A 115,343-nucleotide genomic window follows, 5' to 3' on the forward strand; every position below is an offset into this window, starting at 1 on the left:
ATGGGGCAAGCGATTGCCGACGCCGGACTGGAGGAAACAGATGTCATCAACCCGATGACCGGCATTATCGCTGGTTCTGGCGGCCCCTCCACCTCGGCAATGCTGACAGCGCACCAGAGCGTGCTTAGCACCGGGGCGACCAAGCGTGTGGGTCCGTTTGCCGTGCCTAAGACAATGTCCTCCACGGTCAGCGCCAATCTCGCAACTGCGTATCAGATCAAGGGCATGAATTTCTCGATCACCTCGGCCTGTTCCACTTCGCTGCACTGTATCGGTATGGCTGCGCAGCAGATCGCGCTGGGACTGCAGGACGTTATGTTCGGCGGTGGCGGTGAGGAGCTGGACTGGACTTTGTCCTGTCTGTTTGATGCGATGGGGGCGATGTCGAGCAAATATAATGATACGCCCGAACGTGCCTCGCGCGCGTTTGATGCGGATCGCGACGGCTTCGTGATTGGCGGCGGCGGCGGCATGGTTGTGCTGGAAAGCCTTGAGCATGCACAAGCGCGCGGCGCAAAAATCTACGCCGAAGTCACCGGCTTTGCCGCAACGTCTGACGGTGCCGATATGGTTGCGCCATCGGGCGAGGGAGGAGAGCGCGCAATGCGCGGGGCCCTGCGAACATTGAATGATGACCGGAAAGTCAGCTACATCAATGCGCATGGCACATCGACACCGGTGGGCGATGTGGGCGAAATAGAGGCGGTGCGCCGCGTATTTGGCGGCGGCAAGACTCCGCCGGTCAGCTCGACCAAATCGATGACTGGCCACAGCCAGGGGGCCACCGGCGCGCAAGAGGCGATTTATTGCCTTCTCGCGCTTGAACATGACTTCATCATCCCGTCGATTAATGTGGAAACGCTCGATCCGGCGCTCAAGCCGAACGAAATCGCCACACAGTTGGTTGAAAATGCGGGATTGGATACGGTGATGACCAACTCTTTCGGATTTGGCGGGACCAATGGATCAATGCTGCTTTCGAAATTTCACCGATAGGCGGCGGCGCAATTGGCGACAGGCGGAGTGATATAGCGATGGGCGCACTTACAGGGCAACGCGGGCTGGTCATGGGCGTCGCCAATGATCGCTCGATTGCCTGGGGTATTGCTAAAGCCTGCGCCGAGGCCGGTGCCGAGCTTGCTTTTACCTATCAGGGAGAGGGTTTCAGGACGCGCCTGGAACCATTGGCGCATAGTGTCGGCTCTGACTTCATGCTGAATGTCGATGTCGCTGACGATGCTTCGCTCGATGCCGCTTTTGCCACGCTTCAGGAACGGTGGGACCGATTGGATTTCGTGATCCACGCGATAGCCTTTGCCGATAAATCAGAACTATCGGGACGTATCCTTGACACATCGCGCGAGAATTTCAAAAACTGTATGGATATATCGGCATACAGCCTGATAGACGTCGCGCGCCGCGCCCATCCGATGATGGTTGAACATGGCGGCACGGTCCTGACCCTGAGCTATTTGGGTGCAGAGCGGGTGACCCCGAATTACAACGTGATGGGCGTGGCCAAAGCCGGACTTGAGGCGGCAGTGCGCTATCTCGCCAATGACCTTGGACCTGAGGGAATTCGCGTGAATGCCATCAGCCCCGGCCCGATGAAAACGCTGGCCATGTCTGCCATCGGCGGCGCGCGCAGCACTTACCGGCATACGCAAGCCAACGCGCCGCTGCGCAGCAATGCGACATTGGCAGCGGTAGGCGGTACGGCGGTGTATCTATGCAGCGATGCCGGAGCCTGCACGACCGGAGAAGTCGTGCATGTGGATGGCGGTTTCCACATTCTGGGCATGCCGCAATTTGAAAATCTCTGATCAGATGATCAATGCATCGAGCACCTGATCCGGCGGTCTGTGTCCGTCCGCCCAGAAGCGGATATTAGCAATGACCTTAGCGCCTGATGCCTCTCGCCCTTCCACAGTGGCGCTGCCAATGTGAGGCAGTGTCATTACGTTGGGGTGGTCCAGCAGACGTTGATCCACAGCGGGTTCATCAGGATAGACATCCAGGCCGGCGCCAATCAGCTTTCCGTCATTGAGCGCCGCAATCAGCGCCTCCTGATCGACTAGATCACCGCGCGCAGTATTGATCAGGCAAGCGCCGTCTTTCATCAGCGCGAAGCGGCGCTCGTCATAGAATCCGATCGTTTTCTCCGTCGCAGGGCAGTGTAAAGTGACGATATCGGATGCAGCGATCAAATCATCCTCATGGCCGTAAAATTCAGCACCCAACATCGTCTCGACCGCAAGCGGAAGCCGGTGGCGGTTGTGATACACGATCTTCAGTCCGAATGCGCGGGCCCGGTGAGCAACGGCCTGCCCAATGCGGCCCATGCCGATGATCCCCAGCGTTTTGCCGCCCAATTGGCGGCCAAGCAGCCCGGAAGGTGCCCAGCCGGTCCATTTGTGTTTGCGTACCAGGCTGATCCCCTCGCGCACCCGACGCGGCACCCCTATAATCATCTGCATAGCCAGATCAGCCGTATCGTCTGTGAATACTCCCGGCGTATTGGTGACCATGATCTTGCGGTCACGCGCGGCGGCCAGATCAATATGATCTGTGCCCGCACCAAAGCTTGCAATCAGTTTCAGCCGGCTGCCTGCACTCTCTATCAGTGCCCGGTCGATCCGGTCAGTGACAGTCGGTACCAGCACATCAATATCCTGCATCGCCGCAGAGAGCTGTTCGCGTGAGAGAGGCGCATCGCTGCTGTTGAACTGGGCATCGAACAATTCGCCCATACGCACCTCGATGTCCGGCATCAGCGCCCGCGTGACAGCGATTTTTGGCGTTCCGGAAACGCGGCGGGTGGCGGTGTCATCATATTCGGGCATCGCCAATCGCTAGGACCGACAGGGCCGGTGCGTCAAGGATCATGCTATCGCTGAAGCGAAACATTCTCTTGATAGGCGGGCGGGCATGGCTGTATGTCATGCATATGACGCCACGTATGCTTTTTGTCGCCGCCATTCTGTCGATGCTGATGCTCGGTGTGTCCGCCCCTGCCGATGCGCAGCGTCGCGAAGTGCCTTATTGGGCCACGATCAAGCCGGATGAGTTGAATATGCGCGTCGGTCCGAGCACGGAATATAAAATTGACTGGGTATATCGCCGTGCCGGTTTGCCGATCAAAGTTATCAGAGTGGCAGAGGGCTGGCGGCTGATACAGGATGTGGATGGTGCGCAGGGCTGGGTCTTATCCGGCTTTCTCAGCGCACGCCGCAGCGCGCTGATCGTGGGCGACGGATTGGCGGCAATTCGCGCGAAACCGGATGCGTCATCAAGGCTTCGATGGAATGCCGAAGCCGGGGTGGTGGGTAATCTGGGTGATTGCACCGGGGGGTGGTGCGAGTTTGATGCGCAGGGCCGCGCCGGTTGGGTGAAGCAGAACCGCCTATGGGGTGCGGGCGAACCCTAATATCGCGTTGCCAATGGCAAGACAGCCAGCGGGCGGCTTAGGACATTCGGGCCTCCCTTGTTTAATGCCCGCCAGCAGTAGTTTTTTCCAGCGGCCGCCCCGGCCATTATAGAGCGCGGCAACAGTGCCGCGATCAGATAACAAGGCCAGGGCGCCGCACAGTTTACCGGATGTCAGGCCAGTTCGACGGCAATGGCCGTCGCTTCACCGCCGCCAATACACAAGCTAGCAACGCCGCGCTTTTTGCCCTGCTGCTTCATGGCGTTCAGCAACGTCACGATAATCCGCGTGCCGCTCGCGCCAATCGGGTGGCCCAGGGCCGTTCCGCCGCCATTGATGTTGATCTTCTCGTGCGGGATGCCGATATCGCGCATCGCGAACATGGCCACACAGGCAAACGCTTCGTTGACTTCCCACAGATCGACATCGTCAGTGGTCCAGCCTGCATTCTCCAAAACTTTGGAAATGGCGCCGACCGGTGCAACCGTGAAATCCTTGGGTTCCTGCGCATGGGCCGCGACGGCGATGATGGTTGCGACAGGATCATGGCCGCTGGCTTCTGCCGTACTTGCGCGGCTCAGGACGATTGCCGCTGCACCGTCCGAAATGGAGCTAGATGTTGCCGCGGTGATCGTGCCGTCTTTGGCAAAGGCAGGGCGTAAGGCCGGAATTTTGTCCGGCATCCCGCGTCCGGGGGCTTCGTCTGTATCAATGGTCACTTCGCCCTTGCGGGTCGCGAACGTCACCGGCACCACTTCGTCCGCAAACGCTCCGCTCGCAATGGCGGCATTGGCCCGGCTAAGGGATTCAATGGAATACGCGTCCATTTCCTCACGCGTCAATTGATAGGCATCTGCAGTGTCCTGCGCAAATGTGCCCATTGCCCGGCCCGCTTCATAGGCGTCTTCCAACCCGTCCAGAAACATGTGGTCATAGGCTGTGTCGTGGCCAATCCGCGCGCCAGAGCGGTGCTTCTTAAGCAGATATGGCGCGTTGGTCATGCTCTCCATGCCCCCGGCAACCACTGTATCGACGCTGCCCGCTGCGAGAGCTTCGGCGCCCATGATAACCGTCTGCATGCCCGATCCGCAGACTTTGTTGACGGTCGTTGCCTCGACCGATTTCGGCAATCCTGCCTTGATCGCGGCCTGACGGGCGGGGGCCTGGCCCAGGCCGGCGGGCAAGACGCAGCCCATATACACGCGGTCTATGCGGTCGCCGGTCACACCGGCGCGCTCGACAGCCGCTTTCACGGCTGCGGCACCCAGATCGGTTGCAGATATGTCTGACAATGCGCCTTGCATACTGCCCATCGGGGTGCGGGCGTAGGACAGGATTACAATCGGATCGGCGGCGGAAAACTGGGCCATTAATGGTGCCTTTCATGACAGGATTTACGGGCATCCATCTAGTGGTATTCGCGGTCAATGGCAACGCTGCGCCGCGTTGGCTGCGCTAATACTCTTGTCTTTCTGGCGGTTCTGGTGAAGGAAAGGTGGCAAACAGATACCTATGGGAGAAAACAGCATGGCCGCCGATCGCAAGGACGAGATGGAAGCAATCCTCACAACACAGCGTACTGCGTTCAATGCCGCGCGGCCCGAAGCGATTTCTGTCCGCAAGGACCGCATCCATCGCGCGATTGCCCTGCTGGTGGATCACGGTGAGGCCCTGTGCAAAGCGATGAATCAGGATTTTGGCAATCGCAGTGTGGACCAGAGCATGATGACCGATATTGTCGGCTCGGTAACTTTCGGCAAATATTGTCTGAAACATATGGATAAATGGTCCAGATCGGAAAAGCGTAAAGTGCAATTTCCCCTGGGTCTGCTCGGTGCGAAAGCGGAATTGCGTTATGAGCCCAAGGGCGTTGTGGGGGTGCTCAGCCCGTGGAATTTTCCGGTCCAGCTGACATTCAATCCGCTCATGCAGATTCTGGCAGCGGGTAACCGTTCAATGATTAAGCCTTCCGAGTTTACCGAAGCGACTTCGGCGCTGATGGCAGAGCTGGTTGATACATATTTCGCGCAGGACGAGGTGGCTGTTGTTACGGGCAGCCCCGAAGTGGCGCAGGCGTTTTCTTCGCTTCAATTTGACCATTTGCTGTTCACCGGATCAACTGCAACCGGCCGCCGGGTGATGGAGGCCGCAGGGCGCAATCTGGTACCGGTGACGCTTGAGCTTGGCGGTAAATCACCGGTTATTCTGGGCCGCAGTGCCGATTTTGACAAGGCGGGTGAGCGGATCGCGATGGGCAAAATGCTCAATGCAGGGCAAATCTGCCTTGCACCGGATTACATGGTTGTACCCGAAGAAAGCGAGGATGCGGCCATTGCCGGTGTCGCGAAAGGTGCGACCGCGATGTATCCGACGCTGCTCGACAATGATGATTATGCGTCGGTTGTGACTGACCGCCATTTTGACCGGCTGAAAGGCATGGTTGCCGATGCCAAGGAAAAGGGCGCGGACGTCATCGAAGTGAACCCCGCTAATGAAGACTTCGCCAATTCGAATGGCCGCAAAATGCCGCTGACAATCCTGCGCAATATCACTGATGACATGACCGCGATGCAGGAGGAGATATTCGGCCCGGTGCTGCCGGTTAAGACCTATTCCTCCATAGATGAAGCCATTGATTATATTAATGACAATGACAGTCCGCTGGGGCTGTATTATTTTGGTGAAGACACGTCTGAACGGGAGCGCGTGCTCAAGAAAACGACATCCGGCGGCGTTACCGTGAATGATGTGATTTTCCACGTATCAATGGATGACCTGCCGTTTGGCGGAGTGGGACCATCGGGCATTGGGTCATATCACGGGCCGGAAGGGTTCAAGGAATTCAGCCACGCACGGTCGGTCTATTCGCAGCCAAAAATCGACATCGCCAAGCTCGCCGGTTTCAAGCCGCCATATGGCAAGGCGACCAGGAAGGCGATAGCGACGCAGCTGAAGAAATAGACCTGCTATAGGCCGCAAGGTCTTTGGCTTGCGATAAATGCAAGGGAGGGCGTGGGGATTTCAACCACGCCCCCCTTGCGAAGCATGGTGTAGGGGCCTAGTGCGCGGCTATCCATAATAGCCATTCGAGTCAGTCCTTTGGTCGATGCCAACCAACAGCTAATCCAGTATCTGCCTATCCTGCTATTTCTAATGATTGCATTGGGCATATCGGTTTTGTTCGTGTTTCTTCCGATGGGCGTGTCCCGCCTCACCGGAACGCACAACCCCAATGCGGAAAAAAATAGCGAGTATGAATGCGGTTTTCCAGCATTTGAAGATCCGCGCAGCCCGTTCGACATTCGGTTCTACCTGGTCGCAATATCGTTTATTATTTTTGATCTTGAGGCAGCGTTTCTGTTTCCCTGGGCGGTCAGTCTGGAACGAACCGGCTGGCAGGGCTGGATTGGCATGATGGTGTTTCTGGGCATCCTTGCGATTGGACTTGCTTATGAATGGAAGAAAGGGGCGTTGGACTGGGAATGAGTAGCCAGCAGATACCTCTTGCGGCGCAAAGTTCGCCTGTGAACCGCGGTGACATGCCAACAGCGCAATCCACTGCGCAGCCCACCGCTCGGGGCGGCGATGTGCGCAGCCCCGATGCAGAGTATTTTCACGCGCTCCAGACGGAAGTGAATGACAAGGGTTTCCTCGTCACCAGTACCGAGGACCTGTTCAATTGGGCGCGCACCGGTTCGCTGTGGTGGATGACATTTGGTCTTGCCTGCTGCGCGGTGGAAATGATCCACGTGAACATGCCGCGCTATGATATGGAGCGTTTCGGCGTCACCCCGCGCGCCAGCCCGCGCCAGTCTGATGTCATGATTGTGGCGGGTACCTTGTGTAACAAGATGGCCCCCGCGCTGCGTAAAGTGTATGATCAGATGTCTGATCCGAAATATGTAATTTCGATGGGCAGCTGCGCCAATGGCGGCGGCTATTACCACTATAGCTATTCCGTGGTGCGCGGCTGCGACCGGATTGTGCCGGTCGATATCTACATCCCCGGCTGCCCTCCAACGGCAGAGGCGCTGCTGTACGGCGTAATGCAGTTGCAGCGCAAAATCCGCCGCGAAGGGACGATAGAGCGTTAAGATGGCTATCCTTCACTCCGCCCCGAAATTTGCCAGCAATGATGGCCTGATGGAAACGCTTTCCGCTGTGATGGGTGCAAACCTGATCAGCGCCGAAGAGCAGCATTCAGAACTGATTTTCACGATCAAACGCGACGGTATCGAAGATGTTTTGCGCACATTGCGCGACGATCATCAATACCAGCAATTAATGGAGATTGCCGGGGTCGATTATCCGGAACGTGATGAGCGTTTTGAAGTCGTGTATATGCTGCTCTCTGTCACCAAAAACCATCGCTTGATGGTCAAGCTCACAGCGTCCGAAGATACGCCGGTCCCCACCGTTACGACGCTATGGCCCAACGCAGGGTGGCTCGAACGCGAGGTCTTCGACCTGTACGGCGTGCTGTTTGACGGAAACACTGACCTTCGCCGTATTCTGACCGATTACGGTTTTGAAGGGCATCCTTTCCGCAAGGATTTTCCGCTCACAGGATACACGGAACTCCGCTATTCTGAAGAAGACAAGCGCGTTGTATATGAACCGGTCGAGCTTGCTCAAGATTTGCGCCAGTTTGATTTCACCAGCCCGTGGGAAGGTGCGGAATACGTACTGCCCGGTGATGAAAAGGCTGAGGCGGCCGACGTCGACAAGCCAAAAACAACGGAAAGTACAAAGCAAACCGGCGCCGGGCCAAAGGCTGATAAAAAGGCCGCCAAACCTTCAGGAGATGCAAAATGAGCATGCAGCTTGAAGAATCGCCCACTACCGATGGCGACGTGGTATCGAATTACACAATCAATTTCGGACCGCAGCACCCCGCCGCGCACGGCGTCTTGCGGATGGTGATGGAGCTGGATGGCGAGATTATCGAGCGGATTGATCCGCATGTCGGCCTGCTGCATCGCGGCACCGAGAAGCTGATCGAGCACAAGACGTATTTGCAGGCGCTGCCATATTTTGACCGCCTCGATTATTGCTCTCCGCTGTGTCAGGAACATTCCTATGTTCTGGCGATCGAGAAGCTACTTAATCTGGAAGTGCCGGAACGGGCGCAATATTTGCGGGTGTTATTCGCTGAACTGACGCGGATTTCAAACCACATGCTTAATATCGGCGCGCATGTGATGGATGTTGGCGCGATGACGCCAAACCTGTGGGTGTTTGAAATCCGCGAAGATTGCATGAATTTCTTTGAGCGGGCTTCGGGCGCGCGGATGCACTCTGCGTGGTTCCGCCCCGGCGGTGTGCATCAGGATGTGCCGCTGAAATTACTCACCGATATTGGTGACTGGGTTGATAACCGCCTGCCCGAATTGTTCGGTGATGCGATGAGCCTGGTGATCGACAACCGCATTTTCAAACAGCGGAACGTCGATATTGCCCATGTGAGCAAGGAAGATGCGCTCGCTTGGGGATTCTCCGGCCCGCTGATCCGTGCGGCGGGCATCCCGTGGGATATCCGTAAATCGCAGCCTTATGATGTGTATGACCGGATGGATTTTGAAATTCCGGTAGGCACCAATTCGGATTGCTATGACCGGTTTATGGTCCGCGTGCAGGAAGTCTATCAGAGCGCAAAAATCATCAAGCAGTGCATTGCCCAAATGCCCGATGGCCCGATTGCCAGCGATGACCGCAAAGTGGTCCCGCCCAAGCGCGGCGAAATGAAGCAGAGCATGGAAGCACTGATCCACCACTTCAAGCTCTATACAGAGGGTTTTCACGTTCCGGCGGGCGAAGTCTATGTCGCAACCGAAAGCCCAAAGGGCGAGTTTGGCGTCTATCTTGTCGCGGATGGCAGCAACAAACCCTATCGCTGCAAAATCCGCCCGACTGCGTTCAGCCACCTGCAAGCGATGGATTTCATGTCCAAAGGCCACATGTTGCCCGACGCAACAGCGATCCTTGGTGCGATTGATGTGGTGTTCGGGGAGTGTGATCGGTGAGTAGGCGGACAGTTCTTTTTCTTGTCATTGCAGTTCTCGCGGTCATCAACGCGCTGAATGCTTTTGACGTGATAGCTATCGGCAATCTCATTTGGCCACTGGCTATCGGGACAATCGTGGTTTCATTCTTTCTCGTGACGACCCCTCGGGAAGAGGGAAGTCAATCAGAATGATTTTCCGCGAACTTTTCATCTTCATCGCAGCCTTTGCGGCCTTCGCTTCCGCTGTCGCGGCCTATCTGGCTGTCTTCCACGGCGAGGCGGCGCTGAAGGAAATTCTCTCGACGGCTGCTGCTGCCGTTATCGGCCTGTACATTGGCCGCTGTTTGCAAAAGAGGCTCTCGAATGGCTGACCGCCACCTTGCACCCGATACGCCGGAATTGCGCGACCGCTGGAGTTCTTTCGAATGGACGAAAGAGAACAAGGCGGCTGCTGACAAGCATATCGCCAAATATCCAGATGGCCGCGCGAAATCTGCGACTATGCCGCTGCTCGATCTGGCGCAGCGCCAGGTGGGGGCGGAAACCGATACGCAGGGATGGTTGCCGCTTCCGGTGATCGAATATGTCGCCGCCTATATCGATGTGCCGGTTATCCGCGTGCTCGAAGTCGCGACCTTCTATTTCATGTATAACCTTGTGCCGGTGGGTAAATTCCACGTGCAGGTTTGCGGTACTACGCCGTGCATGCTGCGCGGCAGTGATGATATTATCGCCGCCTGCAAGATGCGCGGGATGGAAAAAGGCAAGGTTTCCGAAGACGGTCTGTGGACGCTGACCGAGGTTGAATGCATGGGCAATTGCGCCACCGCGCCGATGGTCCAGATCAATGACGGCAATTACGAAGATTTGACTGTGGACCGGCTCGATGCAGTGCTGGACGCGCTGGCCGCTGGCGAGCAGCCGAAAGAGGGCACGCAGGAGCCGGGCCGTCATACGTCCGAACCATCGGGCGGGCCAACTACGCTGAAAGACATGGTCGATGCCAATCACGATTACCGGAAGGAATGGTGATGGATATTTTCAAAATACGCAATGCTGCACGCATTTCTATGGGGATGGGCTGTCTCGCCGTTTTGGCCGGCGGTGCGCTTATGGCGTTCGGTGTCATCACATTTGGCGATGTTATTATGGTTGGCGGCTTTATCTCTCTGATTGTCGGCGCTGCCGCTCTGTCGCAAACTCCAACGGAGGATAGTGATGTTAGCTGATAAGGACAGGATCTTTACCAACCTGTACGGATTTCAGGACTGGGGCCTGAAAGCGGCGAAAAAGCGCGGTGACTGGGACAAGACCAAGAACCTGATCGCGATGGGCAATGATGCCATTATCGACGAGATGAAGGCATCCGGCCTGCGCGGGCGGGGCGGAGCGGGCTTCCCGACTGGTTTGAAATGGTCATTCATGCCGAAGGAAAGCAAGGATGGCCGCCCGTCTTTCCTGGTCATCAATGCTGATGAATCAGAGCCCGGCAGTTGCAAAGACCGCGAAATTATCCGTCATGATCCGCATAAATTGATCGAAGGCGCATTGGTCGCCGGTTTTGCGATGCGGGCGCGCGCTGCTTACATCTACATTCGCGGCGAATATATCCGCGAAGCCGAAATATTGCAGAAAGCGATTGATGAAGCCTATGCTGCGGGTTTGATTGGGAACGACGCCTGCAAATCCGGCTATGATTTTGACGTATTCATGCACCGCGGTGCGGGCGCCTATATTTGCGGTGAAGAAACCGCCATGATCGAAAGTCTTGAAGGCAAAAAAGGCCAGCCACGTCTGAAACCGCCATTCCCTGCGGGGGCGGGTCTGTATGGTTGCCCGACCACTGTAAACAACGTCGAAAGCATTGCCGTTGTGCCGACGATCTTGCGGCGCGGCGCGGCGTGGTTCAGCAGCTTCGGGGCTGAGGGCAATCACGGGACCAAGCTGTTCCAGATCAGCGGCCATGTGGAAAAGCCGTGCGTTGTCGAGGAGGAAATGAGCATTTCCTTCCGCGATCTGATTGAAACCCATTGCGGCGGTATTCGCGGCGGGTGGGATAATCTGCTGGCGGTAATTCCCGGCGGCTCGTCAGTGCCTCTGGTGCCAGCCGAGCAGATTATGGATTGCCCGATGGATTTTGACGGTTTGAAAGCGGTTGGATCGGGCCTCGGCACGGCAGCAGTCATCGTTATGGACAAGAGCACCGACATCGTTCGCGCGATCAGCCGGATTAGCTATTTCTACAAGCATGAAAGCTGCGGCCAATGTACCCCGTGCCGCGAGGGCACAGGCTGGATGTGGCGCATGATGGAGCGGCTGCGCACCGGCGATGCCGCGATCGAAGAAATCGACATGCTGCACCAGGTGACCAAGCAAGTTGAGGGCCATACCATCTGCGCGCTGGGCGATGCGGCGGCTTGGCCAATCCAGGGCCTGATAAAGCACTTCCGCCCTGAACTGGAGCGGCGGATACATGAGCATAATGCGCAATTCGCGGAGGCAGCGGAGTGAGCAAAACTGTAATCCTTTACGTGGTGGTAACTGTCCAATTGGCGTTGGGCCTTTTCATCTTGATTGATGCATTTCCGATGTTTGAACAGGGGCTGATTTCACCGCTTAGTTACGTAGTGCGTGGATTTGTCCCGCTCGTGTTAGCTGCGACATTTATATTTTTAGCTCGTCAAGCGCGCGCTAAGGAAGGTTCGGGCGATGCCTAAAGTCACCGTAGACGGACAGGAAATTGAAGTCCCCAGCGGCGCGACTGTGCTTCAGGCGTGCGAGCTGGCGGGGAAGGAAATCCCGCGTTTCTGCTATCACGAGCGCCTCAGCATCGCGGGCAATTGCCGCATGTGTCTGGTCGAAGTGAAGCCGGGGCCGCCCAAGCCTCAGGCCTCGTGCGCGCTACCTGCTGCCGAAGGTCAGGAAATCCGCACGGACAGCGAAATGGTCAAAACCGCGCGCGAAGGCGTAATGGAATTTTTGTTGATAAATCATCCGCTTGATTGCCCGATCTGCGATCAGGGCGGCGAGTGTGATCTGCAAGACCAGTCGGTCGCTTATGGACGCGGCGCATCACGCTACGATGCGAATAAGCGCGCTGTGACCGAGAAATATATGGGTCCGCTGATCAAAACGGTGATGACCCGCTGCATCCATTGCACTCGCTGCGTGCGGTTCTCGGAAGAGATCGCCGGGGTCGATGAAATCGGCGCTCTGTATCGCGGCGAGGATATGCAGATCACGACCTATCTAGAGCAGGCGGCGGCGCATGAGCTCTCCGCCAATGTGATCGATTTGTGCCCGGTTGGCGCGCTGACATCGCGCCCTTACGCCTTCGAAGCACGCCCGTGGGAACTGAAAAAAACGCTCAGCATCGATGTGTCTGACGCGGTCGGCGCGAATATCCGGCTCGACAGCCGTGGCCGCGAAGTCATGCGCGCGCTGCCCCGCATCAATGACGATGTGAATGAGGAATGGCTGAGCGACAAAGCCCGTTACCAGGTGGACGGCCTGACCAAACGCCGCCTCGACAAAGTATTCATGAGAAAGCGCGGCAAGCTGACCGAGGCAAGCTGGGACGAAGCGTTCAAAGCCATCGCCAAGGCCAAGCCCGGCAAGAGTATTGCGGCGGTCGCTGGCGATATGGTCGATTGCGAAACGATGTTTGCGGCCAAGGCGCTGCTCGGCGCGATGGGCAGCACGCTGCTCGAAGGGCGGCAGACCGGCATGGATTATGACGTGTCCAGCCTCGCAGCGGTAAATTTCAACAGCACGCTGGCGGGGATCGAAACCGCTGATGCGATCCTGGTCGTGGGCAGCCATGTCCGCTGGGAAGCGGCGTTGGTCAATGCGCGCATCCGCAAGGCTGTGAAGAATGGCGCGAAAGTGTTTATCCTCGGTCCTGAATGGGACACGACCTATCCCGCTACCTTCCTCGGAAATGATCTTGCGGTCCTAAACCGGATTCCGAAAGAGCTAGGCGATGCGATGAAAGCGGCAGACCGTCCGGCGGTTATTTTGGGCGGGGCGGCTCTGGCGAAGGGTGCATTGGCGCCTGCGCTGAAACTGGCCGATAAATTCAGGCTGGTGAAAGACGGTTGGAACGGTTTTAACGTGCTGCATTTCTCCGCTGCACGGATGGGCGGTTTGATGCTCGGCTATGCGCAGAAAAACGGCATGGCCGATATTGCGAGGGCACAGCCAAAAGTCGTCCTGTCGCTCGGCGCGGATGAAATGGATTTTGAGCCATTCGCGGACAGTCTGAAAGTCTATATCGGCCACCACGGCGACAAAGGCGCGCATGCGGCGGACATTATTCTGCCAGCGGCATCCTATGCCGAAAAAGACGGCACTTACGTCAACACCGAAGGCCGCGTGCAATTTGCCGAGAAAGCCGTGTTCGCGCCGGGTGATGCGCGTGAGGATTGGACGATCCTGCGCGCGCTGGCCGATGCGCTGGACGTGACTGTGGGCTTCGACAGCTTCGTGCAGTTGCAAGCCGCGATGATAAAAGCTGTTCCGGCATTGGGCGAGGAGGGCTTGGCTGATTATGGTCTGCTTCCCAAAGGTGATGCGAAAGCCAAGGCAGAAGGCACGATCGGCGCCTATCCAATTAAGGATTTCTATCTGACCAATCCGATCGCCCGGGCGAGCGCAACCATGCAACATTGTTCGCAGGAGCTGCTCCACGGTGATGAAATGCTGGAGGCGGCGGAATGACCGAATTCTTCCTTTCCTTCGGCATGTCTTATGAATTGGCATGGTTCACTGCGACTATCGCGGGTATTTTGCTGATCGCGTTACCGCTCATGCTGGCGGTTGCAATGGTGATCTATGTTGACCGTAAAGTTCTGGGTGCGGTGATGATGCGGCGCGGGCCGAATGTGGTCGGGCCGTTTGGTCTGCTGCAGAGTTTTGCCGATGGCTTGAAAGTGTTCCTGCAGGAAACGATCATCCCCTCTGCGTCCAACAAAGTGCTGTTTCTGCTCGCGCCGATTATCACATTTACGGTGGCGCTGGCGGCGTGGGCCGTGATCCCGTTCAATTCTGGCGCGGTGCTGGCGGACATCAATGTCGGCTTGCTCTATGTTCTCGCGATCAGTTCGCTTGGGGTGTACGGCGTGGTGATTGCGGGTTGGGCGTCCAACTCCAAATATCCGTTCTTTTCCGCGATGCGCGCCGCCGCGCAGATGATCTCCTATGAAGTCTCGATCGGCTTCATACTGGTGTGCGTGGTGCTGTGGGCGGGATCATTCAATATGAACGACATTATCGAGGCGCAGCGCGGCCACGGTTTGGGCTTCGTCAACGGGTTCTATTTCAACCCGCTGATGTTCCCGTTATTCGTGATGTTCCTGATATCTGCGATGGCAGAAACCGCGCGCGCGCCGTTCGATTTGACCGAGGCGGAATCTGAACTCGTTGCCGGATATCAGACTGAATACAGTTCCATGAGTTTCGCGCTGTTCTGGCTTGGCGAGTATGCGAACATCCTGTTGATGTGCGCGCTGTGCGCGATCCTGTTTTTCGGTGGGTGGTTGCCGCCGGTCGAGTGGGAGCCGCTCTATATGGTGCCCGGCTGGATCTGGTTCCTTAGCAAGACATTCTTCTTCTTTTTGATCTTCAGCTGGACGTGGGCAACCGTGCCCCGGTACCGCTATGACCAATTGATGCGCCTGGGTTGGAAAGTGTTCCTGCCAATGAGCCTGATGTTTGTATTCCTGATTTCAGGGTATCTGATGCTGACGAGGTACGGTTGATGAGCACTCTTACACACCTGATTAAATCCTTCACCCTGTGGGAAATCGTCAAGGCACATATGCTGACCTTGAGATATTTCTTCCGGCCTAAGGTCACGATCAATTATCCGCATGAGAAAAACCCGCTTAGCCCGCGTTTTCGCGGTGAGCACGCTCTGCGGCGCTACCCCAACGGGGAAGAACGCTGCATCGCGTGCAAGCTGTGCGAGGCGGTGTGTCCGGCGCAGGCAATCACCATTGAAAGCGAGCCGCGCGATGATGGCAGCCGCCGGACCACGCGATACGACATCGATATGACCAAATGCATTTATTGCGGGTTCTGCCAGGAGGCCTGCCCGGTGGATGCCGTGGTCGAGGGGCCGAATTTTGAGTACGCGACCGAAACGCGTGAAGAATTGCTCTATGATAAAGCCAAATTGCTGGCAAACGGGGACAAGTGGGAGCGGGCCATTGCCGCTAACCTTGAAGCCGATGCGCCGTATCGTTAAGGGCCGCCGCGTGATGGGGGCCAGTCAATGATCCAAGCTTTAGCATTCTATATGTTCGCCGTGCTGGTGGTGGCAGCTGGTACGCTGACGATCCTGTCGCGTAATCCGGTCCACTCTGTGCTGTGGCTGATCGTCGCTTTCTTTAATGCGGCCGGTCTGATGGTGCTGCTGGGCGCAGAATTTGTCGCGATGCTGCTGGTGATTGTCTATGTCGGCGCGGTTGCGGTGCTGTTTCTGTTCGTGGTGATGATGCTCGATATTGATTTTGCCGAAATGCGCGCAGGCTTCATCAAAAATTTCCCCCTTGGGATCGCCATTGCGCTGGTCTTGCTGGCGGAGTTGGTGCTGGGCATCGGCGCCTATCAGGCGGGCGGGTTGGAACTGGGTGCGGCTAGCGGCGGCAACGCCGCGCTCGTTGGCGAAAGCAATATCACCAGCCTCGGCGCGTTGCTGTATGGTAAGTATATCTTCCTGTTTGAGGCCGCCGGTATCATTCTGCTGGTTGCGATGATTGGCGCGATCGTGCTGACCCATCGGCAGCGGCCAGAGGGGGCACGCGGACATCAGGATATCGGCAAGCAAAACCGCCGCCGTCCCCAGGATGCGACTGATTTGGTGAAGCCCGAAATTGGCAAGGGAGTTGCCCTGTGATTGGCGTTGAACATTACATCGTCGTCAGTGCAATTTTGTTTGTGCTCGGCGTATTGGGTATTTTTCTTAACCGGAAAAATGTGATCGTCATTCTGATGGCGATTGAGCTTATTCTGTTGGCGGTAAACATCAATCTGGTCGCATTCAGCGCCTTTCTAGGCGATTTGACCGGACAGGTATTCGCTATGCTGGTTCTGACAGTGGCGGCAGGCGAGGCGGCGATCGGGTTGGCCATTCTGGTAATCTATTTCCGTGGACGCGGCACAATTGCTGTGGACGATGTCAACCGGATGAAGGGATAGACGCCGGTGCAAACTTCCATTTTGCTGATTGTTTTCCTGCCTTTGCTGGCGGCCATTATTGGCGGACTGGGCAATAAGGCGCTGGGCAATACGCCGGTCAAGCTGCTGACTACGGGCGCTTTGTTTGTGTCCTGTGCGCTGAGCTGGCCGATCTTTTACGGCTTCCTGACCAGCGCCATGACCGCCGATGTCGTGCCCGTTTTGCAGTGGGTACAATCAGGCGATCTCAGTTTCGATTGGGAATTGCGGGTCGATACGCTGACAGCGGTGATGCTGGTGGTGATCACCACCGTTTCCGCGCTCGTTCATTTATATAGCTGGGGTTATATGGAGGAAGACCCGGATCAACCGCGCTTCTTTGCCTATCTCAGCCTGTTCACTTTTGCGATGCTGATGCTGGTGACAGCGGATAATCTGGTTCAGATGTTCTTCGGTTGGGAAGGGGTAGGCCTCGCGTCCTATCTGCTGATCGGTTTCTGGTTCAAAAAACCTAGCGCGAACAAGGCTGCGATTAAGGCATTTGTGGTCAACCGCGTGGGCGATCTGGGTTTCATGCTTGGTATTTTCGGGACATTTCTGGTGTTCGGGACCACCTCGATTCCAGAGATACTCGAAGCAGCACCGGCGATGAGCGGGTCTAGCATCGGGTTTCTTGGATACCGTCTCTATACGATGGATATTCTGTGTATCCTGCTGTTTATCGGCGCGATGGGCAAGTCGGCGCAGCTTGGTCTGCACACATGGCTGCCCGATGCGATGGAAGGGCCGACACCCGTCTCCGCCCTCATTCATGCGGCGACAATGGTGACCGCTGGGGTGTTTATGGTGTGCCGCCTGTCACCCATGTTCGAAACCGCGCCTTACGCGCTGGCCGTGGTGACATTTATCGGCGCTGCGACATGTTTCTTTGCCGCGACCATTGGCACCACACAGTGGGATATCAAGCGGGTAATCGCATACTCCACCTGTTCACAGCTGGGGTATATGTTCTTCGCCGCCGGGGTCGGTGCCTATGGCGCGGCAATGTTCCACTTGTTCACGCATGCTTTCTTCAAGGCGCTGCTCTTTCTTGGAGCGGGTTCGGTCATTCACGCGATGCATCACGAACAGGATATGCGCTATTATGGCGGTCTGCGTAAGAAAATCCCAATCACTTTTTACGCTATGCTGGCTGGCACATTGGCGATTACCGGTGTCGGCATATTGGGCGTCTTTGGCTTTGCCGGTTTCTATTCCAAGGATGCCATTTTGGAAGCGGCATTTGCGCGCGGCACCGATTTGTCGATGTTCGCGTTCTGGATGGGTGCATTTGCGGCCTTGCTGACCAGCTTCTATAGCTGGCGCCTGATGTTCCTGACTTTCTGGGGCAAGCCGCGCTGGATCGAGAGCGAGCATATCCAGCACAGCGTTCACAAAACGCCCGAACAGGCTGGAGAGGATACGACCGGCGGCTACAGCCCGCATGAGAGCCCGATCCCGATGCTGATCCCATTGGGTGTGCTGACACTCGGCGCGATTTTTGCAGGGTTTGTGTTTAAATATCCGTTTATCGACGGATCGAGCGTGATGGTCGATCCCAACGGGTTCTGGGGCGCGTCGATTTATTTCAACGAGAATCTTATTCATGCGCTCCATGCTGTTCCGCTATGGGTGAAACTGACAGCGACCGTGGTAATGGCGCTTGGGTTTGCTGGCGCGTGGTTTGCTTACATCAAGGACACGTCGATCCCTGGCAAGTTTGTCGAACAATTTCAGTATCTGCATCAATTCGTGTTCAACAAATGGTATTTCGACGAGTTGTATAACGCGATTTTTATCAAGCCTGCATTTTGGCTTGGCCGCAAATTCTGGATCATCGGCGATCAGGGCATTATTGACCGGTTCGGCCCTAACGGGGCTGCGTGGATTGTTTCGAAAGGCGCGGTTGCCGCGAAGAAAGTCCAGTCGGGATATTTGTATAGCTACGCGCTGATTATGTTGCTTGGTCTGGTCGCGGCAATCACTTGGATTTTGTTCTGATGGATGGTTTCCCGATCCTTTCGATCATGCTGGCGGTACCTTTGGTGGCTGCGGTTGCGTGCCTGTTTCTCGATGAAAATGGCGCGCGGTGGACCGCGTTGGGCGCCGCGCTGATCAATCTGGGGCTGGGTATAGCTCTATGGACAAGCTATGACATTGGCGGCCCGCAGTGGCAATTTACCGAACGCGCCGATCTGTTCGCCGGATTTAGCTATGCGCTGGGAATCGATGGCATCGCGCTGATGCTGATCGTGCTGTCCGTATTCCTGATGCCCGCCTGTATCCTGGCAAGCTGGGATGCGATCCAGAAGCGTGTTGGCGAATATATGGCCGCCTTCCTGATCATGGAATTGCTGATGATCGGGGTGTTTGCCGCGCAGGACATGTTCCTGTTCTACATCTTCTTCGAAGCTGGTCTGATCCCGATGTATCTGATCATCGGAATCTGGGGCGGGGATAACCGGATTTACGCAAGTTACAAATTCTTCCTCTACACGCTGCTTGGCTCGGTCCTGATGCTGATTGCGATGCTGTGGATGGTCAATGAAGCGGGCACTGCTGACATCCCGACATTGATGCAATTTGATTTTCCGCCTGCCGCACAAACGTGGTTGTGGCTTGCCTTCTTTGCCAGCTTCGCAGTGAAAATGCCGATGTGGCCGGTGCATACGTGGTTGCCCGATGCGCACGTTCAGGCGCCAACTGCGGGTTCAGTTATTCTGGCGGGAGTTCTGCTGAAAATGGGCGGCTATGGTTTTATCCGCTTCAGCCTGCCGATGTTCCCCGAAGCATCGGCGCAGTTCGTCTGGTTGGTGTTTGGCCTGTCAATGGTAGCGGTGGTGGTCACTAGCCTGATCGCGCTGGTTCAGAACGATATGAAAAAGCTCATCGCTTATAGCTCGGTTGCTCACATGGCTATTGTGACAGCGGGTCTGTTTGCATTTAATGTGCAGGGACTGGAAGGCGCAATGATCATGATGCTGAGCCATGGCCTGGTTTCGGGCGCGCTGTTCCTGTGTGTAGGCATTATTTACGACCAGCTGCACACGCGCGAGATTGACCGTTACGGCGGTCTTTCAATCAATATGCCAAAATATGCGATTTTTTTCCTGCTGTTCACAATGGCCAGCATCGGGTTGCCCGGTACGAGTGGGTTTGTGGCGGAATTCCTCAGCTTGGCCGGAGTATACAAGGTGTCAAGCTTGGCGACATTCGTTCTGACGACCGGCATTATTCTTGGTGCCGGTTATATGCTCTATCTCTATTGGCGCGTGGCATTTGGCATTCAGAAAAATTCCGACGCGGCGGCTATGCGCGACCTCAATGCGCGTGAATGGCTGATGCTCGGCCCCATAGCGGCGGCAGTTTTGTGGATGGGTGTTTATCCGGAGAGCTTCCTTGCACCGATGCGGTCAGACATTGCTGCGCTTGATGCGCGGCTTGCTCGCGCCGCTCCGGCTGGTGATGCCCAGCTGACGGCTGGCAGCCCGCGTGAGAGGGCTGCCAATGCTATGCCAGCGCAGGATCATGGCGGTGATCATGCCGGTAGTCATAGCGGCGGGAATGATGGCAACCCCGGTTCGGCGAATAGCGCGGAGGGAGCGCAATAATGGATATTCTGCATTCCCTCTCGCTCTCCTCGCCTGAAATCATGCTGACAGCCAGTGGGCTGGCCTTGCTGATGGTTTGCGCGTTTGTCGGGGATCGGTCAGCGCGGATGGTGACCATCCTGGCGGCCATCGCCATGTTCGGCGCGGCGGCTATCGCCGCAAATTTCCTGCTCAATCCGGCCTTCGAATTGGGCGGTGATGCCTGGAGCGGTATTTACCGCATGGATGCGTTCGGAAGTTTCACAAAAATACTCATCTATCTTGGTGCGATAGGCTGTCTGATTATCACGCCAAAATTTTTTGATGCGACAGGTGAATATCGGCCCGAATATCCAGTATTGATACTTTTCAGCGCGGTGGGGATGGGTCTGATGGTTTCAGCCGTCGACCTCATGACGCTCTACATGGGGCTGGAACTGACCAGCCTGGCCTCCTACGTCCTAGCAAGTTTCACGCGCAGTGATGACCGATCGGCCGAGGCCGGACTTAAATATTTTGTCCTTGGCGCACTGGCGTCGGGCATTTTGCTCTACGGTATGAGCCTGGTTTACGGCTTCACCGGTGCGACCAGCTACCTCGGTATCCGGGCGGCTTTGGAAGGCACCGACGGAATTTCTACAGGCGCCTTGTTTGGCATTGTGTTCGTGCTTGCCGGTATGGCGTTCAAGATTGCCGCTGTGCCGTTTCATATGTGGACGCCCGATGTGTATGAGGGCGCACCCACGCCGGTAACCGCATTCTTCGCAACCGCACCAAAAGTGGCCGCAATCGCGATAATGGTGCGTATCGCGCTCGATCCCTTTGGCGGCCAGAGCGATGCCTGGCAGCAGATTGTTATTTTCGCCGCATTGGCATCGATTGTGGTCGGCGCATTAGGCGCGATCGGCCAAGATAATATCAAACGGGTTTTGGCCTATAGCTCAATCAACAATGTGGGATTTATTCTGATCGGCCTTGCCGCCGCGACGGAAGCTGGGACATCCGCCGTGCTGGTCTATCTGACGATCTATGTCGCCATGTCGCTGGGCAGCTTCGTGGTGGTCATGATGATGCGTAATGCAGATGGCAGGCAAGTCGAAAATATCGCTGATATTGCAGGCCTTTCACGTAGCGAGCCGCTTCTCGCTCTTTGCATGGCGATGATGATGCTCAGCCTTGCGGGTATTCCGCCGCTATTTGGTTTCTGGGGCAAGTTCGTCGTGTTTCAGGCCGCGGTGGAGGCGGACATGATTATCCTTGCGGCACTCGGCATCGCAGCCAGCGTCATCGGCGCGTTCTACTACCTCAAGATCGTGAAAATCATGTATTTTGATGAGCCTGCCGGTGTAGTGGAACCCTCGCAAGATCGTGCCCGTTGGGGCGTTTTGCTGGTGACTTCTGTAATCGTCTCCCCGCTGGGATATTTGCTGACGGTGTGGCTGGGTACTTTAACCGATCGCGCGGCATCTTCTTTATTCTTCATCGTTTGATCTGGCGCAGTCCGGGGCCGACCGGGTGATCGAGTATATTGCCGAGACCCGATCGACCAATGCCGATCTGATCGGGCGGGTGCGGGCGAGTGAGCCGTTGCCTGAAGGCCATTGGCTGGTCGCAGATCGCCAAGTTGCCGGGCGTGGGCGGCAGGGCCGTCAGTGGTTCGATGGCACCGGCAATTTCATGGGCTCAACCCTGGTTCGCTTGGGAGCATGTGATCCGCCAGCAGCAACTTTGGCGTTGCTCACTGGTCTGGCCGTGTATGAATTATGTGCGCTTCTGTGTCCCGCCGATGTTAAGCTATCGCTAAAATGGCCTAATGATGTGATGGTTGAGCGGGCCAAACTCTCGGGTATTTTGCTGGAGACTGTAGGGGACACAGTGGTGGTGGGAATCGGTGTAAATCTGGTCCAAGCGCCCGCCCTGCCGGACCGTACAACTGCCGCGCTGGCTGATTGTGGCGTTGCGCCTGATCGCGGCCAATTTGCCGAGGCACTGGCAGATCGATTAGCAAGAGAGCTGGAGCGTTGGCGCACATATGGCGCTGAGGCGATATTGCGGAGGTGGTCTGCAGCGGCCCATCCTGTCGGCACGCCGCTGTCGGTCCATGACGCGAATGCCCGCCCGCAATCAGGTAAATTTGATGGATTGGCGCAAGATGGTTCTTTATTGCTACGCTTTGCGGATGGTTCCACTCGTGCCATCCACGCAGGCGATATACTGCTCGATTGAAGGACACTGATAATGCTGCTGGTTGCCGATGTCGGAAATACCAACGTCGTATTCGCGCTGTTTGATCCCGGATTGAAGGCAGGGCACGTCGGCGCAGCCAAAACGCGTTGGCGTATCGCCACCGATCCGCGCCGTACGGGCGATGAATATGCCGTTTGGCTGCTGCAATTGATGCAGATCGAAGGCTATTCAAGAGAGGATGTGACGCAGATTATATTTGGATCGGTCGTGCCGCGCGCAGACCATAATCTGACAGTTCTGGCGCAGAAATACTTTGGTATTACGCCATTAATTGCAGGGAAGGGGGGCGCCGAATGGGGGTTCGAGATTGACGTCGATACGCCGAATTCGCTTGGCGCGGACCGCGCACTCAACTGTGTTGCAGCGCATGCCAACTATGATGGTGATCTGATTGTTGTCGACTTTGGAACCGCAACAAAGTTTGAGGCACTCGATTTTAACGGGACGTATAAAGGCGGCATTATCGCGCCTGGCATCAATCTGTCGCTTGATGCACTGGTCGGTAAAACCGCGAAATTACCACGCATAGCCATCCGCGCGCCCGAAACGAAAAGCGTGATCGGGCGTAATACAGAGGACCAGATGCTCATCGGTGTTTTCTGGGGCTATGTTGCGATGATGGAGGGCCTGATACAAAAGATGCGCGATGAAATCGGGCGCCCGTCGCGGGTTGTTGCCACAGGCGGGCTGGCAATCCTGTTTGATGATAATACCGAGATTTTCGACGTCGTAGACAATGATCTGACTATTCAAGGCCTTGCCATTTTGGCGAGCCGTGCGCCCAGGAAAGGCAGCAACCAATCGTGAAAAAGAACTTCCGGCCCGAAAATGAACTGCTGTTTCTCGCCCTAGGCGGATCGGGAGAGATTGGCATGAATGTCAATCTGTACGGGTGCGACGGCAAATGGTTGATGGTCGATCTGGGGATGACGTTCTCTGGCAATGAATATCCCGGTGTCGATCTGGTCTTTGCCGATCTGGAATTTATCGAAGAGCGCGCCAAGGATTTGACCGGCATCGTCCTCACCCATGCGCATGAGGATCATATCGGCGCGGTCCCCTATTTCGCGGCCGATCTGGATGTCCCGCTTTACGCGACACCGTTCACAGCCGAGCTGGTAAAGCGCAAATTGCAGGAGGCTGGCCTGTTTGGCCAAGTCAAGCTGCATATCATTGATGATTTTGAGCAGTTTCAAGTGGGCCCGTTCGGCATCCGGTACATCCCGCTCGCGCACTCTATCGCGGAAGGCAATGCGCTGATGCTCGAGACACCGTATGGCCAGGTTTTCCATACAGGCGACTGGAAGCTGGATGAAGACCCCATTATCGGTGAACCAACCACTGAAGAAGAGCTCACTGAGATGGGCGATGACGGGATACTAGCCTTGGTGTGCGATTCGACCAATGTCTTCAATCCTAAGCCTAGCGGATCCGAAGGGGCAGTCTATCAGGGTCTGCTCGATGAAGTCTCCAGACATGACGGGAAGCGGGTTCTGGTCACGACATTTGCATCCAATGTTGCCCGCCTGCAAACTCTGGGTGATATCGCGAAGGAAACCGGGCGCAGGATCTGCGTTGCGGGAAGGTCTCTCGACCGGATCATTGAAGTTTCGCAGGCCAATGGCTATCTGACCGACTTTCCAAGCCCGGTCGATTTCGATACGGCGATGCGATTGCCGCGCGGTGAGATCATGATTGTCGCGACCGGCGGACAGGGGGAGCCTCGCGCGGCCCTGTCCCGTGTGGCGGATGGCAATCACCCGATCGAACTGGTGCGCGGTGATGTGGTGCTATTTTCCAGTCGGCAAATACCGGGGAATGAAATTCCGATCGGCAAGATACAGAACAAACTCGCCGATCGCGGAATCGAGATGGTCACCGACCGGCAGAGCATGATCCATGTTTCCGGCCACCCCGGACGTCCCGAGCTGGAAGCTCTCTATGGATGGTTGCGGCCAGAGATACTGATCCCCGTCCACGGCGAAATCCGCCATATGCGCGAGCAGGTGCGGGTTGGACAGGCCGCCGGTATTGCGCATAATATTTTCCAGAAGAACGGCGATATCGTCAGGCTGGCACCTGGTAAACCTGCAAAACTGGCCGAGGTACATTCGGGACGGCTGGTTTTGGATGGTGATCTGATTGTGCCTGCGGACGGCGATTCTGTGGTCATGCGCCGCCGCCTCGCGCATAACGGTCTGGTGATTGTGGCGCTCAGCCCGTCATTACAGCCAACTATCGAGGCCTACGGATTGCCGCTGGACGAGGATTATGACGATTATCTGGCCGAGGCGAAAGCTGACATTGTCAAGGCGATCAAGGGTATAAAAGGCAGCGCGCGCAAGGATATGGGGCAAATCTTGGAAGCGGCACGTTTATCCGCACGCCGCGCCACCGTGCGCTGGAGCGGGAAAAAACCGCAGGTTAAAGTCCTGATGATCGGGGATTAAAGCAGTGGGCATTACATCAGTAATCGCAATCTATGCGCTCGTCTGGGTGATGACCGCGTTTGTTTCTCTCCCCTTCGGGATCAAAACGCATGACGAGGCAGGCATTCCCAAAGTGCCCGGTCAGGCCGACAGTGCGCCAGCAAACTTCCGACCGGGCAAATTGATGGTGCGCGCCACGCTGATTGCAGCGGTCCTCACCAGTCTATACGTGATGAATTTTCATTATGGCTGGATCGGCGTAGATGCGCTGAATGTCTTTGGGGAACCGCCAGCAACAGATGCCAATTATTCGCGTAGCCGCTGAATAGCTTGCGCAAGCGCGACATAAAGTTTTCCCATATCCGAACTCAGCAGCGTTACACCCAGGGCGTTGCCATCGCGCGTTGATAACATCGAGCGCAACATTGATTCAAAATCGTGGATGTAACGGCTCACATTCTCGCGAAATTCCAGGTCCTCATCATAAATTTCTGCAATGTCGCGCGCTTCGGTATTATCGATCAGGCGTACCGCCCGGCGGGTGAATATACCGCGATCGCCGCGCAGATATGATGCCCAGGCAATATCGGTCACTTCCGTGTCAAGCGCCTTGGACAGATCGATCGCGTTTGAATTGAGGCTTTCTGTAATGAGGGCCATCCGGCGGGCAAAATCATTGCCTACCTGTTCTTCCGCCTGCTCACGCGCATAGGCGACGCGCGTTTCCAGATTGCCGGCAAGCTCGTTCACCTTGGACAATTGATCGCGCAACTGGATCGCGGTGTCGCGGCCCGAATTGGCAGCATGGCGGGATGCCTCCTCCAGACGTGCTATCGATTCCTTCGCGCTTTCATTTAGCGTCCGGTCCAGCACTTCGCCCGTTTCCTTGCCGACATTGGCAGCCAGCGACAGAACGCTTTCGCGGACGCCCATTTCGATAGTCGCGGGTGCGTTGCGCGCGGCCTCCTCAAGTGCGGTGATGGCATCACGTAGCTGTTCCTGCGCTTTCCTGGACAGCAGGTCACTCTGCTCGTTCAATCCAGCCAGTCCGGCGGTTAATTCAGAAATGGTTTCGGCGGTCAGTGCGTTTGCCGTATCGATCTTGCCCCGCATGGCATCAACCTCTGCAATCGATGCTTGGACAGTCTGGCTGGTTTGCAGGACATAGGATGACACGTCCTGACTTTTCGTCTCCGCATCGCTGACGATGGACCGCAAATCAGCCGCCTGATCGCGTACTTGGGTCAGCCGCGCTTCGGCAGTCGACAGGGCTTCGGGCAAATTGTTTTCGCTATGCTGTACACTCGCTTGAATGAGCTCGAGCAGACGCACAGTTGCTTCAGTCAGCTCCGAAACGGCAATGTCAGTGGCGGCGAGCGTGTCCTTGCTGATCGCCAGTCTGTCTTCAAGTGCATCAGCGTTCGTGGAAAGAGAGACCGTTGCAGCATCGCTGATCGCAGCAATGTCTTCAATCGAGTGTTTCAAACTGGCCATTCGCGCGGCCACTGCTTCGCTGCGATCAGACAAAATATCGGCTTGGCTGAATTGCGCTTCGCGGCGGGTTTCCAAAACCTCATCAAGCTCTGCCAGCTGCTGAGTGAACTTGGCGAGGGCCTGTTCCTCACTGGCGGCCAGTTCTGCTCTGCGATCGGTCAGCTGCTTGGCCAGCCGTGCATCGCGCTCTGCCAGATTGGCGTCAATAGCCTGCGCCTCGTCGCGCAGTGCAAACAGCTTTGTATTGGCCGCCTCCAGTGCTTTCTTGTCGATCCGTTCGACCTCGGCGATTGCACTGGTCAATTGCTGCTTCAGCGTGGCAATGCGCTCTTGCCACAGGGCCAGAGCCTTCGTTTCACCATCCTGCACGGCTAGCGACACCGTACCAGCCTCCTCTCTGATGGCGGAGAGCCGCGCACGCAGGGAACGCAGTGCTTCTTCTTCCTCAGTCTCAAGTGCGCTGCGCGATGCAGCGAATTCTTCAGCCAGCGCACCGGCCCGGCGCCGCATCGCTGCCAATGTGTCGACTTCGCGGCAATCCAGTTCGGTGCGGTATGTTTCGCTGGCTTCCCGCAATGCTGCAAAACGGCTTTCGGTCACGTCCTCCATATGGGCCGTGCGCTGTTCAAATTCGGCCAGCAATTCGTCGATCTTCAGGCGAATTGCCTCCACCTGTGCTTCGTTGGTCTTGCCCAGCGAGCCAAGCTGCTCACAGCCAAGTGTCAACGCGCCGATCTGTTCGTTGGCAGCCTGGCCAGCGGTGCCGATTTGGTTGGACACATCGCGGGCTGAATTGGCGATAACCGGCAGGTCATCGCGCAGGCGGTCCATATTTTCCAACGCCTTGGTGCTCACGTCGGCAATTGAATCGATTTGATCCGCATTCAATGCGACCAGCGATTGCAGACGCTCTGCATGCTGGGACAGACGTTCGCTGGCGACACGCCCGACAGAATCGAGTTCGCGCGATTGGGAACTGAGAAACTCGCGCGCAAGGCTGAGCTCACGGTTCACGGTAGTCAGCCTGCTTTCTAGCAGTGCTGACTCGTGCGATAGGGTGTTGGCAATAGCCCCGAATTTTTTCGCCTCCGACCGGCTATTGCGCACTGCCAACAACCAAACTGAAACGATCAGCAATACCGGAACGGACCAGGCAATAATCCAGCCGCTCCATTGCTGCGGCGTACCGCCTTGAAGAATATCGGACTGATGAGCCCAGCCATAAAATATGGTCCATCCAGCCGCTGCCGAAATTGCCAATATTGGCGCTATCCACCCGCGGCTGCGCGGTGCAGTATCCTCATAGTCCCACGCTTCGTCAAACTCGTCTTCCAAGGCGAGCGGCGCATCCACCTCCTCTGAAGTGGCTGCAAAATGCGCGTCCTGCGCGTCCTCTGGGCCAACGGCCCTGATTTTGGTTCCCCCGGTCATACCGTCAAACTAGCAGTTTTCTACGCAGGATAAACCCCGCTTTAACCTTGCCTAGGCTAAATCGTCGAGGATGGTATATGAAAATGGCTCTTTCGATGCGACTTTGGCTGCCGCTGCGGGTGATGATCCTGCGCTGCTGGCCGAACTTCGCGGCGCTTTTAGTGAAAGTATAGCCAGGCAGATCGATTTGCTCAAACGGTCTCGCTGTGATGCCAACTGGTTGATGGCCGCCCAACGGCTGAAAGGCGTGGCGGCAAGCTTTCACGCTCAGCCATTGATTACGTTGGCGAATGACGCCATCGAGACTGTGCCGGGTGATCCGGCAGTCATTCGCCGCATCGAACGTTTCTATGCGGACTTTTGCGCTGTGTAATTTTGATAGTGGCCAGCCGCTTGGCAGGCAGAACTTGACCCACTAGCAAGGCGGTTTCCAGTGAGGCTATATACCAAGCCTTCATATCGGGAGCGTGCGTGTGCTGGTCGCCTTATTATCGTCTCAACAAAGCATCTCTGGCGACTTTCCCGGAGAGATTTCGATACCGTGCAGTGCAGTTCGTATCGGCGGACGAACCGTTCTGTCGCGACAAGTCGATTTTGCGCTGAGTGCAGGGTGTGAACGGATCATCTGCCTGACCCAAGGCCTGACACCTGAATTGCTAGAGGCTCAGCATGTTGCCGAGAAAGCAGGCGCCGTTTTTCATTCAATGCGGACAGCAATTAATCTATCCGGGCTTGTCAGCATGGCAGATGACGTATTGGTTATTGCTGACGGACTGGTCTTTGATGCAGCCGCAGGCGCCGCGTGTATTGGTCCGCACCGCACCGTGTTGACGCTTCCCGCCGATAATGCGGTCAGCTTGGGTTTTGAGCGCGTTGATCAGGATCGCGCGTGGGCCGGGTTAATGGTAATCGCTGGGGCATTGGTGGAAAAACTCGTCGAACTGCCAGATGATGTGGATCCGCAGTCCAGTTTGCTCCGGTTGGCTTTGCAAAACGGCACGCGCTGCGCCGCATTGCCCGCAAAGATAGTGGCACAGCAGCATTGGGCAATAATTAGGTCGGCTGATGCTGCAAGGGCGTATGAGCATCAATGGCTTGCAGAACATGGACGTGTTGCGCCGCTTGCCGCCCCGGTAAATCTGTTTGCTGATAGAGCAGCACTGATGACCGTGCGCAAGCATCCCAAAGCAGGTCTTGCGGCTCTATCGGGCTATCTGATCAGTATGCTATCGGCGGGGGCCGGCGCGCTGTCGGCCTTTTTCGGATATATCACGCTCGGGCTTGGATTGGTGTTTATCGCAGCATTTTCAGCCCGCTTTGCAGGTTCTCTGGCCCATGCACTGAGGCAAAAGACGCGCGGTGCGCAGGCGGTATCTGGCATAATTCGAGCCGTGATTATCGATATCACGATCATATTTCTATGTGCTGCCGCTGTTCCGGAAGCTGACCAGATTGGCGCCGGTTTTGCCGCGCTTATGCTAATCGGGTTGCTGCATATGGTGCAGTTTACAGCCGGGGGGGACCGGTGGCAGATGGTGCAGGCTGCCGCTGACGATCGCGCGGTGCTGGTCGCTTGTCTATTTGCGGCCAGCCTCTCGGGTCTTTTGCTGCCCATCTTGCAAGCGATAACGCTTCTATTCCTCATGTTGCTGATGTTGCAGAAGTATGATGCACGGCTAACGCCCGCTTAACCAAGGCGAGGTAAGAGGGGCGAATGAGCGATTTTGCCAGCCAAGAGAATATGCAGCTCCCCATCGAGGATGTTCTGCGCGCTGAACTGGCGCAGGGCGATATCGTATTGGGCACGGTCGCGCCAATCTTGGGTCACTTGGTCACCAATACCGCAAACTCGCTATTCAACGATCACATAGTTGCACAAATCAGGGGTATGGCGACAAGTGTTGCCCGTCAGTTGCTATCCGCAGAAGCTGTTGCGGCTGAAGAGACCGATCCATTGACATTTATTGCTGCGCGGCAGGAACGTCTTGCGACCGACCTGCTGGCTGACAGCGCGTTTCTCTCGCATTGCCACGCTCTGACGATCGAGATGCAACTGGCTGTCCGGCTGGAACGACGCAGCGCCATCGATCCTGTGCTGTCACCATTATTACAGGCGCTCATTTCCTCCGATGATGCCGATACTGCGAGTGCCGCTATGGCGGCGCTCACAGCCCAGGCACGCTTCGTGCAGCAGCATAAGCGTATGGAGCTGTCGATCAATGATGTGCCTGGCGACCAGTTCCACGCTGCATTGCTGGCATGGCGCAATCACGCAAGGGAGGGTGCCGAAACGGCGACCGAAAAGGCCGAAGCACAATTGCGATCAGCCTATGACGAAGCTTCAAGCCGCCTGGGTCTGTTGTCACGGCTGGTTTCGGGCATGGGAAACGGATCATTGGCAGCCTTATCCTTAAGCCATGCAGGTGTGGCGATTTTCTTGTCAGCGTTGGCAAAGAACGCGGGGCAGGACCGCAATCTGACCGCACTGGGCACCAATGACCGGCAGGTGGGCCGCCTGGCGCTGACATTGCGCGCAGCGGGCCTTACGCACGATCAAGTAGAAGAGCAGTTCGTTTACCTGCATCCTGATGTTGTATTGCCACAGGGATTTGACATGCTGCGCACCGATCGTGCGGCGGAAATCCTGGCGGAATCCGCCACGCGGACGGTGGGCTAGATATGGGCGCTTTGTCAGGATCCTTCATTGCCCGGGCACAAACCGATGCCGACAACAACCTGGTACAGGCGCAGGAGCCATTAGCCACCTTGCAGGTACAGTGCGGCGGCACAATGCCCGGCGTGATTGCGATACCAGAGCTGCACGCATTGGTGGCCAAAGCGCAGGCTGCGCAACTGCGGCTCGCGCGCACAGTCACAGCGTATAATGGTGAGGAAATCATCACCGCTTGGGTGGAGGCGGCGCCAAGCGGGAAGAATGACGGATGTTGCTTTATTGGTGTTGTCAACTGGCAGGCAGAGGCCGTACCGGCAGATACCGATGCAGCGCAACTGGCGCGCAAGCAGGACATTGATCAATCCGCTGCCGAATTAACGCTAAGGCTTGATGCCAAGCAGTGCATTCTCAGTGTGGAGAGCGAGGCACGCGATTTGGCCGATATAACGGCGCGAATGCGTCAATCACGCGGCAAGCCGTGGACTGATCTGGTTACTTTGCCTGGTAGTACCCACACACAGCCGCTGCATTGGCGTTTGCTTGATGGTGCAGAATGCACAGTCGAAGGGTCCGACCGCGTCTGGAGCGTAAGCCTGGTTCCGCTTGGCCAACCCGAACCGGGTAGTCGCGGCTTTGATCTTTATCTGGTTGCCGATCGTCCGCTGGTTGACCGGCGCAAGACGAGCAAAACCGTTGAGCCAGCCACGATGCACTCGATCGGGCGTGATCTCTCGCCCGTATTGCGCCAGCCGATTGCCAGAATCATTGCCAACGCGGAAACAATCCGCGCGAAAATGGCGGGGCCGCTTGCGGAAGAGTACAGCAATTATGCAGCTGACATTGCCGCTGCTGGCCAACATCTTATGGGGCTGATTGAGGACCTGTCCGATCTGGAAGTGGTCGAATCGGAAAGCTTCGTGACTGCCCCCGATCAAATTGATCTGGTGGATGTTGCGCGGCGCGCGGTCGGAATACTTGCGGTGCGGGCCCAAGAAAAAGATATCGAACTGCGCGCTCCGGATGCTGACCAGAAAGCGCCTGCAACGGCCGAGTTTCGCCGGGTATTGCAAATTCTGTTGAATATCATGACCAATGCGATCCGATATTCACCAGATGGATCGCCGGTGGACATCGTGGCGGTTCCAACACGTTTTGGCGCACGCATTATGATTAGCGATCAGGGACCGGGTCTAAGCGCGGAGCAACAGGCGGTCATTTTCGAGAAGTTTGAACGTCTAGGGCGCAGCGGCGATGGCGGGTCGGGCCTGGGTTTGTATATTTCACGCCGGATTGCCCGGGCAATGGGCGGAGATCTGACAGTAGAAAGCGCGCCCGATGAAGGCGCGCGCTTCATACTGGACTTGCCAGCCTCCCGTTAGTGCCCATCCATACGGATCACATGCTAGGCAACCGGCCTTCGGACAAACGCCCGGGCCTCTGTGACGTTGCAGAAAATCACCGGCGTTGCTGTATTTTTTGCATGAACATTCAGCGCGAACAGAGCCGAAAAGCGAAAGATTTACCCGAAAATACAGATTTGGTCGAGGATGCACTACCTGCGGCCAAACAGCTCTCAAACGCCGACCCTCAAAACAGAATTTTCGATGTCATGATCTGATCGTAAACCTGATCACCTTTTGCTGACGGGAATATAGTCGCGCTCTGTCGGGCCGGTGTATAGCTGGCGCGGACGACCGATGACCTGAGCCGGATCGGAAATCATTTCGTTCCACTGCGCGACCCAGCCAACCGTACGGGCCAGAGCGAACAGGGCGGTAAACATTGTCGTCGGGAAACCGATTGCCGACAAGATCACGCCTGAGTAGAAATCGACGTTTGGAAACAGTTTCTTCTCTTTGAAATAATCATCATTGAGCGCCATTTCTTCAAGTTGAAGAGCAACTTCAAAGACCGGATCGGTCACGTTCAGCGCGTCAAATACTTCACGAACGGTTTTCTGCATCACGGTCGCGCGGGGATCGTGGTTTTTGTACACGCGGTGGCCAAAGCCCATCAGGCGGAATGGATCGTTTTTATCTTTCGCCCGCTCAATATAATGCGGAATACGATCAGGAGTGCCAATTTCGCGTAGCATATTGAGCGCCGCTTCGTTTGCCCCGCCATGTGCCGGTCCCCACAGGCAGGCAATACCCGCTGCAGTACAGGCAAACGGGTTCGCCCCCGACGAGCCAGCCAAACGCACCGTTGATGTGGATGCGTTCTGTTCGTGATCTGCATGCAGAATGAAAATTTTATCCATCGCGCGCTCAACTGCCGGAATAACTTCGTACTCCTCTGCGGGCACGCCAAAGGTCATGCGCAGGAAGTTGCCGGTATAGGATAGCGAATTGTCAGGATGCATAAATGGCTGACCGATCGAATATTTATACGCCATTGCGGCAATCGTCGGCATTTTCGCGATCAAGCGGTGGCTGCTGATCTTACGGTGTTCCGGGTCAGAGATGTCAGTGCTGTCGTGATAAAAGGCTGACAATGCGCCTACAACCCCGCACATAATCGCCATCGGGTGGGCATCTCGGCGAAATCCCTGATAGAACTGACGGAGCTGATCGTGCAGCATCGTGTGCCGTGTGATGGTATAGTTAAAGTCATCAAGCTCTTCACCCGATGGCAATTCACCATTGAGCAGCAGATATGCGGTTTCCATGAAGCTGGAATGTTCCGCCAATTGGCCAATCGGATATCCGCGGTGAAGCAGAACGCCTTCATTACCGTCAATATATGTGAGCGCGCTTTCGCAACTGGCGGTTGATTTATATCCCGGATCGAACGTGAAAGCGCCGGTCGTGCCGTAAAGCTTGCGAATGTCGATGACATCGGGTCCGACGCTGCCTTGCAAAACCGGAAACTCTTGAGTTTGTCCGTTCAATTCCAGTTTCGCCTGAGTATCAGCCACGTTTATTCTCCTTGGGTCCGGGTGGATTTCGCGTGTCCGTTCAGCCGTGACTTGGCGAAACTGCCTGAGCGTTTATTCGCGCAAGAGCTTCGTCTCGTCCGAGCAGGACCAGCACATCGAAAATCCCGGGTGACGTTGTCGTTCCGGTGAGCGCGGCTCGCATGGGCTGCGCTATTTTGCCGAAGCCCAGTTCGAGCTCCGCTACAAGTGCTTTCGTACTGGCTTCGAGAGCGTCGAATGTCCAGTCATTTTGTTCGCTCAGCCGCGCTGAAACTTGCCAGAGGTATGCGCGGCCTTCGTCGGTAAGCATCGTGGCCGCTTTGTCGGTCATATCGAGCGGTAAAGTCGCGAATAAGAAACTGGCCCCGGTGATCAGATCATCAAGCGTTTTTGCCCGCTGCTTGAGTACAGGCATGGCCCGCTCAAGGAGGTCGACGTCTGTCTGATCTGTACGTCCGGCTTCATCGGCCGCCAGCTGCGCGAGGCGCCTATCATCCGCCAAGCGAATATAATGACCGTTCAAATTTTCCAGCTTTTTCAGATCAAAGCGTGAAGGGCTTTTGCCGACCCCGTTCAAGGTGAACAGCTCTACCGCTTGTTGCCGATCAATCTCCTCAAGGTCACCGTGGGCCCAGCCAAGCCGCAGCAGATAGTTGCATAATGCCTCAGGCAATATGCCCATCTCATCGCGGTAGGCACCAACGCCTAGTGCGCCATGACGTTTGGAAAGCTTCGCCCCATCAGAGCCGTGGATCAGGGGAATATGGGCATAGGCTGGGTCTGGCCAACCGCCCTCAATCGCGTCCATCGCGCGGTAGATTGGCAATTGGCGGAAGGCGTTGTTCAAATGGTCATCACCGCGGATGATATGGGTGCAGCCCATATCGTGATCATCGACAACAGCGGCGAGCATATAGGTTGGCGTACCGTCGGCGCGCACAATAATGTAATCGTCAATTTCCGCATTCTCTACCCAGACATCACCCTGGACCATATCGCTGATCTTGGTTCGGCCGCTGGCCGGCGTCTTTATGCGGATGGTAAATGCAGCGCCCTCTGGTGCCTCGGCAGGGTCCCGATCACGCCACTGGCCGTTATAGAGCAGCGGTTGTTTGGACTCACGCTGTTCGGCGCGCATGGCTGCGAGTTCGTCTGGCGTGGCATAACACCGATAGGCATGACCGTGTTCAAGCAGGATTCCGGCGATTTCGGCGTGCCGTTCGACGCGGGCGGACTGAAATACCGGCTCTTCATCATAATCAAGACCGAGCCAGTCCAGCCCATCAAGTATCGCGTCGATGGCTTCATCAGTGGAACGCTTTTTATCGGTGTCTTCGATACGTAGAAGCGCCTTGCCGCCATAATGCCGGGCAAATAACCAATTGAATAAAGCCGTGCGTGCCCCCCCAATATGCAGAAACCCGGTAGGCGACGGTGCGAACCGAGTGACAACGTTACCCATATCATGATCAGTTTTACTTGCCATAGACCGCTATTTCCTATCCAATTCGCGGTATGGCGACCGGCAATACACATGTACCCTTTGACAAGAACACTCAACAGGTGCGTAGTAGCGCGGCAGCCAGCGAAAATGCTGCAGTGCAGCACCCTTGGCTCAGACTGCTGCCATTGTCCAGTTCTGGCGATATTATCGAACGGTTTCTCGAAAATTCCGGGTTCGATAGGGGGCCGTGGCTGACAGTCGCATTTGCCAGCGGTATTTCTGCGTGGTTCATTCTTGATGCGCCTTGGCAATGGACTGCTGCGATTGGCATAGCCGCTTTATTGGCATTGGCCGCGCTGGCGGCATGGCGAGATGCCGACGAGCAGCGTACGCAGATACGCTCCGCCGTCATTGCTGTCTCGGTTCTCTTTGCATTGGGGGTTATGGTCATATGGGTGCGCTCTGAAATCGTCGGGGCGGAGCCTCTGGACCGGGCGCAGGTCAGCATGCTTGATGCCCGCATCTTGTCTCGTGATGAACAGCCGGCGCGTGACCGGGTAAGGTTAATTCTCGCGATGCGGGATGCAGAAAGCGCCGCCGCGCGCAAAATTCGTGTGAATGTTCCCCTGGCTCAGGACCGCCCGGAATTTGCCGAGGGAGCGCGCATCCGCTTGCGTGTCCGCTTAATGCCGCCTGCGCCGCCAATGCTGCCTGGCGCCTATGATTTTTCGCGCGCAGCATGGTTTCAGGGGCTTGCTGCAACCGGCTCTGTCCTGGGGGAGATCCAGGTTATCGAGACGGCGGCGAAGCCTGAATTGCTCGCGGAAACCCAGCGACAATTGGCAGGCCATGTTCGCAGCCAGCTAAGCGGATCTGCAGGGGCAATCGCCGCCGCACTGGTGAGCGGCGATCGGGGCGCGATCAGCGATGCGGATGAAGAAGCGATGCGCGATTCGGGATTGACCCATCTGTTATCTATAAGCGGTCTGCATGTCAGCGCGGTGATTGCTGCCGCGTATCTGCTGGCCATCAAGACGCTGGCCCTGTTTCCCTATATTGCGCTGCGCTGGCGTTTACCGATTGCCGCCGCTGCGATCGCTGCGTTGGCGGGCATCGGCTACACTCTGCTTACCGGCGCCGAGGTACCGACCGTGCGGAGCTGCATTGGCGCCGTGCTCGTCCTGGTTGCGCTAAGTTTGGGCAGAGAGGCGCTGTCACTGCGGATGGTTGCGGCAGCAGCATTCTTTGTCCTGCTGCTATGGCCAGAGGCATTGGTGGGGCCGAGTTTCCAGATGAGCTTCGCCGCCGTGTTGGCGATTGTTGCGCTTCATAACTCCCAGCCGGTCAAAACCTTTCTGGCCCCGCGCGAAGAGAGCTGGCTTGCCAGAACCGGCCGAAGAGCGTCGATGCTTCTCCTCACGGGGCTGGTTATTGAAATAGCATTGATGCCGATAGTGCTGTTCCATTTTCACCGTGCCGGTGTGTATGGCGCGTTTGCTAACATGATCGGTATTCCGCTGACCACATTTGCTTCCATGCCGCTCATTGCGGTTTCATTACTGCTTGATGTAATCGAGTGGGGAGAGCCAGCGTGGTGGCTTACTGGAAAGTCGTTAGATCTGCTTATTGGGGTCGCGCATTTCACTGCTTCTCGGCCCGGGGCCGTAAAATTGATGCCAGATATGGCCGGACCGATTTACGCCATGTTTTTGGCGGGCGCGCTGTGGCTTGCCTTGTGGCGCGGAACGGTCCGGCTGTGGGGGGTATTCCCGGCGGCCCTTGCTATGCTGGTGTTTGTGCTTCAGCCCCCGCCAGACATCCTGATCTCCGGTGATGGTCGTCATGTCGGGATTGCAGGAGAAGGACAGCGGTTGCTGGTTTTGCGCGACACTCGCAGCACATATACCCGCGATAATCTGCTCGAATTGGCCGGAATGGGCGGCCAACCCATACCGCTCGACCAATGGAGCGGCGCCCGGTGCAGTCGTGACTTCTGCGCGCTGACCATCGATCGTGACGGAAAAGCGTGGCACATTTTGATGGCGCGCAGCCGCGACCGGATTGAATCGCGCGCATTAGCTGCCGCATGTGAGCGGGCCGATATTGTGGTTGCCGACAGATATCTGCCGCGCTCGTGCAGACCCAAATGGCTTAAGGCGGATCGGCGGTTGCTGGATAAAACCGGCGGTCTGTCAATCAATCTGGTACGAGAAAATATTCGTTCTGTATCTCAGTCGATGGGGCAACACGGGTGGTGGCACAGCGAACCGCGATAAGGCCGTTCGCTGCGTATCATTCCGTTTTTTTAATGATAGCGGCGCAAAAGGCCCGCGAGTTTGCCCTGAACTTCCACCTGCCCAGGCTGATAGATTTGCGGAGAGTAAGTCGAATTGGCTGGATCAAGACGAACCATTCCCGCATCGCGGTGCAAATATTTTAGCGTAGCTTCTTCATTATCAACCAGCGCCACTACGATTTCTCCATCGCGGGCCGTGCTGGTACGTTTAATGAGCGCAAAATCGCCATCAAAGATACCGGCTTCAATCATCGAATCGCCTGACACTTCCAAGGCGTAATGATCCCCTGGACCGAGCAGCGCCGCCGGAACCGGTAAACTGCTCTGTCCTTCAAGTGCCTCTATCGGCGCGCCAGCGGCGATCCGGCCATGCAGGGGTAGTTCAATGACATCATTGGCGGGTTCAGGCTGCGCCATCGTGGACGCTGGGATACGCACGACGGAGGCGGTTGTCAGATCATTATCAGCCGCCGGGGCAACGGCGGCAGGCAGCGCGTCTTCCGGATTTTTCAAAACTTCGAGAGCGCGTGCCCGATTGGGTAAACGGCGGATAAAGCCGCGCTCTTCCAAAGCCGAAATCAACCGGTGCACGCCTGATTTGCTTTTCAGATCGAGCGCGGATTTCATTTCCTCAAACGAAGGCGAAATACCGGTTTCTTCCAGACGCTGCTGGATGAACCGGATGAGTTCGTGTTGCTTTGCGGTCAGCATGGAGAATTGCTCCTTAGTCGCACATGTCTGTTCGAACGTCAAAATGCGAACGAATACAGAACAATTAGGCAACCTTTGCCGCGAAGTCAAGCAATCCCGACGTTTTAGAAAGGGTATATTGGAACGTCTGTTCCCATTGTGGCGCTGCCGCAATTTTCGGGACGCTCGATAAAGGCGTTGGCAGATGCGAGCGCGCGCAGGGCGCTGCTATCCTGCTCAGCAATCGGGGTGACCCGGCTTCCGTCCCATATCCCTCTGACGAATTCGCGGCGCGGACCGCCCGGGGGCAGGGTGTCTGCCAATGTTGCGCTCAGCTTTTGGGGCATCGGCGATGGCGACCCCGCCATCTGTTTCAACAGGGGAAGCAAAAACAGAAATGCTGTGGTAAAGCTGGACACGGGATTACCGGGCAAACCCAAGATAATCTGCCGTCCGCGTTGCGCCACCAGCAGGGGTTTGCCCGGTTTGATCGCGACCCGCCAAAATGCAATTTCTGCACCGAATTGCTTGAGTGCGGGTTGGACAAGATCATAGTCGCCAACCGATGCGCCGCCGCTGGTGACGATAATATCGGCATTGCGCGCTGCATCCAGCGCCGCGCCTAACGCGCTTACCGTGTCTTCCACTGGACCAATTATATCTGTTTTACGGGTTAGCCCCTCGCACAGTGCGGTAAGCATTGCATTGTTGCTGGCCGGGATGGCAGATAGCCCCGCTTGCGCAGGGTCGGCGACCAATTCATCTCCCCCTTCGATCAAGGCAAGCGATGGCAAGCGCATCACCTCAAGCACTCCGTGTCCCGCGCTGAGAGCCAGGGCAATCTGGGCAGGACCGATCCGCGTGCCCGCAGCCAAAATGCGATCGCCAGTATGAAAGTCGAAACCTGTTTGGCGTATATAGTGTCTGTCGGGCGGCGAGGAGAGGGCGCCGATCGTTGCGCCATCGGTTCGCGCATCCTCTTGTATCAGAACTCGGTCTGCACCTTTTGGCATGGCCGCACCGGTGGAAATGCGGACGGCCTGAGCGTGCTGCACGATACCGGTAAACGGTTTCCCGCACCGGCTTTCACCGATGATCCGCCACGGGCCGCTGCCAGATATGGCATAACCGTCCATTGATGATAGATCTGTTGGGGGCTGTGTTCGCTGCGCGGCAAGTGCCTGCGCCAGATACCGGCCATTCGCCTCAGCAGTAATAACCGTTTGCGTGCCGGGGGTAGCCGCGAGCGCCAGCAGCTTTTTCTGGGCATCATGCAAAGAAAGCGGTTCGGGCACGGTCGCCAGCGGTTTCATCGATCGGCTGCGTGCCAGTCGCGCGATTTGCCGCCGGTCTTTGAAACCAGCTTTATTTCGCCAACTATCATGTCTTTATCAAGGGCTTTACCCATATCATATAAGGTCAGCAGGGCGACCGATACCGCAGTCATCGCCTCCATCTCGGCACCGGTTTTTGCTGTAAGCGAGACGGTCGCGTTCACCTCGATCGCGTTGTCTTTTAGCGCGAAATCAACTGTTACTCTATCCAGAGCGAGCGGGTGGCATAGGGGGATAAGCTCGCTGGTTTTTTTCGCTGCCATGATACCAGCGATGCGCGCTGTGCCCAGGACATCGCCTTTTGGGGCGTTACCTGACCGAATCGCTTCCAATGCATTGGCGGACATTCGGATAACGCCGGATGCAGTCGCTGTTCGCAGCGTTTCAGCCTTGCCGCCGACGTCCACCATTCGGGCCGATCCGCTATTGTCGAGGTGAGTGAGGGCGCTCATAGGTTCAGCAGCTTCCTGGTTGCTGACACGATATCATTCTGCCTCATCAGGCTTTCACCGACCAGAAAGTTTCGTACGCCGCATTCTTCCAGCCGCAGACAATCCGCATGGGCCGAAAGGCCGCTTTCGCTCACAATCAGCGCATCTTGCGGGGCAAGTGGCAATAACCGTTCGGTTACGGCCAGATCGGTTACAAAGCGTTTCAGGTCGCGATTGTTAATGCCGATCAATCGCGATTGCAGATGAACAGCGCGTTCGAGCTCGGCTTCGTCATGCACCTCCACCAGCACATCCATTCCGTAATGCAGAGCTGCCTCTTCAATATCTGCCATTTCCGGATCGGTTAATGCTGCCACGATAATCAGAATTGCATCGGCGCCGATTGATCGCGCCTCTGCCACTTGCCACGGGTCGACCATGAAATCCTTGCGCAGTACCGGCAATCTGCAGGCATTGCGCGCAGCGATGAGATATGATTCATGACCTTGAAAATAGGGCGCATCGGTCAGCACCGACAGGCATGCCGCACCGCCTCTCTCATAGGCTGCGGCGTGATTGGCAGGGTGGAAGTCCTCGCGGATCAAGCCTTTGGACGGAGAGGCTTTCTTGATTTCCGCAATTAATCCAAACCCGCCTTGAGATTTCGCGCGCAGGGCATCGGTAAACCCGCGCGGTGCGGTTTGCTGCTGTGACAGCGCCTCAAGATCAGCAATTGACCGGGCCGCTTTGCGAGTAGCCACTTCTTCGCGTTTGACGGAACAGATTTCATCAAGCTTGTTCATTGCGCCATCGCAATCCAGCGGCCTAGCAAGTCTTTGGCGGCGCCCGTATCAATCGATTGACGCGCCATGTCAGCGCCATCGGTCCAGCTATCGGTTACACCGGCCACAAGGAACGACGCGGCTGCGTTAAAAATTACCGCATCGCGGTATGCGCCCGGCTCGCCGTTCAGCAGGGCCGTCAGCGCCGCCGCATTAAACACTGCATCATCCCCTTGGATCGCGGCTATGGGTGCAGCGGCAAGGCCCACTTCGCCGGCGTCTTTGCGCTTCATGACAAAGCTGTTACCGCGCACATCGGCAATTTCATTGCCCCCGGCCAGGCTAAGCTCGTCGAGCCCCTCATCACCCGACACGATCATCGTGCGCTCTGTTCCCAAAGCGGCTTTGGCGGCGGCATAAATCGGGACATATGCGGGGCGGGCAATGCCGATCAACTGCGACTTTACGCCAGCCGGATTGGATAATGGGCCCATCAAGTTGAAGATCGTGCGGCGACCAAGTTTCTTCCGGATCGGTTGAATACGGCCCATTGCGGGATGGTGATTTTTCGCAAACAGAAAACAGATACCGATTTCGGCGAGTGATTTTTCCGCCGTCCGTCCCGCAGCATCCATGTCAAGGCCAAGCGCCTCCAGCGTGTCCGCCGCGCCCGATTTGGACGAAGCCGCGCGATTGCCATGTTTGGCGACTGGTATACCCGCTGCGGCGACTACCAGAGAGACAGCGGTCGATACGTTGAGCGTGTGATGACCGTCACCCCCGGTGCCGCAGACATCTATCGCATTATCGGGCGCAGCCACCGGAATCAGCCGCGCACGTAACGCTCTGGCAGCGCCAGCGATTTCTGCGCCAGTTTCGCCGCGATCGGATAGGTCGATCAGAAACCGGGCAATTTCCTCTTCCGATGTTTCACCGTCCAGCAAGGTACCGAATATAGTTTCGGCATCCGTTTCGCTCAGGACAGCATCGGCTGCGGGAAGGGTCTTCATGGATAGTCTTTCGGCGTTATTCCGCAAATTCGGAGGAAATTGGCGAGCAGAGCATGACCATGTTCGGTCGCGATACTCTCGGGATGAAATTGCACGCCGTGAATGGGCAAGGATGCGTGGCGCAAACCCATAATGCAATCCTCGTCATGTCCTTCCGTGCTGCTGGTGGCATTTACCGCCAGGCTGTCCGGTGCATCCTGTACAATGAGCGAATGGTACCGGGTCGCGGTATAGGGTGAGGGCAAACCGGCAAACACCCCGGACCCGTCATGCGTGATCGGCGAAGTTTTGCCATGCATCAAACCGCCGCGCACCACCGTGCCGCCAAAATGTTGCCCGATGGACTGATGGCCCAGGCAAACGCCAAGCATTGGCCTTTCGGCATCGGCGCAAGCGGCAACCAGATCCAGGCTCACGCCCGCTTTATCGGGCGTGCATGGACCGGGCGAAATGAGATAGCCCGCCGCGCCATATGCGATCGCCTCCCTCGCAGTGATTGCATCATTGCGTTCGACACGCACATCCGCGCCCAGCTCCATCAGATAATGGACCAGGTTGAAAGTGAAGCTATCGTAATTGTCGATAACCAGAATGGTGGGATTGCTGTGCATCACGTCTGCCGCGCTACTCGCGGTTCTCTATCACAATCAAGGGGCCGAGCGCGGCGCCTGCGTCCATCCGGCCGGTCGCGGGGTCCCACAAGGCGGACACATTGCCATCAAGGAAGAGCGCATTGGGCACTTTAAGCTCGTCGCGATAAAAGCGCGCCAAGACGCCAAAGGAAAGTGGAGCATTGGCAATGACGAAATGCGCGCGCCCATCTGTGCCAATGCCGACGCCGTTACGGATCGCTTTGGAGGGCCCGTTATCTGCTATTTTTGGATGCAGCTTTCCATCTATGACGAGCATCGGGCCGGACTGCGTGCCGAAATCGGGCCTGTCTCCGATCATCCTGTAAAAATAATCGGATGTATGAACTTGCCATGTGCCGCCCGTGCCAAAAAATACCCCGTTTGGCATAAGATGGAAGTTCCCCGGCCCATCGCTGCGATTAAGTTCCTTTGTGCGGTTCCTGTTCTGGACGTAGTAGCCGATAGGCTTGCCTTCACCGTTAAACATTCCGCCATTTACGGCAAAGGCGACCGATTTTGCATCTGCACCGCGTGAGGATGCGAGTTTGGACAGGCTGCGATAGGGCTTACCATCTGCGCCTGACAGAGCTGTGACAATACGGTGTATGGCGGGATCGGCAGTACAATGCGTCAGCAGGACCTGTTCAAAGGTGACATCCCGGCAAACGGATGCGCGTTCGCTCTGTTCTGTTTCTTCGATGGCGCCTGTGTCATCAGCCTTGTTCTGCGGTGCTTGCCCGGGAATATCTTCCGCGACGCCGCTGCCAATTTCGGTCCGCAGAACGGGCTGGCCCTCAGGCTCCTGATTGCAACCGGCAAGCAACAGAACGGGCGTTAACAACGGTAATAGGAGTGATCGTTTCATCTTCATTGGCCAAATCCTGGCTCGCCCGCAATACGCGCGGCCTCCTGAGCTGCGGCGAACAACGCGCCGGCTTTCGCCTCGCATTCGCGCTGCTCATATTCAGGCTTGCTGTCCGCCACAATACCTGCGCCCGCTTGGACATGAAGAATACCATCCTTCACCACACCTGTGCGCAAAACTATGCAGCTATCAACCGATCCATCGGGTGCAAAATACCCAACCCCGCCCGCATACGCCCCGCGCGTTTCCGGTTCCAGTCCGGCAATAATCTCGCACGCCCTGATTTTCGGGGCGCCGCTGACTGTGCCCGCAGGAAAGCCTGCAAACATGGCATCAAGCGTATCGTGGTCCGACGACAGAGTGCCGACAACATTACTGACGATATGCATGACGTGGCTGTAACGCTCCACACAGAAACTGTCAGTCACCTCGACAGAGCCGCATGTTGCAACGCGCCCTACATCATTGCGGCCAAGGTCGAGCAACATTAAATGTTCGGCCAGTTCCTTCGGATCATTCAGCAGGCTCGCCTCGGCAGCAAGGTCTGCCTCCTCGTCCGCGCCGCGAGGGCGCGTTCCGGCGATGGGACGGATTGTAACCTTGCCATCTCGCACCCGTACCAATATTTCAGGGCTCGATCCGACCACGGCAAATCCGGGCAGGTCCAGGAAGTAGAGAAACGGAGAAGGGTTTACTCGCCGCAATGCCCGGTACAGCGAAAGCGGCGGCAGCGGAAACGGGCAGGTAAAACGCTGCGCCAGAACGACCTGGAAAATATCGCCTGCTTCGATGTAGGATTTTGCCTTGCTGACCATAGCGGCATAATCACCTTCGGCCATCGTTGGCTGAAGCGACATTTCCGGCAGGTCTGCGGATTGACTGGCGGCAGGCGCAGGCTGCCCCAACCGGCGAATAGTGTCATCGATCCTGTCGGCGGCGCGTGCAATCGCTTGGGATGGATCAGTGCCGGCTGTATGCCACAGCGGTGCAACCGCGAACATAACTTCGCTCAAGCTATCAAATATCAAGATCACGGTCGGGCGTACAAATAGCATGTCAGGTAACGCCAGATCGCTATCAGGCGCCCGCGGAAGTTTTTCTACCAGGCCGATTGTTTCATACCCGAAATACCCGACCAGACAGGCAAGGGCAGGGGGTAATCCACCTGGCACATCAATCCGGCAGCTTTCCACCAGAGCGCGCAGAGCAGGCAGGCTGGTTTCACGACACAGTTCAAAGGCATTCCGGTCATTCTGCCAATTGGGATTGATTGCCGCCTGTGTTCCTGCGGCGCGGAACACCAGATCAGGATCAAGCCCCAGCAAGCTGTAACGCCCGCGAACTTCGCCTCCTTCGACCGATTCGAGCAGAAAATCTCCGCGCCCCTCGCTGATCAGTTTGACTGCTGCCCCAACGGGGGTTTCGGTATCTGCAATTATCTTGCGCCACACCAATGTATGCTCCCCTGCGGAGAGTTGCGCGTGCGCGGTCTCTGCATTGAGCGGCCCGTGGGTGTGCGGCGAAGGCATTGGGCGACCGATCGCCCTTAATTTTCGCCGGTCAATTGGCGGCGTACGGCGTCAATCGCGTTCTCATTGCGCTCCGAACCCATTTCCGCGATGATCGCAGCACGGAGCTGGTCACTATATTCGCGGCCAATCGCTTGCGCCAGGTCCGCTTTGGTTTGCGTGAAAATCGGATCATCAGACGCAATCGTACCGGCTTCAATGTCAGCAAGACTAACTATGAACCACCCTCCGCTGCGCGGCGCTTCCAGACGTTTTGTAGTGCCTTCTGCCATGCTGAACATAAGTGCCAATGGTGGCGGCACCTGGCGGCCCTGCGCAGCGAGTTGCTCGCGGGTTAAGTTCACGCTCTCGGCAGGCGGTAGATTGACGTCTTCGGCATTCATGGCAGCGGACAGGCTGGAGCCGCCTGACACACGCTTGAGAATGCGGTCAGCGGCGGCCTTCGCCGCTTTTGATCCTTGGGACAGGCGATAGGCCAGTTCGACACGCTGCCGAATTTCAGAGAGCGGCGCGGCTGCAGATTCCGTGATCGCAGTAACTTCGAATATCAGAAAGGTTTCCCCCGGGACAACTTCGGCCAGCTGGGGTTCGCTTTCTTCCATCTGGAATGCGGTCTGGAGCGCGGGTGCCACGATGTCCGCGATGCGCTCCTGACCGTTATCATATACCACACCTGCACCTGTTACGGCTTTGGTCGTGACGATATCTGCGCCGATCTGCTTGGCAATATCTGCCAGCGACACGCCGTCTTCAACCTGTTCTTCAACGCGGGCTGCAAGGTCATTCAACGCTTTACGACGTTTTTCTTCGCGTAGAGCGGCGGTAATCTCGCTGCGGGCCTGTTCCAGGTTGCGGCCGGCCTTGCGCTCAATCGCGTCAATTCGGGCAATATGGAAGCCCAGACCGCTGCGGGCAGGGGCGGCGATGCGGCCGCGCTCTGCACCGAAGACTGCTTGCGCAACAGCGGCAGACGTCTGGGCGGTAAGTTGTTCCTGTGTTACCGGTCCGATATTGGCGGTCTGCAAGCCCGCTTCGCGTGCCGCCGCTTCTAGTGATGTCCCAGCATGAACCCGGTCACGGATGGATTGCGCCGCAGCCTGCGTCGGCACGATCATCTGGGTAATTGTGCGCGATTGGCTAGGGGCATATTGCGCGCGGTTCTGTTCATATCTGGCGGCGATTTCCTCATCGCTAGGGTCGATATTATCGCTGACCGCGTCATCGCCAAACGCGGCATAGCGCAGAACGCGGCGTTCCGGGCGGATGTAATCGCCGCGCGTTTTTTCGTAAAATGCCTGAATTTGCGCATCCCCGGCCTCCTTTTCCGACACAAAGGCAGTGGATGGAATGACGCCGATTGATCCCTGACGGCGTTCCTTCAATAATGAGGCATATTGCTGGGCAAACGCGTCAGGCGTGGCTGCGCCAAATGCCGAAGGCACAAGAATCTGCTGTGCGAGCAGCCCTTTACCCAAATCATCCCGGACCTGCGCATCAGTCAGCCGCTGCTGCGCCAGCGCGGCACGATATGTCTCATTGTCAAAATTGCCGTCGGAGCCGCGAAATGCAGGAATGGTCATAATTTGGCTGTTCACCAAATTGTCGCCAGCCCTAAGCCCGTATTTATTGGCAAAGCCGCTAAGTGCGGCACGCTCGATCAATTGATCCAAAACCTGATCCAATCCGCCTTGTTGAATGAAGGAAGGCATGGATATGGTCGGATTGTTTCGGCGCAAATTATCCAAAGCCCCGGACGCTGACTGGCTTAGCTCGGATGCGCTGATCTTCTCGTCACCCACCACTGCAACCCGGTCACCCCCGGCGACACCGCCAAAAGTACCCGTGTTGGCAACATCGCTGCTGGCGAAAGCGAAAGCAATCAAACCGAGGAACGCCAATGTGGCCACGATTCCGATTTTGGATTGGAAGAATCGGCGGAAAGTCTGAATCATGGTGGAGGAAATCCGATTAAGGCTGCCAAACAGGTCAGGTTTGTGAAATTAGGCATTGTCCTTTATCGCCCCTGCGACCTCACGGCAACAGGTGGAGACTTGTTTTGACCTATTGCGGCTCTGCGTCTAGCGGACCGGCTGTTTGATCCCATATACACCGATGCGATGGGTGTCATAACAGAACAACCATTTGTTTTTATTAGTTTTCAGGAATTTCTCTATGGCCGAACGGCCTTACATAGTTGGCAATTGGAAGATGAATGGCACGCGCGCTATGCTGTCCGAAGCGCGCGCGATCGATCGTTCTGCACAAAGATTGATGAAAGTGGAGGTCGCGCTGGCGCCGCCATTCACTTTGATTCACGCGGTCCATCGGGAAGTGGAGCAAATTGGTGTTGGCGCGCAGGATTGCCACCCTAATCCCGAGGGTGCCAATACTGGCGATGTTTCCGCAATGATGGCCGCTGATGCTGGCGCGAAATTCGTCATTCTCGGACATAGCGAACGGCGTCAGGATCACGGCGAAAATGACGATTTGATCAAGGCCAAGGTGGATGCTGCGGTGCAGGCCGGACTGCGCGTTATTCTGTGCTGCGGGGAAACCGAGCAATCCCGCGATGCAAGGCAGGCAGAAGCATTCGTATGCGATCAGCTGCGCGGCTCGTTACCGGCAGGTTTTGACAAAGCGGAAGAGGCGCTGACCATCGCATACGAACCGATCTGGGCCATCGGAACAGGGCGCACACCCACTTCGCAAGAGATCGGCTCGATGCATGCAGCCATCCGCTCTCTACTGGTGTCGCTTTACGGCGCTGAGCAGGCCGCGAGCGTACGCATTCTCTACGGCGGATCGGTCAAGCCTGACAATGCCGCAGAGCTCCTTGCTATAGACGAGGTTGGTGGGGCGCTCGTTGGCGGCGCCAGCCTGACTGCGGAAAGTTTTCTCGGCATTGTCATCGCGGCTGCCGAAATTCAGGATTAACACGTCTAACGCTAAGCGGGCTTGCCCTAAACCAGACACAGCATTAGGTGCTGTCCACCATTTGAAGAGTATCGTTTCATGTCCCTGTTCCTGTTCCTCACTGTCGTCCAAGCGATTGTTGCCGCCGCTCTGGTGGTTGTAATCCTGATGCAGCGTTCCGAAGGCGGCGGCCTCGGTATTGGCGGCAGCCCTAACGGTATGATGAGCGCGCGCGGCGCGGCAGATTTTCTCACACGTTCAACAAAATGGTTGGCTGTGACTTTTGTCATTCTGTCTATCGTGCTTGCCGCTGTTGCGGTCGAAACGACCGGAACAGACGACATTACCAGCACAATTGACCGAACGGTCGCTCCTCAAAATGATCCATTGGCCAGCACGGCCACACCAGCAGAAGCGGCACCGGCTGAACAACCTGGCAGCGATGATCCGCTGGCCGGTACATCAAATTAATCGCCCTATTCTGATCCAATCAGTACAAATCGGCTGACAGCTGTGGATTGCATACATTCGTAGCATCATTCCGCTTGCTCCGAATCCAATTACAGCCTTAAGGCTTGCCTCCCATGGCGCGGTACATATTTATCACCGGCGGCGTGGTTTCCTCGCTCGGCAAAGGTCTGATGGCAGCAAGTCTGGCGGCATTGCTGCAGGCGCGCGGTTACAGGGTGCGAATCCGTAAGTTCGACCCCTATCTCAATGTCGATCCAGGCACCATGAGCCCGTACCAGCATGGCGAAGTGTATGTAACCGATGACGGCGCAGAGACCGATCTCGACCTTGGCCATTATGAACGTTTTACAGGTGTTTCTGCGCGGCAAAGCGACAATGTGACGAGCGGCCGCGTCTATCAAGATATTATCGCGCGCGAACGGCGCGGCGATTATCTGGGCGCAACGGTGCAAGTCATCCCGCACGTGACTGACGAGATAAAAGCGTTTGCTTTGGCAGATACCGATGATCTCGATTTTGTTTTGTGCGAAATCGGGGGCACTGTTGGGGATATTGAATCGCTGCCCTTCATGGAAGCGATCCGGCAGCTGCGGAACGAGCTTGAGCCATTTCAGACCTTGAGCGTACATGTTACTCTGGTGCCCTACATCGCTGCGGCAGGAGAGCTTAAAACCAAACCCACGCAGCACTCAGTGCGCGAATTGGCGGCTTTGGGAATAAAGCCCGATGTCCTGCTGTGCCGAAGCGAGCATGAGATTCCGGAAAGTGAACGCAGGAAAATTGCCAATTTCTGTAACGTGCGATTTGAATCAGTGATCCCTGCACTTGATGCGCCGTCGATTTATTCGGTGCCGCTGCAATATCACCGCGAAGGGCTCGACAGCGAAGTCCTGCGCGGGTTTGGCATCATCGAGGCGCCGGAGCCGGATCTGTCACGCTGGAATGATGTCACTGACCGGTATTTCCATCCCGAAGGCGAGGTAAGCATAGGCGTCGTCGGAAAATATGTCGGTTTGCAGGACGCTTATAAATCACTTAATGAAGCATTGGTTCATGGCGGTATGGCCAACCGGGTGAAGGTCAATATCCGCTGGATCGATGCGGAAGTATTCGAGCAGGACGACGCCGACATAACTGCGCAGCTGGAACCGCTGGATGCAATTCTGGTACCGGGCGGATTCGGAGAGCGCGGCTCTGAGGGGAAAATTGCAAGCGTGCGCTTTGCCCGTGAACGCGAAGTGCCGTTTCTCGGTATTTGTCTTGGCATGCAGATGGCCTGTGTCGAAGGTGCGCGACTGGCCGGGCATCAAGGTGCATCATCGACCGAGTTTGGTTCGACCGATGAAGCTGTGGTCGGTATTATTACCGAATGGATGACTGAGGAGGGATTGCAGACCCGCCAGGATGGCGGCGATCTGGGTGGCACGATGCGGCTTGGCGCATATGATGCGAAACTGGCCGCAGGGAGCAAAGTCAGCGCCATATATGGCGGAGCCGAGTATATTTCTGAACGGCACAGGCATCGTTATGAGGTGAATGCCGCCTACCGCGAGGCGCTGGAGCAGACCGGATTGATGTTCTCCGGTATGTCACCGGACGGATTGCTGCCAGAAATTGTCGAGCGACCTGACCATCCGTGGTTCGTCGGGGTGCAATTTCATCCGGAACTGAAGTCGCGTCCGTTCGACCCGCATCCCTTATTTGATGGGTTTATCGCCGCAGCCTTGAAAAAATCGCGCTTAGTTTAAGCCGCCAGGGCTCTCTTTCTCAATTGGCATAGTGCATATTTTGCAACTATTTGTCTTGATTCTTTGCATAAAGTAGCCTTTTGATGGCAAAAGTTCGTGCAGACATTCTGCTATGTGCAGGCTGGCGCGCTCATCGTACTTGAGCCGAACGTGATCGTTCTTTGCGACCCGGACGATCAAATTCGGGCAAGCCGACGCTTCTGCGTCGAGGGGTGGATCTTCGGATCTGCCCCTTTGCTTTCTGGTGTCGGTTTGCTCGAAAAGCGCATGTAAAACGCCCGCCCCGCATAATACGGGACGGGCGCATCGTACTTATTTGGGAGAAGGTTAAGCCGCGTCGGCCTGGTCGTCCTTGACAACTTCCAGTGCTGCTTGCCCGTTGATAGTGATTTTTTTCGGCTTCATGGCGTCAGGAACTTCGCGGATCAAATCGATCACCAGCAATCCGTCCGCCAGATCAGCGTTTTGGACGAAGACGAAATCGGCCAGTTCAAACCGGCGTTCGAACCCGCGATTGGCAATGCCCATATGGAGCATATCGCCATCGTTGGATTCCGGATCATTCTTCTTACCGACAACTGTCAGAAGATTTTGCTGCGCAGTCACTTCAATATCGTCCGATTTAAAGCCAGCAACAGCAAGAGTGATGCGGTAATTGTCCTCACCGCGGCGCTCTATGTTGAACGGGGGATAATTTTCGCCAGAATTCTTGCGTGCCTGGTTTTCAAGCAGATCAAAAAGATGATCGAAACCGACTGTGCTGCGGCGATAGGGTGTGAAATCAAAACGTGACATCGTGCAAATCCTCATATGAGCAATCTGAAATTATGAAGCCCGCATTGCGCGGCGCTCCGGCTTTTTGTCCCCATCCGTTGCGGCACGGGGTACGCCATACTATTTAGGTGACACATAAAGCGATTCAAGGGCAGTATTTACGCTACGGCCTGCAACAAGTGGATAGATGATGACTGCGCCCAAAATTGACATATACACAAAATTCACTTGTCCCTATTGCCACCGGGCGAAGGCACTGCTTTCGAGCAAAAATGCCACGTTCACAGAGTTTGATATTTCCATGGGCGGCGCCGACAAGGCCGCCATGCTGAAACGTGCGCCGGATGCCCGCACGGTTCCGCAAATTTTTATCGGCGACGTCCATGTTGGCGGCTCGGACGAATTGGCAGCTCTGGAGCGCGCCGGTAAATTAGATGCGCTGCTGGCGGGATAAAGCTGCCGCAAATATGCACCGTATCGCGCTCCTGCAAATGTGCTCCGGCATTGATCCATTGATCAATTGCGCAGCCATTATCGATGCACTCGATCAGGCCAAGGCGGGCGGGGCTAATGTGCTTTTTACTCCGGAAATGAGTCTGTTGCTGGATGCCAACCGGAAACGTGCATCCCGGTTTATTTTTGCCGAACGATCTAACGAGCAGCTGAGGCGATTGCAGACAGCATGCAAGGAAACGGGTGTCTGGCTGGCTTTGGGATCATCGGCAGTCCTAGGCACGGCAGGCCGCGGCACGGCAGGGCTTTTTGCCAACCGGTCATTCGTTATCAACGGCGATGGAGACATAGCCGCGCGATATGACAAGATCCATATGTTCGATGTTGACCTGGCAAGTGGCGAAAGCTGGCGGGAATCAAATGCCTATCAAAACGGCGAAGAGGCGGTGTCATGCGCTACTCCCATTGGGAAGCTGGGCCTAACTATCTGCTATGACATCCGCTTTCCAGCTCTATATCAGGCGCTTGGCGGCCATATGTGCGACGTGTTGGCAATACCGGCAGCATTTACGGTCCCCACCGGCAAGGCACATTGGCACATCATGCAGCGGGCCCGCGCGATAGAGGCAACCGCCTATGTTGTTGCCGCCGCCCAAACGGGTGATCACGCCGATGGCCGCACAACCTATGGGCACAGTCTGGTGGTCGATCCGTGGGGAGATGTGGTCCTTGATATGGGCGCCGAGCCGGGTCTTGCGTTTGCCGATATCGACCACGCCTTGATTGCGGACATCCGGGCGCAATTGCCCAGCCTGGCCAACCGGCGCCCAATTGCCGGGCGCAGCGCATCATGATTGTCTTTGATCTGTCATGCGATGGCGGGCACAGGTTTGAAGGGTGGTTTGGATCTTCAAACGATTTCTCTTCCCAAAGCGAGCGCGGGTTACTGATCTGTCCCGAATGCGGCTCCGCCGGCATCGTCAAGGCACCAATGGCGCCCGCGGTGGCTGCCAAAGGAAACAGTTCTGCAAACATTCGCCGTGATGGTGAGCAGGGCAAACAATCTGATTTGCAAGAAGCGGGCAATAACACCGCGCCATCAGTCAGCAATACCGCCAACGCTTCACTGCCCGAGACGATGATGAAAGTCGTTAAGAAGATCGCTGACATACAGGCAGCCGCGCTTAAAAACAGCAAATGGGTGGGTAAAGACTTTGCTGAAAAATCGCGCGCAATGCATTATGGTGAAGAGAAACCGGCGGCCATTCATGGCGAGGCGACGCCCGAACAGGCTCAGGATTTACGCGATGAGGGTGTATCAGTTTCCCCCCTGCCTCTGCCCGTTGCCCCGCCAAAAGACGTGAACTAATCCGCACACCGCGCGCGCGAGGCAGCGGCGTAATATCCGTGCGGGCGGCTGGACATTATGGCAAATCGGTGCGCCCGACAGGATTCGAACCTGTGGCCCCCAGATTAGGAATCTGATGCTCTATCCGACTGAGCTACGGGCGCTGCCGTGGGCGCATTTAGGGCTGCCATTGCCGCTTTGCAATCTGCTGTCACTTTTTGCTGCGCTTTGCCGCGTTATGCGCTTCACGCCATGATAGAGCGACAAGCCCGGCCGACATGGCAATTGCGAGCGCGGCATTGCCCGTCCAGCCTGCCCATTCATAGGATGCGGTTCCGGCCCAGCTGGCAAAACCCGCGCCAATAAACATGAGCACGATATAGCCCGTCATCAATCTCGTCCGGATATCTGCACCCAAAGCCAGTGACGTCATCCGGCCAGCCACGTCAATGCCCGGTCCCACTGTGTTCATAATGAGTATGGGGATCATCAAAAGCCACAGATTATTGCCGAGCGGGAGAAGCATAACAACGCCGAGCATCTGTACCAATGCCAGCCGGAAACGTGCCTTTTCTGCGCCAACCCGGTCGGCCCATGCCCCGAGCTTTGGTGTGGCGAATATTGCAACGATAGCAAATGCGGCAAGATAACCGACGACATCAACGCCGTACCCCATTTCTGGGCCGGTCAAATGCAACGCAAGCCCGAGCCAAACCGACAGGAATATTCCGAAATTAAGCGCCTGTATGATACCTGATATAAAGACTTGCGGATATTGCCGCAGGAGAGGGAATAGCGATCCTACAAGTCGCAAGTAACCAGTTCTCCGGGCGGACGCTGGGGGCTCGCGGCGACCCTCCATAACAAATGGTAGCAGCAGCGTGGTACCGGCCATAAGGCAGCCTGCAATCACATACACCAGATGCCAGTCAAGATATTGAGCGACGACCCCTGCGCCGGTTCGCGCAATCAGAATACCAAATATCGTTCCAGCAGTCAGAGTCGCGGTGACCGAACCCAGCCGATCTGGCGAAACACGTTTGGAGGCATAGGTAGGCAACAAATACGGAGCGATAGTAAAAAAACCCAATATCGTAGAGCCGGTTAGAAACCCCGCAAAGCTCGTTGCGAACACCATGATGCCAAGACTAACGGTCTGCCCCGCCGAAAACAGAATGGATAAACGCCGATTGCTATACCTGTCCCCCAGTGGCAGCAGCAGGAATATGCCAACAGCCAGAGCGATCTGATTGAGCGCAGGGACGAGCCCGATAGTCGCGGCGTTGACCGAAAAATCATCCGCAACATCAGATATTATCGGGTGGATATAATAAGCATTCGCGACAATCACCCCGCCGACCGCCGCCAGCACAAACTCCTTCCCCCTGCTAAGGTAGGAAGCATTCTCTTCTGTATCGGGCATGGGCAGCTGGAAAGGGGCTCGGCTTAACTGGGTGTACCAGTCGCCAGCGGAACCGCTTCCTTGAACGTATGCGTGACGTAGGGGAATGGGATTTCAATGCCTGCATCATCCAGCGCGCGTTTAATAGCACGGATAACCGCATCCCGGCTCTCATGTCCATCACGAGGCTTTGATCCAGCCCACCAGCGAACCTTAAAATCGACCGAGCTGGAATTGAACTCACAGGCGAAGACATCAACGCCTTTGTCCAAGATTACCGCGTCAACGCTCTCCACCGCCTGGCGTATCACAGCGGCAGCCTCATCCAAATCTGTGTCGTAGGAGACCCCGGCTATTGTCTCATGCCTCCGCTGTTCATCGTCGGTCAGGATTTCGACCGGGTTCTTGAACAGCATGGAATTTGGGACCAGAGTAACTTCACCCGACAGTTTTCGGACATATGTTTCACGCAGAGTGATATGCTCCACTTTGCCGGTAATACCGTCGCATTCGATTACATCACCTATTCGCATTTTCTCGCGCAGCATTATCAACACGCCAGCGAGAAAATTTTCAAATATATCCTGAAATGCAAACCCAATTGCGACCGCACCGATGCCCAGACCTGCAATGAGGCTGGCGGGGGTGAGGCCCGGCATAATAATCGTCAACGCGGCCATCAACCCGAACAGCCAGATACCAAGTTTTACCAAAGTATCAATCAGATTGCGCAGGCTTGGGCGCATCGCCGTTTTGCCGGCCAGACGGTCGGCAAACTTGATAGCGAATTTGGCCAGAATCCAGGTGATAAGCAACACGATGAACGCGATTGCAAGATTTGGCAGGGCACGGATCATGCCGTCACCCATGTCAAAGAGCTGGTCCTGAAGCGTGGCCAGCGTGTTCAGCGTCGTGTCAGTTCTATCACCCGAAGGCGTGGTTGTTTCGGTTTGCATTATATCCCTCTTCTGTTGCCCATAATGCAACAGAAGAGGTGTTGTTCCAATTTACAGCCATTATGTGTTTGCGTGTTCTGCGCGGGCAATTTCATGCAGCCAGTCAGCATGACGCGGTGCCTTTTTGGTCTGAGTCCACTCGTCCAGCATAGGCATGGCCACCCGCTTCAGCTCGGCATAGTGGTCATCGGTGCCAATATCAGCCGCAAGTTCCACGCGGTGACCATTTGGATCAAAGAAATAGATCGATTTAAAAATGCCGTGATGTGTCGGACCCAATACGTCGATACCCAAGCTCTCAATATGCGCTTTGGCGGTCAACAGGGCTTCCTCTGATTCGACGCGAAATGCGAGGTGCTGTACCCACGCCGGGGTGTTCGCGTCACGCCCCATTTCCGGCTGATGCGGCAGTTCAAAAAATGCGAGAATATTGTTATTACCCGCGTCAAGAAAGACATGCATGTAGGGGTCATAGGCACCGGTCGAGGGCACGTGATCCTCTGAAAATGCAGATGTATATTCCATCCCCAGAACGCGCTCATACCAATCGACGGTTTGTTGCGCGTCTTTGCAGCGATAGGCAGCGTGATGAACGCCGCCGAGTTTGATCGGATGTGTGGCCATGATCGTGTCCGGTCCTTTTAATGCTCTAATCGACAGGAAGAGGCGCAACTTCTGCCACTTCTTCGACTTTCTCATCCACTTTCAACGCGCCGCGGCTGATTTGGTCCCGCTCAATACTTTCAAACAAAGCCTTAAAATTGCCCTCACCGAACCCATCATCGCCCTTGCGCTGGATAAATTCGAAAAATACCGGGCCGACTTGCGCTTCTGCGAAGATCTGTAGCAGCAGACGCGGTTGGCCGCCTTCGGTCGTTCCGTCGAGCAGGATGCCGCGCATCTGCAATGCGTTTGCGTCTTCACCGTGTCCAGGCAGGCGCTCGTCCAGCATGTCGTAATATGTTTGAGGAGGGGCCGTCATAAACGGCACGCCAAATTCCTTCAGTCGGTCCCAGCACCCCACCAGATCATCACAGATCAATGCGATATGCTGAATGCCTTCGCCGTTAAATTCGCGCAGGAATTCCTCGATCTGGCCTTTACCGCCTTCGCCTTCTTCATTAAGCGGAATTTTAATCTTGCCGTCAGGCGCAGTCAGCGCCTTGGATGTCAGCCCGGTATATTCGCCTTTGATGTCGAAAAAGCGGATTTCTCTAAAGTTAAACAGCGTTTCGTAATAGTCAGCCCAATACGCCATTCTGCCGGTATACACGTTGTGCGTCAGATGATCGATGACGTTGAACCCAGCACCCACGGGGTATTTTTCCACGCCCGGAAGATACGAAAAATCAATGTCATAGATCGACAGACCGTCGCCGTTCTCATCGGCATAACGATCTACCAGATACAGGATCGCTCCGCCAATTCCGCGGATGGCAGGAATATGTAGTTCCATCGGGCCGGGCTCATTGGCCACCGGCTCTGCGCCTTGCGCAATCAAATGGTCATAGGCTTTGGCCGCGTCTTTAACCCTGAATGCCATCCCGCATGCGCTCGGGCCATGCTCGCGCGCAAAGAACCATGCGGCGGAGCGCGGCTGGTAATTGGCAATCAGATTGATGCCCCCCTGCCGCCAGAGATCAACGTCTTTGCTGCGATGCTTGGCAACCAATGTGAATCCCATAGCGGCAAATACCGGTTCTAACTGACCGCGTTCCGGTGCGCAGAATTCGACAAATTCAAAGCCGTCCAGGCCAGCAGGATTTTCGAACAGATCAGCCATATGTGTCCTCCAAACAAGATATGGTTTCAGTTGTAACCACTTTTGGCGAATTTGCAAGCGCCTCTGGTCGATACGGGTGGACACAATAGCTGCGATTAGGCAATCGGCATGCGGAAGAGGGATTTGCCGGGCACAAGAAAGAAAACGATGCAAGAAACTGACGAACTCGCCGACATTCGCCATGCAGTCCGCGCTCTATGCGAAAAATTTCCCGGTGAGTATTGGCGGGAAAAAGACCGCGACCGCGCGTATCCCGGCGAGTTTGTCGATGCTTTGACTGACGCCGGTTTTCTGGCTGCGCTGATCCCTCAAGAATTTGGTGGCAGCGGGCTCAGCCTTAACGCGGCGGCTGTCATCATGGAGGAAATTCAGGCAGCTGGATGTAATGGCGCGGCGGCTCATGCGCAGATGTATGTGATGAATACACTTCTACGATATGGAAGCGATGAACAGAAACAGGAATATTTGCCAAGAATTGCGGCAGGTGAATTGCGGCTTCAGGCATTTGGTGTGTCAGAGCCAGCGAGCGGTACAGATACGTTGAGTTTGCGGACCTTTGCGGCCAGGGACGGCGATGAGTATGTGATTAATGGTCAGAAAATCTGGACCAGCCGCGCGGAACATTCGGACCTAATGATGTTGCTCGCCCGAACAACCCCGCGCGATCAGGTGGAAAAGAAAACCGAAGGATTATCGCTTTTTCTCGTCAATATGCGCGAGGGCGTTCAAAATGGCATGACCATCAGGCCGGTGCGTACGATGATGAACCATTCAACCACAGAGGTTTTTTTCGATGATATGCGTATTCCCGCCTCCGCTCTGATCGGCGATGAAGGTAAGGGCTTCCGTTATATTCTTTCGGGTATGAATGCGGAACGTATTCTGATTGCTGCTGAATGCATCGGTGATGCAAAATGGTTTATCGATAAAGCATCCGATTATGCCAAAGACCGGCAAGTGTTCGGTAATCCTATTGGCAAAAATCAGGGCGTGCAGTTTCCCATCGCGCGCTGTTATGCGCAGATGCGGGCGGCCGAACTGATGGTCCGTGACGCGGCGCACGCATTTGACCAGGGCGGCAATGCTGGCGAGGAAGCGAATATGGCCAAGATGCTCGCATCCGAAGCCAGTTGGGCGGCTGCTGATATGTGCGTGCAAACGCATGGTGGGTTCGGTTTTGCAGAGGAATATGACGTAGAGCGCAAATTCCGCGAGACCAGGCTTTATATGGTCGCGCCAATATCCACCAACTTGATCCTTAGCTATCTTGCTGAGCATGTGCTCGGATTGCCGCGCTCCTACTAAATTTGCGCCGCAACAGAGAAATAACTGAAAATAATGCTTGAATCGGGGAATCAACTGTGATTCTAAAGAGGCATGAAACGTGAAGGACACACAATTGCTCTGCCAAAAGAGCAATGGACACAAAGGGCGGCCTTGGCTGCACTTTTGATCCTGCTTGTTTTTGCCGTTGCAGGTCCCAGCGGAGCACTGGCGTGGAGCGAAAGCGAACATTTGCTCAAACAGCGTCAACAGCAAATTGCGACTTTACGCGAGGAGCGTGATGCGCTTAGAAATCAGGTTGCTTTGGTACACCCCGATCATGCGGACCCGGATATTGTCGGCGAAAAGCTGCGCCGTGATCTCAACCTTGTCCACCCGGACGAAGTCGTTCTGACACTTCCCAAAACAAGCGAATAAATCGCCTCGCTCTGTGTTTGAGGGGCGGCAAGGATTTCGTATGCAAACGGGTTGCAGACGTTGCACCCATGTGCATTGTGCGCTTATAGGCTGAAGCCTAATATTCAAGATTAATGCGCTGTGCAATGCGCTCAACAGTTGAGGAACTTCCGTTTTGGCAAAAGCAGCCCGGACTCGCAAAGCACCTGCCAAGCAAGCTGATGCTAAAAAAGCCCCCAAGTCCGCAAATTCCCCAGCGAAAACGGAATTTGCGCTTAACAGTTTGCAGGACGCATATTTGGCGGCACCGCATTATGATGCTTCTGACGAGCAACTGCTGAATTTTTACGAACAGATGCTACTCATCCGCCGGTTTGAAGAGAAAGCGGGCCAGCTTTACGGTCTTGGACTGATCGGCGGTTTTTGCCACTTGTATATTGGCCAGGAAGCGGTGGCGATCGGCTTGCAGAGCGCACTCGACAATGACCGGGATAGTGTGATTACCGGGTACCGCGATCACGGCCACATGCTCGCCTACGGCATTGATCCCAACGTCATCATGGCCGAGCTGACCGGCCGGCAGGCTGGTATTTCCAAAGGCAAGGGTGGTTCGATGCACATGTTCTCGACGGAACATAAATTTTACGGCGGTCATGGAATTGTCGGCGCTCAAGTGGCTCTGGGCGGCGGATTGGCGCTTGCGCATCAATATAAAGAAGATGGCGGCTTGTGCCTTGCCTATTTCGGTGACGGGGCGGCAAACCAAGGACAGGTTTACGAAACATTCAATATGGCGGCATTGTGGAACTTGCCCATTGTCTTTGTGATTGAAAATAACGGATATGCAATGGGCACAGCCGTAACCCGCAGCTCTGCGGAAACCGAATTTTACCGGCGGGGTTCTGCTTTCCGTATCCCGGGAATGGATGTCGACGGGATGGATGTACTGGCGGTTCGCTCTGCGGCGGAAGTGGCCTTTAAGCATGTTCGTGATGGCAAGGGCCCCGTGTTAATGGAATTGAATACCTACCGCTATCGCGGCCATTCCATGTCTGACCCGGCAAAATACCGGACCCGTGAAGAGGTTCAGGACAAGCGGGATCATCATGATCCGATTGAACGGATCAAGAAAGCCTTGATTGAACGCGGCAAAACCGAGGATGATCTAAAGGCGATCGATAAAGCTATTCGGGCCAAGGTAGCGGAATCGGCAGATTTTGCAGAAAACTCACCAGAACCGGAACCGGCAGAGCTGTATACCGATATTCTCGTCGAGGAGTACAGCGTATGAGCATAGAGCTGAAAATGCCTGCGCTTTCTCCGACTATGGAAGAAGGCACGCTGGCCAAATGGCTGGTGAAGGAAGGTGATGATATTGCTCCAGGTGATATTCTTGCCGAGATTGAAACCGACAAGGCAACGATGGAATTTGAAGCCATCGACGAAGGTACGGTGGGGAAAATTCTGGTGGCGGAAGGCACCGAGAATGTCGCCGTCGGCACCGTGATTGCGATGTTATCGGGCGAAGATGACGGCGAACATGATGATGCAGCGTCGGCCTCTGCATCAAGGGCTGCCCCGTCTGAAGGCGGTGAAGGCAAGGATGTGGGGCAAGAACCGAGCAAGGCTGAGCTCACCCAGCCGGTGAAAGCCCAAGCGGAGCGTGACCCCGAAATCCCGCATGGTACAAATATGGCGAGCGTGACCGTGCGCGAAGCCTTGCGCGATGCAATGGCCGAAGAAATGCGCCGAGACGAGCGGGTATTTGTGATGGGTGAAGAGGTCGCTGAGTACCAGGGCGCGTATAAGGTAACCCAGGGTCTGCTTGATGAATTCGGCCCGAGGCGGGTTATCGACACGCCGATCACCGAATATGGATTTGCCGGCATTGGTACTGGGGCAGCGATGGGCGGGCTACGCCCGATCGTCGAGTTCATGACGTTTAACTTCGCGATGCAAGCGATTGATCACATCATTAATTCCGCGGCCAAAACCAATTATATGTCGGGCGGACAAATGCGCTGTCCAATCGTTTTTCGCGGGCCAAATGGCGCAGCCAGCCGTGTAGGCGCGCAGCACAGCCAGAATTATGGTCCTTGGTACGCGAGTGTTCCGGGTCTGATCGTGATTGCGCCTTATGATTCATCGGATGCGAAGGGCTTAATGAAAGCTGCGATCCGCTGTGAAGATCCAGTCGTATTTCTCGAGAACGAGCTGGTTTATGGCCGGAATTTTGAACTGCCGGAGTTGGATGACCATGTGCTGCCAATTGGTAAAGCGCGGATCATGCGCGAAGGTAGCGATGTGACGATTGTGAGCTATTCTATCGGAGTGGGGCTTTCGCTGGAGGCAGCCGAAAAACTGGCAGAAGAGGGGATAGAGGCCGAAATCATCGATCTGCGCACTTTGCGACCGCTCGATAAGCCGACGGTTCTGAGCAGCCTCGCCAAGACTAACCGTCTTGTAATAGCGGAAGAAGGATGGCCGACATGCTCCATTGCATCCGAGATTACCGCGATCTGTATGGAAGAGGGCTTCGATCATCTTGATGCACCGGTCCTGCGGGTGTGCAACGAAGACGTGCCGCTTCCCTATGCTGCGAATTTGGAAAAGCTCGCACTGATCAGCACAGACCAGATCGTCGAAGCCGTAAAGAAAGTGTGCTATATTTGATCAGAGTACGGCGCGGCCAGTGTCAGCCACGCGGTTCTGCATCAGGCCCTAAACCCTAGCACCACCATCCCCACGACGGACACCACCGGGTTCTGCTGCCCCCGCCTCCGGAACCGCCTGAACTGGTACTGGTTCCGCCAGAGGTCGAGCTACTCGCGCCGCCAGAGCTGCCGCCGCTAGTGGACGTGCTGCTTGCGCCACCCGAACTGGCTCCGCCAGGGGATTTGCCCCCTCCGCCAGAGGATGCGCCGCCTCCGCCTGATGTACTGCCGCCGCTGGTGGAACCGCCGCCACCTGGAGGAACAGGGTCTGGCGCGTCACTGAACACCCACGACCATCCACCGCTTTTACGCGGTGGCGGGGGCTTTGGCTTGTAAGAATCATAGATATCGCAACGCGCAATCTCTGCTGGAGAACCGGGGTTGCGCTCGTATATTTGCGAGAGATCCCGGTTCGCACGAACCTGAAATGCCGCGCGGCTACGGATAGTACGATCACTGATGAAAGCATCGGTGGCGATGGGTTGATAATCATATTGGATTTCAACAAACATTACTGCATCATTGCGGACGGACTGCACTTCCTCCCCCGCTGGCCCCATGCCTATAAAACTGGGGTCGCCGACTCCGGTGCCCTGATCACCATAGCTGGAAGCAGCAACCTTGCGCCCCTTGCAGCGTTGCCAGGCAATATATTGCTGGTCATCAGCGCTGCCGGGTTCCACTTGCAGGCTGCTGATGAACACCCGTCCGTGTTGATAAAGATCAATCGATTCGCCAGCCTGAATGTCCGATCCCCGCAAAACGTCGTTGAGATCATCTTCATAGATTTTTTGGTTCGAAAGGCTGGATGTATCACCAATACGCGAGGCGTTATCGGCGATGTGCATGGCCACCTGGTTGATCCGCATATGCGTCATGGCCAGATTTGCGGTTTCCAGCCCCCATAGACCCACGGTCAGTACCAGCGGTGTCGCCAGGGCAAATTCGGTTAACGCTGCGGCGCGAGTATCTTTGCGTAAATCCGCAATCAGGTGATTTGGACGGATCATACACAATTCCCTGTCGCAGACCGGTCAACCCCGCCTTCAAATGGCTGGTTACGCAATACTGTGGTCGCGGTTGTCTCGTGATATTCTGAAATTCCGACAAAGGGCGCGATCGGAAAGGCGCGCGGATATTTGATGGTGACGTTGTATAACACAGCATCACGCGCGCCGCCGGACCCCGCCTGGCCCTGGTCTGAGTCCCAAACGCCGTTATTATTAGCATCTTCAAACGGCTCATTATCATTGCACGCGCCATCTTTGTTTACGTCGGTGAAATCCTCTGGTTTCGCGACGGCTGTGAATGTCGCATACGCCTTGCGGTCAAAGGTCAGCGTTGCATCATTGGCAACATCCTTAACCGCGGCAGTTACTGCTGCATCAATCGCCTTTGAGTCGCTTGCTTCCAGCGCCGAGTTACGCGCCGCTTCCTGAACCGCCCCCTGCAGCATCGTGTTGGCGTACATGTTGTAAGAAATGTCAAAAAAGCCCAGCAGCATCATGCACAGCACAGGGGCGATCATGCCGAATTCGACAATCGAAACGCCGTCCTCGTCATCTCGCAGGCTCTTGGTGCGATGCTGGCTCATTTTGACAACCTCAGATTGCCGATCGAACTCGCGATGGTCGCAAACGCGGTATCGAGCTCAGATGCATCACCCGCTTCGAAATATTGTCCTGCAGGTGCGCAATCGAGCATGGCGTTATTGAGCGTTGTGCCAAAAGCGATGACCCAGACAGTGATGTTGCGTTTCTTAATTTCAGAACAAGCCATTCCGAACCGCGCTTCGATGGTATCGGTCAATGACATGGTCGAGGATGGATTCCACCGCCGCTGGTCAAGTCCCTCAACACCATAGGCGCCATAGGCCAGATCATACGCTTCGGTCTGGCTATCTGTCAGGAAAATCAGATGCCGCGCGCGTGGACCGTTCGGCCCATCGCCATTTTCCGATGCGTACAACCCGGTCGGTGAAAGCAGCCGCCCGCCCCAGATCATGCCCAGATCATGATAGGTCGCACCTTCCGGATTTAGGGTGGCTAGAAAATTGTCGACATCGGTATCGGTCATCGGCGCAAGCTTTTGTGCGCGGGCCGGGCAATCCGAAAACCACCACTGGCCGGTTGGCGCAAATGTTCTGACTGACCGCACTGTTCCAGTGGTGAACGTACCCGTGCCATCCTGAAGAAATGACCTTGCAAAGATTGCCGCCGGATTTGACGGCCGCCACTGCGTGTCCGCATTACCGCTAACCGGTACCAGATCGATGTTCAGATCGAGATTCTGGCTGAGGTCGACGCTATCGTAATCGGCAATTTCGGTGGATGCGCGTTCTTCGATGCACCCATTCATTGTTGTACGCCAATTGGAAACATCCGACGTCACTGGCTTATATTCAAATATGGTGGTGAGGACTTCCTCGCTATAGGTGTGCTCTTCAAAACTATCTATCGCGTCAGTAGCATCGCGATACTGAACTTCGCACAAGCCAGTGGATATTTTGTGACGGTACTGTCTACCATTACTGGTACGTTCAAAGTACTTAGTCGTCGTTTCCTCTCCGTTTTTGTCTGTTCCCTTGACGGTTGATAGCAATTTGTCAGTATATGTCAGACTTCCGGCAGGCAGTGCCCTGCGACAATCATAGATATCCTGCGGGCGGGTGCTGCCATCTTCTGATCCCGGTACCCCGGTCCCGGTATATTTGGCAGGATAGGACGATTCCGTGATCCAGCCAGTACGCGTTCCGCCGATCTCGTTTTCGTTCAGTATCTTGGTAACAATTCTCGAACTGTCTCGCGCTACTTCGAGTGTGCGCGATTGGTATGTCCATTGGTCGACCACCCAATCATCTTCCAGCAGGTGGCCGACATTGACATTGGTCGCGTAGGGTACAAAACCGTACCGTATCTCGCTACCTGGTTCTTTTGCCGATTCCAGCTGGGCGTGGAAATTACGCACTACCTGTTTCATACTGTCCATCCGGGACAATGTGTCGCCTGGGTTGGAATGGCGCATTGAACCGGTCACATCCAGTACCATCATAACATCCAGGTCGCTCACACCCAGCAATGCCTGGCAATCTACCGAAATCGGCACCTTATCAAAACCAAAAACCGACATGACGCTGGTGGGAACATCGACCTTAGCATGTCCCGAAATCGCAAAGTCTTTTTCCAGAGTCATGGTAAAGTCGCGGTTTTCGGTTCCGTAATTCCCATTACCGTAATTGAGGTTGAAGAACCGGTAGCCGTCTTTGGCCACTTCTGGTTCAATATTGCCCGATAATGCAGCTTGCGTGCCCAGACTTTTGCGAGCTGCCAACACACCTGCATCACACGCTGCCTGAAGTCGGCTTGCGGCAAGGTACGCGCGTCCCATATCGATACCGCTGCCCACCAGACCAACCAGCGGCAGAATAGCTGCCGCGATAAGGGCAATCGTATTGCCTGACCTGTCATGAGCAAGCCTGACCAGAAAACCCGGCGAAGTCTTTTCGCTTTCGTTTGGTGCTTGCTGTGAAAGTTTTATCCGTTCCATTCATCCGTAAATAATATTTACAGGTTGCATTACAGATAAAGAAATAAGTTAATAACTTCACAATTTGATCGATCGATCTGCATACGGACGGCAGTTTAGAAATCCTTTAACTTTTGGCCCTATGCCCCGGAGCACATCCAAAAGGGGCAAATCGAAATGCCATCGAAACCGACACATCTCAAACCGGCAAAACAAGGCGGCACCGGCTGCCTCAATGTCTTGTACAATACGCGCGGCAATGTGATGCCAATGGCGGCTATTGGCATGATTGCGATGGCCGGTATGGTCGGCGGCGGCGTGGATATTTCACGCGCTTACATGGTGCAGAACCGTCTCCAAAACGCATGCGATTCAGGTGTTCTCGCCGGACGCCGGGCTGTGGACGAGAATGGTTACACAACGACTGCACAAACCCAGGCGGAAGATTATTTCTATACCAATTTCGACCAAAAAATCGAAGGCGCCAAATCAACCACATTCGTGACGACAGCGACAGAGAACAACAACCGTATCGACGGTCTGGCCACCACCAAACTTGATACGGCGGTTATGAGCCTGTTTGGTTTCGACGAGATCGATATTTCTGCCGATTGCACTGCTTCCATGTCCGTCGGCAATAGCGATGTCATGATGGTTTTGGATACCACCGGTTCAATGGTCACTTCTTTGCCAGGCAGCGGGGGCACCCGGATACAGGCGCTTCGTGAAGCGATGAAGGGTTTTTATGATACGGTGGAGACCGCCAGCAGTGGCAGTAATGCGCGTATCCGTTACGGATTTGTGCCGTATAGTTCTTCGATAAATGTCGGCCGCCTGCTATTTAACGAAAACCCGTCTTTCTTGGCCGATTCAGTTACTGTACAATCTCGAGTTCCGCAATATCACGAAGTTGACGTTAAGGAAGTGGCCGGGTGGGAGGATCCCGTCATCCGCTATGATGACTCGACCGGTCCCATTCAGACGAACCCGTGGACAGAATTTAGCGGCCCACACCGAAACCGCAGGGAATGCAATCGCGATGAGCGACCGGCGGATAGCAGCTGGACGCGGTCGGGCTCAAAGACATCAGACACGGTTGAATATAGGGATAGCGCAGGCCGCAAGGTCATCAAGACGTCTGTCACAGAGAACGAAGTTCAAACCCGGTACCGGTGCCGTAGGGCTGGCGGCCGATGGTACGTCGAGTCACAGATACGTGAGCGCCCGAGAATATCGGAAGAATATGCCATCAGCGAACCGGTTTATGTCACGGTAAGAAAAACACAATTTAGTCGTTACAAATATAAGGAAGCCAGCTTTCCAACAACGGCTTACAAATCATTTAGCAGCGCGACCACTTTGACAGGGGATGGCGGTACCAACGAAACTTGGACCTGGAACGGCTGTATTGAGGAGCGTAAAACCGTTGCAGCTGACAAGTTCAGCTGGAGCTCCTTGACGGGCATGAATCCAAGCGGAGCATTGGACCTCGATATCGACGCGGTGCCAGACCCGAGCGATCCTGATACGCAATGGAAGCCTATGTGGGAAGGGATCGCCTATCTCCGAAGGAGCTCCTCATCGGGCTTTAATTGGAGCAGCAGCCCAGAAACAGACTTTGGATATAAGACATTTTCGACATGCCCGCAGGAGGCTCAACTGCTCGATGAAATGACCAAAGTAGATTTCGATACATATGCCGATTCGCTCAGCACCGGGGGAAGCACCTATCATGATTTAGGAATGATCTGGGGTGCGCGATTGGCATCACCAACTGGGATATTTCAGGATAATGTCACCGAAATTCCTGCCAATGGCGGCTCTGTCGCGCGGCATATTATTTTCATGACAGACGGAGATATGTTCCCCAACAATGTGTTGCATACGAGCTATGGTGTCGAACGATATGATCAGCGCGTGACAGGGGATGGATCTTCGAACCAGACCAGCCGGCATACGTCACGATTTTTGGCTGTCTGCCAGGCTACGAAGGCCAAAGGCATTCGGGTTTGGGTTATTGCCTTCGCTTCCAGCTTGACATCTGACCTTGATGAATGCGCGTCTGATGACAGCTCTTTCCTTGCCAGCAATGCAGCGCAGCTGAACGCGGCATTCCAGGAAATCGCCAAGGATGTTGGCGAATTGCGGGTTACGCAATGACCGTATCGCGCGGCCATATCAGCCACGGTTTTCTTCGCCGCTTGCTGGCGGATGAGCGAGGCACCAGTGTGATGGAATTCGGTTTGATGATCACCGTGTTCATGACATTATTGCTTGGTCTGTTTGATCTTGGCCAAATGGCCTATGCCAATGCCATATTAAAAGGCGCGGTGCAGGATGCCGCGCGGTCCTCCTCATTGGAAACATCGAATACGGCAGCTGCCGATATGGAAGTCGCCGCAGCCGTGCGCGCAGTGGCGATCGATGCTGTCGTCAGGTCGAGCCGCGTCAGCTATTTTGATTTTGAGGATGTGGATCGGCCCGAATCCTGGAATGACGAAGACGGCGACGGCATGTGCAATGACGGCGAAGCCTACACGGATGAAAACCGCAATGGCCAGTGGGATGAAGATATCGGTAAAACCGGTAATGGCGGTGCGGGCGATGTTGTTATTTACACCGTAAAAATAGAATATGATCCGCTGTTTCCCAACCCTTTCATTCCCGGCGGTACCAGTAAGCGTGAACTGTCTGCTTCATCTGTGAAGAAGAACCAGCCATTCGCGGACCAGGCCAAATATGGTTCAGACGCAGGGGTATGCGGTGCGTAATTCCTTCGCGAAACTCGCCCGCCCCGGCCGGCTCATACGGCGCTTGCGCAGCAGCCGCAGCGGCGTATCTATGGTAGAATTTGCGCTTGTTCTGCCGGTTCTGCTCACGATGGGCCTTTACGGGACAGAAATTGCCCGGATGGCGACCATCAATATGACGCTCAGTCAAATCGCTTTGTCACTGGCCGATAACGCATCACGGCTGGGGCAAACGGATAATAGCGGTGTCACGCCGACTATTACTGAAGGCAATGTCGATGCGGTTCTCGCCGGGGCAATCCGGGACGGCATCGCGATTGATCTTGAGCGCGAGGGCCGTATTATTTTGAGCAGTCTCGAATATGACGATTTCACAGGGCGGCAATATATTAAATGGCAGCGATGCCGCGGCAACCTCGATGTTGAATCAAATTATGGAAATGACAGTACACTCAATGGCCTGTCGGGCTCACCAATTACCGGAATGGGCCGCGGAACGAAGAAAGTAACGGCGCAATCCGGCATGGCGGTTATGTATGTCGAGATCGAGTACACTTACCGGGCGCTGTTTGAAAATCCATTCGGGTCCGGCGACCGGACTTTGCGCAAAGAAGCGGCGTATCTGATCCGTGATGACCGCAATCTTGCGCCAGGGCTGACCGGTGCAAACAGCAATTCGGAGTGTGAGTAACGCTTAGCACTTGCGTATGCGCGCGGGATATTTCAGCGCATAACCAATGGTCCAAGATGAACTTCCTTTGCCGCAACGTCTGGCCATCGCGCATAGCTCTTTGCCTGTGCGCCAGATTGCCGAGCCATTCTTTAAGTTGGACAACCGGTTGGCTCAATTCGTCAGCCAGTCGAAGGAACAAATCCTTACCCAAATGAGGATTGCATGGTGGCGGGACCAGCTGGGGAAACCGGTTGGTGAGCGGCCGGAGGGCGACCCCGTATTGGATGCATTGTCAGCGCATTGGCAAGGTGAAGAGGCAGCATTGATCGCATTGGTTGATGGTTGGGAAGGGCTGTTGGCAGAGCCTCCATTGCCGCAGGATGCCGCCCGTGACTTTGCCGAGGGGCGCAGCGAATGCTTTGCTGCCATAGCCCGCTTAAGCGGCGCCGCCGAATTTGCACACTGCGCACGAAATGCAGGCATTCGCTGGGCATATGCTGATCTGGTTTCACGCATGAGTAATATTCAGGAGGCCAGCTTCGTTTTATCAAACGCAAGCATCCCGGATCACTATGAAGACCAATTGCCGTATAAGTTGCGCGCTTTGCTTATCCTCAGCAGATTGGCCGATAAAGCTTTATCTAAGACAGGCGGCCCGCTTATTGAAGGCCGCTCTGATATTATTGCTGTGATGAGGGTTGGATTGTTGGGGCGATAGTATAGTCTCCTGTACTTGATCAGGAGCAGAGTATGAACCGTATTCTCTTGGGCGGATTATTGACCTTATTGGCGGTCGGGCTGGGCATGTTCTGGTGGCAGGGTAGGGCGCAAGTGGAGGAGGCCGCTCCGCCGCCAATTCTGGAGGAGGTCGTGGCAGAGGATGCCGGGCCGGACATTCCTGTGGCGGATGAAACCGATATGGTCGGCCCGTCTCCGCCCGAAGCCACCGAATTGTCGCGCGAAGAGCGCCGGTTCTTCCGTTATGATCGCAACCGGGACCGTTCCATTTCACGCAACGAAATGTTATCGACCCGCAGCGCGGCGTTTCGTAAATTGGACAAGGACGGCAATAATCTGCTGACTTTTGAGGAATGGGCGGTGGCGACCGCAACCCGCTTTGACAAGGCTGATACCGATAACAATAAGGAACTGACACCGCAGGAGTTTGCGACCACCCGGCCAAAACGCCGAGCGCCCAAACCGGCCTGTAGGTGCTGATTTCTTATGCCGGAACGGCTCCTGCATCTTTGAGCCAAGCGCCGAAATCTGCCTTGCCGCGATTGGTGTAGGCTTCTTTGCGCTGTTTCTTTTTCACATCGTGCATCGGCGGGAACAGTCCAAAGTTCACATTCATCGGCTGATAGGTATCCGCTTCAGCATCGCCAGTGATATGCGACAACAGCGCGCCCATTGCACTGGTCGCGGGCGGCGGTGTCCAACTTTCTCCGGCCAGTTCAGCCGCAGCCATCATTCCGGTAAGCAGGCCGACAGTGGCACTCTCAACATAGCCCTCGCAACCGGTAATCTGGCCTGCGAAGCGAATATGTGAAGCATCCTTCAGGCGCAGTTGCCGGTCAAGAACCAGCGGCGAATTGAGGAAAGTATTGCGGTGCATCCCGCCCAGCCGCGCAAATTCGGCATGTTGTAAACCGGGGATAGTACGCAGCAAGTCCACCTGCGCGCCATATTTCATCTTGGTCTGAAAGCCCACCATGTTCCACAATGTGCCCAGCTTGTTATCCTGACGCAGTTGGACGACGGCATGGGCCCAGCGGCCTTGCGGAAATTCCGGGGTACGGTCATGCGGATTGTCCAGGCCCACAGGCTTCATCGGGCCATAACGCAGCGTATCAATTCCGCGCGCGGCCATAACCTCAATTGGCATACACGCCTCAAAATACGGCGTGTTTTCTTCCCATTCTTTAAATTCTGTTTTCTCGGCATCCAGCAAACCCTGATGGAAAACCTCATATTGCGCTTTGTCCATTGCGCAGTTGATATAGTCATTACCGCTGCTTCCACCGCCCGCCGACGGCTTGTCCCATCGCGACTGGAACCAGCATATATCCATATCGATGCTATCCCGGTGGACGATTGGTGCAATGGCGTCAAAAAATGCGAGCCGGTCCTGACCGGTTGCTTTTACGATGCTGTCTGCCAGCGATCGGGCCGTCAAGGGGCCTGTCGCGACAATGGTTGGACCGCGTTCGGGCAGGGCATCGATACGCTCGCGGACGATTTCCACATTTGGATGGTCTTGCAGCGCCTGTTCGACCTCTCGGGAGAATACATCGCGGTCCACCGCCATAGCCGATCCGGCCGGCACGCGGGCGACTTCCCCGGCGCGCATGATGAGCGAGTCCAGACGGCGCATTTCGTGATGGAGCAGGCCCACTGCATTGCGTTCATCATCATCAGACCGGAAAGAATTGGAGCAGACCATTTCGGCTAAGCCATCGGTCTGGTGCGCTGCGGTCAATTCCCCGCCGCGCTCTGCCGGGGCGCCGCGCATTTCGGATATGCGGACGGAATAGCCGCGCCGCGCCAACTGCCAAGCGGCTTCACTGCCCGCGAGCCCACCGCCGATAATGTGAACATCGTACTCGGCGGAATGATTGTCTGTATGGTTTGCCATCACAAAATCGGATAGCAGGTAAAGCCCGCGGGACAAGATGGCTACCTGCGCGCATATATAATTTTGAAGGGCGACTTACAGCATATGGTGAAACGGGCTTTGACAGAAAAGCGCCCTTGGCTGCTTACGAGCGTGGCGGCCGCTGCCGCGTTTTTCATTCTCGACGGCCAACCAATCGGCGGGGTCTGGTTACTCCTTCTGAAAGGCGCAGCTGCTGCGCTGCTGTCTGTATATGCCTGGCAGCGCCACAGAAGCACCGATGCCAAGCTGCTCGCGCTGGTGATGGCGTTTTCTGCTGCTGGAGATATGTTGATGGAGTTAAGCCTGGTGCAGGGCGGGGCGGCGTTTTTTCTGGCTCATATCGCCGCGATAATTCTGTATTTGCGTAATCGGCGGCATGATGCAGCTTTCAGCCAGAAAGCTGCGGCGGCGGCGTTGTTGATCCTCACGCCGTGGGTATGTTGGTTATTATCTGAAGATATCGTCATTGCATTTTACGGTGCGGGTCTGGGCGCAATGGCTGCGGCTGCTTGGACAAGCCGGTTCTCGCGGTACCGTGTCGGCATCGGCGCCTTGTTATTTGTCATCTCTGATTGGCTGATCTTTGCAGGTTCCGGTGCATATTCAGATTATGCAATCCTTGGCGATCTGGTCTGGCCAATATATTATCTTGGGCAATTCCTGATCGCGACCGGAGTTATCCAGACGTTGCGCAAGGAATTGGAGGCGGCGGCCTAAAATGCTGCGTGTGCGATAAGATGCCGGTCGTGCTGAGGCCGCTCATATCTACGCGTTGACGGATGCACCATCAAGCTTTTGCGCCACATAGCGCCCGTGCCAGGCCGTCACTATTGCGCCAGACGCCATCGCCACGTCTTTCATATGCGAAGGGATCAACCAGCTACGCCATATTCTCTGCTTGATCGGCCAACGCAAAGTCGCCGCCCTGTGGAGGGCAATCCACCGCGGCAAGGCGCGCGTTTGCTCTCAGGTATCTTAAAAACACCATCACTACACCTTTTATCGGCCACTCATTGCCTGAGAACTGATCCGGGGAAAGCACGGTGTCGTGAGCGAGCCGGACGTGCCGGCCTATAGTGGCCCTTCTGCAATCGGGAAAAGATGACGGATCACCCCTGGCGAAGCGGGCGCCGCTGCGGCCAATGGAGGGAGGGAGCTTCATCGTGCTTAATGCGGATCATTATTCATATCGCTATCCGATTGCGGCGGTGTATGCGGTACCGTTTCATCAGCGTCTTTGCCGATAATCTCCTCAACGATTGCCTCTTCAGCATCGTTTTCGGGCGTCTCATCCTCATCAAGCTTCGCCACGCTGACGATTTTTTCCTTATCGGCGACATTGAACAAGCGTACACCGGCGCTTGATCGCCCGATTACCCGCAATGTATCCAGCGATATCCTGATGAGTTTGGCCTGATCGGTAACCAGCAGGAGCTGATCCGACTTGGTAGCGGTAAAGCTTGCCACAACCGGCCCGTTGCGTTTGATATTGTCGATATTGGTAATACCCATCCCCCCGCGGCCAGCGCGGCGATATTCGTAAGCGGAGGAGATTTTGCCATAACCATTGGCACATACAGTCAGAATAAACTGCTCGGCTTCGGCCATCTCGGCATGATCTGCTGACAATTCAGATGCTTCATCATCTGCTTTCCACGGTGCAACTTTAAGATAGGCATCGCGCTCTTCCGGGGTTGCGCTGCCGCCATGCAGGATGGATAGCGATACGATGCGGTCATCATCTTTCAATTTCATGCCGCGCACACCGGTAGAGGTCCGGCTCTGAAACTCGCGCACGTCCTCACCGCCAAAACGGATCGCTTTACCCAGCCGGGTTGCCAGCAACACGTCATCACCCGCTTCGAGCAATCCGACACCGATCAGCTTATCGTCGCTCCCGTCATCAAATTTCATCGCGAATTTACCGTTGGACGGGATATTGGTGAAGGACCCCATGCTGTTACGGCGGACATTGCCCATTGCAGTCGCGAATACGACGGTTAGGGACTCCCAGCTTTGTTCATCTTCTGGAAGGGGCAGAACAGTGCGGATTGTCTCGCCATCATCAAGGGCCGGGAGCAAATTAATGATGGGACGGCCACGAGTTGTTGGGCCGCCTTCAGGCAGCTTCCACACTTTCAACCGGTAGACTTTGCCCGATGTTGAGAAAAACAGCACCGGATTATGCGTGCTGGTCACGAACATTTCGCTCACCGCGTCCTCTTCCTTGGTCGCCATGCCGGCGCGCCCTTTACCGCCGCGATTTTGCGCACGGAATGCAGAGAGCGGAGTGCGTTTGATGTACCCGTCGAGCGTGACGGTAACGACCATTTCATCACGCTCGATCAGATCTTCATCGTCCAGACCATCCCAAGCGGGCGCAATCTCGGCGACGCGCGGAGTGGCATAGGCATCCCGGATTTCGACCAGCTCTTCGCGCATGATGCTGTAGAGCTTCACCCGGTCGGCAAGAATGGAGAGAAATTCAGCAATGGCATCAGCCAAAACTTTCAGTTCGTCACCAATTTCATCGCGGCCCAGTGCCGTAAGGCGGTGCAGACGCAGCTCTAAAATCGCTTTCACCTGCCGTTCGGAGAGCCGGTAAGTGCCGCTGGATTGCTCAGCGTCAGGCTCAATCGCTTCTACCAGCCGGATATATTGCGCAATGTCGCCGATTGGCCATTCCTTGGCGCGCAATCTGGCCCGCGCTTCCGCTGGGTTGGGCGCGCTGCGGATCATTGCAACAACTTCATCCAGATTGGAAACTGCGACAACCAGCCCGAGCAATATATGCGCACGGTCGCGGGCCTTGTTCAGTTCAAACTTGGTTCGCCGGGTAATAACCTCTTCACGGAATTGGATGAACGCCTGAATAATATCGCGCAGCGACAGCACTTCGGGGCGACCACCGCGAATGGCAAGCATATTGGCCGGGAAACTGGACTGGGCAGGGGTGTGCCGCCAAATCTGGTTCAGGACAACCTCGGCAGTGGCGTCTCGCTTGAGGTCGATAACGACACGGACACCCATCCGGCTGGACTCGTCGCGAATATCGGCGACGCCCTCAATCCGTTTCTCCTTCGCAGCGTCGGCAAGCTTTTCAACCAGCCCGGATTTGCCCACTTGATAGGGGATTGATGTCAGAATAATTGACTCGCGATCCCCGCGTTTGGTCTCAATCTCGTGGCGGCAGCGTTGCAAAATTGAACCGCGCCCTGTGGTGTATGCCGACCGCGCACCGGCGTTACCGAGAATAATTGGCGCAGTAGGAAAATCGGGGCCTGGGATAATCTCAAACAGTTCTTCGGAACTCATCTCTGGCCGCTCAATAAACGCCAGACAGCCATTGATTACCTCGCCAAGATTATGTGGCGGTACATTGGTCGCCATACCCACCGCAATACCGCCAGCACCATTGACCAGCAGATTGGGAAAGCGTGCCGGAAGCACATTCGGCTCAGTCGTCGAACCATCATAGTTCTCGACAAAATCGACTGTGTCCTTGTCCAGATCATCGAGCAGAGAATTGGCCACCTTGGCCAACCGCGCTTCTGTATACCGCATGGAGGCTGGCGGATCGGGATCCATCGAACCAAAGTTACCCTGGCCGTCGACCAGCGGTACCCGCAGCGACCAATCTTGTGTCATCCGCGCCAGCGCATCATAGATGGCGCTGTCACCATGCGGATGGTAATTACCCATTACATCGCCGACGATCTTGGCCGATTTGCGGTAAGGGCGGCCCGCGACGAAGCCCCCTTCCTGACTGGCGTAAAGAATTCGGCGGTGAACCGGTTTCAGACCGTCGCGCACGTCGGGCAGAGCCCGGCTGACGATCACGCTCATCGCGTAGTCGAGATAGCTGGTCTTCATTTCATCGACGATATCGATGCGGCCATAATGTTCAGATGGGGAAGGCGGTGTCAGAGTTTCTGAATCGTCGCTCAAGGGATATCTTCTTTATAACGTCCGGATGCAATGATCGGTGTTTTACGCTTACGCCAAGGCGTAAGAGTGCACCACTCGAAACATGCAAATACGGGCCGTAATCCGGTGGTTTTCCACACCTCGCTGGCAATATCTCACCTATGTGGCCGCAGACGTTGCAGCCGCAATGTTCAAAGTGCGTTCAGGGCAATGCGCATAACAATAATGGCAATATGGAACGCGAACCATCAGTTGCGCGTTTCTATGCCGTATTCGTGCCAAACAGGCTCAGTTGAACATTATTGGGAGAACTTCAAATGACTTCGCATACCCTCAAAACGGCTTTCCGGCCGGCTTCACATGTCGCGCTGGCCATCGCATTGGTGTCTGGTGCTGCCGTCGGCATTTCGGCATTTGCCGATACTGCCCATGCGCAAAAGCGGGACCGGGATAAGCCAGCCAAAAGTGATTACTCAAAAGGCTTTGTCGAAGCCTATTCTCCGGTTGAGGCGCTGACCAAGGCTGACGCGCCCGATATGGCGGCAATCAGGGCGGCGCTGCCCGGCGTCACTGCTGCTATAGAAACGCCGGACGACAGAATGGCAGGTGGCGGACTGCTGTATAATGTGGGTAATACTGCAAAAGACATTTCGTTGCAGCGCCAAGGCCTCGATCTCATGATCGAAAGCGGCAAGCTTTCTGAACAGCAAATGATCCAGTATCTTGTATCCGCCGGTCAATTGGCATCTGACGATGGCGACCATTCTGCCGCACGCTCGCGCTTTTCGCAGGCGATCGATGCTGGTTACAACAGTTCGCCAGCTCTGGAAGGCGTGATTGCAGAAACCTATTTCAAAGAGGACAAATATGCCGAGGGCTTGGCCTATCTAGGCGGAGTTATTGATGGCCAGCATTCTGCAGGTCAGAAGGCTGATGAAAACTGGTATAAGCGCGGTATTGCGGTCGCATATTCCAATGATCTTGCAAATGAAGCGATAAAATTCAGCACCGACTATGCACGGGCATATCCATCAGCAACCAGTTGGGGCGATGCAATCGCTGTGCAGCGGACGTTTCTGGATTATGACAATAATGCAGTTCTTGATCTGCTGCGTTTGGCTGACCGGACCAAAAGCCTCCGCGAAGGGCGTGATTACGCCGATTATATAGATGCGGCTGATGCACGCCGCTTGCCAGGCGAGGTGAAACGCATCGTGGAAATGGGCCTGGCAGCCGAAAAACTGCAAATGAGTGATCCATTTGTGGCAGAGGCGAGCTCCACCGCAACGGCGCGTATGCGCGCTGATCGTGCCGAATTGCCAGCATTGGAACGCGATGCGCGTGCGTCCAGTTCCACGGCCGTGACCGCCACTGCCGCCGGTGATGCGTTCCTCAGTTACGGGATGGCTGCCGAAGCGGAAGAAATGTACACCATCGCACTTACGAAAAGCGGCGCTGATCTGCCGCGTATCCTAACCCGTTTGGGTATTGCCCAAGCTGATCAGGGCAAGGCGGAGGCTGCGGCCACTTTTGCCCGGGTTGAAGGCGTTCGCGCCCCGATTGCGTCCCTGTGGCGCATTTACGCAGAGCAAAACGCATTACCTGCACCGGTGGCGCCAGCGATAGCAGGTCCCGCGGCTGACGATACGATGTAATTTGACCGCGATTTTGTGAAGCCAAAAACAGAAAAAGGCGCAGATTAGATTCTGCGCCTTTTTTTTGTGAACACATGGCAGCGACAATCGGCGGGTTTACTCTTGCGCGACGAACTCACCCGTTACTGGATTGAGGACATGCAGCACGCCGTCAGAAATTGCAAAATAGGTCCCTCGCAAAACGAGGTCGCCCGATCTTTCGCGCGCCGCGACATTGGGAAAGCTGCGAAGATTATCAAGGCTGACGCGGACGGCGGCGCGTTCCATCGCGCGTTCGGCATCGCGGCCGTTGGTACCATACCCCTCGATGACGGGGCCTCGCGCTGAATCGAGCAACCCGATCCAATTGGCAACAAATCCGCCTTCGCCCGGCGCGGCGCCATGCAATTCCCGCGTCAAGGCTGCTTTGCAACCGCCGCACATGCCATGCCCCATCACGACAATTTGGCGAACGTGCAGAACATTAACGGCAAATTCGACGGCGGCCGATACACCGTGCAGACCGGGCGTTGTTTCAAATGGCGGGACGAGGGCAGCCACATTGCGCACCACGAAGATTTCCCCGGGATCAACGTCAAATATCTGGGCAGGGTCAACGCGGCTATCCGAACAGGCAATGACCATCAATTTGGGTGACTGGCCATGCTTGGCCAAATTGTCATAGCGTTCGCGCTGGGCGGGATACCCTTCGCGGCGGAAGCGGCGATATCCCTCCAGCAGAGTTGCAAATTCTGGCATCAGAACCGTTCCCCGCGAACAACCTCCACATCCCACATAGTGAGAAGCAAGCCGTGGCTTGACAGAATGGGTGCGAGTTCCTCTGATAGTCGCGCGGCCTTATCCAGCGCCGCGACTGTAAGTATGAGAGATTTGTCAGACCCTGTCACCCGCTCGTCACGCCAGGGCCCATCGCGTCCGCTGCCAGACTGAACCGGAAGGACAGTCCAGCCGCTGATTTCAACCAGTTCAATCGCCCGCGTTACGCGTTTGACCAGCGGTGTATCAGCCAAAATTTCGATGCGTTTACGGATCACAGTTTCGGTCATATCACGCCACCGCCAATCAATTTCGAAAGAGCTGTAAGGAGCCCGATATTGATGAGAATATTGAAAGGAAAAGTAATACTGAGCGACATGGTCAGGTATACTCCTGGATCGGCCTGGGGCAGGGCGAGGCGCATCGCCGCAGGTACCGCAATATAACTTGCGCTGGCACATAACACGCCGAACGCCGCCGCAGATCCCACATCCAGGCCAATCGCAGTGCCTGCAAATACACCCAAAATTCCGTTGAAGGTAGGCAGAGCAAGCGCGATAATCGTCAGCCGCCAGGTAATTGCGCGGCTGCTCAGAACCCTGCGCGCAGCAATCAGACCCATATCAAGCAGGAAAATACACAATACGCCTTTGAAGCCAGCCTCGAAAAACGGGCTTACTTCAGCAAAACCTGATGGGCCAGCAACAATACCGATTGCGAAGCTACCGAGCAACAAAACTACTGAAGCATTTAGAAATACCTCTTTCATCATCTCGCGGCGTTCATCAGCAGTGGCATCTTTATCACCGCCTTTGGCCAGCATCAGCCCGCTCAAAATGGCTGGCGTCTCCATTGCCGCGAGCACAGCCACCATAAAACCCGCTGCGGGAACAGCGGAAAATTCGAGAATTTCAACGGCGGTCACATAGGTTACGACACTGACCGAACCATAATGCGCCGCGACCGCACCAGAGTTCAACTTGTCGAGTTTGCCGAAAGTCTTGAGCACGGCATAAGCAATGAAGGGGATCAGAAAACTCGCCGCTATACCCGCGCCTAGCGCAACTGCAATGGTACCGCTCATGCCCGACTTGGAGACGGCCACGCCGCCTTTCAGGCCGATAGCGGCCATCAGATATAGTGACATACCCTTAGCTATGGCTTCCGGAATGGCCAGGTCTGAACGAATAAACGCAGCGAGCAATCCCAGCAGGAAAAACAGCACCACGGGTGAGGTGAAGGTTTGTAAGGCTGCAGCATCCATAATGATCCGCTACGCAATTGATGCATAAGACGCAATTGGCAAAGCGGCCCAGATCCGGTTTCTTCCCCAATCACTGATGCAATCGTGTGACAATGCAATCAAGGCAATGAACCACCAAGGCCCGGTCGCAGCCTGCCATTGCGGTCATTCCAATCCGTCCCTAAATGGCAAATATGAATGATCTTTCCAGCCCGCCATCGTCCGGTGCAAACCGTCCGCCCCGCCAGCGCAAGCCCGATTGGATCCGCGTGAAAGCACCGGTGAGCAAAGGCTATCATGAAACCCGCAAGCTGATGCGGGAGCTTAAACTCAACACCGTCTGCGAAGAGGCGGCCTGTCCCAATATTGGTGAGTGCTGGACGAAGAAACACGCCACAGTGATGATCCTTGGCGATGTGTGCACACGGGCCTGCGCGTTTTGTAATGTCAAAACGGGTATGCCGCGTATGGTCGATCCGATGGAGCCGGAGAATACCGCTATCGCAGCGGCAAAAATGGGCCTTGAGCATATCGTGATCACGTCGGTTGACCGGGATGATTTGCCCGATGGCGGGGCCAGCCAGTTTGTCAAAGTCATTAAAGCTCTGCGCCGTGAAACGCCCCATACAACCATCGAAATCCTAACGCCCGATTTTCGCGGAAAGATGCGGTCCGCTGTCGAGGCAATCTGTGAAGCGGGTCCCGATGTTTATAATCACAATCTAGAGACTGTGCCGCGTCTATACCCGACGATCCGGCCCGGCGCGCGTTATTATGCTTCGCTGCGATTGCTGGAGGAGGTGAAGAGCCACGATCCGATGATCTTCACCAAATCCGGTATCATGCTCGGTCTGGGCGAGCAGCGGTTGGAAGTGCATCAGGTGATGGACGACATGCGTTCTGCCGATATTGATTTCATGACGATGGGGCAATATTTACAGCCCACCCCCAAACATGCTGCGGTTGAGGATTTTGTGACACCAAAAGCGTTCGATGCATTCGGTGCGATTGCCCGGGCCAAAGGGTTCATGCAGGTCGCGTCCAGTCCGTTGACACGCTCGAGCTATCACGCAGGCGATGATTTTGCCGAGATGCGCGCTGCGCGTGAAGCAAAGTTCGCCAAACAGGCGGCGCAGAGAGCATAATAATGCCGGGTATTCGCGAACATCGTGACTTGCCGTATAGCTGCGAACAGATGTTCGATCTGGTGGCCGATGTTGGTCGCTACAAGGAATTCCTTCCCTGGGTTGTGGCCACTCGCGTTCGGTCGAATACTGACACCGAGATGGTGGCCGACATGGTGGTTGGCTTCAAATCGCTGCGCGAAAAGTTCACTTCGCAAGTGGCGAAGAACAGGCCGCACCACTTGCAAGTGCAATATGTCGATGGTCCACTGCGCGATCTGGACAATCGCTGGGTGTTTGAACCACGGGAAGGCGGCGGTTGCCGGGTAGATTTCTCGGTCGAGTTTACTTTTAAGAATCGCGTGTTCGAGGCATTGGCGGGCCAGTATTTTGATCGCGCATTCCGCAAAATGGTGGCCGCATTTGAAGCGCGTGCGGATGAGCTTTACGGCAGCAACAATTCCAACGCACACAGCACCGCCTGACGCCTAATTTCTGCGCGGCTAAGGTCACCGAACTGTTTCAGCTCACCTTCTGGTTCGCCGTCGTTTCCGCGAATGGAACGCGCAAACACTACCGTACCAACCGGCTTCAACGTTGTGCCGCCCTCAGGGCCAGCGACACCGCTGATCGCAACGCTTATATCGGCGCTGCTGTTCTTCAGGGCACCTTCCGACATGGCCCAGACGCACGCGATCGACACTGCGCCGAAGGTTTCGATGATATCGCTCGCCACCCCTAAGCTTTCCATTTTTGCCGCGTTGGAATAGGTCACGAAGCCGCGGTCCAAAACAGCCGATGAACCCGCAACTTCGGTTAGGGCCGCAGCAACCAGTCCGCCCGTGCAACTTTCTGCAAGCGCAATTTTCCTGCCGATTTTGGAATTTTCAGCAATCACCCGTTCGGCAAGCTCGGCAATTTCCTGGGGGAGCAGGGTGTCGATCATTTGGGCTCATATGCGCAGATTTTTGGATCTTTTACATTTGCCATATCCATCAAAAAGGCGAGCAACCCACCCATATTTTCAGGTGGGAGCGGTGCGAGCATCTCGACGCCGCGTTCGATCTTCGCGCAGTCTTTCAATTTAATCTCCTCAGCGACTTTCTGTTCGATAATCGCATCGACCAACGGGCGCACAGATTCCTCTGGCAAGGCTGCAAACAGATTGGCCATCGCTTCATCACCGTCCTTTGCAGCAAATTGCATGAGCAATGTGAAGGCACCGGGCCACACGGCATCCTGCCGATCAAGATATTGTGCTGCGAACGCATCGCCTTTGGTGCTCATAAAGCCACTATCGGCCAATTCATCACCGCATTTTTCTGCGAATGCGGAGACGAGTAGCGGCATCGAGTAAATCATGGCGTCAGAGATATTCTCCTGATCGACGCAATTCTGGGCCATTGCGATCTGCGGCTGTGCCAATGCAAATATAGCCGCCGGTACAGCGGCAATTCTCGTCAGTGTGCGTCTCATAATCTACTGTCCTTTGAAGGGGCTGGTTCACGCCGGATGCGTGTTGAAAACCGTTGCAATGGCCTGTGCCGCAATTCCTTCCCTGCGGCCCGCAAAACCGAGGCGTTCGGTGGTGGTAGCTTTGACACTCACTTGCCCGATGTCAACGGAAAGTAGGCGGGCAATCTCCGCGCGCATGGCATTGCGGTGGGAGCCGATTTTCGGGGCCTCGCAGATGAGAGTCAGATCCACATTGGCGATGCTGTATCCGGCCTGCGAAACCAGCTGCGCAGCGTGTTCCACAAATCGGCCCGACGCGGCCCCTTTCCATTGCGGATCGCTGGGCGGAAAATGATCGCCAATATCACCGGCAGCGATCGCGCCCAGCAAAGCGTCAACGACGGCATGCAGGGCGACATCTGCATCACTATGGCCTGACAACCCCTTGTCGTGAGGAATTTTCAGACCGCCTAGCCACAGCTCTTCGCCCTTGACGAGACGGTGAACATCATATCCCATGCCTGTGCGCACCATCGGCAATCCCGTCATAAAATCCTCGGCAAAAGTGAGTTTTTTTAACGCTTCATCTCCTGCGACATGCGTGACCGTGCCGCCCGCCGCGCGCAGAACCTGTGCATCATCACCGGCGCTGCCTGGTTCGCTCCATGCACGGTGAGCGGCAAGGATGGTAGAAAACTGAAACGCTTGCGGCGTTTGTACCCGTCGCAATGCGGTGCGATCGGCAGACCCTGCCATCATGCCGTCCGTATCAACTGCCAGGCTATCAACGACTGGCAGAACCGGAACGGCCCCATCTGATCGCAAAACCGCATCGCGCAACCTTGTTATCACCGCATCAGGCAGGACGGCGCGCGCGGCATCATGGATCATCACGATATCAGTGTCTGTGCCGGCCAGGGATTCCAATCCAGCGCGCACAGAATCCTGACGGGTCGCGCCGCCAATAACCAAACGGATGCCCGATAATCCGGCCAGCGCGGCCTTGGCGATATCGCCGGTGCCTTGCGGAATAACCACCACGACCGGGGCCGCTCCTCCGCGTATAAATGCATCAGCGGAATGCCGCAAAACCGGCTTGCCGCGCCAGATGGCGAACTGTTTGGGCAATACCTGTCCAGCGCGCAGACCCTTACCGGCGGCAACAATAATCGCCGCAAGCTTTGCCGGTTTGCACGGGGATGGTGACGTATCCATGATCTCTCTACCCGCTAGCTGCTTGCGCCAAATGCTGCAATGCACTATATATTGCACAAAATTTAGGCACGCATTGCAATGACACCACCAAGAACTCCGCCGCGGCTTTCGCCGATCCACATGGGTAATATCGAGATTGACTGCCCCGTCATTCTGGCGCCGATGACAGGTGTCACCGATATGCCGTTCCGTACATTGGTTCGGCGTTACGGCTCTGGGTTGAATGTGACCGAAATGATCGCGAGCCAGGCGATGATCCGCGAAACACGTCAGTCGCTTCAGAAAGCGGCCTGGGATGCGGTGGAGGAACCGGTCTCCATGCAATTGGTCGGCTGCGATCCTGTCTCTATGGGTGAGGCGGCCAAGCTGAATGAAGATCGCGGCGCGGCAATTATCGACATTAATTTTGGCTGTCCCGTACGGAAAGTGACCAATGGTCTGGCCGGGTCCGCTTTGATGCGCGAAGTTCCGCTGGCGACGCGGTTAATGGAGGCCACGGTGAAGGCTGTGTCAGTGCCCGTCACAGTAAAAATGCGGATGGGCTGGGACCATGACAGTCTTAACGCGCCAGAGCTTGCCAAGATCGCGGAAGACCTTGGCGTCAAGATGATTACCGTTCACGGGCGGACGCGCAACCAGATGTATAAAGGCTCTGCTGATTGGAGTTTTATCCGTAAAGTCAAACAGGCAGTGTCCATTCCTGTGATCGTCAATGGTGATATTTGCGGAATTGCCGATGCTGCCAAAGCGGTCGAGCAATCTGGCGCAGATGGTTTGATGATTGGGCGGGGCGCATATGGCAAGCCGTGGCTGCTGGGCCAAGTGATGCACTGGTTCAAAACAGGCGAGCGCCTCACCAGCCCCAGTTTTGACGAGCAATATGCGGTTTTAGTGGAACATTATGAGCGGATGCTGGACCATTATGGACGCAACGTGGGCTGCAAAGTGGCGCGCAAGCATCTCGGCTGGTATACAAAGGGCATGCACGGATCGGCAGAGTTCCGTAATCATGCCAATTTCATTAATAATCCCGAACAGGTGCTGGGTGAAATTGAGCGGTTCTACACGCCGTTTATGAACCGCCGCGCAGCATGAGCGACATATCAGCGCCGGCCCGGTTTCCCACTGCGCAGGAGCAATTATCGGGCATGCTCTTTGCGGTTGTGTTGCTCGGCCCAGATTTGTGTATTGCCGAGGTCAATCATGCTGCCGAAGATCTTTTGGGGCGCAGCGCGAAACGGCTTATCGGGAAACAGATCGCGGATGTCGTCAATTTTGCTGATAGCGGATTGACCAATAAGCTGACATCTTTGGATGGTCCTCTGCTTGCGCGCGGATTGCATTTGCAATTGGGCGGTTATGAAAGACATGTAAATTTCACGGCATCGCCGGTTTTAGGTTGGAACAACTGGCAAGTGCTCACATTTTCTGATGCCGGCCGTGACGATATGCGTAGCGAATCTGACCCGCCCAGCGCGTTGAAAGCCCCCGCTATTCTCGCGCATGAAATCAAAAACCCGCTATCCGCAATTCGCGGGGCAGGGCAGCTGATCGCCCGAAAGCTGGACGAGAAAGACCGTAAACTCACCGCGATGATTGCTGATGAGGTGGACCGCATTGCGCGGCTTGTCGACCGGATGCAGGAACTGGGCAGCAGCAGCGCCGGACCTTTGGAGAAAGTGAACCTTCACGCCTCTATCCGCAGCGCGATGGCAAGTGTGCGGGCGGCTGCTGGTGGAAGGGCTGAATTGTCTGAAGAATTTGATCCCTCTTTGCCGCCGATTGCGGGCCACCGTGACACATTGGAACAGGCCCTGATCAATCTGCTGACCAATGCAGTGGATGCGTGCGATTCTTCAGAAAATGGCCGGATTATCGTGCGTACGCGTTTTGTCAGCGGATTGGCAGCAAATGTCGGTCAGGCTGGCAAGGCAGTGCGTCTGCCGGTTGAAGTTGCGATTTGTGATCACGGGCCCGGGCTCGATCCTGCACTGGGCGACCATGTTTTTGAACCATTTGTTACCACGAAAACGAACGGACAGGGGCTTGGTCTGGCGCTCGTAAAAAAGCTGGTGTCCGATATGGGGGGCCGGGTCAGTCATCAGCGCGACACGGCAAAAGGGCAAACACAATTCCGCATCCATCTGGCTCTGGCGGATTGGGCGACTGATTAGAGTTTCGAACATGGTTGGAACAGGCGATGCATAAAATTCTGCTGATCGAAGATGATGATGCTATCGCAATCGTGGTGACGGCTGCTCTTGAAGATGAAGGGCACACCGTCACACGGCGCGCGAGCATTCACGGCCGTGATCAGGAACTGGCCAAAAGCATATTTAGCGTAATGTTGACCGATGTCATGCTGACTGACGGGGACGGGATCGAAAGCCTGTCGCGCGTTCGGTCCCAATACCCTGATTTGCCAATCATCATCCTTTCGGCACAGAATACCTTGGACACGGCTGTCAGGGCCACCGATACTGGCGCATTTGAGTATTTCCCTAAACCGTTTGATCTTGATGAGCTGACCCGCGCCGTCAATCAGGCGATTGGTGCCAAATCCGAACAATCGCTGGACATCACCGATGCCGGTGACGGGCTGCCACTGGTTGGCCGAAGCCAAGCGATGCAGGGCGTCTACCGGATGATCACGCGCGTGTTACGTAATGATCTCACAGTATTGGTGCTGGGCGAATCTGGCACGGGCAAGGAATTGGTTGCCGAGGCGATTCATCAACTGGGGCATCGCAAAACCGGCCCCTTTATTGCCGTCAATGCAGCCGCAATACCGGGCGAATTGATTGAGAGCGAGCTTTTTGGGCACGAAAAAGGCGCGTTTACGGGCGCGGTCGCGCAATCCATTGGCAAGTTCGAACAGGCCAATGGCGGAACTCTGTTTCTTGATGAGATCGGCGATATGCCGCTCGACGCCCAGACCCGTCTTCTGCGCGCACTGCAATCGGGCAAAATAAGGCGTGTGGGCGGGCGGCAGGAAATCGCGATCGATGTCCGGATTGTCGCAGCGACAAACCGCGATTTGAAGCCGATGATTGCCGCAGGTACTTTCCGCGAAGACCTGTTCTACCGTCTGAATGTGGTCCCCATCACAATTCCGCCACTACGCGAACGCCGCGATGATATTGATGCTCTCGCTCGCCATTTCCTCAAGCTGTCAACCACCGAAGGCTTGCCGCTGCGGCAGATTGACAGTCGCGCAGTAAAATTGCTGCAGGAGCAACGCTGGCCGGGCAATGTCCGTGAATTGCGTAACATGATTTACCGCTTGGTACTGATGGCGCGAGACGACACGATCAATGCCGACAGCGTCAGGGAAATCGTCGGGCAAATGGCTCCCGCACGAGCAGACTTCGCCGATGACAGCTTCGCGCTGCCGCTACAGGCATGGCTCGAGAAAGAAAATCCTGCCGCCGGAACAGTCTACCAAGCAGCCAGCACTGTCTTCGAAAAACCTCTATTTTCCTGGGCGTTGACGCAAACCAGCGGAAATCAGGTAAAAGCGGCAAACTTGCTCGGTATCAATCGTAATACTCTACGCAAACGGTTGAACGAACTCAATATATCAGCCGAGGACTTCGCCCGGTAATGCCGATCACCAGCGATATCGGTCCGGCGGATGGGTGCTTCTGCCTTAAAAAACCCTTGCAAATCGGCAACACAGCTGTTGTTAGTTTGTCACTATGAGCAGCGCGAGCCTGTCTGCCCCTGTGGCCAAGCGGAACAGTTCGCGCCTGTGGCGGCGTTTCATGGTTATCTCCCGCCGCGCCAATTTTTTTCTGTTGCTGGAAGGTGCTGCATTGATTGCGGTTTTGGCGATGATGACCGCCACCTATCTCGCCTTCACCCGGGCCCCGCCGGGCGGCGAGCTGTTGCCTTCGGCGCAAGTGGCGATCCTGCTGATCGGGACGTTGATCCCGGCGATGGGGATATTGGTGCTGTTTGGCCGCCGTATGGCGCTACGGCGTGCAGCCGGCAGTACCGCACGGCTTCATGTACGGCTGGTGTTTTTCTTCTCGCTCGTTGCGGCAGTTCCCACGTTGCTGGTGGCGGCATTTGCAGCGGTTCTGTTTCAATCGGGGGTTGATTTCTGGTTTTCCGACAATTCGCGCGGCCTTATGCGCAACGCGAACGAGCTGGCTGAAGGCTATTACGAGCAGAACCAGCTTCAGGTTTCGGATGAAACCATCACTATGGCTGCGGATATGCGCGACTTTTTGGAGCGGGTACCGATCAGCGATCCGGCGTTTGCCGATTTTTACCAGTTTCAGGTACAGGCGCGTGATTTATCGGAATCGGCAGTTCTACAGCGGTTGCCGGATGCAACCCTAAGGACCGCAGCAGCGGTCAATTTAGGTTCTGAACTGGTCCCGTCAGAGGCGCTCCCTCGAGACGGGTTTGAACGGCTGGCTGCTGGCGAGGCGGTAGTCGTCCAGGGTGATGCGGGGCGTATAAAAGGGTTGGCCGCGATTGACCGCGAATCAGGAATTTTCCTTTATACCGCGCGAAATTCCGAGGCTTTACCGTTCAAATCCTGGGAAAGCGCGACAGCCATCTCAGCGGCTTATGAAGTTTTAACAACGCGGGCGAGGGCGCTTCAATTGCGCTTTAATCTTGCCCTGTTCGTTGTCGCACTTGGCCTGGTGGGCATGGCTGTCTGGTTCGCCCTTCGCTTCGCTGACCGACAAGTGGAGCCGCTCACCGATCTGGTGCTGGCTGCGCGCAAGGTGGGTGCAGGGAACTTCGCGATGCGGGTCGAAGGCAGGACCGGGGCTGATGAAATCGGTCTGCTCAACCGGGCTTTTAACCGAATGACAGCGCAGATTGAAAAACAGACTACCGATCTCGTGGGTGCCAACGCGCAATTGGACCAGCGGCGCGCCTTTATGGAAGCGTTGCTCGAATCCACGTCTGCGGGAATTATATCGATTGGCTCACATGGTGAAATATTGCTCATGAACAGCACTGCGCAGAATGTATTGCTGGGTCAGACGGCAGCGTTTGATCATAATGATCAACTGTCAAATATCGCACCGCAAATATCGGCGCTGGTTAAGGCAGATGTGTCTGACGGAGTGGTGACATATAACAGGGGTAGCGATATTTTGACACTTGCAGTCAAGATAGCCACCGCACCAGAAGGCAAAGTCATCACATTTGAGGATATCACGCGCCAGTTGGTCTATCAAAGGCAGGCCGCATGGTCCGATGTGGCACGGCGTATCGCCCATGAAATCAAGAACCCGCTCACACCCATTCAATTGGCGACCGAACGGCTGAAGCGCCGTTACCGCAAGCAAATTGAAATTGACGGCGAATTGTTCGACGATCTGACCAATACAATTGTTCGTCAGGTCGGTGACTTGCGCAAGATGGTAGACGAATTTTCATCGTTCGCCAGACTGCCCAAGCCAATGTTCCGCAGCGAAGATGCGCTGGATCTTGTACGCCAGGCCCTATTTTTACAAGAAGTCGGTAATTCGGATATCCAGTTCTCGTTTGAGACAGATGCCGAACTGCCAGTGACGATGGCCTGTGACAGGCATCAGGTTGGCCAGGCGCTGACCAACGTCCTGAAAAACGCGGTGGAGGCCGTCGAAGCCCGGTCGCAGGCAGAAGATCTGGACTATCGCGGACGGATCGCGGTAGGCCTTCATGCCTGTGACAAATATGTGACCGCAACAATTCAGGATAATGGCATCGGCTTACCGGATAAGGGTGAGCGGATTGTCGAGCCGTATGTCACTACCCGTGCCAAGGGCACCGGGCTGGGCCTCGCAATCGTAAATAAAATTGTTGAGGAACATGGCGGTGAAATGGTTTTCTCTGCGGCAGATACCGGCGGAACCATAGTCGCGCTGAAGTTTGCGCGTGACCCCGTGCCAGCTTTGCAGTCTCTTGCCGGGAAAGATGGTACTGTATGATCCTGTGCCAGCTCACTTGGGTTCATACGCTTATTAGTACACGGCCATTGGCCGGAAAGGATGTGCCCCAATGGCGCTAGATATTCTTGTAGTGGATGACGAGCGCGATATTCGCGATCTGGTCTCAGGCGTGCTGAGCGATGAGGGGTATGAATGCCGCACAGCCGGTGACAGCACTTCGGCTCTTGCGGCGATTGATGAACGGCGGCCAAGTCTCGTCCTGCTCGATGTATGGTTGCATGGCAGCCCGATGGACGGGCTGGAAGTGCTCGACGCGATCAAGCAGCGCGAACCGGAACTGCCGGTGATCATATTCTCTGGCCATGGTAATATCGACACTGCGGTATCGGCGGTGAGCCGGGGCGCAATGGATTTCATCGAAAAGCCGTTTGAAGCAGAGCGACTGTTGCTTCTCGTCGAGCGGGCAACCGAAACAGAACGCCTGCGCCGCGAAAATGACCGCTTGCGGCAGGGCTTTGCACTGGGTGAGGAATTTACCGGCAATTCGGCGGCAATCAATCACGTGCGCGCGACGCTGAAACGTGTTGCTGGCACTGGCAGCCGCGTATTGATCACCGGCCCGGCCGGAGCTGGTAAAGAGGTTGCCGCGCGGCTTCTGCATAGCTGGAGTCCACGCGCGCAAAATGCCTTTGTCATTGTCAATTCGGCGCGGATTACGCCTGAACGTTTTGAGCAGGAATTGTTTGGGGAGGAAAGCAACGGCAAGCTGGTGCGGCCCGGCCTGCTGGAGATGGCCGATGGCGGCACGCTGTATCTTGATGAAGTGGCGGATATGCCGCTTTCCACCCAGGCACGTATTTTGCGCGTGCTTACAGATCAGAGCTTTGTCAGAGTGGGCGGAATACGGCAGATTGGCGTTGATGTCCGCGTAGTCTCTTCCAGCGCGCGCAATTTGCAACAGGCGATGGAGGAATCCAGTTTTCGGGAAGATCTGTTCTATCGCCTGAATGTGGTCCCGGTGCAGGTTCCCTCATTGTCGGAACGGCGTGATGATATTCCTGCAATTGCGGATCATTTCTTCACCCGTCACGCGGCGGAGCAGGGCATCGCTCCGCCGTTAATTTCGGAAGAGGCAATGGCCGCGATGCAGGCCTATGATTGGCCCGGTAATGTCCGCCAGCTCCGCAACGTTGTTGAACGAACCATCATTCTGACCCCGCGTGATGAACTTGAGACTGTCGAGGCGGCTATGCTGCCGAGCGAAGTAACAGGCGGAAAATTGGGCGGGAACGGCGGGGTCTCTGCATTGATGGGGGTGCCCCTGCGTGATGCGCGCGAGTCTTTTGAACGCGAATATTTGACCGTCCAGATCCGTAGATTCTCCGGCAATATCTCCAAGACCGCGAGTTTTATCGGAATGGAACGCTCTGCCTTGCATCGCAAATTGAAACTGCTGGGGATGGGCGACCGCAAGGCTAATACTGACACATAGGACACTCTGCATCTTTTGTTACAAAACTGCGGAATATTTCTTATTGAAATCTGCCACTTAACAACATAGTTTGTCACTTGATAATTCGGTTGATGCGCTGCGGTGCATTCAGCCAGCTAGTCGGCGTTAGCGTCGCCGACCAATAATGGAGATTAAAATGGCAGAGGGACGTACCCTTTCCGCACGCGCAATCCCCAAGGCTCCGGAACCGGAAATGGTGGTCAAGCCGGGCAATCTGCAGGATGCGTTTTTGAACCAGCTGAGAAAAGACAAAGCGCCCGTGACCATGTTTCTGGTGAAGGGGGTCAAGCTGCAGGGTATTGTGACGTGGTTCGATAATTTTTCCATCCTGCTGCGCCGTGATGGGCAGTCGCAACTGGTGTACAAGCATGCCGTTTCCACCATCATGCCAAGCCAGCCGATAAATGCGCGTGCGTTTTCGAGCCAGGATAGCAACCGTAAACAACGTCTGCTGCAAGATGTATTTTTGGCCAGCGTTCGGGAAGAAGAAGCGCCCGTGACTATGTTTCTGGTGAATGGCGTGATGCTGCAGGGCGTGATTGCCGCATATGATCTGTTTTGCATGTTGCTGGAACGCGACGGATACGTCCAGCTTGCTTACAAGCACGCGGTTTCGACGATCCAGCCAGACAAGCATGTCGATCTGACAGGCGATTGGGAAGGCGACGAAGACTGAGCTTCGATGATAACTTGATGGGCGAAGTCTCGCGCGGTGCGCGGGCTATCGTCGTATGTCCCGACATCAAGCGACTGGTGTATGATCTGGATGCGGCGGCACGACTGGAGGAAGCTTGCGGGCTTGCTTTGGCAATCGGTATTGTCGTTGCAGAGGCCATCATAATCCCGGTGCGCGATGTGAAGCCAAATACTCTTTTTGGTGAAGGACAAGTCGCAAATATCGACGCGCAGGCCGCTATGGAAGACGCGCAGGCCGCTATGGAAGACGCTGAGCTGATCATAGTCGACGGCGCTTTATCGCCTATACAACAACGCAATCTTGAAGAAAAACTCAAACGCAAAGTCATTGACCGTACTGGTCTGATCTTGGAGATTTTCGGCGAACGCGCTGCCACGGCTGAGGGGCGCTTGCAGGTTGAACTGGCGCATCTGGATTATCAGCAAAGCCGTCTGGTTCGCAGTTGGACTCACCTGGAACGGCAGCGCGGCGGTTTCGGTTTTCTGGGCGGACCGGGCGAAACTCAGATTGAGGCTGACAGGCGGATGATCCGGCAGCGCATGTCGCGTTTGCGCAAAGAATTGGAACAGGTCCGCCGTACCCGGGCGCTCCATCGTGAAAGGCGCGGGCGGGCACCGTGGCCGATAATTGCGCTGGTTGGTTATACCAATGCAGGTAAGTCGACACTGTTCAACAGGCTCACCGGGGCCGAAGTCATGGCAGAGAATTTACTCTTTGCCACATTGGATCCAACAATGCGGGCTGTTCGATTACCAGGGGTGGAAAAGGCCATACTGTCAGATACTGTGGGGTTCATCTCTGACCTTCCAACGCAGCTCGTTGCGGCGTTCCGTGCGACATTGGAAGAGGTCACTGCGGCAGATGTAATTGTCCATGTGCGTGATATGTCGAACCCTTCCGCGGCGGCGCAAAAGGCGCAGGTGCTTGGCGTTCTCACCGATTTGGGCGTACTGGACGGCGAGGATGGAACCTCCGACATTCCTATCATTGAAGCGTGGAACAAATGGGATTTGCTGAGCGAAGATGTCGCAGAGGAGCTGAGCGCAGTGGCACTATCTCATCCAGATATTCTACCGCTTTCAGCTGAAACAGGCGAGGGCGTTGAAGCATTTGCGATCGAAATGGGTCGGTTGCTGACAGAAGGCGCTATTGAGCATCAACTGCTTATTCCTGCAAGTGAAGGGCAGAAAATTGCTTGGCTGCATTCTCATGGAAATGTGGTTGCTGAAGATGACGGGGGTGAAGGTGACAATGGGCCATTGCGGGCGGTGACCGTGCGGCTAACTCCCAAGGAATTTGGACGGTTTACGAGCCTGAATTAGGATCACGGTTCGGTGGCGCCTGGGCGCTTTTCTCATCCCGTTTTACAGCAACCCATAGGGCCTCCTTCTGGCCAGTATCAAGCGTCGCAAAAGCGCCGTCTGTCTTCGTTTCCATCGCACGAAACCGGCGTTCGAATTTGCGGTTGGCATTTTTAAGCGCAGTTTCGGGAGCAATACCGAAAGCGCGCACCAAATTGACCGCTGCGAATAAAAGATCGCCAGCTTCCTCTTCACGCTCATCGATCGGTGCATTGGCGAGCTCGGCCATCTCTTCACGAACTTTATCAGCGGGGCCGTGCGTGTCTGGCCAGTCAAATCCGGTGCGGGCCGCCCGCTTTTGGAGTTTCTCCGCACGCAGTAATGCGGGGAGGGTATGCGCAACACCGTCCAGCGCGCTATCTGATCCCTTCTGCGCCCGTTCGGCTTCTTTCAATGCTTCCCAGCGGCCTTCGGTCATTTCGCCTTTACCATCCCCAAAAATATGCGGATGGCGGCGCTCCATCTTGTCTGAAATGGCATCGGCGACATCGGCAAATGCAAACGCACCTTGTTCGCACGCTATTTGAGAATGAAACACGACCTGGAACAGCAAATCGCCGAGCTCCTCGCGCAGTTCGTTCATTGCGCCGCGATCTATCGCATCGGAGACTTCGTAAGCTTCCTCGATAGTATATGGTGCTATCGTTTTGAAAGTTTGCGCTTTGTCCCAGTCGCAGCCTGTTAAAGGGTTACGCAATGTTGCCATAATGGAGAGTAGGCGAGACATGGGGTCACTCATTCCAGCAGTCCTTAAGAATGATAATGTATATTATGTTAAATTAAGGCTTTAGATAAAAGGCCAGAGGGCTATATCAGCGCACTGATGAAGATCGTTACCAGCACAAATATGGAGCCCCACATCAACAGATAGATCACCCCGCGCCTCCAATTGAGTTTGTAACCGGTCAATGCGCTGGCTGCGAGAATGAGACAGGCGATGAGATACACACTGTTCAGCCCGTCGAACTGGTTCATGCGACGAGCTCCAACCCGTCAAACCCGACATGGACATTTTCCGGCAACTCGGCAGTCAGGGTCGCATAATCCATCGTTTTGTCCAGATGGCTTAGTACGGTTTGTGCTGCGCCAGTGCGCCTGGCCAGATCGAGCGCCATGTCGAGATTGGCGTGGGTCGGATGTTTTGTGCGCTTGAGGCAGTCTGACACAAGGATATCCGTGCCACCCATCATCTCTACCATGTCGTCGGTCACATCGCTGAAGTCTGTCGCGTAAACGATTGATTTACCGTCTGAGTCAAATCGAAATGCGGTACTTTCTGTCGGTCCGTGCGGCATCTGGCACCATCTGACACCAAATCCGGCACACATCCGTATCCGGTCTAGCGTATCGATGCTGCAAATGGTTGGATATCCATATTGACCGGCAAATATATAATCAAAACGCTGGCGTAACCTACGGACGGTTTCGCTAGAGCCAAAGCCGGGAATTGGGCCTTTCCGGTCAAAACGCAGGACTCGCAGATCGTCGATTCCGTGGCAGTGATCGGCATGATCATGCGTCCAGAATACGCCGTCTATCGAAGAAATATTGTTAGCGAGGAATTGCTGACGCAAATCAGTAGATGTATCGACCAGCAATCGCGATCCCGCTGCATTCTCGACTATCACCGATACGCGCGTGCGCCGATTTCTGGGTTCATCCGGGTCACATTCGCCCCAATCATTGCCGATCCGAGGAACCCCGGTTGATGTCCCCGAACCGAGCATGATTAACTTCATGCCGCAGCCTTCGTAAACAGATTGAAGAAATTTCTGGTGGTGGTTTCAGCAAAAGTTTCTGGCGCGACACCGCGCAGATTGGCGATAAACTCAGCCGTGTCCTGCACGAATGCCGGTTCGCACACCTTGCCGCGATGCGGAACAGGGGCGAGAAACGGGCTATCGGTTTCCACCAAAATGCGATCCTCGGGAAGTTCAGCTGCAATTTCCTGCAGTTCCTTGGCATTCTTAAACGTGACAATACCCGAAAGAGAGATTGTCAGACCAAGGTCCAGAACCTTCCGTCCAAAATCGGCAGACGCGGTAAAACAATGGATCAGGGCAGGAAACGCGCCCTTCCGCAATTCATCCTCCAAGATGCTGGCCGTATCATCTTCCGCATCGCGGGTGTGAATAATCACCGGCAATCCGGTTTCGCGCGCAACCTCGATATGACCGCGAAACAGCCGTTGCTGCACGCCGCGATCGGACTTGTCGTAATAATAATCCAATCCGGTCTCGCCGATCGCGATGACGTTAGGGTCTGACACAGCCCCGCGAAGAAGATGTAAGTCCAGGTCAGCATGCTGGTCCGCCTCATGTGGGTGAATGCCAATGCTTGCCCATATGTCGATTTCACGATTTGCAGTTGCAACTACTTGTTCCCATTCGCTAAATTTGGTCGAGATATTGAGGAACCCCCCCACTCCGGCCTGCCGCGCCCGATCAAGCACCGCATTTTGGTCCTCAATCAGCCCCTTATACTCCAAATGGCAGTGGCTATCGATCAACATCATGCAGCGTCCGTTTCTGTCATATCCAATCGCGGGAAAACACCTTCTGGCTTATCAAGCGTGAACCCGTCTGCAATCAGCCTATCAAACCATGTCTGATCGGACAAATTAGCATAGGCACGCTGGTCAGCTGCCGCCCCGAGTTGATCGAGCAACCGGTCTGCGGACGCTGGCACCACCGGACGGACAGCAATCGCCAGCGCGTGCACTTGCTTGAAGAGAGTCATGAGAACAGCTTCCATCCGCTCTGGATCATTCTTGCGAAGCGCCCAGGGGGCTTGCTCATCGACATATTGATTACAGGCGAAAACCGCTTTGATCCAAGCGTCCAAACCATCGCTGAATGCGAGCCGCTCAAACGACGCTTGCAGTAATCGGCATGCGTTTACGACGTCTTCTGCCAGCGCCTCGTCGTCCGGGTTACTGGTGTAATCAGCAGTTACAGCACCATCCATGTTCTTGAAAATCATTGACAAAGTGCGCTGCGCAAGATTTCCGAAGCTATTCGCAAGTTCTGCATTACACCGCGTAACGATCGCTTCGGGAGAATAGCTGCCATCCTGCCCGAACGCGACCTCACGCATCAGGAAATAGCGTAAGGAGTCCACACCATAAGCGTCTGACAAGGCGACCGGATCGGTCACGTTGCCGAGTGATTTGGATTCCTTCTGCCCGCGATTGAGCAGGAACCCGTGGCCAAAAACTCTTTTGGGCAGTGGCAATTGGGCGCTCATCAGGAATGCAGGCCAGTAGACCGCGTGAAAGCGGACGATATCCTTGCCGATCAGATGCAAATCTGCAGGCCAGAAGCTTTTCATTTCTGCAGTATGTTCGGGATAGCCCAAACCGGTCAGATAATTCGTCAAAGCGTCCACCCAGACATACATCACATGATTGTCACTGCCGGGAACCGGAACCCCCCAATTGAAACTGGTCCGCGATATAGACAGATCTTTCAGACCCCCGGATACAAATGCGATCATTTCATTACGGCGGCTATCGGGTTGCAGAAATTCAGGCGCACGAGCGTACAAGTCCAGTAGAGCATCTTGGTATTTCGATAGTCGGAAAAACCAGCTTTCCTCCACAGTCCATTCCACAGGTGTGCCCTGCGGCGATAGCTTCTCCCCGCCCTCGCCTTCGGTCAGTTCCTTCGCATCGTAATAGGCTTCGTCGCGGACCGAATACCACCCTTCATAGCGGTCAAGATACAGATCCCCGTTGGCTTCCATAGCCTGCCATAATGCTTGGCTGGCGCGGTGGTGGTCGCTCTCCACCGTGCGGATAAACCGGTCATGGCTGATGTTGAGCGCGCTGCACATGTCCTGAAAATAGCCGGACATTTCATCCGCCAATTCGCGCGCCGTTCTGCCCTGCTCCTCGGCTTTGCGCGCCATTTTCAGCCCATGCTCGTCGGTGCCGGTTTGGAAACGAACCGTGCGGCCTTGTGCGCGTTGGAAGCGGGCGATGACATCAGCGGCAATCGCCTCGTAAGCATGGCCAATATGCGGCTTGCCATTGGGATAGCTGATTGCGGTGGTGATATAATATGGCTCAGACATGGCCGCGGTCCCTAGGTCCGGCGGCGGCGGCAAGCAAGCTTCCGGTTTCGGCGATGAGCAAGCCGGGATCGAAATTATACGTCGGCGCCTGCCCGGCCAATGCAACCAGTTCTGCATGCGCATCCACGATTGCTGGATAATCAGCCCGGTTTGCTGAAGAGAGTGCGCTGCATACCACCGACCGTGCCAGATCGATGGCGGCAAGAATTTTCTCGCGGGCCGGACGCGCGCCGAGGGAATCGGTCAACTGCCCGCGAAGCATGAAGTCGCTGTCGCCTTCAGCCATGATCCGCTGCATGATGGTAAACATGCGGCCCAGATCGCGCTCAACAAATTCCAGCGCAATACCAGGAGACCCTGCTGCCGCCATAATTGCGGCCTGGCGCGTGGCGATATCGGCATCAGGCACTTTATGGCTGAGCAGCCGGTCGAGATCGTCAATGGCGACATCAGGAAACCGCACAATCCGGCACCTTGAACGGATGGTAGGCAGCAATCGTGCTGGCCGGTGTGTGACGAGAATGAAAAATGTTCCGATCGGCGGCTCCTCAAGGCTTTTCAATAAAGCGTTGGATGCGCCTTTCTCCAGATCATCCGATGGATCGATAATGATCGCGCGGCGTGGCCCCAATGTTGGCCGTGTCGTCAGGCGTTGTTGCATCTCACGGATTTGCGCAACGGAGATATTGCGTTTGGTGTCGAATGGTTTGCCGTCAGCGCGCTTTTTCTCTTCCTTATCATCTTTAGGTAATCGGTTGAGAATGACTATGTCAGGATGATTGTCCGGCGCCGTCGCTGCTGGTTCCGCAACCAACAGCTTTGCTGCCTCAACAGCAAAATGCGTTTTCCCGACGCCGCGTTTGCCGGCCAGCATCCATGCATGATGCATTTTTTCGCCTGCCAATGCCGCATGCCATTGCTTCCACGGTTCTTGATGGCCGTAAAATTCGGTCATTCAAAATCAGTCCAACTATCAATGGCATCACGCACTTTCTGGTGAACCTCTTCTATGCTGCCCTGGCCATCAATAATCCGAAACCGGTCGGGCTCTGCTTCGGCAATTTTGCGAAATGTGCGATTGACGGCGGCATGATAGGCGGCATCGCGTCCACCAATGGCATCAGAGACATCCCCGTCCCGTTTTTTCAACCGCGCTGCAACCTGATCTGCGGGCACATCAATCAGCAGTGTCAGATCAGGGAGCAGCCCCTCGCTGCCAATATCGTGGAGGGTCAGGATAGCGTCATCACCGACCGCACCCGCACCACCTTGATAGGCGCGGCTTGAATCGAGATAGCGGTCGCACAGTACCCACTTCCCCTCTGCGACCGCAGGTTTGATGAGCTTGTTAATATGGTCCGAGCGTGCCGCCGCGAACAGCATCGCCTCGGCCTGCGGCCCCCACCCCTCACCGGGCGGATTAAGCAAGAGCGAGCGAATCGCTTCTGCGCCAGCTGTACCCCCTGGTTCGCGGGTCACCACGCTGGCAATACCGCGCGTGTCCAACGTTTCGGTCAGCAATCGAACCTGAGTGGATTTCCCGGTTCCTTCCCCGCCTTCAAACACAATGAATCTGCCGGTCATCTGCCGATCCAGCTCTGAAATGCGTTATTGATGCGGTGCATCGGCCCGGCCTTACGCACTGTTTCCTGCGCAATCAGCGGTACACGCGCTGGCGGCAGCCCGCTGACCATTATCTCCAGCTCCGCTACGCCTTCGCCTTGTTGGACGGGTGATTTCAAGGGCCCGTTATAGATGAGTTTCAGATTGACCGGACCCCCATATCCAGCCGGGGTCACGACATTTATCGCGCCAGGTGCCATCAGTTGAACCGTATCCTCCTCTCCATCCTGAACTTTGGCCAAAGCGACATTGCTGCCTGCGGAAAACAGCAATCGCCGCTCAAAACCGGTAAAGCCCCATTCAATGATTTGCCGCGCCATTCGTGCACGATCTGGCTCGGCATCGATTCCGCCCAGTACCATGATCAGACGTGTACCGTCACGCTTTGCGCTGCCCAAAAACCCGTGTCCCGCCTGATTGGTATACCCCGTCTTGATACCATCCGCGCCTGCAATCACGCCGGATATCGGATCATGGTTCGCTTGCGAATATCCATTATGACGAAAACCGGGCTTTCCAAAATACGCTGCATAACGCCCGGGATGCCGCGCGATCATCGCTCTGGCTAGAATTTCCAGATCGCGTGCAGTGGTGAAGGTACGGCCGTCATCGGGCCAACCATTCGGGGTCGCAAAATGGCTGTTCCGCATTCCCAGGCTCTGCGCCGTTGCATTCATCAAGGCTGTCCATCCGGCTACGGATCCTGCCGCTCCTTCGGCCAAGACAATGCTTGCATCATTGGCTGAAACGGACGTGATGCCTTTCAATAACGCGTCAACCGTAACAGTCTCGCCTGGTTCGAGAAACATGGTTGAGCCGGTGCGATACCATTTTTCTGCGGCCAGATCGCTAAAGACGAATTCCTGCGTGAGGCTGATTTTACCGGCGTCCAGCATTTCAAAGGCGACGAAGGCACTCATGACTTTGGTAATCGATGCCGGAATAAAGCGGCGGTCAGCATTCTGCGCCAGAAGGGTCTGGCCGGACTCTACGTCAACCAGCAGCATAACAGGGGCCTGGCCGCCAAAGTCGCCATCGGATGGTTCAACCGCGGAAGCAGCGCCGAGCAGCAATACCCCCGACGCGACGACAGCGCCCAGCGAGGCCAGCCGGTATATTTTTAACGGGTGTTTCAAAGCCACTCCTGCCGGCAGGCAGTGGCCTGCCGTCTATCCTGCGGAAAAGACGCGCGCGTCGTTATAGCCCGCTTCGCGTACCTTTGCGAGAGCGGCTTCAGCCTGTCCACGATTGGCAAAAGGCCCCTTGCGAACGCGATAGAAACGGCCCGATTTCTCAACGAAGCCATCGATACTGTTGGCCACGCGGTCGGCGTTTGATTTGCTCGAGAAGGCAGCAGCCTGCACGACGAATCCATCTTCAACTTTACCAGTTGAGGGCGCCGGGGAGCCCGACGTGCCAGCTGCGGCGACAAACGATGGTGTTGATGCCGGCTGCGCGGTGGCCGCGCCGGATACTACGCGAGCAGGTGTTGCTGCCTGACGCACTCCGGCAAGCGGGGGCAGCGGATATGTTCGAGTGGCCGCGCGCGCACCCGCAAATTTATCGGCGAATGCCGAACTGGCCTGTTGTGCAGGCGCTGATGGTACTGCACCGCCCGCGACTGCGGCGGGCGATTGCCGGGCAATGGACGCGCTGGCTGCGGCGCCGGATTGTGCGAGGCTGACAGAGCCGCTTTCCGGTAGTTTGCGTTTCAGGATCGCGACCAGCGAGGCCGGTGTTTCAATACGAGGTGAAGCGGCCTGCCCCATGCGCAGCTTTGCGCGGTCTGCCTCGGGCGCATTGACGCGCCGTATGCGAACCGGGCTGCCCGCGCTGATCCCAAGCTCCGTTTGCGCCGCTGGCGACAGACCGACCAGACGCTGGCTGGTCATCGGCCCGCGCCGTTCCACCCGGACAAGTATGGTTTTACCGCTATCCAGCGATGTGACTTCGATATAGCTTGGCAAGGGTAACGTCTTATGGGACGCGGTTACGCCCATCGCGTTATCGGAATCGGTTGATGCATACCCCACCTGATCGTAATTCAGAGTGTCAGAAGGTGTATAGAGCTGTCCATCTACGGTGAATGGCTGGCCGATCACTACTGGAAAATCAGCTTCCGGCCCGAAAGCCGTGGTCTGCGGCGATACAGATGCGGCACTGGCCACTCCAGAGCCATCTCCGGGGGTACCGCCGCATGACGCCAGAAGCGCAGCTAGGCCCAGCACCCCGAAACGGGCAGGAACAGGGAAACGAAGGTCAGTTGGCAATCTCATCTGCAAGCAATCCCACACTCATGGCATAGTAATTCGAGCAGTTATATTCGAGGATAACCCTATAATTTGAGGTTAAAAGCCAGGCAGGTTTTCCAATTCCATCGGGTTGGAAGAAGGATGTCAGCACATCATCAGCCAGATATCGCTGGGGGCGAACCCCCAACTTACGCCATTCTGCTATCGTTTTCCACTGGCTGTGGCGTTCGTGAACACGGGGACAGACCGGAGAAATGATTTTGTGTTCTATGGCAGCGCGGTCAAGCGAATCAGGGACTGAGGCGCGCACTCCCCACGGCTGTCCGGTGCGCCAACCGGAATCCTGAAAATATTTGGCAATCGAAGCCAATGTATCTGCGCGATTGTTGAAAATATCCGCCCGGCCATCACCGTCGCCATCAGTTGCCAGGCGCAGATACACGCTCGGCAGAAATTGCGGATTACCAAAGGCCCCCGCCCAACTCCCAACCAGATCCGATCGCGAATATCCTTTATCTGCGACCTGCAGCAACGCTATCCATTCGCTTTCAAACAAGTCACGACGGCGCCCCTCCCAAGCGAGAGTTGCGAGCGACCGTGATAGATCGAAATTGCCCTTGAAGCTGCCATAGTTCGTTTCGTGGCCCCAGATTGCCATAAGAATTTCGCTTGGCACTCCGTATTGTTGCTCGACCCGCTGGTGGATGCTTCGGGTTGCGCTGTGCATTTCGCGGCCACGCCGGATACGTGTGGGGTTCACATGGGTATCAATGTAGGGCGCCAAGGCAGGATATCCCGTGCGTGTCGGCGATCCGGGCTGACCGCGATCCAGCCGGATCACGCGGTCATTCGGGGTCAGGCCAGCGGTCATACGGGCGATGGTACTCTCGCTTACTCCCTCGGCCCGTGCCTTGGCCGAGATGAGCTGAACATAGGCATCGAAGGACATATCCTGCGATTGCGCGGGTGTAGCGGGCGACATAACCAGCATGGCGGCAGCGGCGGCGAGTAATGGTTTGAAGTTCATTGCCATGCCGTGTCACAACCGCCGATATCTTCAAGCCATAATCGCCAATACGATGGGGAAAGCCGATCAGATGATCGGCAAAAAGCCTAGTGACAGGCCGCAAATGTATCGCTAGCGCGCTTGGCGAGCGGACAGGTGGCAGAGTGGTCGAATGCACCGGTCTTGAAAACCGGCGTGCGTGTAAGCGTACCGTGGGTTCGAATCCCACCCTGTCCGCCATTACTCTTTCCTGTATTCTATCGATCGCCTGCTTAGGAGTATTATTACCTATTCAGCTGGTGAGGTAGATAATATATCTCCCCGTTTTCCAGCGCGATGAGTGCGTAAATACTTGTAACGCGATGTTACAAACGCTTGGACACGATCATTCTGCCGGTTAAATGTAAAATTCACTGGTCGGCTTTTCGTAGCACACACCTTTGCAGCCGGCACGCAGGAGATTTACATAATGCCTATTCGGGTCGCAATCGCTGATGATGATCAGGAAATTCTCAGCCAGGTCGAAACTGTCCTGGTCGGGGCCGGTCATGAATGTATCGCCTATAGAAATGGCAAAGACGTTCTCAATGCCATTAAACGCGAAACATTTGATGTTGTCATGCTGGATTGGAGCATGCCCGGGGCAACCGGTATTGAAGTGTTGGGCTGGGCCCAACAGAATATTGACAGCCCTCCTCCGTTTATCATGTTGACGAGCCGCAGCAGCAAAAGTGATATCATCCGGGGCCTGGAAACAGGCGCCTGTGACTATGTGATAAAGCCGGAGAATAGCGCGGTGATTCTCGCCCGGATCGAAGCCGCCGCACGCCGTGGCCAGCGGCAGCCGACTAAGGAACGTTTCAAAGATTACGGAAAATTTCGGATCGACAATCTGGAGAATAAATTCCTGGTTGATGGTGAAGAAATCAAACTGACTGCGAAAGAATTCCAGCTTGGCGCGTTGTTCTTTGACAATGTGAACCGCCCGCTATCGCGTGGTTATCTTTTTTCCCAAGTATGGGGCACGTCAGAGGATATCGCGACCCGTACGCTTGATATGCATATTTCCCGCGTGCGTTCTAAACTTGCATTAAACCCGGAAAACGGGTTTGTCATTCAAACCGTGTTCGGGTTCGGGTATCGCATGGATACCTATCTTGAACCGGAGGAATAAGCGCAATCAGGCAGGGAAGCCTAATGGACCATCACGAATTATGCCTGACGCGTAAAGGTATGGGCTCTCTCGCTTGGCGGGCAAAGATTCGTTCTGCTGTCTTGGGTATGATGATGATTTCCTTGCAAGCATGCAGCATCAACAGTGCCCCGGTGATCGAACGCACTGGTACAGGAATAGCGCGAACCAGCACGGTTACGCTGGTCGGAGCGTCCGAAACCCAAACCCAATCGCAGTTCAGAGCCGCGCTCGAACGGCACTTTTCATCCTATGGCATTGCGCAAACAGAAGCGGGTTCTTTTGTCGTCGACTATTCGATTTCAGCGCGTCCGGCAGAAATCGGCCTCGCGCGCGACGATGCGGATGGCAAGGCAGCCGGGGAGATTGATTACGTTTCTATTCCGCGTGATAATCAATTCTTGCAAAAGTGCGGCCCGCAACGCCTACGCGCTACCCTTGTCATATTTGATCGGGCAAGCGGCGCACTGAGTTATCGCGGTATTCGTGAGATCAATCTTTGCGATGTGTCGGTTACCAGCATTGAGGAGATGGCCGCGGCGCTCGTTAAGGACGCACAGCACCGCTGACAGGGTTAAGCGCCGGCTTCAGCAGGCAGGCTGATTATAAATTTCGTGCCTTTGCCAATATCAGATTTGACAGTGATAGTCCCGCTATGACCTTTCACCGCCATGTCCACGAATGCTAATCCCAGGCCGACACTTGGCCCTGCACTCGCATCATGCGCACCGAACCGGGCAAATGGATTTTGCATACGCTCCTCAGACAGACCTGGCCCCTCATCCGCAACACTCAGCGTAACCCGATCACTTGTGTTGTCGGCATCGCTGAGCGACAATGTGATTGCAGTATTTGCGGGGGAGAATTTCAGGGCATTGCCGATGAGGTTATCCAAGACACGTGCGAGCAGGGATGGATCCGCAAAAATGAAAATGGGATCTGCGGGGATTTGCTGGATGATCTCGATCGCTTCGCGCTTGGCCGCCGGATATGCGCGGTCTGCCGCTTCGGTTACCAGGGCGCATAAATCAATGTCCTCTTTCTCGACTGGCGCCTCTGACAAGCGTGCGAGCTGGACGAAATCATCCGCCAGTTTCAGAGTGCGTTCTGCCTGAAGCTTGATCCGGTTAAAACGCTCATTTGTAGAGGAGACTGAAGCCTCCTTCTTGGACAAACCGATGATGGCGACCTGGGGGGTCCGCATATCATGCGACAGGAATTCCAGCATTTCCTGACGTTCTGCTTCCTTGCGTTTCAGGTCAGTCACATTGCGCAGGACCATGATTTGTCCCGGCCGGCCCCCGGCGGCTTCATCCGGTCCGTCGTGGGAAAGGTTGAGAGGACTCTTAGCAATCAAAAAACTGCGGCCATCCTGCAGTTTCAGCTCGTCCTTGCCCGCAACGATCACAGCATCGTATTTCGCGAGCAATTCAGGAAGATATTCGAAATCTTCCTCCGGTCCGAACAGATCGGCAGCGCGCTGATTTTTCATCGTGACTATGCCGCTGTCATCCAGCACGATGATGGCATCGGGTGCAGCTTCGATTACATTTCTGATGAACGCAAATCGCTCGCTGAATTCACTCAACAGCTTGCGCATCCGGTCAACCTGGCGTGCGACAAAATCAAACCCGCCACCGCTGCGGTCAGAGATGCGCGGGCTGACACCGGCGAGTGTGTAAGCCTGACGATCCAGAAAGGCACTAACGGAAGCAAGCCGCCGCCAACCCCATAGCGGGTAGGAAATAATAATCGCAAGCAATGCAGAGCCAGGCGGAAGCCACCACCCTGCAACAGCAGCCCCGAGTACAGTGGCAGCCAGCAAGGTCAGCGCCAAAGCCAGCGTGAGTATCAAAGTCCATTGCGGGGGCAATTTCCAAAACGCCCAGAACAGCACCAGGATGATAGCCAATGTAAAACCGACGGTCGTGCGCATGCTGGCATGCGCGATAAAATCTCCTGCGATCAGAGTGTCGAGCAGATTTGCCTGAATTTCAACGCCGCTCATGATGCTACCCGCCTGCGATGGGACGGGATAGGAATCGCCGAGCCCCTGTGCAGTGGCGCCCACCAGAACGATCTGATCCTTAATGAAATCCGTGTCTATTGATCCCTCTAGGATCGCATGGGCAGGAATGGCGGAAAAATGGCCTGGTTGCTGCAATTTTATCAAGGGCCAATTGGTGCTTGCCCCTTGGGCTGCGATCTGCGGAGGCGGTTTGTTGAACGCGGCACGGTAAGTGGCGACCATCATATGCGGAATGGTCTTGCCGGTATCTTCGGCTTCCAATTGCAATTGGCTGCGTCTGAAAATTCCGTCGGGCTCAAATTCGAGCGCCACGTGGCCCATTGTCTTCGCAGCATCTGCAAACTGTTTGACCGGCTCCAGCGTGACGCGGCGATCCGACCCGTCGCGTGCGACGGTAAAGCTCACCGGCAAAATTACGGAGCCGGATTCGCGCATCGCTTTGGCCAGCGCATCGTCCTGTGCCCGATTGGTTTGTTCGAAGAACAGTACGTCCATCACGATAAATCTTGCACCTGCGAGACTCAACCGCTCAATAAGCTGCGCATGTGTTGTCCTGGGCCACGGCCAGCTGCCAACCGCGTCAAGACTGCCGTCGTCAATCTCAATAATGGTGATGTCAGTATTGGCGGGCCGATCGAGCAGCGCGCTGCTTAAGTCGAGCAGGGCATAATCAATGCGGTTCGACAATCCGCTGGTCACTGACCACGCGGCAAACATGCAGGCAAAAGCCAGCAATGTCAGCCATTCGGCGATCAATCTGCCGCGCAATTCGCCCCCCTAGACACCAGCACACCCAATGGGTGAAAACGGTAACAGAGATATATCAGACGATTGATCAGTCATCCACCGAAAGGGTCTGCGGATCAGACCATATTTTTACCAGACCTTCGTCTTGCATCTGCAAGGCTGCTACGCGCCACGCATATTTGCCGGTGTCCAAATCGGTCAACACCATCGACGTGCCTTGCATACCCAATTCATCGACCAGAAGAGCATGCGGCGCCCGTGTATCCCATAGCTGGAACGCGTACAGAACATCACCCTCAGCTTCGCCGGCCCATGCAAACTTGAAGCCATTTGCCAAAGCGGATTTTTCCACATGTGCGCTCACGCCAAGTTGCTGGCGGCGGAACGAGTGCACTTGCGAAAGGCCCTCTAGACCGCTTTCGGCGACAGCACTTGTGCGGACAAAATACCGCCCATTGGCCAGATCGGTAAATTGCGCCGTTGATGATTGAATCAATTGTTCATCGACAATTTCGACAAAGCCTGCGTCGGCCCCGATCTGCATGCGATAGGCTGTCGCGCCGGACATTGGGACCACGGTGAATTCAGTCAGTTTTGACGTTTGCAGACGCGAGGGGGATTCCATCGCCGGGGGAGGAAGTAAAGCCTCGGGCTGTTTTACGCCTAAGGGATTTGCGGTTACGCCAAAACCGGCCGGCGCTGTCGCCTGTGCCGCATCATCCGATATAACCACTGCCCCTTCCACTACTTCGGTCGTGGCAAGTGCCGTATCCGGGTCGAACCCCACGCGAAACTCCGTTCCGCGGACTGCTGATACAGCAACTGGGGTCCGTGTGCGGAAGCGTTCCTGGCTGCGCAACTTCGGTGCGCGAATGGAGCTGCGTCCGCTAATTATCTCGAAATCAATATCCAGAGCATTATTGATCACATACCGCTTGGCGCTGCGCAGCCTGGCATGTGAACGCGATGGCAACGTCACCAACGCACCGCGCGTGCCAACCAATGCAACAAAGCCTTTGCGTCCAGTTTCGATTTCCATGCCTTGTTTTACAGTAGCGCCGCGCAGCGCGGGCGCACGCGCACCGCCTGTGATCAATGTCACCGGCCCGGTTGCATTTTGCACACGCAGCAACACCGGCACGCTGCGTAACTGCGCCCGAGGGATGCGGAGCATGGTCCCTGTCTGCATTTTCGTGGGATGGTCGACACGGTTCAATTGGCGAACAATCTCAACTGAACGCTCATCCAGCATATATTTGCTGGCGAGGCCAATAAGCGTATCGCCCTGCGCGACGCGGTAGGTGATGACGCCGTCATCATCAGCCAGAGCCGGAGAGGCATGAAATATCCCCAGCAGTGCTGCAAATGCAGCCGCTATTGTGAAATATGGTCGATTAATCATGCGCTGGTCCCCCGAAAACGGAATGTGTCTTCACACATCCGTCACTGAAGCAGTAAGGCTGACTGAAACATTACATTCTGGCGCATGATATACTTTTTTACATCTTGGGTCAGAGAGTTTGACACCTCATATGATATTCCTTGCTGCGCCATCTTTTGCCTTACCCCTGGTGTTATTAGTCACTAGCAAAGCCCCTAGCGCCGCCGCCTGTTTCCGCGACGGGAAATTATCCGTATTCACTAGGTTCGAGTGCATAGTGTTTCATTTCTTGGTAAAAAGGGCGGCACCGTTCGGCGAGCGCGCGGGCGCTGCCAGACAGTGCGGGCCTCGTTTCTGCCGCTGGGGCAAAATGTGTGGATTGGGCAACCCGGTCGTACCAATGGGAAGCCCAGATTCCATCATTTGCGTGAAGTCCCGCTTTCCAGCGAAGCATCGCCGGATCCCATTGCAGGCACAGAACGGCACATAGCGCGCGCAGATGGCCTTCAGGGTCATGCAGAAATAGGCCGGAATCGATGACTGGCGGCGGGCTACCCGAAATATCCGCAACAGCCCGGACATATTCGAGCTGCCGGTCATAGCGCAGATCGTCAAACGTCACTGTCACACGCTTCTTGGCATAGCTGGCAATGACCAGCTCCGGCTCGCGGATCAGGAAAGCATGGCGATGGCCATAAAAGGCACTGATGTCGACCGGGCCGATCATGTGGTGCGGCATGTGTTTCTGATACCAGATAGAAGCGGGTTCTGGCGGCGGGCCATTCAACGCCCTGGTTACGCTGTGCCAGTCACAGTCCATATCAGCGATGATGGTATCGGCCATCGGCTGCGGTTCGCCCGATTGCTTGAGATAAGCACCGTAAAATGGCTCATCACTCACCGTGCAATCCGCTCTGGCGCCAAAGCTGCGCATCATAGCGGTGGAAATATTGCGCGGGCCGGACCACATTGCGATCCGGATGGTCATTCAGCACCGCTCGTAGAATGTCCAGCCGTGTCGTCATGCAAGCGCGCGCGGTACAGCGTCTGCAATCTTTCCACCATCGGGCCGCGTTCTGTGCCCAGCATTCTGCCATCCACCGCCCCGACCGGTGCCAATCCTGCAAACGTACCGGTGGTAAACGCTTCATCCGCGCCGTACACATCTGTGAGTGAGAAATTACGTTCATATACCGCAATACCTGCCTCGCGCGCGACCGCGATCACTGTCCCGCGTGTAATCCCGTCGAGGCAATAATCGCCGCTGGAAGTCCATACTTCGCCGTTCTTGACGATGAAGAAATGTGTCGAATTGCAGGTTGCGACAAACCCGTGCGGATCAAGCATCAACGCCTCATCCGCCCCGGCCTGGGTCGCCTGAATACAGGCTGTTATACAGTTCAGCTTGCTATGGCTGTTAAGTTTGGGATCCTGAACATCGGGATATCCGCGCCGCACATGCACCGTGAACAGGTTGAGCATCCGCGTAGCCGTTTCTGGCAAGGGCGCTTTCCATTCAGGGATAATCACGATGGTCGACGGTGAAATAACCACCCGCGGGTCTTGATAGGGTGTCGAGCGAATACCGCGTGTGACCATCAGGCGGACATGCACTCCGTCGCCAGCCATCTGATTGGCGGCAAGCACGGCGTATAAGCGATCGGTGAGTTCAGCCTGCGTGATGCCAACGTCCATCGCGATGGCCTTGGCGCCGCGATAGAGGCGCTCCAGATGCTGGTCCAAAAACGCCAGGCGGCCATTGTGCAGCCGTAGCCCTTCCCAGACACCATCGCCCAACATGAAGCCGCTGTCGAAAACCGACACTTTCGCATCAGGCCGCGCGAAATGCTCGCCATTAATGTCAATGATCACGCTCGCATTGCGCGGGTCATCTACATAGCTGTGCGTGCCATGCGCCATAGTTAAATGTGCAAAGCCTTACCATAGGCGCTGAGCACACTTTCATGCATCATTTCGCTGAGTGTCGGGTGCGGGAACACTGTCTGGCCAAGTTCGGCCTCGGTGGTTTCTAGCGTTTTGCCGACTGTATACCCTTGAATCAGCTCGGTAACTTCCGCGCCAATCATATGCGCGCCAAGCAGTTCGCCGGTCTTGGCGTCAAACACGGTTTTGATAAACCCTTCCGCTTCACCAAGGGCAATCGCTTTTCCGTTGCCGATGAAGGGGAAGTTACCAACTTTCACTGTGTAGCCAGCTTCTTTTGCTTTCGCTTCGGTCATGCCAACACTGGCGATTTGCGGGTGGCAATAGGTACAGCCGGGAATGTTATTACGGTTAAGAGCATGCGGATGAACATCTGTGTTGCCCATTTCCTGTGCAATAGCTTCGGCGGCAGAAACACCTTCATGACTGGCCTTATGCGCAAGCCAAGGCCCCGGTGTACAGTCACCAATGGCCCATAATCCTTTGGCGGCTGTTCGCCCGTAAGGGTCGATCTGGATAAAGCCCCGATCCATTTTTGCACCCGTTTTTTCCAGCCCGATATTCTCGGTGTTTGGCACAATTCCAATGGCAGATATCACATGGCTGAATTCAGTCTTTTGAACCTTGCCGTCTTTGCCCTTGATTGTTGCCGTGACACCTTTGGCCCCCACTTCCAGGCTCTCGACACTCGCGCCGGTCATGATCGTCATGCCTTGTTTGGTCAGCGATTTTTCAAGGAATGCCGACACTTCATGATCCTCGACCGGAACCACTCGGTCAAGCATTTCAACCACGGTCACATCGGCGCCCATATCATTATAGAAGCTGGCGAATTCAATGCCGATGGCGCCCGATCCGACAACCAGCAATTTGTCCGGCATCTGTGATGGCGTCATCGCATGCCGATATGTCCAGATACGCTTCCCGTCAGCCGGAGCAAACGGCAGATCACGTGCCCGTGCGCCGGTTGCAACAATCACGTTTCTGGCGGTCAGCTTCTCTTCGCCCTTATCGCCTTTCACGGTGAGCGCGGTGGGTGATGTCAGAGTGCCTTCGCCCATATGGACAGTGATTTTGTTCTTCTTCATCAGGTGGCCAATCCCCTGATTCAGCTGTTTGGCCACGCCCCGGCTGCGCTTGACCACCGCGTCCAGATCGGCCTCGATACCTTGCGCCTTCAGCCCGTAATCGCCGGCATTCTGCATATAATGAAAAATCTCCGCCGAACGCAGCAGAGCCTTGGTTGGGATGCAACCCCAATTGAGGCAGATACCGCCCAAATTTTCTCGCTCAACAATGGCGGTTTTCAGCCCCAATTGTGCGCAGCGAATTGCGGCGACATAGCCGCCCGGGCCGGAACCAAGAACGATCACATCATATTGAGAGGCCATAGATACTCCAGAAATTCAGTCATAATCTGCCGCGCCTTATCCCGCGACCAGATCAATGTATTTTGCCGGCACCCAGCCAAATTGGCATGGTCCGTCATAGGGTTCTGCTACGGGCAAGGCGCTGCTGACTCGGCAATCGCCAAGGTCCTGGTTTTCGCCGATTGGATAGACAATGCCTTGCCAATCCTTATCCGCTTCGCACAACCAGACGAGCGTCGATAAATCGATCTTGTCCTTGGTCGGGGCATATTCATCCGCGTCGATGCGCACGCGTATGAAATCGCCTTTGCGTGCTTCGAAGCCGGAAATGCGGCCAATGCCGGGGCATGCATCCGAACTGGGCCCCTCCAGGCCAACGATTGGCGCGCGGCCTTCGTACTGGTTATCCACTGGTGCCGGTGGACCGGATTGCAGCGACATTGCCAATATAGCGGTGATCAGCTTCACGATATTACGCCACCAGCCCTAACGGATTCTCGACCAGAGTTTTGAAGGTTTGCATGAATTGCGCCCCGTCTGCGCCGTCAATCGCGCGGTGATCGAAACTGCCGGTGGCGCTCATCACGGTTGCGACAGCCAATGCGCCGTCTACAACATGCGGGCGTTGTTCGCCAGCACCAACTGCCAGGATCATCGCTTGCGGCGGATTAATCACCGCGTCAAATTGCTTGATACCAAACATACCCAGATTGGACAGGCTGGCGGTGCCGCCCTGATATTCATGCGGTTGCAATTTCCCGTCGCGCGCTTTGCCCGCCAGCTCTTTCATCTCGGTGGAAATGACCGAGAGAGATTTGCTGCCGGCATCAACAATAATCGGCGTGATTAGGCCCGACGGCGCCGCAACCGCTACCGAAATATCAGCGCGTTTGAAGGTCCGAAGAACATCTCCGCCAAAACTGACATTGCACTTGGGTACTTGCAGCAATGCTTTTGCCTGCGCTTTGATCAGCAGATCATTGACCGAAAGTTTGATGCCGTCTGGCTCCAGTGCCTTATTCAGATCGCTGCGCAGTTTGAGCAACGCATCGAGCTGCACGTCCACAGTCAGATAAATATGCGGAATTGTCTGTTTGGCTTCAGTCAGACGGCGCGCGATGACCTTGCGGACATTGCCCATTTTCTCGTCTTCATGGGGGATATTAAAATCAGGTAGCGTCGTGGACGCCGCAGCGACGCTTTCTGGCGCAGTGGTCGACGCAGAGGTGGTGCGTGTTGTGCTGGTTGCTGCAGCAGGCGCACCTTCGACGTCAGCTTTCACAATCCGTCCGTTTGGTCCGCTGCCGGTAATGGCTGAAAGATCAACACCGTTCTGTTCAGCGATACGTTTTGCCAAGGGAGATGCGATGATCCGGTCACCGGAAGGCAGAGGTGCTTTGGTGGGTGCCAGTGACGAGCCTGATGCAGGGGACGGCTCGGGAGCGGGTTCGCTTTTGGTTTCCGATTTTTCTGCCTGAGGCGCTTCGGCAGACGCAGCCCCGGCTTCTTTTGCATCGGCAGGTTTTGCATCGGCAGGATCTTCGCCTTCCTCCGCAAGCGTCGCGATCACGGTGCCGACTTTCACGCCTTCGGTACCCTCTGCCACATCGATGCTGACGATCACGCCTTCATCGACAGCCTCAAATTCCATTGTCGCCTTGTCGGTTTCAATTTCGGCCATGATATCGCCGGAGCTGACGCTATCCCCTTCTTTCACCAGCCATTTGGCAAGGGTGCCTTCTTCCATAGTCGGGGAAAGCGCGGGCATCTTGATTGCAGTGGGCATATCGCTTCGTAAATTCCTGTTCTGGCCTACGCTATCTCTCTGGCCAATTTAGCGCACTCGGGCAAGGTTCTTGCGCCGAATACGATTTCATCCGATATCCAGATCAGAAGCGATCAGGGGCCGGAGCGACAATGCGCGTATATCTTGTGATAATGGACGAAACTGCCGAAGCGCGCAAAGCACTGCGCTTTGCCTCGCACCGGGCGATGGCGAGCGGTAGCGCGGTGCACATATTGGCCCTGGTTGGCAAACAGAACTTCAATGCGTTTGGGGCGGTCCAAGCCACCATCGAGCAAGAGGCAAAAGATCGCGCCGAGGTGCTGGCCAGCAGCGCGGCCGGTAATTTATTCTCCGAAAGCGGAAAGATGCCGACAATCTCCGTGAAAACAGGCGAAGGGCAGGCAGTGATTAAGGAGTATCTCGCCGAGCATCCCGAAGTTGGCGCTCTGGTATTGGGGGCCGCTGCAGATGGTGCCCCCGGCCCGCTGATCACTCATTTTGCGGCGCATTCGGGCAATCTACCCTGCCCTCTCTATATCGTGCCGGGCAGTTGCAGCAATGAGGAATTAGATCGCCTCGCATCTTAGCGGGCTAACGTTTTTTGCGGCCTTGATGACGGATATTGCCTGGCCGTCCGCGCTTACCCCGCGCGTATTTTTTCTGCGCTGAGTTTGCAGTGCCGGCCTTTCCGCGGCCTGAGCGGCCCGGCCCGCTGCCGCGATTTCCGCGCGGTTCTATCGGATTGCCATCGCCATCAAGCGGCACGAATTTAAGCGCACCGGTCAGTGCATTGGCCTCGCCAAGTTGCAATTGCAGGATGTCGCCCGAGGCGTAGGTCTTACCGCTGCGTTCACCGGTCAGGGATTGCGATGTTTCATCATAGCTGAAAAACTCGGAGCCCAATGTGGATACTGGCACCAGTCCGTCTCCGCCCAGTCCGACGATTGTTGCAAAAAAGCCGAATGACTGCACGCCTGTAATGCGCGTTTCGAAAGTCTCACCAACCCTGCCGGACAGCCAAGCGGCGACATAGCGATCGACTGTGTCGCGTTCGGCCTCCATTGCGCGGCGTTCAGTTTTGCTTATGGCGTCGCTGATTTTGGCCAGATCGCCTCGGTCGTTATCCGCCAATCCGGTCCGTTCGGGCACATTCAATTTCGGCTTTGGCAGTTCCAGCTTGAAAGCATCGACCAATGACCGGTGGACGAGAAGATCAGCGTAGCGGCGAATGGGCGATGTAAAATGGGCATATGAACCCAGCGCCAAGCCGAAATGCCCGGCATTGGCTGGCCCGTAATAGGCCTGCGTCTGGGTCCGCAGAACGGCTTCCATCACTTGCGCCTTTTCCGAGGTGTCGCCAACATCCTTGAGCATGGCATTGAACAGGCCCGGCGTGATCACCTGGCCAAGCGCGAGGTTTTTGCCGAATGTTTCCAGATATTCACGCAGCGCAACCAGCTTCTCCCGGCTCGGTTGCTCGTGCACCCGGTACACCACTGGCGCGGTTTTGCTTTCCAATGCCTTTGCCGCAGCAATATTCGCCGCAATCATGAAATCCTCGACTACACGGTGCGCATCAAGCCTTTCGCGCACTGCGATTTCGGTGATTTTACCCTCCTTATCCAGCATCACGCGGCGTTCTGGCAAATCGAGTTCGAGCGGGTTACGGGCTTCTCTCGCGGCAGCGAGCAGTTTCCAGCAATTCCACAAATTGGCAAGGTTGTCAGGCGGTGATCCGGTATCAACCCGGCGCTGGGCTTCTTCGTAGGCGATCACTTCATCGATCTGGACAATTGCGCGAGAAAACCTGTGCGATGTGATTTTTCCGGTACTGGAAATTTTCAAGTGGCACGCCATTGCCGCGCGCCCTTCCCCCTGGCGTAAAGAACATACATCTGCGCTCAATATTTCAGGTAACATCGGCACGACGCGATCGGGGAAATAGACCGAATTGCCGCGCTTGCGTGCTTCGCGGTCCAGCGCGCCGCCCGGGCGAACATAAAAGCTGACATCGGCAATGGCGACAAGCGCGTTGAAGCCACCTTTCCCGTCAGGCTCTGCCCAGATGGCATCATCATGGTCGCGCGCATCAGAGGGGTCGATCGCGACGATCGGCAGATCGCGCAAATCTTCGCGATGATCCTCGCTCAACGCAAGTTTCGCGGCGCGCTGTGCCTCTGCCAATGTTTCCTCTGGGAAGACATTGGGAATGCCGTGTTTGGAAATCGCAATCAGGCTGAAGGCCTTTGGGGCAAGAGGATCACCGAGAATTTCGGTCACCCGCACACCTGCTTTTGGGCTGCGGCCAGCCGGTTCGGCCAGAACAAGTTGCCCCGCCTCTGCACCGCCGAGATCGGAAATGGGGGAGGAGCTGCGGATGCGCTTGTCCACCGGGGCAAGCCAGCCCTTGCCGCTGTCATCGAGCTCAACCACACCCATCAAACCTTCGGTTTTTGCGGGCAGTTTTTTCATCACGAAGGCTTGCCAGCCCGCGCCGGCCTGTTCAGTGCGGGCGAGAATTCGGTCGTCGATTTGCAATGCAGGATGGCTGCCGCCGCCTTTGCGCTTTTTTTCAATTACACGCAGACGTGGCGGCGGTATTGCATCATCGGGTTGCCATGTATCCGGAATGGCGAAGGCTTCGCCATCCTCAATCTCTATCACGCGCAGAACTGTGACTTTGGGAACACCGCCCATCCGGAGGTAGGCTGTGCGCCTGCAATCGATCAGGCCCTCCTCCGCCATGTCTTTGAGCAAACGCTTAAGCGCGATCTTCTCTTGCCCCTTGAGACCAAAGGCTTTGCCGATTTCGCGCTTGCCCGCCGGTTTATCTGAAGATTGGATAAATTCGAGAATCTCATCGCGCGAGGGCATTCCTGCCGGATGTTTTTTCGGTGTGTTCGCCATACCCGCCCTATGGACGCGGCGGATTACTATGTCACTGATTTACTCGGCAGCAGGTTGGTCCTCAATAGGGGTAAAGGCCCCGCCGGGTACCGCGCTGGATACCGGACCGCTTGCTCCATTTGCCGACACCGCGCTGATGCCGAATATCCAGTCATCGCCGCGTATGCCGGTGAGATCTACGGTGAAACCAGCAGTATCGGCGGTAACGACCGGAGCCGCATCGCCAGTACGCTGTGCCGTAACATTTGCAGATAATTTTCCAGCGGGTGAATTGGCGGCACTGATTACCAGCACCGGCTCATCACGCCAATAGGGTTCGTCGGGCCGTCTTTGCCAAATGCGGTATTGCGCAGCCCCTGCAACAGGTGCCCATTTAAGCTCGGTCGATGTCCTCACCGCCGCCTTTTTCGAGACGGCCGGCGGCATCGGCGCCTGCGCCAATATATGCGCTGCGCGCACATTTAATTGCGCCGCCTTGGCGAGGTAGGGAAAGTCCATTTCATCCACCGTATCGCCATAGGTCACGCCGCCTTCAACGCGTAAATCCTGATGCTGGTGTTCATAATCTTCCACTGCGACCGAGAAACGGATTGCGGGATAGCCTTTCTCGACAAACGGGATCTGATCGCCGCCCCGGCCCATCCGATCGGTCCGCCAGATTTGGCGCACATCCAGACCCTGGGGGTTATCATCGGCAAGAATGTCGAGCCAGCGTGAGAGATTGCGGCTTGGGCTGTCATTTTCACCGCCGTCACGTCGCTGCGCAGAACGGACGGTGTCAGTGAGATCAGCACGCGGCCCTTCAGAAAAAACGCGGATATGCTCCGCATCGCAATATCCGTCAGAGCCGCAGCTGCTGCCGACGATATCATTATTCAGCACGGCTTTGACCGTCCACCCTTGCGCTTCGGCATATTCGGCCATCAGGCGCCCGCCATATAATCCCTGTTCCTCGCCGGACAGCAAGGCATAGACGATGGTAGAAGGATATTGCCGCTGTGACAGAACGCGGGCCGCCTCGATCGAAAGCGCCGTGCCAGACGCATCATCATTCGCGCCCGGTGCATCAACAGTAAAATCGGACACATCAGTGCCGCGACTGTCAATATGCCCCTGGATAATCACAACTTCATCGGGGCGCTGGGTGCCGCGCTGAATCGCGACGACATTGATCAAGCGGGTTGGTTCAGGTATCCTGCGACCTTGTACAATCCGTTCCGGCGTGACGACTTCGAGGCAGTTTCCGCACGCTTCGCTTGCCTTGCGAAATTGATCAGCGCCCCAGCGTAGCGCAGCCCCGATGCCGCGAGAGGGGTGGTCCTGCGAAGAAAGCGTGTGCCGCGTCCCAAACCCGACAAGCGTTTCGACATCAGATCGCAGGCGGTCTTGCGATACCGCTTCCGCAGGGTGAGCCGGCGGCGCGTTTTTTGGCGGATCATCCTGCGCTGACGCTGACACGGCGAACAGGGAAGCAGCGGCGATAACACAGTATTTTTGCATTTCAGTGTATTCGCCAAATTATGCTGGCTTAGCAAGGGCCTTATATCTGTTTAGGACCCTCGCCATAAGCATTGGCGCCCTGCTGTGATTTCATAATACCGACGAGCATCACGATGATGAGTGCCAGCCAGCCCAGCAAATCCTGCGCAATCATTCCCGCCTGCATAGATTGCTCTGCGGCCACCGCTGCGCCGGTTTCTGCTGCAACCGCTGCGCGCATCGTTTCCTCGATACCGTCAATCTGGCGATAGGAAATGAACATCCAAACCAGATGAATAACGAGGGGGATGGCCACTATTAAACCGGGCAGGCCTGTATCGTGCGTCCGCCTGATGAATGACGCAAAAAGCAAGACTATATTCAGTATGGCAACGACAAAACTGATCCAAACCGCAG

At 55.7% G+C, this 115,343-nt stretch carries 110 protein-coding genes and 2 tRNA genes (2 of these 112 cut by a window edge); 61 read left to right on the plus strand and 51 right to left on the minus strand.

Annotated features, from left to right (window positions below):
• Both fabB and WA922_RS10250 read left to right on the plus strand, forming a co-directional pair.
• Positions 1-996: the 3' portion of a beta-ketoacyl-ACP synthase I gene (gene fabB / locus WA922_RS10245; protein WP_424771602.1), read on the plus strand. Its footprint begins 234 nt before the window's first position; the window shows 996 of its 1,230 coding nt (coding positions 235-1,230); the start codon falls outside the window, past its left edge; it ends in the stop codon at positions 994-996.
• Between the two features lie 38 nt (positions 997-1,034).
• Entirely contained in the window at positions 1,035-1,823 is a 789-nt protein-coding gene (locus WA922_RS10250) for an enoyl-ACP reductase FabI (RefSeq protein ID WP_424771603.1), read from the plus strand.
• Here the strand turns inward: WA922_RS10250 and WA922_RS10255 are convergent, their stop codons facing one another.
• Complete coding sequence (locus tag WA922_RS10255; protein ID WP_424771604.1) at positions 1,824-2,843, minus strand: 2-hydroxyacid dehydrogenase; 1,020 nt, start codon at positions 2,841-2,843, stop codon at positions 1,824-1,826.
• Between the two features lie 104 nt (positions 2,844-2,947).
• Here WA922_RS10255 and WA922_RS10260 point away from each other — a divergent pair, with 104 nt between their 5' ends.
• Entirely contained in the window at positions 2,948-3,427 is a 480-nt protein-coding gene (locus tag WA922_RS10260; protein ID WP_424771605.1) for an SH3 domain-containing protein, read from the plus strand.
• A gap of 173 nt (positions 3,428-3,600) precedes the next feature.
• Here the strand turns inward: WA922_RS10260 and WA922_RS10265 are convergent, their stop codons facing one another.
• A complete protein-coding gene (locus WA922_RS10265; protein ID WP_424771606.1) occupies positions 3,601-4,797 on the minus strand; it encodes a thiolase family protein in 1,197 nt (398 codons plus the stop codon).
• A 157-nt stretch (positions 4,798-4,954) separates the two neighbouring features.
• Here WA922_RS10265 and WA922_RS10270 point away from each other — a divergent pair, with 157 nt between their 5' ends.
• The 22 genes from WA922_RS10270 to WA922_RS10375 all read left to right on the plus strand — a co-directional run bounded on the left by WA922_RS10270 (position 4,955) and on the right by WA922_RS10375 (position 25,240).
• On the plus strand, positions 4,955-6,388 hold the full coding sequence (locus tag WA922_RS10270; RefSeq protein WP_424771607.1) for a coniferyl aldehyde dehydrogenase: 1,434 nt from the start codon (positions 4,955-4,957) through the stop codon (positions 6,386-6,388).
• A 192-nt stretch (positions 6,389-6,580) separates the two neighbouring features.
• Entirely contained in the window at positions 6,581-6,913 is a 333-nt protein-coding gene (gene ndhC, locus WA922_RS10275; RefSeq protein ID WP_424771608.1) for an NADH-quinone oxidoreductase subunit A, read from the plus strand.
• Between the two features lie 53 nt (positions 6,914-6,966).
• Positions 6,967-7,521, plus strand: a complete 555-nt coding sequence (locus tag WA922_RS10280) for a NuoB/complex I 20 kDa subunit family protein (protein WP_424771784.1) — start codon at positions 6,967-6,969, stop codon at positions 7,519-7,521.
• Between the two features lies 1 nt (position 7,522).
• Positions 7,523-8,242 (plus strand): NADH-quinone oxidoreductase subunit C, encoded by a 720-nt coding sequence (locus WA922_RS10285; RefSeq protein ID WP_424771609.1) that lies wholly within the window; start codon positions 7,523-7,525, stop codon positions 8,240-8,242.
• Positions 8,239-9,450, plus strand: a complete 1,212-nt coding sequence (locus WA922_RS10290; RefSeq protein ID WP_424771610.1) for an NADH-quinone oxidoreductase subunit D — start codon at positions 8,239-8,241, stop codon at positions 9,448-9,450. Before WA922_RS10285 ends, WA922_RS10290 begins: the two co-directional genes overlap by 4 nt.
• Positions 9,451-9,619: 169 nt before the next feature.
• Positions 9,620-9,802 (plus strand): hypothetical protein, encoded by a 183-nt coding sequence (locus WA922_RS10295; RefSeq protein ID WP_424771611.1) that lies wholly within the window; start codon positions 9,620-9,622, stop codon positions 9,800-9,802.
• Positions 9,795-10,463: an NADH-quinone oxidoreductase subunit NuoE gene (gene nuoE, locus WA922_RS10300; protein WP_424771612.1), complete on the plus strand. Its 669-nt coding sequence runs from the start codon at positions 9,795-9,797 to the stop codon at positions 10,461-10,463. The genes WA922_RS10295 and nuoE overlap by 8 nt, the downstream gene beginning before the upstream one ends.
• Entirely contained in the window at positions 10,463-10,660 is a 198-nt protein-coding gene (locus tag WA922_RS10305) for a hypothetical protein (RefSeq protein ID WP_424771613.1), read from the plus strand. The genes nuoE and WA922_RS10305 overlap by 1 nt, the downstream gene beginning before the upstream one ends.
• Complete coding sequence (gene nuoF / locus WA922_RS10310) at positions 10,650-11,942, plus strand: NADH-quinone oxidoreductase subunit NuoF (RefSeq protein WP_424771614.1); 1,293 nt, start codon at positions 10,650-10,652, stop codon at positions 11,940-11,942. The genes WA922_RS10305 and nuoF overlap by 11 nt, the downstream gene beginning before the upstream one ends.
• Complete coding sequence (locus tag WA922_RS10315; RefSeq protein ID WP_424771615.1) at positions 11,939-12,148, plus strand: hypothetical protein; 210 nt, start codon at positions 11,939-11,941, stop codon at positions 12,146-12,148. The genes nuoF and WA922_RS10315 overlap by 4 nt, the downstream gene beginning before the upstream one ends.
• Positions 12,141-14,150: an NADH-quinone oxidoreductase subunit NuoG gene (gene nuoG / locus WA922_RS10320; protein ID WP_424771616.1), complete on the plus strand. Its 2,010-nt coding sequence runs from the start codon at positions 12,141-12,143 to the stop codon at positions 14,148-14,150. The genes WA922_RS10315 and nuoG overlap by 8 nt, the downstream gene beginning before the upstream one ends.
• The gene (gene nuoH, locus WA922_RS10325; protein WP_424771617.1) at positions 14,147-15,190 is read left to right on the plus strand and encodes an NADH-quinone oxidoreductase subunit NuoH; all 1,044 of its coding nucleotides are present in this window, start codon (positions 14,147-14,149) and stop codon (positions 15,188-15,190) included. The genes nuoG and nuoH overlap by 4 nt, the downstream gene beginning before the upstream one ends.
• Complete coding sequence (gene nuoI / locus WA922_RS10330) at positions 15,190-15,678, plus strand: NADH-quinone oxidoreductase subunit NuoI (RefSeq protein ID WP_424771618.1); 489 nt, start codon at positions 15,190-15,192, stop codon at positions 15,676-15,678. Before nuoH ends, nuoI begins: the two co-directional genes overlap by 1 nt.
• 27 nt (positions 15,679-15,705) lie before the next feature.
• The gene (locus tag WA922_RS10335; protein ID WP_424771619.1) at positions 15,706-16,329 is read left to right on the plus strand and encodes an NADH-quinone oxidoreductase subunit J; all 624 of its coding nucleotides are present in this window, start codon (positions 15,706-15,708) and stop codon (positions 16,327-16,329) included.
• Positions 16,326-16,631, plus strand: a complete 306-nt coding sequence (gene nuoK / locus WA922_RS10340; RefSeq protein WP_424771620.1) for an NADH-quinone oxidoreductase subunit NuoK — start codon at positions 16,326-16,328, stop codon at positions 16,629-16,631. The genes WA922_RS10335 and nuoK overlap by 4 nt, the downstream gene beginning before the upstream one ends.
• 6 nt (positions 16,632-16,637) lie before the next feature.
• Entirely contained in the window at positions 16,638-18,650 is a 2,013-nt protein-coding gene (gene nuoL, locus WA922_RS10345) for an NADH-quinone oxidoreductase subunit L (protein WP_424771621.1), read from the plus strand.
• Complete coding sequence (locus tag WA922_RS10350; RefSeq protein ID WP_424771622.1) at positions 18,650-20,260, plus strand: NADH-quinone oxidoreductase subunit M; 1,611 nt, start codon at positions 18,650-18,652, stop codon at positions 20,258-20,260. The genes nuoL and WA922_RS10350 overlap by 1 nt, the downstream gene beginning before the upstream one ends.
• Entirely contained in the window at positions 20,260-21,729 is a 1,470-nt protein-coding gene (gene nuoN, locus WA922_RS10355; RefSeq protein ID WP_424771623.1) for an NADH-quinone oxidoreductase subunit NuoN, read from the plus strand. The genes WA922_RS10350 and nuoN overlap by 1 nt, the downstream gene beginning before the upstream one ends.
• A gap of 25 nt (positions 21,730-21,754) precedes the next feature.
• A complete protein-coding gene (locus WA922_RS10360; protein WP_424771624.1) occupies positions 21,755-22,465 on the plus strand; it encodes a biotin--[acetyl-CoA-carboxylase] ligase in 711 nt (236 codons plus the stop codon).
• A 12-nt stretch (positions 22,466-22,477) separates the two neighbouring features.
• Positions 22,478-23,293, plus strand: a complete 816-nt coding sequence (locus tag WA922_RS10365) for a type III pantothenate kinase (RefSeq protein ID WP_424771625.1) — start codon at positions 22,478-22,480, stop codon at positions 23,291-23,293.
• Positions 23,290-24,936, plus strand: a complete 1,647-nt coding sequence (locus WA922_RS10370; RefSeq protein ID WP_424771626.1) for a ribonuclease J — start codon at positions 23,290-23,292, stop codon at positions 24,934-24,936. Before WA922_RS10365 ends, WA922_RS10370 begins: the two co-directional genes overlap by 4 nt.
• Positions 24,937-24,940: 4 nt before the next feature.
• On the plus strand, positions 24,941-25,240 hold the full coding sequence (locus WA922_RS10375) for a DUF1467 family protein (protein ID WP_424771627.1): 300 nt from the start codon (positions 24,941-24,943) through the stop codon (positions 25,238-25,240).
• Here WA922_RS10375 and WA922_RS10380 read toward each other — a convergent pair.
• Entirely contained in the window at positions 25,222-27,840 is a 2,619-nt protein-coding gene (locus tag WA922_RS10380; RefSeq protein ID WP_424771628.1) for an ATPase, read from the minus strand. The two genes, WA922_RS10375 and WA922_RS10380, sit on opposite strands and share 19 nt — an antisense overlap.
• 70 nt (positions 27,841-27,910) lie before the next feature.
• Here WA922_RS10380 and WA922_RS10385 point away from each other — a divergent pair, with 70 nt between their 5' ends.
• The 5 genes from WA922_RS10385 to WA922_RS10405 all read left to right on the plus strand — a co-directional run bounded on the left by WA922_RS10385 (position 27,911) and on the right by WA922_RS10405 (position 32,132).
• Positions 27,911-28,213, plus strand: a complete 303-nt coding sequence (locus WA922_RS10385; protein WP_424771629.1) for an Hpt domain-containing protein — start codon at positions 27,911-27,913, stop codon at positions 28,211-28,213.
• A gap of 94 nt (positions 28,214-28,307) precedes the next feature.
• Positions 28,308-29,531 (plus strand): hypothetical protein, encoded by a 1,224-nt coding sequence (locus tag WA922_RS10390; RefSeq protein ID WP_424771630.1) that lies wholly within the window; start codon positions 28,308-28,310, stop codon positions 29,529-29,531.
• A 23-nt stretch (positions 29,532-29,554) separates the two neighbouring features.
• Positions 29,555-30,517 (plus strand): hypothetical protein, encoded by a 963-nt coding sequence (locus WA922_RS10395; protein ID WP_424771631.1) that lies wholly within the window; start codon positions 29,555-29,557, stop codon positions 30,515-30,517.
• A gap of 2 nt (positions 30,518-30,519) precedes the next feature.
• Positions 30,520-31,893 carry a sensor histidine kinase gene (locus tag WA922_RS10400; protein ID WP_424771632.1) on the plus strand — a complete coding sequence of 458 codons (1,374 nt, stop codon included), beginning with the start codon at positions 30,520-30,522 and terminating at the stop codon, positions 31,891-31,893.
• A 101-nt stretch (positions 31,894-31,994) separates the two neighbouring features.
• On the plus strand, positions 31,995-32,132 hold the full coding sequence (locus WA922_RS10405; RefSeq protein ID WP_424771633.1) for a hypothetical protein: 138 nt from the start codon (positions 31,995-31,997) through the stop codon (positions 32,130-32,132).
• A 12-nt stretch (positions 32,133-32,144) separates the two neighbouring features.
• Here the strand turns inward: WA922_RS10405 and WA922_RS10410 are convergent, their stop codons facing one another.
• Both WA922_RS10410 and gltX read right to left on the minus strand, forming a co-directional pair.
• Complete coding sequence (locus WA922_RS10410) at positions 32,145-33,431, minus strand: citrate synthase (RefSeq protein WP_424771634.1); 1,287 nt, start codon at positions 33,429-33,431, stop codon at positions 32,145-32,147.
• Positions 33,432-33,471: 40 nt separating this feature from the next.
• Positions 33,472-34,917: a glutamate--tRNA ligase gene (gltX, locus tag WA922_RS10415; protein WP_424771635.1), complete on the minus strand. Its 1,446-nt coding sequence runs from the start codon at positions 34,915-34,917 to the stop codon at positions 33,472-33,474.
• 29 nt (positions 34,918-34,946) lie between these two features.
• On the opposite strand from gltX, the gene WA922_RS10420 reads away from it, so the two are divergent.
• Positions 34,947-37,151, plus strand: a complete 2,205-nt coding sequence (locus tag WA922_RS10420; protein ID WP_424771636.1) for a ComEC/Rec2 family competence protein — start codon at positions 34,947-34,949, stop codon at positions 37,149-37,151.
• A 29-nt stretch (positions 37,152-37,180) separates the two neighbouring features.
• Here WA922_RS10420 and lexA read toward each other — a convergent pair whose 3' ends face one another.
• From lexA to WA922_RS10465, 9 genes are all read right to left on the minus strand, one after another.
• Positions 37,181-37,882 carry a transcriptional repressor LexA gene (gene lexA, locus WA922_RS10425; RefSeq protein ID WP_424771637.1) on the minus strand — a complete coding sequence of 234 codons (702 nt, stop codon included), beginning with the start codon at positions 37,880-37,882 and terminating at the stop codon, positions 37,181-37,183.
• A 104-nt stretch (positions 37,883-37,986) separates the two neighbouring features.
• Positions 37,987-39,174: a molybdopterin molybdotransferase MoeA gene (locus WA922_RS10430; protein ID WP_424771638.1), complete on the minus strand. Its 1,188-nt coding sequence runs from the start codon at positions 39,172-39,174 to the stop codon at positions 37,987-37,989.
• Positions 39,171-39,647: a cyclic pyranopterin monophosphate synthase MoaC gene (gene moaC / locus WA922_RS10435; protein ID WP_424771639.1), complete on the minus strand. Its 477-nt coding sequence runs from the start codon at positions 39,645-39,647 to the stop codon at positions 39,171-39,173. Before moaC ends, WA922_RS10430 begins: the two co-directional genes overlap by 4 nt.
• Complete coding sequence (gene trpC / locus WA922_RS10440; protein WP_424771640.1) at positions 39,644-40,429, minus strand: indole-3-glycerol phosphate synthase TrpC; 786 nt, start codon at positions 40,427-40,429, stop codon at positions 39,644-39,646. Before trpC ends, moaC begins: the two co-directional genes overlap by 4 nt.
• Positions 40,426-41,418 (minus strand): anthranilate phosphoribosyltransferase, encoded by a 993-nt coding sequence (gene trpD / locus WA922_RS10445; protein WP_424771641.1) that lies wholly within the window; start codon positions 41,416-41,418, stop codon positions 40,426-40,428. The genes trpC and trpD overlap by 4 nt, the downstream gene beginning before the upstream one ends.
• Positions 41,415-42,029, minus strand: coding sequence for an anthranilate synthase component II (locus WA922_RS10450; RefSeq protein ID WP_424771642.1), 615 nt, complete (start codon positions 42,027-42,029; stop codon positions 41,415-41,417). The genes trpD and WA922_RS10450 overlap by 4 nt, the downstream gene beginning before the upstream one ends.
• A gap of 13 nt (positions 42,030-42,042) precedes the next feature.
• Positions 42,043-42,921, minus strand: a complete 879-nt coding sequence (locus WA922_RS10455) for a phosphodiester glycosidase family protein (RefSeq protein WP_424771643.1) — start codon at positions 42,919-42,921, stop codon at positions 42,043-42,045.
• On the minus strand, positions 42,918-44,444 hold the full coding sequence (locus tag WA922_RS10460; protein WP_424771644.1) for an anthranilate synthase component I family protein: 1,527 nt from the start codon (positions 44,442-44,444) through the stop codon (positions 42,918-42,920). The genes WA922_RS10455 and WA922_RS10460 overlap by 4 nt, the downstream gene beginning before the upstream one ends.
• A gap of 17 nt (positions 44,445-44,461) precedes the next feature.
• Positions 44,462-46,396: a SurA N-terminal domain-containing protein gene (locus WA922_RS10465; protein WP_424771645.1), complete on the minus strand. Its 1,935-nt coding sequence runs from the start codon at positions 46,394-46,396 to the stop codon at positions 44,462-44,464.
• A gap of 220 nt (positions 46,397-46,616) precedes the next feature.
• On the opposite strand from WA922_RS10465, the gene tpiA reads away from it, so the two are divergent.
• From tpiA to WA922_RS10480, 3 genes are all read left to right on the plus strand, one after another.
• A complete protein-coding gene (tpiA, locus tag WA922_RS10470; protein WP_424771646.1) occupies positions 46,617-47,378 on the plus strand; it encodes a triose-phosphate isomerase in 762 nt (253 codons plus the stop codon).
• Between the two features lie 78 nt (positions 47,379-47,456).
• Entirely contained in the window at positions 47,457-47,828 is a 372-nt protein-coding gene (secG, locus tag WA922_RS10475) for a preprotein translocase subunit SecG (RefSeq protein WP_424771647.1), read from the plus strand.
• Positions 47,829-47,941: 113 nt separating this feature from the next.
• The gene (locus tag WA922_RS10480; protein WP_424771648.1) at positions 47,942-49,576 is read left to right on the plus strand and encodes a CTP synthase; all 1,635 of its coding nucleotides are present in this window, start codon (positions 47,942-47,944) and stop codon (positions 49,574-49,576) included.
• Between the two features lie 327 nt (positions 49,577-49,903).
• Here the strand turns inward: WA922_RS10480 and WA922_RS10485 are convergent, their stop codons facing one another.
• A complete protein-coding gene (locus tag WA922_RS10485) occupies positions 49,904-50,371 on the minus strand; it encodes an Hsp20 family protein (RefSeq protein ID WP_424771649.1) in 468 nt (155 codons plus the stop codon).
• Between the two features lie 169 nt (positions 50,372-50,540).
• Here WA922_RS10485 and grxC point away from each other — a divergent pair, with 169 nt between their 5' ends.
• From grxC to WA922_RS10500, 3 genes are read left to right on the plus strand one after another with little or no spacing between them, the layout of a single operon-like run.
• Positions 50,541-50,804 (plus strand): glutaredoxin 3, encoded by a 264-nt coding sequence (grxC, locus tag WA922_RS10490; protein ID WP_424771785.1) that lies wholly within the window; start codon positions 50,541-50,543, stop codon positions 50,802-50,804.
• A 13-nt stretch (positions 50,805-50,817) separates the two neighbouring features.
• A complete protein-coding gene (locus WA922_RS10495) occupies positions 50,818-51,657 on the plus strand; it encodes a carbon-nitrogen hydrolase family protein (RefSeq protein WP_424771650.1) in 840 nt (279 codons plus the stop codon).
• A complete protein-coding gene (locus WA922_RS10500) occupies positions 51,654-52,172 on the plus strand; it encodes a DUF1178 family protein (protein WP_424771651.1) in 519 nt (172 codons plus the stop codon). The genes WA922_RS10495 and WA922_RS10500 overlap by 4 nt, the downstream gene beginning before the upstream one ends.
• Before the next feature lie 69 nt (positions 52,173-52,241).
• On the opposite strand, the gene WA922_RS10505 is transcribed toward WA922_RS10500, so the two are convergent.
• The 5 genes from WA922_RS10505 to hppD form a co-directional block, all read right to left on the minus strand.
• Positions 52,242-52,315: transfer RNA gene (locus WA922_RS10505), tRNA-Arg, on the minus strand.
• Positions 52,316-52,362: 47 nt separating this feature from the next.
• Positions 52,363-53,574, minus strand: a complete 1,212-nt coding sequence (locus WA922_RS10510; protein ID WP_424771652.1) for an MFS transporter — start codon at positions 53,572-53,574, stop codon at positions 52,363-52,365.
• Between the two features lie 23 nt (positions 53,575-53,597).
• The gene (locus WA922_RS10515; protein WP_424771653.1) at positions 53,598-54,509 is read right to left on the minus strand and encodes a mechanosensitive ion channel family protein; all 912 of its coding nucleotides are present in this window, start codon (positions 54,507-54,509) and stop codon (positions 53,598-53,600) included.
• A gap of 60 nt (positions 54,510-54,569) precedes the next feature.
• The gene (locus WA922_RS10520; RefSeq protein ID WP_424771654.1) at positions 54,570-55,133 is read right to left on the minus strand and encodes a VOC family protein; all 564 of its coding nucleotides are present in this window, start codon (positions 55,131-55,133) and stop codon (positions 54,570-54,572) included.
• A 25-nt stretch (positions 55,134-55,158) separates the two neighbouring features.
• Positions 55,159-56,292, minus strand: coding sequence for a 4-hydroxyphenylpyruvate dioxygenase (gene hppD / locus WA922_RS10525; RefSeq protein WP_424771655.1), 1,134 nt, complete (start codon positions 56,290-56,292; stop codon positions 55,159-55,161).
• 147 nt (positions 56,293-56,439) lie between these two features.
• On the opposite strand from hppD, the gene WA922_RS10530 reads away from it, so the two are divergent.
• The 4 genes from WA922_RS10530 (at position 56,440) to WA922_RS10545 (ending at position 60,645) form a co-directional block, all read left to right on the plus strand.
• Complete coding sequence (locus WA922_RS10530; protein ID WP_424771656.1) at positions 56,440-57,597, plus strand: acyl-CoA dehydrogenase family protein; 1,158 nt, start codon at positions 56,440-56,442, stop codon at positions 57,595-57,597.
• A gap of 72 nt (positions 57,598-57,669) precedes the next feature.
• Complete coding sequence (locus WA922_RS10535) at positions 57,670-57,993, plus strand: FtsB family cell division protein (protein ID WP_424771657.1); 324 nt, start codon at positions 57,670-57,672, stop codon at positions 57,991-57,993.
• A gap of 154 nt (positions 57,994-58,147) precedes the next feature.
• Entirely contained in the window at positions 58,148-59,263 is a 1,116-nt protein-coding gene (pdhA, locus tag WA922_RS10540; RefSeq protein ID WP_424771658.1) for a pyruvate dehydrogenase (acetyl-transferring) E1 component subunit alpha, read from the plus strand.
• The gene (locus WA922_RS10545) at positions 59,260-60,645 is read left to right on the plus strand and encodes a pyruvate dehydrogenase complex E1 component subunit beta (protein WP_424771659.1); all 1,386 of its coding nucleotides are present in this window, start codon (positions 59,260-59,262) and stop codon (positions 60,643-60,645) included. Before pdhA ends, WA922_RS10545 begins: the two co-directional genes overlap by 4 nt.
• Positions 60,646-60,700: 55 nt before the next feature.
• On the opposite strand, the gene WA922_RS10550 is transcribed toward WA922_RS10545, so the two are convergent.
• Genes WA922_RS10550 through WA922_RS10560 form a run of 3 tightly spaced genes read right to left on the minus strand, consistent with a single transcriptional unit; the run spans position 60,701 to position 64,232 of the window.
• On the minus strand, positions 60,701-61,696 hold the full coding sequence (locus tag WA922_RS10550) for a TadE/TadG family type IV pilus assembly protein (protein WP_424771660.1): 996 nt from the start codon (positions 61,694-61,696) through the stop codon (positions 60,701-60,703).
• Complete coding sequence (locus WA922_RS10555) at positions 61,693-62,280, minus strand: TadE/TadG family type IV pilus assembly protein (RefSeq protein ID WP_424771661.1); 588 nt, start codon at positions 62,278-62,280, stop codon at positions 61,693-61,695. Before WA922_RS10555 ends, WA922_RS10550 begins: the two co-directional genes overlap by 4 nt.
• Positions 62,277-64,232, minus strand: coding sequence for a Tad domain-containing protein (locus WA922_RS10560; RefSeq protein ID WP_424771662.1), 1,956 nt, complete (start codon positions 64,230-64,232; stop codon positions 62,277-62,279). Before WA922_RS10560 ends, WA922_RS10555 begins: the two co-directional genes overlap by 4 nt.
• Positions 64,233-64,388: 156 nt before the next feature.
• Here WA922_RS10560 and WA922_RS10565 point away from each other — a divergent pair, with 156 nt between their 5' ends.
• The 5 genes from WA922_RS10565 to WA922_RS10585 all read left to right on the plus strand — a co-directional run bounded on the left by WA922_RS10565 (position 64,389) and on the right by WA922_RS10585 (position 68,852).
• On the plus strand, positions 64,389-66,371 hold the full coding sequence (locus WA922_RS10565; protein ID WP_424771663.1) for a TadE/TadG family type IV pilus assembly protein: 1,983 nt from the start codon (positions 64,389-64,391) through the stop codon (positions 66,369-66,371).
• Positions 66,368-66,982, plus strand: a complete 615-nt coding sequence (locus WA922_RS10570; protein ID WP_424771664.1) for a TadE/TadG family type IV pilus assembly protein — start codon at positions 66,368-66,370, stop codon at positions 66,980-66,982. The genes WA922_RS10565 and WA922_RS10570 overlap by 4 nt, the downstream gene beginning before the upstream one ends.
• Positions 66,975-67,652: a TadE/TadG family type IV pilus assembly protein gene (locus WA922_RS10575; RefSeq protein ID WP_424771665.1), complete on the plus strand. Its 678-nt coding sequence runs from the start codon at positions 66,975-66,977 to the stop codon at positions 67,650-67,652. Before WA922_RS10570 ends, WA922_RS10575 begins: the two co-directional genes overlap by 8 nt.
• A 106-nt stretch (positions 67,653-67,758) precedes the next feature.
• Entirely contained in the window at positions 67,759-68,352 is a 594-nt protein-coding gene (locus WA922_RS10580) for a hypothetical protein (protein WP_424771666.1), read from the plus strand.
• A 32-nt stretch (positions 68,353-68,384) separates the two neighbouring features.
• A complete protein-coding gene (locus WA922_RS10585; protein ID WP_424771667.1) occupies positions 68,385-68,852 on the plus strand; it encodes a hypothetical protein in 468 nt (155 codons plus the stop codon).
• A gap of 4 nt (positions 68,853-68,856) precedes the next feature.
• Here the strand turns inward: WA922_RS10585 and trmFO are convergent, their stop codons facing one another.
• Entirely contained in the window at positions 68,857-70,269 is a 1,413-nt protein-coding gene (gene trmFO, locus WA922_RS10590; protein WP_424771668.1) for a methylenetetrahydrofolate--tRNA-(uracil(54)-C(5))-methyltransferase (FADH(2)-oxidizing) TrmFO, read from the minus strand.
• A gap of 84 nt (positions 70,270-70,353) precedes the next feature.
• Between trmFO and WA922_RS10595 the strand changes: the two genes are divergently transcribed.
• On the plus strand, positions 70,354-71,007 hold the full coding sequence (locus WA922_RS10595; RefSeq protein ID WP_424771669.1) for a lysoplasmalogenase family protein: 654 nt from the start codon (positions 70,354-70,356) through the stop codon (positions 71,005-71,007).
• 450 nt (positions 71,008-71,457) lie between these two features.
• Here WA922_RS10595 and gyrA read toward each other — a convergent pair whose 3' ends face one another.
• Positions 71,458-74,238 (minus strand): DNA gyrase subunit A, encoded by a 2,781-nt coding sequence (gyrA, locus tag WA922_RS10600; RefSeq protein ID WP_424771670.1) that lies wholly within the window; start codon positions 74,236-74,238, stop codon positions 71,458-71,460.
• Positions 74,239-74,534: 296 nt separating this feature from the next.
• On the opposite strand from gyrA, the gene WA922_RS10605 reads away from it, so the two are divergent.
• Complete coding sequence (locus tag WA922_RS10605; RefSeq protein ID WP_424771671.1) at positions 74,535-75,872, plus strand: hypothetical protein; 1,338 nt, start codon at positions 74,535-74,537, stop codon at positions 75,870-75,872.
• A gap of 96 nt (positions 75,873-75,968) precedes the next feature.
• Here WA922_RS10605 and WA922_RS10610 read toward each other — a convergent pair whose 3' ends face one another.
• Genes WA922_RS10610 through WA922_RS10620 form a run of 3 tightly spaced genes read right to left on the minus strand, consistent with a single transcriptional unit; the run spans position 75,969 to position 77,892 of the window.
• Complete coding sequence (locus tag WA922_RS10610) at positions 75,969-76,610, minus strand: carbonic anhydrase (RefSeq protein WP_424771672.1); 642 nt, start codon at positions 76,608-76,610, stop codon at positions 75,969-75,971.
• Positions 76,610-76,918, minus strand: a complete 309-nt coding sequence (locus tag WA922_RS10615) for a P-II family nitrogen regulator (RefSeq protein WP_424771673.1) — start codon at positions 76,916-76,918, stop codon at positions 76,610-76,612. Before WA922_RS10615 ends, WA922_RS10610 begins: the two co-directional genes overlap by 1 nt.
• Positions 76,915-77,892 (minus strand): sodium-dependent bicarbonate transport family permease, encoded by a 978-nt coding sequence (locus tag WA922_RS10620; RefSeq protein WP_424771674.1) that lies wholly within the window; start codon positions 77,890-77,892, stop codon positions 76,915-76,917. Before WA922_RS10620 ends, WA922_RS10615 begins: the two co-directional genes overlap by 4 nt.
• Before the next feature lie 173 nt (positions 77,893-78,065).
• On the opposite strand from WA922_RS10620, the gene lipA reads away from it, so the two are divergent.
• Both lipA and WA922_RS10630 read left to right on the plus strand, forming a co-directional pair.
• A complete protein-coding gene (gene lipA / locus WA922_RS10625; RefSeq protein ID WP_424771675.1) occupies positions 78,066-79,016 on the plus strand; it encodes a lipoyl synthase in 951 nt (316 codons plus the stop codon).
• Positions 79,017-79,018: 2 nt separating this feature from the next.
• Complete coding sequence (locus WA922_RS10630) at positions 79,019-79,480, plus strand: type II toxin-antitoxin system RatA family toxin (RefSeq protein WP_424771676.1); 462 nt, start codon at positions 79,019-79,021, stop codon at positions 79,478-79,480.
• Here the strand turns inward: WA922_RS10630 and WA922_RS10635 are convergent.
• From WA922_RS10635 to WA922_RS10645, 3 genes are read right to left on the minus strand one after another with little or no spacing between them, the layout of a single operon-like run.
• Positions 79,441-79,941 (minus strand): CinA family protein, encoded by a 501-nt coding sequence (locus WA922_RS10635; RefSeq protein WP_424771677.1) that lies wholly within the window; start codon positions 79,939-79,941, stop codon positions 79,441-79,443. The genes WA922_RS10630 and WA922_RS10635 overlap by 40 nt on opposite strands.
• On the minus strand, positions 79,938-80,471 hold the full coding sequence (locus WA922_RS10640; RefSeq protein WP_424771678.1) for a hypothetical protein: 534 nt from the start codon (positions 80,469-80,471) through the stop codon (positions 79,938-79,940). The genes WA922_RS10635 and WA922_RS10640 overlap by 4 nt, the downstream gene beginning before the upstream one ends.
• 27 nt (positions 80,472-80,498) lie before the next feature.
• Positions 80,499-81,665, minus strand: coding sequence for a bifunctional 2-C-methyl-D-erythritol 4-phosphate cytidylyltransferase/2-C-methyl-D-erythritol 2,4-cyclodiphosphate synthase (locus WA922_RS10645; protein WP_424771679.1), 1,167 nt, complete (start codon positions 81,663-81,665; stop codon positions 80,499-80,501).
• Positions 81,666-81,743: 78 nt separating this feature from the next.
• Here WA922_RS10645 and dusB point away from each other — a divergent pair, with 78 nt between their 5' ends.
• The 7 genes from dusB (at position 81,744) to hflX (ending at position 91,097) form a co-directional block, all read left to right on the plus strand.
• Complete coding sequence (dusB, locus tag WA922_RS10650) at positions 81,744-82,760, plus strand: tRNA dihydrouridine synthase DusB (RefSeq protein WP_424771680.1); 1,017 nt, start codon at positions 81,744-81,746, stop codon at positions 82,758-82,760.
• Positions 82,757-83,839, plus strand: a complete 1,083-nt coding sequence (locus WA922_RS10655) for a two-component system sensor histidine kinase NtrB (RefSeq protein WP_424771681.1) — start codon at positions 82,757-82,759, stop codon at positions 83,837-83,839. The genes dusB and WA922_RS10655 overlap by 4 nt, the downstream gene beginning before the upstream one ends.
• Positions 83,840-83,865: 26 nt before the next feature.
• Positions 83,866-85,269, plus strand: coding sequence for a sigma-54-dependent transcriptional regulator (locus WA922_RS10660; protein ID WP_424771682.1), 1,404 nt, complete (start codon positions 83,866-83,868; stop codon positions 85,267-85,269).
• Between the two features lie 94 nt (positions 85,270-85,363).
• Positions 85,364-87,604 carry a sensor histidine kinase gene (locus tag WA922_RS10665; protein WP_424771683.1) on the plus strand — a complete coding sequence of 747 codons (2,241 nt, stop codon included), beginning with the start codon at positions 85,364-85,366 and terminating at the stop codon, positions 87,602-87,604.
• 70 nt (positions 87,605-87,674) lie between these two features.
• Complete coding sequence (locus WA922_RS10670; protein ID WP_424771684.1) at positions 87,675-89,057, plus strand: sigma-54-dependent transcriptional regulator; 1,383 nt, start codon at positions 87,675-87,677, stop codon at positions 89,055-89,057.
• Positions 89,058-89,214: 157 nt separating this feature from the next.
• Positions 89,215-89,754 (plus strand): RNA chaperone Hfq, encoded by a 540-nt coding sequence (gene hfq, locus WA922_RS10675; RefSeq protein WP_424771685.1) that lies wholly within the window; start codon positions 89,215-89,217, stop codon positions 89,752-89,754.
• 17 nt (positions 89,755-89,771) lie between these two features.
• Positions 89,772-91,097 (plus strand): GTPase HflX, encoded by a 1,326-nt coding sequence (gene hflX, locus WA922_RS10680; protein WP_424771686.1) that lies wholly within the window; start codon positions 89,772-89,774, stop codon positions 91,095-91,097.
• Here hflX and mazG read toward each other — a convergent pair.
• The 10 genes from mazG to WA922_RS10730 form a co-directional block, all read right to left on the minus strand.
• Positions 91,081-91,875: a nucleoside triphosphate pyrophosphohydrolase gene (gene mazG / locus WA922_RS10685; protein WP_424771687.1), complete on the minus strand. Its 795-nt coding sequence runs from the start codon at positions 91,873-91,875 to the stop codon at positions 91,081-91,083. The two genes, hflX and mazG, sit on opposite strands and share 17 nt — an antisense overlap.
• A 68-nt stretch (positions 91,876-91,943) precedes the next feature.
• Entirely contained in the window at positions 91,944-92,111 is a 168-nt protein-coding gene (locus WA922_RS10690; protein WP_424771688.1) for a hypothetical protein, read from the minus strand.
• Complete coding sequence (locus WA922_RS10695; RefSeq protein ID WP_424771689.1) at positions 92,108-92,875, minus strand: MBL fold metallo-hydrolase; 768 nt, start codon at positions 92,873-92,875, stop codon at positions 92,108-92,110. Before WA922_RS10695 ends, WA922_RS10690 begins: the two co-directional genes overlap by 4 nt.
• Positions 92,872-93,648, minus strand: coding sequence for a TatD family hydrolase (locus WA922_RS10700; protein ID WP_424771786.1), 777 nt, complete (start codon positions 93,646-93,648; stop codon positions 92,872-92,874). The genes WA922_RS10695 and WA922_RS10700 overlap by 4 nt, the downstream gene beginning before the upstream one ends.
• Positions 93,648-95,210, minus strand: a complete 1,563-nt coding sequence (metG, locus tag WA922_RS10705; protein WP_424771690.1) for a methionine--tRNA ligase — start codon at positions 95,208-95,210, stop codon at positions 93,648-93,650. The genes WA922_RS10700 and metG overlap by 1 nt, the downstream gene beginning before the upstream one ends.
• Entirely contained in the window at positions 95,203-96,165 is a 963-nt protein-coding gene (locus WA922_RS10710; protein WP_424771691.1) for a DNA polymerase III subunit delta', read from the minus strand. The genes metG and WA922_RS10710 overlap by 8 nt, the downstream gene beginning before the upstream one ends.
• Positions 96,162-96,794: a dTMP kinase gene (gene tmk, locus WA922_RS10715; RefSeq protein WP_424771692.1), complete on the minus strand. Its 633-nt coding sequence runs from the start codon at positions 96,792-96,794 to the stop codon at positions 96,162-96,164. Before tmk ends, WA922_RS10710 begins: the two co-directional genes overlap by 4 nt.
• A complete protein-coding gene (locus tag WA922_RS10720; protein WP_424771693.1) occupies positions 96,791-97,975 on the minus strand; it encodes a D-alanyl-D-alanine carboxypeptidase family protein in 1,185 nt (394 codons plus the stop codon). The genes tmk and WA922_RS10720 overlap by 4 nt, the downstream gene beginning before the upstream one ends.
• Positions 97,976-98,002: 27 nt before the next feature.
• Positions 98,003-99,109: an SPOR domain-containing protein gene (locus tag WA922_RS10725; protein WP_424771694.1), complete on the minus strand. Its 1,107-nt coding sequence runs from the start codon at positions 99,107-99,109 to the stop codon at positions 98,003-98,005.
• Entirely contained in the window at positions 99,093-100,112 is a 1,020-nt protein-coding gene (locus WA922_RS10730) for a lytic murein transglycosylase (protein WP_424771695.1), read from the minus strand. The genes WA922_RS10725 and WA922_RS10730 overlap by 17 nt, the downstream gene beginning before the upstream one ends.
• Before the next feature lie 129 nt (positions 100,113-100,241).
• Between WA922_RS10730 and WA922_RS10735 the strand changes: the two genes are divergently transcribed.
• The 3 genes from WA922_RS10735 (at position 100,242) to WA922_RS10745 (ending at position 101,852) form a co-directional block, all read left to right on the plus strand.
• A tRNA-Ser gene (locus WA922_RS10735) sits at positions 100,242-100,331 on the plus strand.
• Positions 100,332-100,560: 229 nt separating this feature from the next.
• Positions 100,561-101,265, plus strand: coding sequence for a response regulator transcription factor (locus WA922_RS10740; protein WP_424771696.1), 705 nt, complete (start codon positions 100,561-100,563; stop codon positions 101,263-101,265).
• Between the two features lie 23 nt (positions 101,266-101,288).
• A complete protein-coding gene (locus tag WA922_RS10745; RefSeq protein WP_424771697.1) occupies positions 101,289-101,852 on the plus strand; it encodes a hypothetical protein in 564 nt (187 codons plus the stop codon).
• A gap of 5 nt (positions 101,853-101,857) precedes the next feature.
• On the opposite strand, the gene WA922_RS10750 is transcribed toward WA922_RS10745, so the two are convergent.
• The 7 genes from WA922_RS10750 to WA922_RS10780 all read right to left on the minus strand — a co-directional run bounded on the left by WA922_RS10750 (position 101,858) and on the right by WA922_RS10780 (position 110,540).
• Entirely contained in the window at positions 101,858-104,080 is a 2,223-nt protein-coding gene (locus WA922_RS10750; RefSeq protein ID WP_424771698.1) for a CHASE2 domain-containing protein, read from the minus strand.
• A 67-nt stretch (positions 104,081-104,147) separates the two neighbouring features.
• Positions 104,148-105,461: a FecR domain-containing protein gene (locus WA922_RS10755; RefSeq protein WP_424771699.1), complete on the minus strand. Its 1,314-nt coding sequence runs from the start codon at positions 105,459-105,461 to the stop codon at positions 104,148-104,150.
• A gap of 226 nt (positions 105,462-105,687) precedes the next feature.
• On the minus strand, positions 105,688-106,428 hold the full coding sequence (locus WA922_RS10760) for an HAD family hydrolase (RefSeq protein WP_424771700.1): 741 nt from the start codon (positions 106,426-106,428) through the stop codon (positions 105,688-105,690).
• Positions 106,425-107,360 carry an aminotransferase class IV gene (locus WA922_RS10765; RefSeq protein ID WP_424771701.1) on the minus strand — a complete coding sequence of 312 codons (936 nt, stop codon included), beginning with the start codon at positions 107,358-107,360 and terminating at the stop codon, positions 106,425-106,427. Before WA922_RS10765 ends, WA922_RS10760 begins: the two co-directional genes overlap by 4 nt.
• Before the next feature lie 2 nt (positions 107,361-107,362).
• On the minus strand, positions 107,363-108,775 hold the full coding sequence (gene lpdA / locus WA922_RS10770) for a dihydrolipoyl dehydrogenase (RefSeq protein ID WP_424771702.1): 1,413 nt from the start codon (positions 108,773-108,775) through the stop codon (positions 107,363-107,365).
• A 36-nt stretch (positions 108,776-108,811) separates the two neighbouring features.
• On the minus strand, positions 108,812-109,222 hold the full coding sequence (locus WA922_RS10775; protein ID WP_424771703.1) for a hypothetical protein: 411 nt from the start codon (positions 109,220-109,222) through the stop codon (positions 108,812-108,814).
• Positions 109,223-109,226: 4 nt separating this feature from the next.
• Positions 109,227-110,540, minus strand: coding sequence for a pyruvate dehydrogenase complex dihydrolipoamide acetyltransferase (locus WA922_RS10780; protein WP_424771704.1), 1,314 nt, complete (start codon positions 110,538-110,540; stop codon positions 109,227-109,229).
• A 131-nt stretch (positions 110,541-110,671) separates the two neighbouring features.
• Between WA922_RS10780 and WA922_RS10785 the strand changes: the two genes are divergently transcribed.
• The gene (locus tag WA922_RS10785; RefSeq protein ID WP_424771705.1) at positions 110,672-111,127 is read left to right on the plus strand and encodes a universal stress protein; all 456 of its coding nucleotides are present in this window, start codon (positions 110,672-110,674) and stop codon (positions 111,125-111,127) included.
• Between the two features lie 4 nt (positions 111,128-111,131).
• Here WA922_RS10785 and rnr read toward each other — a convergent pair whose 3' ends face one another.
• The 3 genes in view from rnr to WA922_RS10800 are tightly spaced (at most 40 nt apart) and all read right to left on the minus strand, a layout consistent with a single transcriptional unit that may run on beyond the window.
• The gene (gene rnr, locus WA922_RS10790) at positions 111,132-113,447 is read right to left on the minus strand and encodes a ribonuclease R (RefSeq protein ID WP_424771706.1); all 2,316 of its coding nucleotides are present in this window, start codon (positions 113,445-113,447) and stop codon (positions 111,132-111,134) included.
• Between the two features lie 39 nt (positions 113,448-113,486).
• Complete coding sequence (locus tag WA922_RS10795) at positions 113,487-114,947, minus strand: M28 family peptidase (RefSeq protein WP_424771707.1); 1,461 nt, start codon at positions 114,945-114,947, stop codon at positions 113,487-113,489.
• A 40-nt stretch (positions 114,948-114,987) separates the two neighbouring features.
• Positions 114,988-115,343, minus strand: the 3' portion of a protein-coding gene (locus WA922_RS10800; protein ID WP_424771708.1) for a DUF805 domain-containing protein. 238 nt of this gene lie beyond the right edge of the window; the window shows 356 of its 594 coding nt (coding positions 239-594); its start codon lies beyond the right edge, outside the window — the gene reads right to left on this strand; it ends in the stop codon at positions 114,988-114,990.

The sequence above is a fragment of the Pontixanthobacter sp. genome, from assembly GCF_049682855.1.
Classification (GTDB): domain Bacteria; phylum Pseudomonadota; class Alphaproteobacteria; order Sphingomonadales; family Sphingomonadaceae; genus Pontixanthobacter.

What these genes read in the sequence shown, in the direction of transcription:
- WA922_RS10250 (WP_424771603.1), top strand. Translation starts at nt 1,035, where the DNA reads ATGGGCGCACTTACAGGGCAACGCGGGCTGGTCATGGGCGTCGCCAAT.
- WA922_RS10255 (WP_424771604.1), bottom strand. Translation starts at nt 2,843, where the DNA reads ATGCCCGAATATGATGACACCGCCACCCGCCGCGTTTCCGGAACGCCA.
- WA922_RS10260 (WP_424771605.1), top strand. Translation starts at nt 2,948, where the DNA reads ATGACGCCACGTATGCTTTTTGTCGCCGCCATTCTGTCGATGCTGATG.
- WA922_RS10265 (WP_424771606.1), bottom strand. Translation starts at nt 4,797, where the DNA reads ATGGCCCAGTTTTCCGCCGCCGATCCGATTGTAATCCTGTCCTACGCC.
- WA922_RS10270 (WP_424771607.1), top strand. Translation starts at nt 4,955, where the DNA reads ATGGCCGCCGATCGCAAGGACGAGATGGAAGCAATCCTCACAACACAG.
- ndhC (WP_424771608.1), top strand. Translation starts at nt 6,581, where the DNA reads ATGATTGCATTGGGCATATCGGTTTTGTTCGTGTTTCTTCCGATGGGC.
- WA922_RS10280 (WP_424771784.1), top strand. Translation starts at nt 6,967, where the DNA reads ATGCCAACAGCGCAATCCACTGCGCAGCCCACCGCTCGGGGCGGCGAT.
- WA922_RS10285 (WP_424771609.1), top strand. Translation starts at nt 7,523, where the DNA reads ATGGCTATCCTTCACTCCGCCCCGAAATTTGCCAGCAATGATGGCCTG.
- WA922_RS10290 (WP_424771610.1), top strand. Translation starts at nt 8,239, where the DNA reads ATGAGCATGCAGCTTGAAGAATCGCCCACTACCGATGGCGACGTGGTA.
- WA922_RS10295 (WP_424771611.1), top strand. Translation starts at nt 9,620, where the DNA reads ATGATTTTCCGCGAACTTTTCATCTTCATCGCAGCCTTTGCGGCCTTC.
- nuoE (WP_424771612.1), top strand. Translation starts at nt 9,795, where the DNA reads ATGGCTGACCGCCACCTTGCACCCGATACGCCGGAATTGCGCGACCGC.
- WA922_RS10305 (WP_424771613.1), top strand. Translation starts at nt 10,463, where the DNA reads ATGGATATTTTCAAAATACGCAATGCTGCACGCATTTCTATGGGGATG.
- nuoF (WP_424771614.1), top strand. Translation starts at nt 10,650, where the DNA reads ATGTTAGCTGATAAGGACAGGATCTTTACCAACCTGTACGGATTTCAG.
- nuoG (WP_424771616.1), top strand. Translation starts at nt 12,141, where the DNA reads ATGCCTAAAGTCACCGTAGACGGACAGGAAATTGAAGTCCCCAGCGGC.
- nuoH (WP_424771617.1), top strand. Translation starts at nt 14,147, where the DNA reads ATGACCGAATTCTTCCTTTCCTTCGGCATGTCTTATGAATTGGCATGG.
- nuoI (WP_424771618.1), top strand. Translation starts at nt 15,190, where the DNA reads ATGAGCACTCTTACACACCTGATTAAATCCTTCACCCTGTGGGAAATC.
- WA922_RS10335 (WP_424771619.1), top strand. Translation starts at nt 15,706, where the DNA reads ATGATCCAAGCTTTAGCATTCTATATGTTCGCCGTGCTGGTGGTGGCA.
- WA922_RS10350 (WP_424771622.1), top strand. Translation starts at nt 18,650, where the DNA reads ATGGATGGTTTCCCGATCCTTTCGATCATGCTGGCGGTACCTTTGGTG.
- nuoN (WP_424771623.1), top strand. Translation starts at nt 20,260, where the DNA reads ATGGATATTCTGCATTCCCTCTCGCTCTCCTCGCCTGAAATCATGCTG.
- WA922_RS10365 (WP_424771625.1), top strand. Translation starts at nt 22,478, where the DNA reads ATGCTGCTGGTTGCCGATGTCGGAAATACCAACGTCGTATTCGCGCTG.
- WA922_RS10380 (WP_424771628.1), bottom strand. Translation starts at nt 27,840, where the DNA reads ATGACCGGGGGAACCAAAATCAGGGCCGTTGGCCCAGAGGACGCGCAG.
- WA922_RS10385 (WP_424771629.1), top strand. Translation starts at nt 27,911, where the DNA reads ATGGTATATGAAAATGGCTCTTTCGATGCGACTTTGGCTGCCGCTGCG.
- WA922_RS10395 (WP_424771631.1), top strand. Translation starts at nt 29,555, where the DNA reads ATGAGCGATTTTGCCAGCCAAGAGAATATGCAGCTCCCCATCGAGGAT.
- WA922_RS10400 (WP_424771632.1), top strand. Translation starts at nt 30,520, where the DNA reads ATGGGCGCTTTGTCAGGATCCTTCATTGCCCGGGCACAAACCGATGCC.
- WA922_RS10405 (WP_424771633.1), top strand. Translation starts at nt 31,995, where the DNA reads ATGAACATTCAGCGCGAACAGAGCCGAAAAGCGAAAGATTTACCCGAA.
- gltX (WP_424771635.1), bottom strand. Translation starts at nt 34,917, where the DNA reads ATGGCAAGTAAAACTGATCATGATATGGGTAACGTTGTCACTCGGTTC.
- WA922_RS10420 (WP_424771636.1), top strand. Translation starts at nt 34,947, where the DNA reads ATGGCGACCGGCAATACACATGTACCCTTTGACAAGAACACTCAACAG.
- lexA (WP_424771637.1), bottom strand. Translation starts at nt 37,882, where the DNA reads ATGCTGACCGCAAAGCAACACGAACTCATCCGGTTCATCCAGCAGCGT.
- WA922_RS10430 (WP_424771638.1), bottom strand. Translation starts at nt 39,174, where the DNA reads ATGAAACCGCTGGCGACCGTGCCCGAACCGCTTTCTTTGCATGATGCC.
- moaC (WP_424771639.1), bottom strand. Translation starts at nt 39,647, where the DNA reads ATGAGCGCCCTCACTCACCTCGACAATAGCGGATCGGCCCGAATGGTG.
- trpC (WP_424771640.1), bottom strand. Translation starts at nt 40,429, where the DNA reads ATGAACAAGCTTGATGAAATCTGTTCCGTCAAACGCGAAGAAGTGGCT.
- trpD (WP_424771641.1), bottom strand. Translation starts at nt 41,418, where the DNA reads ATGAAGACCCTTCCCGCAGCCGATGCTGTCCTGAGCGAAACGGATGCC.
- WA922_RS10450 (WP_424771642.1), bottom strand. Translation starts at nt 42,029, where the DNA reads ATGCACAGCAATCCCACCATTCTGGTTATCGACAATTACGATAGCTTC.
- WA922_RS10455 (WP_424771643.1), bottom strand. Translation starts at nt 42,921, where the DNA reads ATGAAGATGAAACGATCACTCCTATTACCGTTGTTAACGCCCGTTCTG.
- WA922_RS10460 (WP_424771644.1), bottom strand. Translation starts at nt 44,444, where the DNA reads ATGCCTTCGCCGCACACCCACGGGCCGCTCAATGCAGAGACCGCGCAC.
- WA922_RS10465 (WP_424771645.1), bottom strand. Translation starts at nt 46,396, where the DNA reads ATGATTCAGACTTTCCGCCGATTCTTCCAATCCAAAATCGGAATCGTG.
- tpiA (WP_424771646.1), top strand. Translation starts at nt 46,617, where the DNA reads ATGGCCGAACGGCCTTACATAGTTGGCAATTGGAAGATGAATGGCACG.
- secG (WP_424771647.1), top strand. Translation starts at nt 47,457, where the DNA reads ATGTCCCTGTTCCTGTTCCTCACTGTCGTCCAAGCGATTGTTGCCGCC.
- WA922_RS10480 (WP_424771648.1), top strand. Translation starts at nt 47,942, where the DNA reads ATGGCGCGGTACATATTTATCACCGGCGGCGTGGTTTCCTCGCTCGGC.
- WA922_RS10485 (WP_424771649.1), bottom strand. Translation starts at nt 50,371, where the DNA reads ATGTCACGTTTTGATTTCACACCCTATCGCCGCAGCACAGTCGGTTTC.
- grxC (WP_424771785.1), top strand. Translation starts at nt 50,541, where the DNA reads ATGACTGCGCCCAAAATTGACATATACACAAAATTCACTTGTCCCTAT.
- WA922_RS10495 (WP_424771650.1), top strand. Translation starts at nt 50,818, where the DNA reads ATGCACCGTATCGCGCTCCTGCAAATGTGCTCCGGCATTGATCCATTG.
- WA922_RS10500 (WP_424771651.1), top strand. Translation starts at nt 51,654, where the DNA reads ATGATTGTCTTTGATCTGTCATGCGATGGCGGGCACAGGTTTGAAGGG.
- WA922_RS10510 (WP_424771652.1), bottom strand. Translation starts at nt 53,574, where the DNA reads ATGCCCGATACAGAAGAGAATGCTTCCTACCTTAGCAGGGGGAAGGAG.
- WA922_RS10515 (WP_424771653.1), bottom strand. Translation starts at nt 54,509, where the DNA reads ATGCAAACCGAAACAACCACGCCTTCGGGTGATAGAACTGACACGACG.
- WA922_RS10520 (WP_424771654.1), bottom strand. Translation starts at nt 55,133, where the DNA reads ATGGCCACACATCCGATCAAACTCGGCGGCGTTCATCACGCTGCCTAT.
- hppD (WP_424771655.1), bottom strand. Translation starts at nt 56,292, where the DNA reads ATGGCTGATCTGTTCGAAAATCCTGCTGGCCTGGACGGCTTTGAATTT.
- WA922_RS10530 (WP_424771656.1), top strand. Translation starts at nt 56,440, where the DNA reads ATGCAAGAAACTGACGAACTCGCCGACATTCGCCATGCAGTCCGCGCT.
- WA922_RS10535 (WP_424771657.1), top strand. Translation starts at nt 57,670, where the DNA reads ATGAAACGTGAAGGACACACAATTGCTCTGCCAAAAGAGCAATGGACA.
- WA922_RS10545 (WP_424771659.1), top strand. Translation starts at nt 59,260, where the DNA reads ATGAGCATAGAGCTGAAAATGCCTGCGCTTTCTCCGACTATGGAAGAA.
- WA922_RS10550 (WP_424771660.1), bottom strand. Translation starts at nt 61,696, where the DNA reads ATGATCCGTCCAAATCACCTGATTGCGGATTTACGCAAAGATACTCGC.
- WA922_RS10555 (WP_424771661.1), bottom strand. Translation starts at nt 62,280, where the DNA reads ATGAGCCAGCATCGCACCAAGAGCCTGCGAGATGACGAGGACGGCGTT.
- WA922_RS10560 (WP_424771662.1), bottom strand. Translation starts at nt 64,232, where the DNA reads ATGGAACGGATAAAACTTTCACAGCAAGCACCAAACGAAAGCGAAAAG.
- WA922_RS10565 (WP_424771663.1), top strand. Translation starts at nt 64,389, where the DNA reads ATGCCATCGAAACCGACACATCTCAAACCGGCAAAACAAGGCGGCACC.
- WA922_RS10570 (WP_424771664.1), top strand. Translation starts at nt 66,368, where the DNA reads ATGACCGTATCGCGCGGCCATATCAGCCACGGTTTTCTTCGCCGCTTG.
- WA922_RS10585 (WP_424771667.1), top strand. Translation starts at nt 68,385, where the DNA reads ATGAACCGTATTCTCTTGGGCGGATTATTGACCTTATTGGCGGTCGGG.
- trmFO (WP_424771668.1), bottom strand. Translation starts at nt 70,269, where the DNA reads ATGGCAAACCATACAGACAATCATTCCGCCGAGTACGATGTTCACATT.
- WA922_RS10595 (WP_424771669.1), top strand. Translation starts at nt 70,354, where the DNA reads ATGGTGAAACGGGCTTTGACAGAAAAGCGCCCTTGGCTGCTTACGAGC.
- WA922_RS10605 (WP_424771671.1), top strand. Translation starts at nt 74,535, where the DNA reads ATGACTTCGCATACCCTCAAAACGGCTTTCCGGCCGGCTTCACATGTC.
- WA922_RS10610 (WP_424771672.1), bottom strand. Translation starts at nt 76,610, where the DNA reads ATGCCAGAATTTGCAACTCTGCTGGAGGGATATCGCCGCTTCCGCCGC.
- WA922_RS10615 (WP_424771673.1), bottom strand. Translation starts at nt 76,918, where the DNA reads ATGACCGAAACTGTGATCCGTAAACGCATCGAAATTTTGGCTGATACA.
- WA922_RS10620 (WP_424771674.1), bottom strand. Translation starts at nt 77,892, where the DNA reads ATGGATGCTGCAGCCTTACAAACCTTCACCTCACCCGTGGTGCTGTTT.
- lipA (WP_424771675.1), top strand. Translation starts at nt 78,066, where the DNA reads ATGAATGATCTTTCCAGCCCGCCATCGTCCGGTGCAAACCGTCCGCCC.
- WA922_RS10630 (WP_424771676.1), top strand. Translation starts at nt 79,019, where the DNA reads ATGCCGGGTATTCGCGAACATCGTGACTTGCCGTATAGCTGCGAACAG.
- WA922_RS10635 (WP_424771677.1), bottom strand. Translation starts at nt 79,941, where the DNA reads ATGATCGACACCCTGCTCCCCCAGGAAATTGCCGAGCTTGCCGAACGG.
- WA922_RS10640 (WP_424771678.1), bottom strand. Translation starts at nt 80,471, where the DNA reads ATGAGACGCACACTGACGAGAATTGCCGCTGTACCGGCGGCTATATTT.
- WA922_RS10645 (WP_424771679.1), bottom strand. Translation starts at nt 81,665, where the DNA reads ATGGATACGTCACCATCCCCGTGCAAACCGGCAAAGCTTGCGGCGATT.
- dusB (WP_424771680.1), top strand. Translation starts at nt 81,744, where the DNA reads ATGACACCACCAAGAACTCCGCCGCGGCTTTCGCCGATCCACATGGGT.
- WA922_RS10655 (WP_424771681.1), top strand. Translation starts at nt 82,757, where the DNA reads ATGAGCGACATATCAGCGCCGGCCCGGTTTCCCACTGCGCAGGAGCAA.
- WA922_RS10660 (WP_424771682.1), top strand. Translation starts at nt 83,866, where the DNA reads ATGCATAAAATTCTGCTGATCGAAGATGATGATGCTATCGCAATCGTG.
- WA922_RS10665 (WP_424771683.1), top strand. Translation starts at nt 85,364, where the DNA reads ATGAGCAGCGCGAGCCTGTCTGCCCCTGTGGCCAAGCGGAACAGTTCG.
- WA922_RS10670 (WP_424771684.1), top strand. Translation starts at nt 87,675, where the DNA reads ATGGCGCTAGATATTCTTGTAGTGGATGACGAGCGCGATATTCGCGAT.
- hfq (WP_424771685.1), top strand. Translation starts at nt 89,215, where the DNA reads ATGGCAGAGGGACGTACCCTTTCCGCACGCGCAATCCCCAAGGCTCCG.
- hflX (WP_424771686.1), top strand. Translation starts at nt 89,772, where the DNA reads ATGGGCGAAGTCTCGCGCGGTGCGCGGGCTATCGTCGTATGTCCCGAC.
- mazG (WP_424771687.1), bottom strand. Translation starts at nt 91,875, where the DNA reads ATGAGTGACCCCATGTCTCGCCTACTCTCCATTATGGCAACATTGCGT.
- WA922_RS10690 (WP_424771688.1), bottom strand. Translation starts at nt 92,111, where the DNA reads ATGAACCAGTTCGACGGGCTGAACAGTGTGTATCTCATCGCCTGTCTC.
- WA922_RS10695 (WP_424771689.1), bottom strand. Translation starts at nt 92,875, where the DNA reads ATGAAGTTAATCATGCTCGGTTCGGGGACATCAACCGGGGTTCCTCGG.
- WA922_RS10700 (WP_424771786.1), bottom strand. Translation starts at nt 93,648, where the DNA reads ATGTTGATCGATAGCCACTGCCATTTGGAGTATAAGGGGCTGATTGAG.
- metG (WP_424771690.1), bottom strand. Translation starts at nt 95,210, where the DNA reads ATGTCTGAGCCATATTATATCACCACCGCAATCAGCTATCCCAATGGC.
- WA922_RS10710 (WP_424771691.1), bottom strand. Translation starts at nt 96,165, where the DNA reads ATGACCGAATTTTACGGCCATCAAGAACCGTGGAAGCAATGGCATGCG.
- tmk (WP_424771692.1), bottom strand. Translation starts at nt 96,794, where the DNA reads ATGACCGGCAGATTCATTGTGTTTGAAGGCGGGGAAGGAACCGGGAAA.
- WA922_RS10725 (WP_424771694.1), bottom strand. Translation starts at nt 99,109, where the DNA reads ATGAGATTGCCAACTGACCTTCGTTTCCCTGTTCCTGCCCGTTTCGGG.
- WA922_RS10730 (WP_424771695.1), bottom strand. Translation starts at nt 100,112, where the DNA reads ATGAACTTCAAACCATTACTCGCCGCCGCTGCCGCCATGCTGGTTATG.
- WA922_RS10740 (WP_424771696.1), top strand. Translation starts at nt 100,561, where the DNA reads ATGCCTATTCGGGTCGCAATCGCTGATGATGATCAGGAAATTCTCAGC.
- WA922_RS10745 (WP_424771697.1), top strand. Translation starts at nt 101,289, where the DNA reads ATGGACCATCACGAATTATGCCTGACGCGTAAAGGTATGGGCTCTCTC.
- WA922_RS10755 (WP_424771699.1), bottom strand. Translation starts at nt 105,461, where the DNA reads ATGATTAATCGACCATATTTCACAATAGCGGCTGCATTTGCAGCACTG.
- WA922_RS10760 (WP_424771700.1), bottom strand. Translation starts at nt 106,428, where the DNA reads ATGACCATCCGGATCGCAATGTGGTCCGGCCCGCGCAATATTTCCACC.
- WA922_RS10765 (WP_424771701.1), bottom strand. Translation starts at nt 107,360, where the DNA reads ATGGCGCATGGCACGCACAGCTATGTAGATGACCCGCGCAATGCGAGC.
- lpdA (WP_424771702.1), bottom strand. Translation starts at nt 108,775, where the DNA reads ATGGCCTCTCAATATGATGTGATCGTTCTTGGTTCCGGCCCGGGCGGC.
- WA922_RS10780 (WP_424771704.1), bottom strand. Translation starts at nt 110,540, where the DNA reads ATGCCCACTGCAATCAAGATGCCCGCGCTTTCCCCGACTATGGAAGAA.
- WA922_RS10785 (WP_424771705.1), top strand. Translation starts at nt 110,672, where the DNA reads ATGCGCGTATATCTTGTGATAATGGACGAAACTGCCGAAGCGCGCAAA.
- rnr (WP_424771706.1), bottom strand. Translation starts at nt 113,447, where the DNA reads ATGGCGAACACACCGAAAAAACATCCGGCAGGAATGCCCTCGCGCGAT.
- WA922_RS10795 (WP_424771707.1), bottom strand. Translation starts at nt 114,947, where the DNA reads ATGCAAAAATACTGTGTTATCGCCGCTGCTTCCCTGTTCGCCGTGTCA.